This is a genomic window from Rheinheimera sp. 4Y26 (assembly GCF_025245835.1).
Classification (GTDB): domain Bacteria; phylum Pseudomonadota; class Gammaproteobacteria; order Enterobacterales; family Alteromonadaceae; genus Pararheinheimera.
The window spans coordinates 228,028-343,370 of the sequence record NZ_JAOBWS010000001.1; the positions used below are offsets into that span (position 1 = coordinate 228,028).

Here is a 115,343-nt window from a genome sequence, read left to right on the forward strand (position 1 = left end):
ATTGCCCTGTGGCAAAGGCTCACGTTCAATCACAGGTTTGTCGCTGACAAAAGGTTTAATACCCAGCGCCTGATAAATATCGGTTGGGTACATGGCTTTGCCCTGGGTGATTACCAAAGCCAGCTTGCGGATATCGCCGATATTTTTCGTTGGGTCACCTTCCACCAGCAATAAGTCGGCGTCTTTGCCAACCGCAATCTGGCCTTTAGTGGCTTCAACTTTGCTGTAGCGGGCGCCATTTAAAGTAGCCACCTGCAGTGCCTGGGCCGGGGTTAAACCGGCTTTGACCAGTAGCTCCAGTTCACCCTGTAAGGTAAAACCGGCCAGCTCATCAGTGCCTGCCACCACCGGAATGCCGGCTTTGTACATCATGCCCACAAACTCCACCATTTTGGCGTAGGATTTGGCATAAAGTGCTGCTGTTGCTGCATCTGGAATATCCAGCTCGGCGGCGGCGTATCTGCGCTGCACATCAGGCGGTAAATGATCGACGATGGCTTGCCACGGCTCGCCAACAGTGCCGTCCACTTTTTTCAGAAAATCAAAGGTCGCCAAAGTTGGGTCTACTACTATGCCTTTGTTTTTCATCAGCTTGATATAGTCCTGCACCGCTTTACCTTGTAAATCCAGGCTGGCAACCTGTTTGGCTGGTAAATAAAACCGCTCTAAGGTGCGGGTGTCGGTGTCGGGTTTCACCAGGAAGTTCAGCAATAACTGGTTAATATGCTGAATTTCGTCATAACCTGCGGCTATCACGTCTTCCGCTTTTAAAAAGGCCGGCACATGGCCGCTCACCCTTAAACCCCGCTGATGCGCATAAGCCACAGTGTCTTTTAAAATGGCTTTGGGGAAAGAGTTATAAATTTTCAGCTGCGGGTAACCATGAGCAGCGTACCAGTCGATGGCTGACTTAGCGCCGGCTAAATCTTTGATCACAAAACCATTACGCGCTGAATAGGGGCTTTCGCCTTCGAGGAAACCGGTCGGCACTACAGTGGGCGCCAGCAGCTCGCCGGCGGCCGTTTCGCTGATCATCGCCTGAATGCTGGCATTGTCATTGCCCATATCACGCAAAGTGGTGACACCGGCCGCTAAATGCAGCGGGCCTTCCCAGCGTGACAAATGACCATGCATATCAAATAAACCCGGCAGCACAATACGGCCTTTGCCGTCGATGCTGTTTTGCGCCTTGGTGGCTAAAGTGCCGGTTGGTACTATGGCGGTAATTTTGCCGCGCAATATAAATAGATCCGACGGCGCACCAATTTCGGCTTTGACGCTGTCAAAGGGCCGCACATTACGCAGCACCGTCAGGCCTGGTAAATCTTTTGGAATGGCATTGGCAAGGTCGGTTAACAGCTTGGTTTCGGTTTGTTTTTGCAGCTGCGCCATTTTGCCGGCATTGTGCTGCCAGCCCTCTTCAATCAGCGTTAAATAACCAGGCGCTATGCTGGCGAATAAACGTGGGTTTTCACCGCTGGTGGCCCATACCAGATTGGGCTCCAGGCCAACGCCGGTTTGTACCAGCAGCTGTACCTGCTGTTTTTCACCGTCTTTTTCCACAATCAGCGAACCAACATTGTGTTGGGTCAGGGTGCCGGACGGTAATAACGACATGCTGTTACCGCCGCTTTTGGCAATGGCTGCAATGGCGACAGAACTCAGTTCAGGCGAGCCATCGACCGGCAAATACAGCGCAGAGCCTGTCACTTTGGCCTGGCCTTTTTTATCACCTGTGCTCCAGCTGGCGTTGTCGCCCTGGCGTTCAAATTTTTCGTTGATCACAGAGCCAAAAGTTGACTTACCCTGGCCGCTGTAGCTGGCGATGGTGCCGTCGGCGTTCAGTTTGATGCTTTCATTGAGCTCAGGCCCGCGGCCGTTGTCTTTAAAAATAAACCGTACTTTCAGTTCGCCATTGTCGGCTACATCGACAATTTGCTCACCGGCTTTCACGCCATTGTCGACCAGAATAGTGTAACGGCGCTGTTCGCCAGCCATGCTCTGCAGCGCGGTACTGGCCAGCAGCAGGGCGGCAAGGTAACGAAGACGCATAAAAATCCTTAAAAATTGCGGGTATAACACAGGACAATAACAAAGAGCACAGCAAAAACACAATGTAGCTTCAGCTGCTGTTTTTGCTGCCTGGGCGAATGTTGCCTGCGCTAGGGGGGCAGATTGACAGCTGTGTGAACCAGGCCTGGCCGTTGACCCGGCCAGAGATGGTGGCAGATCTGCTAAAGCATCGCAAAAAAAACGCTGCTAGCGCAGGTCAGACTTTGGCCTGCGGCCGATTTGCGGTAGCATAGGCACCCTTTGCCTGAAATTATTGAACTATTGCATGTCTGAAGTGGTGTTTCCTGTCAGCGCAGCCACGCTGCAACTATGGTTTGATCCCGGTACTTTTCAGCGCGCCCGCGCCTATTGGCAAGCCGGCAAGGTGATCAAGCTGGAATACAGCGAAGATCTGTCGCAAATCAGCGCTCAGGTATGGGGCGAGGCCTTGTCGCCTTATCGCCAGTTTTTGTCCTTAAAACCCCATGGCGCCGAATGGCGTTTAACCGATTCCTGCAGCTGCCCTGTGGGCGGTCGTTGCAAACATGTGCTGGCAGTGCTGCTGAAACTCAAACAAGTGTATGAGCAGCAGCAACTTGGCCTGCAGCAGCTGCCGCTGCGCCAGCTCAGTCAGTGGTTTAGCGACGTAGAACGGCTGGCCAAAACAGATCCCAGCCTGGAAAAACTCAAAGACGTAGTGCTGTATATTCTCAGTTATGGCCAGTCCGGGCTGCAGCTGTATCCACGCCGGGTAAAACAAAATAAAAAAGGCGGTTACAGCAAAGGCCAAACCATAGGTGCACAGGAATTTTCCGGTTATTTAGTGCCTTATTGGATAGAAGAAGCCGATTTTCGCTTAATTAATCAGTTCCGCTCACAAAATATCCGCGAACAGTCGTTGCTGGAAGACGAGTGGGGTTATCAGCTGCTGCAGCAGATTATGGCAACGGGCCGCTGTTATTTTGGTGAAGCCCGCCACGAGCTGCAGCAAGGGGACCCCAGGCCGTTAAAACTACAGTGGCTGGCCGGCAAAAACGGCCATCAGCTGGTATGGGATTTAGGCGACGACGCCGAACTGGAAGTGGTGTACACCACGCCGCCCTGTTATCTCGATACTACCCATTTTGTTATTGGATTGCTCGACACCGAGCTGACCGGCCGCGAGTTAAAACTGCTGGCAAAAATGCCGCCTGTGCCAAACGACGTAGTGCTGGACAGTGTGACTAAGCTGCAGAAATTATTCCAGAAAGTAACTTTGCCTGTGCCCAAAGGCGTGGCGCTGGAGCGGCTGGATGTGACCCCTGTGCCTGTGTTGCAACTGCTGATGCAGGCGCAGCAGGGCGGCGCGAAAAAACCAACAGCGCAACTGAGTTTTGCATATGGCGACTTTGTGTTGCCGCTGGATTTACAGCAGGCGCAGCACGAAGCGAAAGAGCCGCAGCGCACCGTATTTATTAAACGTAGCCGCACTGCGGAAATCAGCGCGCTGGAAAAACTGCTGGCGCTTGGCCTGGTGGCCTTGCCGGAGCAAAACCAGCCGGTGTTATTTGGTGTCGGTGAAGGCCCGGATAACCCGGAGTTGTGGCAGCCATTATTGCAGGCGCTGCCTGATCTTAGCGCCGAAGGCTGGCGTGTTATACAAGCAGCTGATTTTAATTTAGATATTCTGGCCGCTCAGCCTTATTTGCAGGTGCAGGATGGTAAACAAGGTGGTTTTGAGCTGGGTATTTCGGTGGATATCGACGGCCAGCAGGTGCCCTTGCTGCCACTTATTACCCAATGGCTGCGCCAATATGGCTTGCCCACCGCAGGCCAGCAAATCTGGCTGAGTTTACCGCAGGGCAAGCTGGCGCTGCCGGTCAGTTTAATTCAGCCTTTGATTGACACCATTATTGAGCTGCTGAACCTGAGTAAATCACCGCTGATGCTGGAGCTGCCCGACTTTAAAGCAGCGTTGTTGCCACCGCCTGGCGCCGCCGAAATTCAGTATCTGAACGCCGGCCGGCTGGAGCGCTTAACCAGCCAGTTGCATAACTTTGCCGGTATCAGCGAAGTGGCTAAACCCAAAGGTTTGCAGGCCGAACTGCGGCCTTATCAGCAGCAGGGTCTGAACTGGCTGAGCTTTTTACGCCAGTATGGCCTGGGCGGTATTCTGGCCGACGATATGGGCCTGGGTAAAACCTTACAGGCGTTAAGCTTTTTACAAAACGAAAAGGAAGCCGGAAGGTTAACCGCGCCTGTGCTGATTGTTTGCCCTACCAGTTTGCTGGGGAACTGGCAGCAGGAAGCGGCACGCTTTACGCCTGAGCTTACAGTGTTGCAGCTCTATGGTGCCAAACGTCAGCATTTATTTGAGCAGCTGAATGACTACAACATTATTGTCACCAGTTATCCGCTGCTGGTGCGTGATATTGCGTTTTATCAGCGCAGCCGTTTTAGCGCTGTGATTCTGGATGAAGCCCAGCATATTAAAAATGCCGGCAGTCAGGCAGCGCAGTCGGTGCGCTTGTTAAAAGCCGATTTTCGTGTAGCGCTGTCGGGCACACCTTTGGAAAACCATCTGGGTGAGCTCAAATCCTTATTTGATTTTGTGCTGCCGGGTTTACTGGGGACAGAACAACATTTCCTGCAGGTGTATCGCCGCCCTATTGAAAAACAAGGGGATAGCGAGCGTGCTTATGCGCTGAAGCAAAAAATTGCGCCTTTTATGCTGCGCCGTACCAAGTCGCAGGTTGCCACCGAATTGCCGGATAAAACCGAAATTCTGCAATTGCTGGAGCTGGAAAGCGACCAGCGTAATTTATACGAAAGTATCCGGCTGGTGATGGAAACCAAGGTGCGGGAGTTATTTCTGCGCAAAGGTGTGGCCGCCAGTCAGATTGAGTTTTTAGATGCTTTGTTAAAACTGCGGCAGGCCTGTTGTGACGCCCGTCTGGTACCAATAGAACAGGCGCAGTCGGTAAAACATAACGCAAAGTTGCAGTGGTTACGCGACAATTTGCCGGAGATGCTGGAAGAAGGCCGCAAAATTCTGTTATTTAGCCAGTTTGCCAGCATGTTGCATCTGATTGAGCAGGAGCTGGAATATCTGGGCATTTCTTACAGCAAACTAACAGGCCAAACCAAAAAACGCCAGGATCAGATTGATGCTTTTCAGCGTGGTGAAACTTCGGTGTTTTTAATCAGCTTAAAAGCCGGTGGTACAGGCTTAAACCTGACCGCAGCCGACACCGTGATCCACTACGACCCCTGGTGGAACCCGGCGGCGGAAAATCAGGCAACAGACCGTGCACACCGTATTGGTCAGGACAAAGCAGTCTTTGTGTATAAGCTGATAGCCCGCAACACTGTTGAAGAAAAAGTACAGAAATTACAGCAGTTTAAGCAAGGTTTGGCCGACCAGCTATTTGCCGGCGGCAAAGGCCAGTTATGGCAGGGCAATGCGCAGGATTTATTGTCGTTATTTGCTGAAACTGAAGTGGTGGTGGCCGAAGCCGGTACAAAAACCCTGCCGGGCGCCAGGGCTTAATTTCGCTGTCACGAATTGCCAGGGAACCAGCGCTTGGCCAAATCTGCTTGTGTTGGTGAAATGGAAATATGGCTGTTCCATGCGGGCAAAGCCTTTTGCCGCCGCTGCTGTGAACTGCGTTTTATTGACCTGTTGGGTTGGCTTTAGCGTCGCCGGCTGGTGCTGATGTTTTGGCTGGGTCATCCACTAAATGCTGCTGAATATGGCCAATCAGCTGCTGCAACTGTTGTTTGCTTTCGTCGTCATGCCAGCTCAGCATATGTTTCTGATACAGCGGGTCTGGCCATAACTGCAGCAACTGCTGATTCACCGCTGTAATCACTTCAGCGGCTTTAGGGTGTTTACTGCAGGCAACATAAGTGGCGGCACGGCCTTCGGCGCCTGCTATCTGGTAATACTCTAACTGCTGCAGCGGCTGGTGTGAGCGGCTTTGCAGATAGCCTATGCGGTGCGGGTAATCAATTAAAAAGTCGACACGGCCGGCCAGCAATAAATCCACCGGGTTATTTTCCATAAAACTGCGCTCTGCCAATAAACCACTGGAGCTTTGCTGCGCCTGTTCTATCACAGGCGCATAACTGCGGCCTTTTTCCAATAAACCGGTAAATTTGCCCTGACTGAGCAACTGGTTTAAGTCGGCCAGGCCGCCTTGTTGTTGCAGGTACTGGCTAAGCTCGCTGCCGCTGACAGTGGCCAATGCAATATGCATCACCACACCAGCCGGAATAGACAGCTGCATTTTGGCTTTGCGTTCGGGACTGGCCAGCACACCAAAGCTGCAATATAAAGCGGATGGGTCGGCATGCAGCAGTTCGCGCCGTTCAAAACTGACAAAACGGCTTTGGTGCTGATATTGCGGCAACAGTTTGATCAACATTTGTTCCATCTGATCACTGGAGCCTTTACCCTGTTCCGGGCCATGCATCAGCCGAAAAGGCGCTAAATCCACCATCAGCCAGTGAATGGTGGTTGGGGTATTCGCCAGACTGGCGCTGCTGGCGAACAACAACAAAATGGCGTAGAACTGGCGCATTTGGGTGTTCCGTAAATAGGAGTGCGGTTAACATAACAAGACTCAACTGCAGCCGCAAGCTGCTACTGAGTTGGGAACAAATGTCGCGGGCTGAGCGGCTGACCCACAGCAGTTACTCTTGCTGTGATAAAGTTAAAGTTCTGAATTTATTTGTAAAAAACGCTGGAGCCTTATGAAATCTTTGCTGCAGGCCTTTGCCGGCCAACAACAATGGCTGGACCCGCTGCTGGCCTATTATGGTCTGGTGCTGCTGTTTATTCTGTTGTTGTCGCTGGGGCTGCATCTGCTGTTACATCATGGTTTGCTGAAGCTGATTGCTGCCCGCTCTCAGGCTCAGGCACAGTGGCGGCAAAGCCATTTATTAAGCCGGCTGGCCTTCACCCTGCAGGGTTTTGTGCTGATGTGGCAGGCCAATTTCTGGCTGGAACCAGGCTCTGAAACCCTGCATTTATTAAACCTGCTCACCCAGCTTTGGGTGTTAGGTTTTGGTACCGCCAGTTTTTTTGCCCTGCTCAATACACTGGAAGCTTTGTTGCAGCACAAGGGGCTGGGCAAACAGGCTCCCATTCGGGGTTTGTTTCAGAGTCTGAAACTGCTGACGTCGGTATTGGTGCTGATTCTGGCCTTGTCTTTATTGCTGGGTAAATCACCGCTGTTGTTACTCAGTGGCCTGGGCGCCATGACCGCCATTTTATTGCTGGTATTTAAAGACCCGATTTTAGGTTTTGTCGCCGGTATTCAGCTCTCCGCCAACCGCATGCTGGCCTTAGGCGACTGGCTGGAAATGCCCAAATACGGCGCCGACGGTGAAGTGATAGAAATGAGCCTGACCACAGTCAAGGTGCGCAACTGGGACAATACCATTACCAGCATTCCGGCTTATGCGCTGATTTCGGATTCGTTTAAAAACTGGCGTGGTATGAGCGAGTCGGGCGGGCGGCGCATTAAAAGGTCGGTATTTATTGAAGCCAGCAGTGTGCGATTTTTAACAGAAGAAGATATCAACCGTTTGCAACGCTCAACCTTGTTGCAGCCTTATCTGCAGAAAAAACTTTCGGAAATCACCGCTTATAACGCCCAGTGTGATATGAGTTCAGTACTGAACGGCCGACGCTTAACCAACCTTGGCACCTTGCGCGCTTACCTCACCGAGTTTTTGCAGCAACACCCTGATATTCATAAAAATATGACGCGGATGGTACGGCAGCTGCCCTCAGGCCCAACCGGTATTCCGCTGGAAATTTACGCTTTTTGCAGCAACACCGCCTGGCTGCATTACGAGGCGGTGCAAGGGGATATTTTTGACCATATTTTTGCTGTGATTAGTGAGTTTGATTTGCGGGTTTATCAGCAGCCTTCTGGGTATGATTTACGGCAGATTAAGATTGGTTAGTTTTGGCTGGCGCTAATGCTTTTTTGCTTGCAGCTGATGGCGCTGTTGAGGCGGAGACTCGCCTCCGCGGGCGAGTCACTATTCACTCTGATAGGTGACGGAGCCATTCAACTACATAGGTTACAGTTTATTGAACCGGCTTGGTTGATGCCTGCGGCGCGGCGTTTTAACAGCGGTTTCGCCGCAAGGGCGAGCTACTTTCTTTGCTGACAAAGAAAGTAGCCAAAGAAATCACCCCGGTAAGCCTTCGAAAGCCCGCTAAAAATCAAAAGTTTGAGGCGCCGCCAAAACTCGGCAAGCGCTACCGTCGCTCGCCTCAAACAGTTGTCGGCTTAAAACCTCAAACTTTCAATTTTTATCGGCTTGGCTAAACGGGGGAGGGAAAAGCGCTGGCTGGGTGATTGGGGTTTTCTTATTTTGATAGTTTCAGTTTACCTGCTTTACTGTGAGCAATTTGTTGCAAATTAACTATGCGGGTTTAACCGCGCTTTTACGCCCGTCAAAAACTGGTGCTATTGTAACTACTTGTCCTGACTCATAGTTCTGTGTAACTTCAACACATTGTTAAAAGAAAGAAGGGATAAACCATGATTTAAAGCGTGGTTTATCCCGTTGATTAAGTTGTTATGCATAAATGGTGGTCTATTTGAAGCTGGCTCTGACCGTTATATTAATGATTTTTGCTGCTCAAGTAGCAGCAGAAGACTTATGCCCCATAAACGAAGATATTGAACCTGACATGCGGATGACGGAAAGTCATTTTACAAAAGAGAATGCTGAAGCAGCTGCAGATAAAATTAAAGCCATTGTCTCCGGCGTGGATAAAAAGTATGAGTGGTTCACAGTGCCAAATAATCTGAAAGTTATTGAAGGTTTTATTTTGAAACGTGATGCTATGAATGCTAAAGGTGAAATGCAGTCATATCATAAAGAGCAATTTTGTGAATTTATGAAAAATAAAGCTTGGTGGTACGACTAAATGCATAACAAGGCGCGGCACTTTGCGGCCTTCGGCCGCTGCGACGCTCACCAAGGTTCGCGCGCGTGCGCTTATAGTTATGCATCAAAAGGAGTTTGAGATTGGAACATTTTTTAAAAAAGTATGGAGATAAGTCGTTCTTGCTGTTTATGGTTATATCGATAGTTCCCCTACTGATGTATGAAACAGTGTTAAATTCGTCATTTGTATGGGCGTTTAAGTATTTGACCGCTCCTATCGTAATTATTTGCTTCTATGTTTACTTTAAAAGAATCCCAAACCTACGCCGCGAATCTGGAGAATTGAAAGGAATTACAATAACAACTGTTGTTGCTGCAATGATCTTCCTTATGAGTGGAGGCTTTGTCCTGGGGGTTAACAATTTTATTGGTCCCCAGTCAGATTTTCAGTTAAGCGGCTCTGTCGTAAAACTAGACACTTATGAAAGCACCAAAGCTGGCACAAGTTATTATGTCTTTATAAAAACAGCGGATAGCGGAGAGACTCTTAAACTCGATGTATCAAAGAAAAATTATACAGCGTTAAAAGTTGGAGATTTTTACTCCGAGCCTTGGAAAAAGGGCTCGTTGGGGTTGTTGTATAAACGCAAGTAGATACATAACAAGTCGCTCAATAGGATGCAAAACAGTTGTTCTGCACTCCAAAAACATTAGGTTCAGATCTTTCGTTTTGCCTTAGTCTTGATGAATTTGGTTGTTGATCTCCGATGCACTGCAGTTGAGTTCCCTGGTCTAAATCGGGTTAGGTACAACATAAGGCGTGACCCTCTAGGCCTTTTCTGTTTTGGTAGTTGGCCGCTTCACAAAAGGTCGATGGAAGTTGTGTTCGCGGGTTTTGATTGTTCGTTCTTGCAGATGCGCGCTGTTGTCTGAGAGTTGTGCTGATATCGGCTTGCCGCTTTGTTGTAGGCATCGTAGAGCCACTCGCCGGCTTTTGCGCTGATGTGTTTCTAATGGTCAGGTGGTTGCCACCGGTACAGGAAGTGCTTATGAAATCTATCGCTTTTGTCAGAATCACAATGTTTATCACAGTTCTGTTGTTCCAATCTTTCGGTGCTTTGGCCCAGGGGGTTGTAGTTAAGGACATCTCCGCCAGGCCTGGGGATGTCAGTACGCCGGATGGGCTGATGGATGCTTTTTATGCGGTGGTGAATATTGCACCGAATGAAGCTCGGCAGTGGGATAGAGACAAAACTCTCTACGCACCCTGGATCCGGTTTGTGGCGACATCGACAGACGCTAAAGGACAGGTAAAAACACGTGTCTGGACACACCAACAGTATGTTGAGGCCACTGAACCGCTGGTAAAAAGCGGCTTTAAAGAATGGGAAATTGCCAGAAAAATCAAAGTGTACGGCAACATTGCTCATATTGATTCAACCTATATGGGTGAGCTCACTGCTGATGGCAAAGTTGAGAGATTTCGCGGCGTTAACAGCATTGAAGCTTACTTTGATGGCACTCGTTGGTGGATTAGCAGTGTGATCTGGATGTCAGAGTCGCCGAACCATCCTATTCCACCAGAGTATCTGGCGCAGCAATAGCGCCAGAGCATAACTCTCAGCGAAGGACTGGCGCTATTGTAATGGCTTTGAATTTACAATATTCCTGAGTCCTTTTCTGTTTTGACGGTGACCAGCTTAGACGCATCAGCAATAAAATTTTCCAGGCTATTTTCAGTTTTATAGCCTGAGCCAGAGACCCAGAAAATGTTGTTTTTATAAGAAAGGCAAATTTTAAAACCAGAGCTTTTCTTTTTTATGATGATTTCATCATATGAAAGTTTTTTACCATCAATGATTGCAAAATCTTGTTGTAATTCTAATTCGCAAGATGCCTTTTTTATAAAAAGTGCCAACAGATCAAATAAAATATAAATGGAGGCGACACTGCCGGCGAGCAAAATAAAATAATTCATTCTATATATGCCGCTATCCCCAGTGGGGCCCCAAACAAATATACGAAAATATGCATAAAGGGTTGCCAATGGAAACAACAATATAGGCCCCTTCTGGGCCATCCAGTAAAAAAAAGACTTCTTTAAACACAATTTCATCTAAATAACTGTTCCAATTAGTTCTCGTTTATCTAATAAAATGAGTAAGTTAGCTAAAGCTCAGCCCATGGTTTTGTATTTTGCCTGATGCTCCCCACTTAAAAACAACCAAAGGCGTAACTTTTACGGCAATAACCACCGGCAGCTGCAATTATCAACCGCCGGTTTCTTTAGTCTGGCTTTTATCAAGGGCGCGCATAATGTCGCGCCAGCTTAAAATGCCGATGGGGGCACAGCGGGCATTTACGACCGGAATACAGGACACGCCTTGCTGGTTAAACAGCGCTACTGCATCCATCACACTGTGTTGAGCCGTTAAGCTCACGGGTTTGCGGTGCATCAGCTGATGCACTTTTTTATTTAAGGTGGCTAAGTCGCGGCTGGTTTCGGCGGCGGTGCCTCAGGCCTTTAAATAAATCCCGGTCGGAAATCACCCCCACCAAGACACCTTGTTCCACCACCAGAATATGGTGAAATTTTACTTTATCAAAAATGCTTTTTACCACTGCCAGGGTGTCGTCGGGTGACACACATACCGGGTTGGTACTCATTAATTTTGCCACTGTCAGCATCGGCGCCCCCGTGTCACTTGGGTCATTCTGTATTGCACCATAATACAAAACCACGGTTTTTTGTACGCCAGCCCCGCTGCAGCTATGCTGTTGGAGCTGCGTTTTTGGGCTTTAGGCTGAGCCTCTTTGCCAAAAACTGAGAATATTGGCGCTGCGTGGTGGCGAATGATGTAGAATGCCGCGCTTGTAGCCGCTTGTGCTTTGCCATCATATCCTGAGAATTCCGATGAAAAAAACTTTCGCTTTAAGTCACGACAAACACCAGCCTGCCCGTTTGGTGGATTTAATCAAACATGAGATTAAAAAATACCTGAACCGCGAGCGGCGCAAAACTTTGCCACAAGGCGCAGACTACTGGACTTTTGATTGTCGTTTTGGCGCGTCAAAAGATGTGGCCGAAAAGGTGTTTACCTCGGAAATTAATAAACATATCGACGCCGCGCTCAATGCACAGTGGCCGTCTTTTTATATCGAAATTCTGGCCCGTGCCGCCAATCATCAGCCACGCGCAGCCTTTGACGCTGACGACAACGAATAACAGCTGACAAAAAACGCTGGTGTTTTTTATAGTAGTGCCGGAATTTTTTGCTGATTTGCCAAGGCTTTAGCTGCTTTTTCCTGTGGAAAAACGCTGGCAGGTAAAAACAAAACTCTGCTCGGCGCGCAAAATGCTGTATATTTCGCCCCCAACTTTTGGACTGTAGCCATTTCTACAGAGGATTTTTTATGCAATTTTCATCTTTAGATTTAGCACCAGACTTACAGCGTGCGCTGCAAGAGTGCGGCTACAGTGACATGACTCCGGTGCAGGAAAAGGCCATAGTGCCGGCGCGCCGTGGTAAAGATTTACAGGTAACAGCGCAAACCGGCACCGGCAAAACCGCCGCTTTTGCCGTGCCGCTGTTACAACGTATGTTAGATAATCCCAAAGCCACAGTGGAAAAACGGCCACGTGCGCTGATTTTAACGCCCACCCGCGAACTGGCCGAGCAAATTGCTGAAGCGGTAAAAGCTTACGCCAAATATGTGCCGCTGAGCGTCACTGCTTTATATGGCGGCGTGAAAATGGGCGGTCAGGCCAATAAGTTAACTGCCGGTGTGGATATGGTGATCAGCACGCCAGGCCGTTTGTTAGAGCATATGGCGCTTGGCAATGTCATTTTAAGCGACGTGGAATTTGTGGTACTGGACGAAGCCGACCGTATGCTGGATATGGGTTTTAGCGCCGATGTGCTGAAACTTATTCAAATGACCGCCAACAAACGCCAGACGCTGCTGTTTTCTGCCACCACTTCGCCTGCGGTGAACGAGTTATCACACAAAATTTTGCATAACCATCAGCAAATTAAAGTGACCAAGGTGAACAGCACCGCCGACACTGTGCACCATGTGGTGTATGCAGTGGAAGAAAGCCGCAAAATTGAATTGTTTGAGCTGTTGCTGAACGAACAAAACTGGTTCCAGGTGCTGGTATTTACCAGTACCAAAGAGCAGGCCGACCGGTTATTGGCAGGGTTGCAACAACGCAAAATTAATGCCGCTGTGTGCCACGGTGATAAAAGCCAGGGCGCACGCCGCCGTGCCATTGCTGATTTTAAATCGGCCAAGTTACAGGTGCTGATTGCCACAGAAGTTGCCGCCCGTGGTTTAGATATTCAGGGCCTGGATTACGTAGTGAATTTTAACCTGCCGTATTTGCCGGAAGATTATGTGCACCGTATTGGCCGTACCGGTCGTGCCGGTGCTGCCGGTAAGGCGCTGTCTTTTGTCAGCCGTGAAGAAGAGCTGACCTTAGAGCGGATTCAAAAGCTGATTGGCAGCAAAATTGAACGTATTATCCAGCCGGGTTTTGAAGTCAGTAACCGTGAATCTTTATTAAAAAGCATCTCGCGCAAAATAGTGCCGGGCCGCGCCAATAAAAAGTCGGAAACTGTGATTGAAGCACCGGCAGCAAAAAGCAAAGCCCAGCCAAAAAGCCAGCCAAAACAACCTAAAGCCACAGCGGGCCGCGCTAAGGTTTTAAAGGGTTAAGAGCGCATTTTAGCTTTGAGTGTTGTTGCAAAGAGCCAGGTTAGCCTGGCTTTTTTTATGGCTGATGGTGACCTTGTGTTATGACATTTCAGCTTGCAGCTGATGGTGCTGTAGAAGCGGAGACTCGCCTCCGCGGGCGAGTCACTTTTTGTGTCGACAAAAAGTGACATAAAAAGCGACCCCGGTAAGCCTTCGAAAGCCCGCTAAAAATCAAAAGTTTGAGGCGCCGCCAAAACTCGACGGCTGCTAACGTCAGCCGTCTCAAACAGTTGGCGTCTTAAAACCTCAAACTTCCAATTTTTATCGGCTTGGCTTAACGGGGAGGGAAAAGCGCTGGTTTGATGATTGGGTTCTTTGCTGCATTTTGAAGTATCGGAATGTCCCAACACCTTCAGCTCATCAAAACCTGATAATGCTCCAAGCCCTTGTCGTGATTAATATTTCTGTGTAACTTCAGTGTGTATTTAATAGAGAGACTGTACGAACCACGGTTTAACAAGGTAGTTTTTTACGTTGGTGACTTCATTATTAAAAGGAAAATCACATGCCTCAAGTGAATGTAGCATTCATTGAAAAACTGAAAAACGGCTTTAAACATACTCGATTTTCGCAAAAAGACTTTAATTTATATTTCCCTGATACTGGGAAAGTTCTGGTTCAAATTGAATTCAAATATCATAAAAATTATACATTTCAGATTAGTGAAGAAGTGGAAATTGATACAGTTACACAACGAGACTCTTTAGCGTCAGTTATATCAGGGGTTTCTGAAAGAAAAAGCAAATCTATTGTTCATTACGCAATATTTTCTCCGGGGGAATGCAAACGTGTGGATAAAATTCATCTTTATGAACTAAGTAATGCTCCTGATTATATTGAAAAATGGTGTCGCTATCTTTTTTCTGAGATTTCTATAATTAAGTTAGAGGATTCTTTATTTGACGATCTTAGAGAACAAATAGAAGATCAGTTAAAAAATAACGCCGTCAACGAGAATGAACAATTTAGCGATGAAGAATTATCGAAAATTAATGTTAAATTTGACGAGCTACTGAAAAATTTTGAAAAGTTGGAAGAAGAAAGCAAAATAACCAAGAGTAATCTTGAACAAGTCAAAAAGGAATTTAGTGAATTTAAAGAATCTGCAAAGGTAATGCCAAAAGGCCTTTGGGCTAGAGTTACCAATAATAGGCTTGTAGATATAGTGGTAGAATTCGCGAAATCTAAAGAAGGAAGAGAGTTTATAATATCTGAAATAAAAAAATTAATGACTGGTAGTTAACTGTGTGACAAAGCACAAGTACATCATCCAATTTCAATGCAATTGGGGTCATGTAATGAGGGGCACATCTCGTGCTACTGATTAATTTAATAAACTCAAACCTCATCCTGATAACTTTTGTTTATCGTGTTGCTTGATAAGGAATATTGATGCTGCAGGGCTTAAACCATATCACCATTGCTGTCAGTGATTTAGATAGTTCGCTGCTTTTTTACACTGAGTTTGTTGGTATGAAAGCCGTGGTGCGTTGGGATGCTGGCGCCTATTTAACGCTGGGTGATAGTTGGTTTTGCTTGTCCTGCGATCAGGTGCAGCCTGCTCAGGATTATTCACATATTGCCTTTAGTATCGCTGCAGAGGATTTTGGCCCATATGTGCAGAAACTCAAAGACGCCGGCATTATGGAGTGGAAACAAAACAGCAGTGAAGGCAACTCGGTGTATTTTTTAGACCCGGACGGCCATAAGCTGGAAGTGCATTGTGGCAATTTACAAAGCCGGTTAAGCGCATTAAAAGCTAAACCTTATGCAGGTTTAGTCTGGTTATAACTAACAAAACCCCAAATTTATCCGCTGCAAATCGCGCTGGCTACAACACCAGGTTTTTCCTGTGTTTGAGTGGTAAAAACCAGCCCTGATGGCGCTGATGTGTGCCTGAAAATATCGAACCAGACTTTATCAGAGAATTATCAGCTTTTCCTCTTCTGGAACTCTGGCTTTTGTGGTGGTGCCAACTAGGCTCTGGACGCTGTGAGTGACCACAGCAACCTAAGTTGGCAAACCAAGCCGGCAAACCGCAGGAGAGCAAGATGCCCATAGCAATGTTGAACTTAGCTGATCACAGATCAGTAGATAAAACAGCAATTTATAGAACAGAACACAACAGTGTCGAAAATTACAGCGCAGCCATTGCTAACTTCAGCCTGCGCAAAGCAATTGCGCTGACGCTGCCGCTGTTATTTTGCAGTGGTCTTAGTGCTGCAGATGCCAAACCCACAGCGATAGATTCCGCCATGTACTTTCAGGCGGATGTGCGGGACGCCGGTTATTGCAGCATGAGGTTGGTCAATGGTCAGTTGCAGGCGTTTAACCGCGACAATGGCAAGCCCATTTCAAACCCGGCCATGACTTGCCCTGATATGTTTTCCTGGAAGTTGTTTGCTGAGGTGGTGCAGGACAAGTTCTGGTCGAACTGGGCTGACGAGCAGCAAAACTGGCCAGCTCAACCTTACCCATTGTGCCAGAGTGGGCAAACACCAGCGGCCAATGCCTGTTGCCGCCCAGGGGATGCCACCAACAGCACCAGTCATTGCCCGGTTTTTCCTGGCCAGCGTTTTGCGCCACAACTCAAAGCTTTTGCCAGCGCAGTGGGTGAAAAAGCCACAGCACAAGCGCGCAGCAAAGAGCTAAACCGCCATACCCGTATTCCTTTTCATCATCAGCTGAATTCGTTACATCAGCCGGCGCCTGCGGACATGCTAAAAGCGGATGGCTCCGGTACGCCGTCCTGCAACGCTGTGCCACAAAATGGCCGGCAAGTAGATTTGGTACCGGCTATTCTGAAAAACTTTAAACCTGCCGATGCACAAAGTGTGGGCCGTATTATCCGCCAGACCAATGCCGAACTGACCATTCGCAATCAGGCGTTTCACGACTATTTGTTCCGCAATAATTTGTATAACGCCGATGGTGCGCTGGAGGTGTTTTTTGCCAATCAGGCCAATTTGCAACAACAAGCGCCTTATCATGGTGCTGAAGTTGCGGCCGGAGCAGGCAAGAAAGGCCAGTTGTTCAAAATAGATTTTCCTTTTGATGCCGTGATGATCAAAAGCAACTGGGTGCATTATCAGTTGATCAATGCCCTGGGTTTGCCAGCAGATTCAACCGCTTACGCCAGTAAATATTTGTCGACGCAAATTAATCTGGCCGCTATTGGTTTGAGTGACGACCCAAAAGCCCAGTGTAATCTGCAAGGTCCGCATTATCTGGTGGCCTTTCATATCTCGTCTAAAGACACGCCAAACTGGGTCTGGACCACCTTTGAGCACATTAATCTGCCGGGGCGTTGTGACACCACCGGCTGTAACGACGCTTATGGTTATCGAAGTGCCGACGTGCGCCCATCAGGCACAGCTGACAATTATGTAAAACCCAATCAGCAGTCGGATAAGCTTAATGACAGCAGCATAGTGTTCCGGCCTGATGCCGGTTACCCGCTGGAAAAACCAAGACCGGAGTGGCAGCAGTTATTGGCGCAACTGAAAATTGGTACCACGGCGGACCAAGATCAGCATGAGCCGTCACCCGCCGACAGCGCCTGGTTAAATTACCGGCTGAAGGGCTCACAGGTGGATTTTGTCACTGCCACAGGGCGGCCAACCATGCTGGGCAATTCGGTGACTGAAGCCGGTTTTATGGACGGTTCCAGCTGTGTCAGCTGTCATGCCAGAGCTGGTGTGGCAGGCCTTGGGCAAAAACCGGGCGACAAAATACCGGACGGCACTGCCACCAAACATTTCCTGGCGTTGTCGGTGTTTGAAACCAGCCTGAGTGATTTTGGATATTTTCGCAGTCACCATGGTATTCCGCGTTCAGAATGGTATCACCGCGACAATAATTCCAGGCCGGAACTTGAAGTGCTGCAGCTTGATTTTGTCTGGGGTTTTCTGAATGCCCAGCCTGTGGTGACAAATAAATAATTGGTTGTCTGGTGGCGCTGAATGCAGCTAATGAAGTTGCTTGAAGTTCAGTTGCGCTAACTGCACAGGCACACTCAGGCACACTAAAGCAGTTATTAACCCCTGGCATGGCCGCTGAAATGCTTAGCGGCCATGCTACTTTCTCAACTCAACTCAACTCAACTCAACTCAACTCAACTCAACTCAATGCAGCTCGGCTTAACTCAATTCAACGCAGGCCTGAGCAGCGCCACTTTTATGCAGTGACAGTTGTTGTGGTAGCGATCTGCATAAAACTTGCGCTCAATTAATATCTTTCTAATTTAAGGCACTACACTGATCCAGTATGAATCAGTACGGTAAAAGGCCAATGCATGGATAACGCCTGCAGTCTTATCGCTTCAGCACCTGCCAGACATTTATTTGCCAGTCAGCCGGAACATGCCGACCGGGTTACCGGCCACTCCTTCCCGACACAGGCTGCTGCACAACGTATTTTGCAACTACTGCCCGACATTGCACCGCAGCAACTGGTGATGCATGTCGGGGCAGGCTCAGGTTATTTCAGTGCCATTCTGGCAAAAATGGCGGCACGGGTTTTTGCCATAGAACGCAACGACTTGCTGGCTCGTACCACCTGCGAGCATTTTCATGCATTAAATATCAGTAATATTGAGGTGATTCAGCTCGATGCCAACCTGAGTACGCCTTTATGCGGCCAGTGCCAGCTGATTATGACCACCTGCATCTTAACCAGTTTTGAGCATCTGCTCCCCGTGCTGGCCGAAGGGGGTTACCTGGCGACACTGGAAGATGACAAAGATCATGTGTCAAATCTGGTGTTGTACCAGAAGCAACAAGGTCAGTTGCAGCGGTTAAATAATCTGGGCTGGGTCGATTTCAGCCGCCGTTTAGCCGATATGGTGATTGATTTAGGTTATGTCGACGAAACAACCTTGCAGGCCGCTAAAGCTGACGCCCAGAAAAATGCCGAACCTTTAATTAATGCAATTAACCGCATTAAACAACTGAAAAACCGTAGCCTGTTTGAAGCTGTCGCTAAAGAGCGGCAGTTCCCCTTTTTGGATTACGAAAGCCTGATCCAGCAGGTTGATGCCTCGTTATTTCGCCAGTTCTCGCGGATTTTTCTCGATCGCAGTCATGCGTTACCGGTCAATATTACCGACAACAAACTGCTGGTGGTTACAGACGACCCGGATGCAGACTATGCCGAGCTTGCCATGATGAATGGCAACGGCCATATCAGCCTGGCCTTGCTGACCCCGGAAGACTTTAACCGCTTGTGGACTCAGCTGGATGTCAGCACCAAGGCGCAGTACCGCGCCCAGTCGGAACAAATCAAAAGTACTGAAGAAGCAAACGCCGAGAGCAAACCCAACCCGGTCAATCCTTATCTGGTGTCTTTGTACGATGCGTTATTAATGGAAGCCATCAGCGAGCATGCCAGTGACATTCATATTGAGTGTTATCAGCAACATACCAGGCTGCGACTGCGCATTGACGGTGACTTGCAGGACATGACGCAGTTTCAGGTGTCGATGACGGATTTAGCCGGCCTGATTAATGTGATTAAAATCCGCGCCGAACTGGATATTGGTGAACGGCGTTTACCGCAGGGGGGCCGTAGTCAGGTTAAACATAGCCAGCATCAATATGATTTGCGCATTCAAACCCAGCCTTCATTACATGCCGAACATATTGTGATCCGGCTGTTAAAACAAACCGGGCGCGCCCTGAGCATGACGGATTTGGGCATGTCGGCGCGTGTCACCGGCATGTATCAGCGCTTACTAAATAACCCGGCCGGGCTGGTGCTGGTGGTTGGGCCCACAGGCTCGGGCAAATCCACCACCTTATACGCCGGTTTGCAATTGCTGGCAGAAGATGGCAAACGCAAAGTGATCACGGTCGAAGATCCGATTGAATATTCAATAGATAACATTCAGCAAACCCGGGTCAGAGCTGATATAGGTTTTGATTTTCCGGATGCATTACGTGCTTTTGTGCGCGAAGACCCGGACGTGATTCTGGTGGGGGAAATCCGTGACCACGCTACAGCGCTGGAGGCGGCGAGAGCCTCACAAACCGGCCATCTGGTGTTATCCACCTTGCACTGCAACGATGCAGTAGATGCGATTCAGCGCTTGCGCGATCTGGAAATTCATCCCAATTCGATTGCCAGTGAATTATTGGCGGTGATGGCGCAGCGGTTGGCAAAACGCATTTGCCCGCATTGCAAAAAGCAGGTAGAACCCGATGCGGCTATAGTTGCAGAGTTATTTCCCGATGAAATTCCGGCTAACTTTCGTTGTTTTGCAGGCCAGGGTTGTCCGCGCTGTAACGGCAGAGGCACCCATGGTCAGGTGGCCGTGTTTGAATTTATGCTGGTGAATACCGACATCCGTAATGCCATTTCACAACAAAAAACTGCCACTGAACTACGCTGGCAGGCGCTGGATGCCGGCATGATTACCATGCGAGACAGTGCGCTGAATCTGGTAGTTGAAGGTGTGATCCCGCTCAGCGAGTTACCCAAAGTGCTGCTGCAGGAGCGGATGGCTCCGGAAAACCGCGGTGGAGTGAGGCCATCCGTATGACAAAAACGGCACAAAAATTATCAGCAGAGCAGGCTTTTGCGGCTGAGCTGGAACAACTGCAGCAGCAGGACACAGCGCCTGTGCCACCTGGCTGGGCTATGTCGGCCATTGCGGTGGAACGTTTTATCTGTGGCGACAGTGCGCTTGGCATCAGCCGCAAATTTGTCGCCGAAGCTGGGGTTGTCACACGCATTATTCTGTCCTTATGCACCCAGCGTGGTATTTTGCTGACCGGCTCCCCTGGTACCGCCAAATCCTGGCTATCAGAATTGCTGGCGGCCGCTATTAGCCGTGATTCAACCCAGGTGATCCAGGGCGGCGCCATCAGCAACCTGAGCCAGCTGCTTTACAGCTGGAATCCACAACTGATGCAGCTGCAGGGCCCAAGCCAGCAAGCACTGGTCAGCACCCCGCTGTACAGAGCCATGCGCGATGGCAAAATTTTACGTTTTGAAGAAATTACCCGCTGTCCGCAACCTTTGCAGGACGCTGTGTTGTCCATTTTATCTGAGCGTATTCTGGTGGTGCCGGAATTGCCTTCAGCCCAAAGTACCCTGTATGCCACGGCCGGTTTTAATATTGTGGCCACCGCCAACAGCGTGGACGAAGGCATTCAGCGCATGAGTTCTGCGCTAAAACGGCGGCTGAGTTTTGAGCATATAAAACCTATCCGTCATCTGGATGATGAAGCGCAAGTGATACTGCAGGAGTGCAATAAACTGATGGCGGCCAACCACATTATGGTGGAACCGGCGCACGAGCTTATCCAGGTGCTGGCCACTATTTTTCACGAACTGCGCAATGGCCAGACGCTGGATGGCCGCAGTACCGACCGGCTGGCGGGCGCCACTATGTCAACCGCCGAAGCTGTCAGTGTTGCCCATGCCATTTATACCCACGCTTATTATTATCAGCAAAGCCGCCCTGATGCGACATTGTTGCTGCACGTGTTGTTGGGGTCCGCGTTAAAAGACCAGCCAAAAGACCGGCGGCGGCTGCGACATTATGTTGAAACCGAATGTGCCGAACGTCAGGGCGAATACTGGCAAAGTTTATATCAACAAAGACACTTGATTTAATTGGAGATTTTTATGCTGAAAAACAACGACAAGCTGTTGGTTTGTTATCGCAGACTATTCATTAACGATGAAAATCGCTTTTTCCTCGGCACCGTTGATGAATACGACAATGGTCTGGTCAAGATCACCGGGCACAGTTTTCTGCGTGACGGCATTACCGGGCAAATAGCGGAAAAATCCAGCCAGGCGACTAAAATTTTGTCAATCAGTGCAGGTTCGCTGATTGTTTATCTGTTACCGGATAGCGTCGATATAGACAAGCTGCACTTTTCTCAGCAAAAGTTGAAGATCTGTCTGACGGATGGTCAGGATTTTAGTCTGGATTTAACGGAAAAGTCGTTGCGCCCCAGCTAAGTCTGCGGCGTTAAAACACAACCTTATGTAGATTTAGTCTGGCTGTAACAGGCTTTGCCATTGCCGGCACGGGCTGGTTACAGCCTGATACTGAATAACCTGGTTGCTGAGCCTGAATAAGGAACGAGCTTGCGTTGCCTGCGCCCTGAAGTTAAGGTGGATTTTTCTAAATCGCGTTTGTTCAGCACAAACAAAAGTTAGGATGAAGTGTTGGTGCAGGTTGAATATGTAGCATTATTGGTCACTGGCACTTCGATGAACGAGGCTGTGCATCGGGTTTTGCCTGCCAACAGTCAGGTGCAGATTATCCGGGTCGATAACAGCCTTGACGCTATTGCTGTGCTAAAGCAACAGGCTGTGCAGCTGATTATTTCTGAAATTGATATTGGTTCAATCGACGGCTGGCGCCTGGCCAGACTGGTTCGCGCCAATGTGCTCAAGTGTGATGAACACACGCCTTTTATTCTGCTCAGTTCTACCTATTGTGAACGGATCACCGAAACCACGGCCCGGGCTTATGGCATCAACCTGGTGGTGGCAAAACAACAGCTGGCGGAGTTACCCCGGCATATCAATCATTTATTGCAAAAAGCTGCACACAGCCAAAACCGGCAATGCATTCTGGTGGTGGAAGATGAACCTGATATTGCTGAACTGGCCCGCCGTATTCTGCAGCCCAATTATGATGTGGTGATTGCAGCCACAGGCCCTCAAGCGCTGGTTTGTTTTGCGGAGCGGGAATTCGCGCTGGTATTGCTGGACGTGATGTTGCCAGGCCTGAATGGTCAGCAAGTGCTGGCAGAAATGATGCGCCAGCGGCCTCAGCAGTCTGTGGTGGTGATGACAGCACATGGTGGTATTGAGATTGCCGAGCAGATGATGCTGCAGGGCGCTGCCGATTTTGTCAGTAAACCCTTCAGGGCAGAGCAACTGCGGCGGGTGATTGATGTTGCCACCCAACGCGAAGATTTTCTGGTCAGTAACGAGCAGTTTAAACAAAAAGTTGAACAACTGGCGGGCAGCGAAGAGCGCTACCGGGCCTTATCTCTGGTTCATCAGCGGGTATTGGACCATGTATCTACAGTGCTGATGGAGTTAGATCCAGACGGAAACATCCGCTTTGCCAATAAAGCCTGGTTCGATTTGGTAGCTGGCAGCAGTCTGCAGCATACCGGCAAGCTTGGCAGTTTTTTCCATCCGGCCGATCGGGTGCTGTTTGAACAGCAATTACAGGCCTTGTGTCAGGGCAAGGCGCAGCAATGGCATATTGAACTGCAATTGATGATGCCGCAGTGCTGGGTTGCGCTGAATATGGCGCAGCTGCCGGACCAAATGTCAGGTGTCACTGTTACGCTCGAAAATATAGAAGAGCGCAAACGAGCCGAGCAGGAGTTACAGCATCTGGCGATGCACGATCCGCTGACCAGTTTATATAACCGCCACTTTTTTGACCGGGAATTGATCCGGCTGGCAGGACTTGCTTCTGCTGAACGGACACACGCTTTACTCTATATCGATCTGGATCATTTTAAGGTCATTAACGATTCCCATGGTCATTCGCATGGTGATGCCATATTGCGTGAGGTGGCGCTGCGGCTGGCAAAAGAGCTCAGTGCAACAGATTTGCTGTGCCGGGTTGGCGGAGATGAGTTTGTGGTGCTCACCCAGGATAAATCCATGCAACAAGCAGTAGAGCTGGCGGAGCAGTTATGCCAGCAACTGCAAAACCGGCCTTACACTTTAAAAGATAAAGTCTATTCACTCAGTTGCAGTATTGGTATCAGCCTGATTGACGGCAGTATGCCGGATGCACAAATTTATCTGCAACAATCTGATATTGCTTTGTATGTTGCCAAAGACAAAGGCCGGAACAGGGCACACTGTTACAGTGTGCAGGATGCGGCAAGCCATACGCTGCAAAATTCATTGCAATGGTCACAACAACTGCGCGAAGCCATAGTGCGTGACCAGATTGTGCTGCATTTTCAGCCTGTGGTTTGTGTCAAAACCAACGCAGTGGTTTATTTTGAAGCTCTGGTGCGCTTGAGTCTGGCCGACCGGCTGGTTTATCCGGGTGATTTTATTCAGGCATTGGAGCAGGTAGAAGACATTAACCTGTTGGATCATCAGGTGATTGCCAAGACCATCGCCATGATGAGCCGGCATCCGGTGCTGAAAAAAGTGGCCATTAATTTGTCGGCCCAGGCATTCAGAGATGAGCGGTTGGTGCCTCTGATTGAACAAAAACTGCAGCAATATCAGGTGTCACCACATCGTATTGTGTTTGAGCTGACCGAAACGGCCAGTTTAAATAATATCAGCGGCACCTATGCCATGATTGAACAGTTAACCAGTTTAGGTTGTGAGTTTTCGATCGACGATTTTGGCACAGGTTTCAGTACCTTCAGTTACCTGAAACAGTTGCCGTCCGGCAGTATTAAAATTGACGGCTCTTTTGTTAAAAATATGCACCGCGACAAAATGGATTTCACTTTAGTGAAATCTATGGCGGAAATAGCCACCGCACTTGGCCGTAAAACAGTGGCCGAATTTGTCGAAAATGCGGACATTTTTGCCATGCTGGCACCGCTGGGTATCGATTATGCCCAGGGTTACCACATCAGCAAACCGCTGCCGATCGAACAAATCGAAAAAACATTCTAATACAAGATCTTAGACATCTTGTCTGCTGTTGTTTTAACCAACCCTGTGATATACCCATGGCTGGGGGAAATGAACTCCCATGGCTTTTTAAAAGGTATATCAAATGCACGATCAATTGATTGAGCATGGACAGCAGATGGACAAGGAGCAAGTGACGTATGCAGATCTCGTCGTTGAGTATCTGAATTTATTAGGTGTTGAATATGTTTTTGGCGTACCGGGCGGTGCCATTGAACCACTGTTTAACGCACTGGCGCGCAGTGAGCGCCGCGGTGGTGTGCGGGCAGTGGTGGCACGGCATGAAGCCGGTGCTGCTTTTATGGCGGATGGTTATGCCAGAGAAACCGGAAAACTCGGCGTTTGTTGCGCCACCACAGGCCCTGGCGCGACCAATCTGCTGACCGGCGTTGCCAGCGCTTACGCCGACAATGTGCCTATCTTAGTAATCACCGCACAAACCCCTTTACCCAAGTTCGGCCGGCGAGCCTTGCAGGATTCTTCCTGTGCCGCCATTGATATTGTTGGCATTTTTCGCCATTGCACCCGTTATAACTCCTTGGTCAGCCATCAGGAACAACTGGAAAACAAACTGATAGCCGCTGTGATGGCGAGCAGCCGTATTCCGGCCGGCCCTGTGCATATTTCGATTCCATCCGATATTTTACGCACCGAAGCAGGTTACCTGCCCAAAGTCAGGCCTGAATTATTAACCCAGCAATTTCAGCTCTCCGACAGAGTCGCGCTGGAAAAGCTGATTCAGGAGCTGTCACAGGCTAAACATATCGCGCTTTTTATTGGTGACGGTTGTAAGGATGCGTCCGGCAGCATTATGCAGCTGGCCACTTTGCTGAATGCGCCTTTTGTCTCCGGCCCTATGGGCAAACGCTGGGTGGATGAAACTCATCCGTTGTATCGGGGGGTTTTTGGTTTTGCCGGACACAGCAGTGCGGCTGAGTTATTGGCTGACAAAGACGATAAGCTGGATTTGGTGCTGGCCATAGGTGCTGCGCTGGGGGAGCTTGGCACCAGTGGCTGGGCCGAAGAGTTAATCAATCATAAGCTGATCCATATTGACTCCAGCGTTGAGCATTTCACCCGCTCGCCTATGGCCAGACTGCATGTCTGTGGTTCTTTGCCGGTGATCTTTAAAAAGCTGGTGGACGAAGTGCGGCAAGCTCAGCTGAAGTGGGGCAAATGCTGGCCTGAATTTGGTTCTGTACCTCCACTCAATGCGCTGGGTGGTCGTAGTCTGTGGCGCGATAGTATGGCGATGGAACATCGTCAGCTGCCATTCAAACCACAAAGCCTGTTTTGTTTGCTGGCCCGCATATTGCCCGAAGGAACGCGGTTTTTTGCCGACGCCGGCAATGCATGGGCCTGGGCAATTCATTATTACCAGCGTGCTGAATCCAACGGCAAATTCCATATTGCGATGGGGTTAGGCGCTATGGCCTGGGCTATAGGTGCTGTCATTGGCTCTGCGCTTGGTGATAGCAGCGGCGCGGCGCACGTTTGTGTGACCGGTGACGGCGCTTATCTGATGAGTGCGCAGGAGATCACTGTCGCCAAACAACAGCAGTTGCCCATTTTGTTTATTGTGCTGAACGATGGCGTGCTTGGTATGGTGATGCATGGCCAGCGGCTGGGGAATGCAGAAAAAATAGGTTTTGAACTGGGCGCTGTGGATTATGCTGCGCTGGCATTGGCGCTTGGGGTGGATGCTGCGGTGATCACCGCTGCAGAACAACTGCTGGCGCTGGATTTTTCCGCGATTTTTCAGAAACAAGGGCCCACGCTGTTGGATATCCGTATAGATCCGGAGGAAATCCCACCGATGTTATCCCGTATCCAAAGTCTGCAGAACCAATCGATGACGCCGGGCGGTTAGCTTGTTCAGAAAAAGCCAGCGCTGTTAAAACACATCATTAGTCAATCACAGGAACACTTCGGGCAGGATGCCCCTGATAGCTGATATCGGCACATTGCAAAGCCAGAAAACTACGTTCAGTCTGATCAAGTTGGTCAACGTAACAAGCCATCACACCGCTGGCAACACAGAGGTTTTTAATACGGTACACTTCGTCCGGGCTAAAACCCTGATCTGACATAAAGGCGGCGGTGTAACCGCCAATATTAATGCCCATGCCAAAGGTCGCCAGTAAGTAGTCAGACAGCTGATTGGCCAGCGTCAGGTGCGGGCCATCGGTAAAACCCAAAGCTGCCGTCATACGCCTGTGAGGTTCAATACGTTCGTCGTGGCGGGCCACAGGACGGGCAAAACCAATAATGGCGGGTTTGCCGTGTTTGAGCGGCACTCTGGCCACCAGTTGCTCAATGCTTAAGCCTTGCTCAACCTCAAGCCGCGCCCGTTGAATAAATTCCATCGCCAGTTTTGAGGTAAGGCTACCGCCATAAGCGCGGGAATCAGCTGCCAGACAACCAGCGGCAGTGGCTGCGGTCGGGCTGCTGTGCAATTCACCGGCGAAGGCGCCAATCTGGTTACACCAGATACGGGCATCCGGATAGCTCATCACCATAAAATTGTTTTCCAGCCAGCAGCCAAGCTCAGCGCTAATCAAACGACCTGTAGCATTGAGCACCAGCACCTGCATATAACTTTTTTGCAGGAACAAGTCATTGAGCAGGGAATATTGCCGGATTTGCACATCCTGGCCGCCAACCCATTTACCAATGCGGCTGACAATACGGCCACGGCGGGAATCCCACAACGCCAGCTTATTCGACTTGTTGGTATTCATAATCTTCGTCCGCGAGTAAAGGTGAGGCGGTGATGGGTCTGTGAGTTTGTTCCATACCATGGGCCAACAGCCCCGGGGCACGCAGCAGCTGAAATAAACCAATGCTTTCGCGCTGGCCAATGCCAAGGTCGAGACAGGCTGCAGCACAAAGCCCTACATCCAGCACACCCTGTTGCTGTGGTTGCCACTGTTGTTGTAATTGCCGGCATAACGCCAGTGCCGGGCCTGCCGCCGGAAGCCGGGCAAGCTGGTTGAGTATGTCAGCCATCAGCGGATCCGCTTCCCCATAGAGCTGGCCAAATCCTGCCGGCGGCAGTTGATTGTCTGTGCTGATCCCGTCCAGTTGCTGTTTCAGCGCTTGCCAGGCGCTTGCCACCGCTACAGCACCCTGACGTTCGCCGCCCAGGACCTGTAAGCCAATAGGTAATAAATGTTCCGGCCGCGCTTTACTGACTGCGGCCGTCATCACAGCTCTGGTGGCCGGATGGCGCGGGCCGGCGTTACATAAAGCAATTTGCAGCTGTTGCAGTAGTTGGGCCTGGGCTGCATCTGGCAATTCGCCGGTCAGCAGCAAAAACAACAGATCGGTAAAACTGCGTTTTTGCATCAGTTCCAGCAAGTCATAACCACAGATGCGTTGTTGTACTGTCAGATAAGGATTATCCGTTGCCGCAACTTCCTCAGTAATGCGGCTGCTGCTTTGTGCGGCATAAACAAAATCTTTGTTCATGTTATGGCTGCCAGTTGTAGCTGATTTGTAAGGTCAGGCTGCGACCTTCCAGCAGGAAATCATTGCTGATGGCGGTACCGCTGGGTTCATAGGCTTTTTTATTCAGCAAGTTGCGAATGGCGGTTTTTACTTGCCACGGACTTTGATCAGGCCGGTAATTCAGCGACAGATTCCACAGTTGATAATCGGGCAGCGGAGCGCGGTTGTCATTTGCCGCCCGCTGGCGGTCTGCTATCCAGTGGGCCCAACCCGACACTTGCCAGTTGCTGTTAATGTCGTAATACAACCGCAACGAAGCGGATTGTCCGGGCGCATTGGCCACCTGTAAATCAGTGGCTCTGTTGGTGGTGTCCTGATAAGCAAAATTAAAGTCGGCACGCCAGTGCGCGGCAGGGCGCCAGTTCCATTCAAACTCGGCACCCTGGCCATCCAGGTTGTACAGGTTGGCGGTTTGTAATGAAGATGTTCCTGGCACTGCTGTTTTGTCGATTAAATCCTTGGCTCTGTACTGATACAGGTTAAATACCAGATGATTGTCAAAGTTGATCTGGTAGTCAAATACCAATTCAACGGTATCTATGGTTTCCGGATCCAGATTGGGGTTGCCAAGCGCTGACGGATTATTTTGTAAAAACAATTCGTTAAAAGAAGGTGCCCTAAAAGCGCTGCCATACAGCAGTTTAGTGGTCAGATTATGCGCCGTGTCCCACACCACAGCGAGGCGTGGGTTCACTGTGCTGCCAAAATCGGAAAAGTGGTCGTAGCGCACACCATAAGTGAGGGCCCAGTCGGCGGCAATCTGCCAGATATCCTGCACACTCAGATGTACATTGGTGCGGCTGACCGGTTTGACATAGATATAGTCAGTGCCTGTCACATCCGTCAGTTGACCGTCGATTTGCGCCACAGTGCCATCAATAACACCAGGGCCAAAGTTTTTCAGTTCTCTGGGGCTGAGTTTTTGTTCAAAGGCACCAAACTCCAGGCGCAGTTCATGCTCGTTCACGCCCTGATAGTTCAGGATACTGTTAAAGCGGCTGTCCTGATGGTTGCTGCGCGGACTGCCGATATAACCCTCAGTAAAGGTGACCCGTCCGACCGGTTTGGTAAAATTGGCATTGCCATCGGCACCGATGGGGAGGCGGGTTCCGGCCGGAAACAACACAAAATAAGTTTCGCTGCGGGCATCCAGATACGACAAATCATTGGTCCAGGACAAATTGTCATTGAGCTGATGCACATGGCTGAGTTTAGTGCGGTAATCACGGAATTTTTGGTAGCCAGCCGGATCCAGCGCCTGAGCGCCGCCAGGGCCTAGACCACCATCTCGTTGCTGCCACCACCAGTGCTCCCAGGTAAAACCCTGATATTGCACTGTGGCGTGTGCATTCAGAATATCGTAGCGGGTTGCCAGTGCGCCGGGGGCTCTTGATGCTTTGGTGCCAAAAATGCGGTCAAACACAGTTTGCTGGTCAGCGTTGACCACACGATCGGTATCTCCATCCGATTGCTGATGTTCCAGCGCAAAACCCAGCGCCAGCTCTTGCCAGTTTCCGCCTGTTTGCAGCCATAAATCGCGGCTGCCAAAACTGCCAATGCGCGCGCCCGCGCTATTGGCGCTGGAGCTCAGGTTTTTGGTGACGATATTAATCACACCGGAATAAGCGTCAGCACCATAGACTGCAGTGCCGGGGCCGCGGATCACTTCAATACGCTCAATAATATTGGCCGGAAAACGAAAGGTATAAGGTAAGCCGCCGGAAAAACTGTTTTTAAATTCGGTGCCGTTGAGCAGCACCAGCACCTGAGGGTTAAATCCGGTCTGAAGGCCGCGGATGGAATACACAGAGTCCAGCCGGCTGATGGTCGAAGGGGCAACATGTAAACCCGGTACCATTTCCAGCACTTCATCCAGATGGCTGGCTCCGCTGCGGGCAATGTCTTCGGCTGTGATTAAAGTGGTTACTGCAGGTGCTTTATCAATACGTTTGCTGGTGCCGGTGGCAATACTCACCATGTCCAGTTCACCATAAAAATCGGCAACTTCTTCTTCGATGGTGTTTTGCCGCGCAGCCCAGCTGGCCGCGCTATGCAATGATGCCAGCAGCAGGATAGCACGAACAAACGGATTAAATTTCATATGCAGTGATCTCCAAGGTGACTTTTGCGCAAATTACCTGCCCGGCGTTTCTACAACATAGCAGTATTTTGTATAGAAGCTATTGATTTTTATACAGTTAAGTTTTTAATATCGGAACGTATACCACAAATTCAGAGCCTGCGCCCGGTTTGCTTGAAACCTGAATTTTGCCATTCATCAGGCGGACAAATTGTTGGGTAATGGCCAGTCCGAGACCGGTGCCGCCGCTCTGTCTGCTCTGACTGCCATCAGCCTGATAAAAGGGAGTAAAAATTTTATTCAGTTCAGCCTCTGTCATGCCGATTCCGGTGTCGGCAATGCTGAATTCACAGCCTGTTTCCTGATAGCGCACTGTTAAGCTAATAATGCCACCCCGGGTAAATTTGCAGGCATTACTGAGTAAATTCACCAGAATTTGCAGCAGTTTTTCACCGTCCAGATAAAGTTCAGGCGAGTGTTCCGGCAGCTGCAGTTGTAGCTGGTTTTGCTGTAATAAAGGACGGATCAGTTCCACCGCCTGGGTCACTACCGAATTCAGCCGGACAAAACTACAATGCAGTTCCATTTTTCCCGCTTCTATTTTTGCTAAATCAAGCAGGCTGTTGATCATCTTCAGCAGGTTCTCTGCATTCTGTTGCGCCCGGTTTAAGTCGGTGGTCAAGTCGGCATAGTCACTAAATTCCAGCTGCTCGTTCACCAAATCGATATAACCAATCACCGACTGCAATGGGGTGCGTAGTTCGTGGCTGATATTGGCCAGAAATTCGGATTTGTGGCGACTGGCCGTTAGTGCCGCATCGCGGGCTGTGGTCAGTTCCCTGGTACGGATTTGCACCAGAGACTCTAATTTTTGCTGGTGTAATTTCAGTGCTTCGTCGCGTTCGGCAATGGCGGCAGCCATCTGCTGATAAGACTGGCTGATGTCCTGGATTTCAGAGCTGCCGGCCAAGACAGGTTCAGTGGCTTGCTGTAAAAAGTCTTCACTTTTCATCCGTTCAGACAATTGATGCAGTGGCTGGATGATTTTTTGCAGCCAGTTGCTGAGAAACAAAAAAATACTGACCACTGCCACAGAGAGCACCAGCAAACTTAACATCATCAGGTCTCGGTTTTGTTGTTGCAGCCGCTCTTTGCTAAAGACCAGCAGCGCATAACCCAGGTTTTGCATCTTGGCGGTGTCCAGCGACAATTCCGATTCGCTGTGCTCTGCCTGCGACTGCACCTGCACCGGTGCGGCCAGATAGATAAATTGATCGTTTTGCCAGATAAACATCTGGTCTGGATTATTGGCTAAGTTGTCGCGAAACTGACGGGCATGGATGTCATCACCGCGCCAGACCAGCATGGTATTTTCGTTGCTCCACAGGCCGGCACCAATCAGATCCGGAAAAGCCTGCATCTGCTGCAATACGGCATCGGCATTTTCTGCACTGGCGGTTAACAGCGCTAAGACCGATTGTTGTGAAAAAGACAAAGCCAGTTGTTGTGCGTTAGACAACATTTGTTGATTACTGGAGCGGGAGGTCAGGGCAATCAGCAGTATGCCAAGGGTGGCGACCAGCACAAACAGGCTGGGAAGCAACAGATTAAGGAGTTGGCGCTTCAGTGTTGGAGTGTTTTTTATTGCCATCTGATTTTTTAATTATTTGAATGTAATGGCAATTTGTCGTAATACTTCCGGTTTGTATTCCATGCCAAGGTGTGCGGCCGTGCGTAGATTGACTGCCAGCTGAACTTGTTGCAGTGGTATTACGGTAGCTGCGATTTTGGTCTGGTGCAACTGTTCAACCATCAACACCAACTCGCGACCCAGCTCAAAATGATCCGGAAAAGTGGAAAATAATACGCCTCTTTTGGCATGTTCGGGTTTACTGGAAAACAACACTATATTGCGCTCCCAGGCAACTTCCAGAATTTTTGGCAGAATGACCTGTTCATTGACTGACACCGGGTCGAGCGGCAACCAGACGGCCGTGGTTTTGGCATCGATGTTTTGCCATAACTCCTGGTATTGTCTGATTGCATCTTTAAGATCAGTCACCTTTTGCGCAATAACTTCAATACCTTGCTGCTGGCCCTGTTCTATCGCGATTTGAATGAGCCAGCGGCTTGATTCGGAATACAACACATGGACTTTATCCACCGCAGGCGCCAGCATTTTTAATGAGCTGAATAACACTTTGGGATCGGTTAATAAACTGATGCCAGCCAGACCGGCCGGCTGAACAGGCAAGGCACCAACCACCACACTATTGCTGCTGTGGATTTGTTGTGCCACCTGATAACCACTTTTACCCAGTGCAATCACCATGGTCGTGCTGTCGGCGCGCAGCTCTTTGGCAAGTTGTGGCAATGAAGTCGCAGCGTCTAATTGTTGCAGGCGCATCTCACCCTGATGCTGATGTTCAATGCCGCGGATGATTTGTTTAAAAATGTCGTCATAAGGTGCTTTGACCTGAGGGTACAACACTGTTAAAGGTGCAGCCGCCCATGCTTGCCATGCGGTCACTATCCACAGCAAAAAACAGCAGAAGATGACGGGGCTGGTGCGCATGGACATCCTTATTTACAAGCCGGGACGGACTGCATCGGTTGCCGATGCAGGAGTGGCATAAAAAGCCAAACCATAGTGGTACACACTATAACCATTTGTCAAAAAAGCAAATTCCACTTTATTGACACAGCTCAGGTACAGTTGTTTTTTCAGGCCTGAGCATTGGGTTTGACTGTTTCAGATAACCATAACATTGCCGGTTGGTTTCGCCCAGCCCCTTGTGTTGGCAGCATCACCAGACCAAGGCGGGTGTAAAGTCAAAACTGGCGTCTGGCCGGCACAGAGCACTGCTTTGCAAGGTTAGCAGAGCGAATGCGGGTGATGCTGTAGTTTAGGGGATCAGCCAGAACTGTAAGCCTTGTTGCTGTAAAAAGGCTTCAGCATCAGCACCTTGCAACAGCGCTGTGGTGGCTAATAAACCAGCCATCACGCAGCTTGGCGCCGACACTGTGACAGAGCGCGGCGCATTGGGCACTGGCCAGCCGGTTTTGGGGTTTAAGATATGGCTGTAGCGGATGCCGTCTTTTTGTAAAAAACGCCTGGCATCACCGCTGGTGGCCAAAGCGCCGGCTCTGAGTGCAACCAGCATGGCTGGCTCGTCCGGTTTGCCCGGATGTTCAATACCTATGCGCCAGGGCTGCTGGTCGGCTTTGCTTCGCACTGCCAGCATATCGCCGCCAAAGTTCACCACCATGGCCGTGTTTTGTGCTGTGGTTGCTGTTGTCAGCAACTGCGCCACTTTATCCACCGCATATTCTTTGGCAATACCGCCTAAATCAAGCTCCATACCCTTTGGCAGCCAAAGTTTATCGCCGGTAAATTTCAGTTGGTTAAAACCAACCAGAGGTAATAAAGCTCTGACTGCTGCTGCGTCCGGAATTTGGTCCGAACCATCAAAACGCCAGACTTTTCTCAGCACCCCAGAGGTGATATCAAATAAGCCGTCGGACAGCTGATAACAGGTTTTGGCAAATTGCATTAAAGCAGCGGTTTCATCGTCCAGCTGTTGCCAGCAATCAACTTGTTGATTGATTTGGCTTAACACTGAGTCGGGTTGATACCTGCTGTATTTTTGTTCAATACGCCAGGTTTCATTGGCTGCCAGCTGAGTAAGTTCAGTTGCTTTGGCTTCGGTGACACCCTCAAGCAGAATTTCGCAGGGGCTTGCCATGGCACGAAACTGGCCGAGCCAGCCATAACTGGTGGCTTCCAGACTGATGTTGCTGGGGGCAGTATGTAAGGTCATGGGTTTATCCGCGTAAAATCAGCTGTTTAGCAAAGCTTATTGCCATAATACCGCTATTGCAGCCTTAAGGCAGAAAAAAAGCGGGCTTTGCGGGCCCGCTTGAGTGACTGTTAATAGCCAGGGATTTAGTGTTTAGCAAGCCACAGCTGCGGCCCGCTAGGCAGGTCACAGCTATGACCAAGCCTTTAAAACGAATAACTGACCTGCAGCATCACCGCTTTAACGTCGCCAAACAGTTCCAGATCTTGCAGCACGCCCGGCAGTTCAACGCCCGGGTTATTTGGATTTTGCTGATAATATTCCAGCCGCACGGCAAAATCATGGCCGCCTTCAAGCACAGTGCCCACTTTGGCGCCCACAGTGTAAGCATCCATCTGGCCAATGCGGTAGTCGGCGCTGGCAAAAGCCGGCAGCGGCATGCCTTCACTTAAAAACGGCTGGTAAAACTCTGCTTCATCCTGAGTGTAATAACGGGCATGAGGTTCGATATACCAGTTGCCAGCCACCGGGAAACGCCAGCGTGCATCGGCGGTATGTGAATTCAGGCTCCAGTCGTCCCACATATAGCGGTAGGACAAATCCAGATAACTGCCGCTTAAGTGCCATTTATTCTGCCAGTACAAACTTTGTTTGGTGCGCGAATCTGGCCTTTGTTCGTAAAGGTTCTGTTGGGTAATGCCATTGCTGTTCACCACACTCAGCACTTTAAAGGGATCAGATAAATAACCGTCGGCTTTGGCAATCGAATAATTCAGTTGCATCAGCCAGTCAGGATTGATCACCTGAGTGACGCCAAACAAAAGCTCAGCCGTGGTTTTGGTGTCGCTGTCGGTGCGGCGGCTGCCATCAAAAGCCTGCTGATAAGCCCCTTCACTGGCAAAATTGCTGCGAAACAGCATAGGGGTAAAAGCAGACGGAATGCCGCCTTCCGGGTTAATGCTGTCGTGGCTGAATGAAGTGCCCACAGATAAAGTGGTATTTTTATGGTTAAAGTCGCGGCTGATATTGCCGTTGATACCCAAAGATAAATAATCATATTCTTTGGAGAAATGACCGCCCACAGTACCCCGGTAATTGGCGGTGAGCGGCTGCTCCCAGCTGGCATCAAGCTGCACCCTGGTGTCGTGGAAAGTATCGTCAAGCGGTGTGGCACCTGCCGCTGTGGTATAGCTGCCGGCACCGGATGGCCGGGTAAAAGTCTGGGCGTCAGGCTGAGCAACTGCACCAGTGGCTGAGGCGCCGGTCAGGCTGTCGAGTACCAGATTTAAGTTCAGAAATTTATCGTCACCAAAGTCACCGCGTGCACTTAAAATAGCTTCGGCTGCTTTGACTCGGTCGGTTTCGCCGTAATACAGCAAAGCTGAATTAAACTGCCAGCCTTCGATCAAGCTGTCGGTACTGTTACCGGTATTGCTGTCGGCCGCTATCGCATTGGCAGACAATAAGGTGCAGGTGGCGGCCGCTAAAGCCGCGCTGATACTGCCGGTTTTAGTTAATTGCATCCACAACCTCCGCCTGCAAAACTACGGCCGCCGCTGGAGCCTTCTTTACTGAAATAAATGTGATCATCTAACGCATTGTCGAGACCGGCAGAATTAAGCTGCATCTCTTTTTTGGCTAAAGTGCCGCGTTGCCAGGGTTTGACCGTATCAAGGCTGGCGCAGGCGGCCAGTTGTGACAACGCCAAAGCGGTGATTAATATCCTGATTTTGTTATTCATTTTGTGTCCTCTTGCAGCAGCTGCTGAATTTCGTGTTCGTAATCCTGGGTTTTTGCAGTAAAAAAGCCGGCGTGGCTAAAGCGGATCTGGCCTGTTCTGTCGAGAAAAATGCTGGTTGGCATGCCCTGCAACTGATAATGCGAGGCCAGCTCGCCTTGTGGGTCAAATACCAGCGAAAATTGCGCAGGGTACTTTTGCAAAAACTGCATTGCGTCCGCGCGTTCTTCGTCTTCATTAATGGCAATAATGACTAAACCCTGCTCGCGGTATTTTTGCTGCATCTGATTCAGCCAGGGAAAAGACTGTCGGCAAGGGCCACACCAGGACGCCCAAAAGTCCAGTAGCACCACTTTGCCCTGATATTGCGCCAGGTTCAGCGCCTGGGCTGGGGTTGGGGCTGTTTCGCTGGCAAAGGTTGAAAAAGTGAATAAAAACAGAAAGCTGTACAGCAGTTTCATGGAGACTCCTTGTTCATCTGACAGGAGCTTAAAAGGCTTTACTTAAGGCAATCTTAAGACTTGGGGGAGACAAGCAGCTGATGTTGTACGCAAGCTCCGGCAAACTGAAGGCCGGGAATATGAAGTTTCAGTTGGGCGGGGCTAAAAACAGGCGGCTACTCAGTGGCAACCTACCACCTCGCTGGTTGCCCGCTGAAACTGCCATAACGATAAAGAGATTAAGGTGTCGCTGTGACATCCTGAATGGTGACTGTGCCACGCAACTGACGTTCTGTTGGTTCCAGCAGTTTCACGACTTTGACTGCCTGTTCTGCACGCGCAAAGTCCATCAGCGGCTGGCCGTTACACACCACTTTTTCCACCACAGCTTTGCGTTGAATACGGTGTTCTTTGATGGTTTTTAATAACGCCAGCTTATCGTCAGCCTGGGTATTCAGGCAGATTTGCCGGGCTGTGTCTTCGGCATAAGTAAAGCTGCTGACACTGGCAGTTGCCGGTTGTTGCAAACTCAGGGTGAATAAAGCGCTGGTGATCAATAAAGCAGTTTTCATGGTCAGTTTCCTTGTGTTTCAGTTGTGGTATGGCTTGTTGTCAAACGGGCTTGAACCTTGCCATAACGATATTTTGGGCAATACAGCGCGGAAAAAACTGCTGGATGTGGTTAGCGGAAGCTACTTTGGGGCGAAGTGATAACAGGTAGAAAAGCAGGGACAAATCAGTAGTGTGTCATGGGCAAGAGCCTTGCTGAGTCAGGCTCTTGCTGCCAGTTGTGAAGGGGTTTTAGTTATTTTCCAAAAGATCACCGGTATCGACCGGGCCTGAGGTTACCGGCAGCGCTTTGCTGCCCAAATGACGCCGGTACTGGCTAAAGTTGGCCGGTAAACCCTCGACATTTAAACCGGCGCCGGTGCGCAGCTCATAATGTAAATGGGGGTTATTGGAACTGCCGGAGTTGCCCATCTTGGCCAGCATCTGACCCGTAGTGACTGTGTCACCGGGCCTGACCTGCAGGCTGCCCTGTTGCAAATGGCCCAGCATGCTAAATTCACCGTTGCCGTGGTCAATCAATACATAATTACCATAAAAGTGCATGGCGTCGGTTTTTACCTGCTCTGGCCGGAAAAAACTTTGACCCCCTCTGATATTATCCGGCACATTGCCAACGGCTTCAGCCACCACACCTGCACCACTGGCATACACAGGCGCGCCCCAGGCATACCAGTCTTCATTGTGCTCACCTGTGCCGCGAAACAACTCAAAGTGCTGATTGGTGCTGTTTAAATCCAGACTAAAACGCATAAAGTTTTGCGTCAGACCGAGCTCTCTGGCGGCCGGATGTTCGGTATTCAGCCTGCGGTGATGGGCATAATAATCGTGGCCATCGTGCACCATCATTTTGCCTTTAAGCGGCAATAACAAGGTGGTTTTGCCCTGATATAGTCTGGGTTCAATGGTGATACTGGTTTTGGTTTCGGGCGCTTCATTGACAATGCTCAGACTAAAATCGAACTGCAGCCGGTGTAACTCAATGTCAGGCCTGAAACTGTGAAAAGGGTTAAATACCAGGCTGCGACTGCCTGGTGCCAGCACCCGGCCTGGCAGAGTTTCGATACTGGGGGCAAAACCATTGCTGTCGATACTGCGGCGCAGCACCAGTCTGTTGTTGCTGTCATAGGCTTTCAGTTCAATGCTGTCGACGCCAACCGGAGTTGTGCCCTGATTCTCCAGCAAAAAATCGAAATTAAGCGTTTGATGATGCTCACCTGCTTCCAGGTAGATTTGTTGTGGCAAAGCACTGATGTTTACCGGGCCGGCAATCTTTGGCTGTTGCAGCAGCGGGTAAAGATAAAACCAGCCTGCGCCACATAACGCCGTTACAGCAAATAGCGGCACCAGGATGCGGCGCCTGAAAATAACCAGGGTCATAAAGTAAAGTCTGTTGGATTCGGATCAGCTGACTCTAGCACGACGATGAGGCAAGCAGCATAAAGGGCAACAGTTGCTTACAATTGAAGCAGTTAACACTCAGAGAGCATTTTGCTCCAGTTTTGTTTATAACGCCTGGACGCATTCACTATTTTGCCGTCGGACAAAGTGAACTGATAGTCGTTGTTATGCGGCTGCACTTTATGCACATGATGCAAATTCACCAGGGTAGAGCGATGCACCTGCACAAAATGGCCGGGCAGGCGCTGCAGCAGTTCTTTGAGCGTTTCGCGGATCACCAGGCTTTCGCTTAAGGTTTGAATACACATATAGTTGCCGGCTGCTTCAATCAGCACTATGTCAATGTCATCGAGCAACAGGGTGGAAGCGCCGGTGCGAAACGACAGTTTATGATGGGTACTGGGCGGCAATTCAGGTTGTTTATCCAGCGCGGTGCGGGCGTCCAGCAGACATTGCGCCAGGCGCTGGCGCGACACGGGTTTGAGTAAATAATCAAAAGCAAAATGTTCAAAAGCGGAAAAAGCATATTGTTCATAAGCAGTTACCAGAATCAGCAAAGGTGCCGCCATGGCTGAGGCTTTATTCAGCTGCTTTAAAATATCAATGCCTTTTAAGCCCGGCATCTGAATATCCAGAAACACTAAATCCACTTCGTGCTGATGTTGTTGCAGGTATTGCAGCGTGTCATCGCCGTTGTCAAAACAAGCTTTGATGTTCAGGTTCGGATAATTGGCCAGCTTGGCTTTTAAATTGCTGATGGCCAGGGGTTCGTCATCGGCAATCACCAGATTAATGGTCGACATATAAAGACTCCAGAGGTAAACAGAGTTCGGTGTAAAAAACACCGGCTGATAACTTCAGTTGCAGCCTGGCTTTTTGCCCAAACATCAAATCCAGCCGCTCTGCCAGCTGACTGAGACCAGCGGGCCATACCGTGGCTTCGGCGTTGTCCTGTTCCGGCTGTGGTACCCGGCACAGAATAATTTTTAGTTGCTTGTCGTCACAGTGCAATTGAATATCCAGCTGCACCGGGCCTGAAATTTCTGCCACTGTGTATAACACGGCATTTTCGGCCAAAGGCTGTAATAACAAAGGCGGGATCTGTAGTTTGGGTAAAGGCTGCAGTTGCCAGTTCAGCACCAATCGCTCACCAAAACGCAGTTGCTGAATGGCAAGATAAGCCGACAATGCGTCCAGTTCCTGGGGGAGCGGTACCAGATTGTCGTCTTTGTTTTTCAGCGAATGGCGCAGGAAAGTGGACAAATGCTGAATCAGCTCTTCGGCCTGCAACCCCTGACGGCTGACAATCAGTGAATTGAGGGCATTTAAGGTATTAAACATAAAATGCGGATTGAGCTGGTAACGCAGCACCTTCAGCCGGGCCGCTCTAGCCTGATTTAACAGTGCCTGCTGGGCAATAAACTCCCGCTGATACAGCTGATTGGCTTTGATCAGCATATAAACCGCAGTCCAGCCGGCCAAAGGTAAAATAATGAGTTGCGAAGTGGCAAAGATCAGGTCAAACCACCCCATCACTTTGGTATTTTCCAGCGCATAAAATTCAAGCAGGCGCTGGCGCAGCACTAACAGCACAAAAAATAGCGGAATTAACCAATACAACAGCCGTTTGAGTTGTTGCATCAGACTTAAACTTGCCATCAGATAACGCTGACCAAGTAGGCCTGTCACTAATAAAGCCAGGCTGGTTACGCTGGTGTAACTGACCAGAAAAGGCCAGACCTGATCGCCCTGGCGCGGCACCAGCACAGCTAAATGGGTATATTTCAGTAGCAAATACAGCAGCCAGTACAGCAGGTGGAAATACCAGAATCTGTGTTGGGGTTGGGTAGACCAAAGCGTCATGGTTATCCTCTTTAGCCTTGCCACGGCAAACAGATATTCACCTGAAAACCAGTGGGCAGCGCTTTGATCACCAAACTTGCTTTGTCACCAAAATGCTGTTGTAACCGGTTTTTGATATTGCTCAGGCCAACCCCTGAGCTGTGATTCTTGTCCTGATGCAAACTGCAGCCCGGGCCATCGTCGGTGACAGCCAGCAACAGTTGTTCGTTCTGATGGCAGCCCTGAATGCGGATAGTTGCGCCCTGAGAGCGGCCGGCCACAGCATATTTCACCGCATTTTCCACCAGAGGTTGCAGCAATAACGCCGGGATCTTTTGCGCTTTCAGACTGTCATCGACTTCCCAGATGACCTTGAGTTTGTCGCCAAAACGGGTTTTTTGTAAGGTCAGATAAGCTTCTATTGCCGCCAGTTCGTCGGCGAGCTGTACCAGGCTTTGCGGTGACTTACTTAACGAATAACGTAAAAAAGTGGCCAGCTGCTCTGACATTAGTTCAGCATCTTCATAACGCTCCGCTTCGAGCAAAGCACAAACAGAGTTCAGCGCGTTAAAAGTGAAGTGAGGATTGAGCTGGTGCTGCAGCGCCTGTAATTCCAGCTGCTGGATATTCTGGTGTAATTGTGCCGATTGGCGCAGCTGCTGCTGCTGTTGTTGATAACGCCAGAAGGTCAGATAACACATGGCCCAGATAAAAAGTGGCAAACTGGTGGTATCGAGCTGATTTAACAGCATGGCGGCTTTAAATTTTTCTTCGTCCATCAACACCATCCAGCTCAGATTGCTGACCGGGGCGTATAAACACAACATCACAAAAGCGGCCAGCACCACCTGCAATTGCGGTAGCTGACGGGAAAAAGACCAGTTGATAAAACGTTGGGAAATAGCAATCTCCAGCACCAGCAGCAGCAGCCTGGAAATCACATAAGGTGGGTGAAACTCGTATTCTTCATAGGTCAGCAACATCAGCAAACCGTTCAGACCATCAAAGGTCGCTAATGCCAGCCAATAATACAGGTTGTAGCGAAGTAACTGACGTAGTTCAAGATTTGGCATGGGGTGTTATCCAATTGAAGCTTGCCAGAGTATAAAGACAAACCACAGAGGATGCCGCTGTTGTGATGACAAAAGGATGAAAATTTGTGACGGCGTGCCGACAGTTTTGTTGCCGTTGTTGGTTTGAGCAGGTTCACCGTCAGGGCGGGGGACTGTACCAGAGCAGCCCATGAGCTCAGGGTAAGTTTATGTTGTTATTGCTGTAAATATTGCAGCAGCCGGTCAAAAGCGCGGTAACTTAGGGCTTCCAGTAACTGTGGCTTTTCAATGTTGTTTTGTTGTTGTAAATCGGCAATGGTACGGGCCACTTTCAGCAATTTATGGTAACTGCGGGCCGAGAGTTTCAGCTGCTGCAGGCAATGTTCAAAAAAGTCAGCGTCCTGCTGGCTTAACCGGCAATACTGGTTCACTTCACGGGCACTGAGTCTGGCATTGGCTTTGCCCTGACGCTGCAGCTGCAGGGTGCGGGCGGCGGCAACCCGGGCGGCAATAGTGGCTGAACTTTCGTCCTGATGTTGTTGCTGGCTCAGCACACCTTTGGGCAGCAGCGGCACTTCAATCTGTAAATCGATACGATCCAGCAAAGGCCCCGAGATACGGCTTAAATAACGCAAAATTTGCTCACGGCTGGCGCGGCCATCCTGATGATGGCCGCTCGGGCTTGGATTTAATGCCGCCACCAGCTGGAACTGCGCCGGAAACTGTGCCTGATGACCGGCACGGGCAATATGCACAAAACCGTTTTCTAAAGGTTCCCGCAGCACATCCAGCACTTTACGCTCGTATTGCGGCAGCTCATCAAGGAACAATACACCCTGATGGGCCAGCGAAATTTCACCGGGTTTAGGCACTGAACCACCGCCCACCAGTGCTATGGCAGAACTGGTATGATGCGGTTGGCGAAAAGGTGGCAGATGCCAGTCCTGCAAAGCGCGCGGCCTGGCCAGAATGGAATACACAGCGGCACTTTGCAGCGCTTCGTCTTTGCTCAGTGGGGGTAATAAACCGGGTAAACGCTGCGCCAGCATCGACTTGCCGGTGCCTGGCGGGCCAAATAACAACAGGTTGTGTTGCCCTGCGGCTGCCAGTTCCAGTGCTCTTTTGGCGCTATGTTGGCCTTTGACTTCAGAGCAGCACAGCAGTTCAGCGGCTTGTTCCGGGGCTGGTAAGGCCGGAATGGCCGGCAGCGGCTGCTGGCCGGATAAAAAACTGTGTACTTGTAGTAAGTGGCTGGCGCCATAAATACTGGCCCCCGGCACTTGCTTGGCCTGACTGGCGTTGGCCATCGGCAGTACTGCGCCGCGCTTTGCGGCCTGACAGGCGATAGCAAGCGGGATTTCGCCCACTATGGCGCGGATCTCACCGGATAAAGCTAATTCACCATAAAATTCAAAACCCTGGCTATGTTCTGCCGCCAGCTGACCACTGGCCACCAGAATGCCGATGGCAATAGGTAAATCAAAACGGCCACCTTCTTTAGGCAGGTCGGCCGGGGCTAAATTGACAGTAATTTTGCGGTCCGGAAATTCAAAACCGCTGTTGAGTAAAGCGCTGCGAACTCTGTCGCGGGCTTCTTTGACTGAAGTTTCAGGCAAACCCACCAGCAAAAAACCAGGCAAACCCTGACTTAAATGCACTTCAACACATACCTGGGGCGCTTCCAGCCCTAAGCGGGCCCTGCTGTAAACAATGGCGAGTGACATGCGACATCCCTGACGCTTGACCTTTGCTTTAGGTGTAGCAAGATGTAAATAAAATGCAAATAAACTGATGCTCAGTGCAGCCTGCTGCTGCCCTTACTTTCTAAATGCCGGATAAGTCGCTACACTGCAACCAGATTTTTCAGGTGGGGCAGCAGCGTTTTGCCCCAAATTTCCGGCAGTCCTGCCGCTGATTTGAGAGAGAAGCAGTGCGCTCAGCAACAAGTCGGTTTTTGTTTTATCGGGTGATTGGTTATTTGCTGGTGATGCTGGCAGGCGCCATGTTAATTACCACAGCTGTTGCTGTGTATTACGACGAAAAAAGTTTCTGGAGTTATCTGGTTTCGGCTTTTATCACCGCAAGTTCCGGTTATTTTCTGGTGTACAAAGGCCGACACGATTTTACCCTGGTAAAACGCCATCTGTTTTTACTCACTACTTTGTGTTGGCTCTCCATTTGTTTGTTTTCTACTTTACCTGTGGTGCTGGTGTTGCCCAATATCAGTTATGTCGACGCTGCTTTTGAAACTGTATCTGCTATTACCACCACAGGCGCCACAGTGCTGACAGGCCTGGATTCGATGCCGAAGGGGTTGTTATTCTGGCGGGCTATTTTGCAGTGGATTGGCGGGGTCGGTATTATCGTGATGGCCATCGCCATTTTGCCGGCGTTAAAAATCGGTGGTATGAAGTTATTTAAAACCGAAAACTCTGACATTTCCGAAAAAATTCTGCCGCGAAGCTCCAGCCTGTCGATGTATATAGGCGTGGTGTACCTGATTTTAAGCGCCAGCTGTATGTTGTTGTTTTATTTAGGTGGAATGAGCGGTTTTGATGCTATTACCCATGGTATGACCACAGTAGCCACCGGCGGCTTTGCCAACTATGACGCCTCTTTTGGCCACTTTAACGATAAACCACATCTGCTCTGGATCTCGGGTGTGTTTATGTTGTTATCGGCGTTGCCGCTGGTATTGCTGGTTGGCACTATCAGGGGACATAAATGGATTTTGTTTAAAGATCCGCAGGTAAGGGCATTTTTTGCAATCACCGCTTTTTGTGTGTTGCTGCTTACCTGGTATCAGCATGAACATAATGCCAGGCCCTGGTTGGACGGTCTGACCCACAGCTTTTTTAATGTGGTGTCGGTGATCACCACCTGTGGTTATGCCTCGGAAAATTATTCAGCCTGGGGCGGGCTTGCAGTGATCCTGTTTTTTTATATCACTTTTTCAGGCGCCTGCTCGGGTTCTACTTCGGGCGGTTTAAAAATCTTCCGGACTCAGCTGGCGGGTTTGTTACTGATCAAACAATTTAAATTGCTGGTGCACCCCAACGCAGTCTGGGTACAAAAATATGGCAGCAAACCGGTGAATGACCAGTTGTTAGGCTCGGTGCTGGCGTTTTGTTTTGTTTATTTTGCTTCTATCGGCGCTTTGGCTTTGGGGCTGTCGATGTTTGAACTGGATTTTGTCACTGCGTTAACAGGCGCTGCCACGGCCATCAGTAACGTTGGTCCTGGTCTTGGCCCGGTGATTGGCCCTGATGGCAATTTCAGCAGTTTGCCCGATGGTGCCAAGTGGTTGATTAGCTTTGGCATGATTATCGGCCGGCTGGAAATTCTGACGGTGCTGTTGTTGTTTACCCCTATGTACTGGCGTTATTAAAACGCCGGTATTTGTCCGCTGTAACTCAGTTAAAATTGCTGCTGCCACATAAAAGCCAGTGCTGTTTTGCCTTCTTTCTGCAGGTGATGGTTGTTTAAAGTGCCTTTTCCTGCTGCGCAACTATCTGCAACCAACTCAGATGAGTCCTTGTTTTATCAGCAAAAAAACTGTCTTATTTTGCAATTGCAGAAAAAATAACCTTGAGTTCTGCGTTTGATTGACTATTATGACGATTCGTCAATTTACTCGGTGAGCTCAGGTTCCTGCCCCCAATGAAAGCACAACAGCCTGCCGTCAGCATAACCACGCAAAATTCTGGCAACCGTGCCCGCCACAAGCAGCAGCGCGAGCAACTTTTATTACAGCTGGCGCAGCAAATTCTGCAGCAGGAAGGTTTTGCCGGTTTAACCATGGACAGGCTGACTGCAGCGTCTGAGGTGTCCAAAGGCACCATTTATAATCATTTTTGCAGTAAAGAAGACTTAATCACTGCACTGAGTGTCGACAGTTTAGAGCGGCAGCTGTTGTTGTTTCAGCAGGCACTGAGTGTCAGCGGCCATAGCCGGGAGCGGGCGCTGGCGCTGCATTACGCCTATTTTTTATTTTCGACCACTGAACCTACGTTATTTTTATGTTTGTTAAGTGCCGCCACCCCGGCCGTGGTGGAAAAAAGCTCAGCCAGCCGGTTGGCGCAACGTCAGGCGCTGGAGCAGCAGCTGCTGGAGTTCTGTCAGCAGGTGATCAGGCAGGCCTTGGCGGAAAATGCTATCAGTTTGCAGGACGGATGCAGTATTGAAGAGCTGACCTATCTGCAATGGGCTCAGGCTTTTGGCGCTAATGCGTTATACCGGCCCGCGCAGCAGATGGGCTTTTTTCAGGGGCTGGCGCAGCAGCAATTGGTGTTAGCCGGCGTCAATTTAATGCTGGATGGATTAGGCTGGCGGCCTTTATCTGCCGATTTTGATTATCAGAGCTGCTGGCAGCGTATTGCGTTGGCTTTGCAGCAACAAACACCACAAGCGCAGTCTTAAACAGCGGCTTGCACAACATCAGTTTTTACAACTCCGGATAACAGGGAATGCAAATGAAACAATTTTGGCTAAACGGGGCCGTACGCCACCCCTGGTGGAGTATGGCCTGGGTCATGCTGCTGGTGGTGTTGTTTAGTATTGGCGCAAAAAACCTGTATTTCCGCGGTGATTTCCGCATTTTCTTTTCAGCCGATAACCCGCAAATGCAGGCTTTTGAACGGATGCAGGCGCGTTTTAATAAAAGTGACAATATGCTGGTGGCCATAGCGCCGGCATCTGGCACTGTGTTTGATGCCAAAGTGCTGAAGGTAGTGAAAGAGTTAACCGACGCCGCCTGGCAAACGCCTCATTCGCTGCGCGTCGACTCCATCACCAACTTTCAGCACACCGAAGCGGCAGAAGATGACTTGCTGGTGGAGGATTTGCTGTTGGACAGCAACAGCCTGGACGACAACAAAATTGCCAAAATCAAACAGGTGGCGCTGAACGAACCGGCGCTGGTTGACCGGCTGGTGGCCAGAGACGGCAGTATTACCGCAGTGAACATTACAGTGCAGTTGCCGGAAAAAAATCAGAATCAGGAAGTGTCTGATGTGTATAACTCGGTGCGCTCTTTAACCGACAAACTGGCGGCCGAACACCCTGAACTGACCTTTTACCATGCCGGCGTGATGTCGTTGAATAATGCTTTTAGTGTGGAAGCACAGCACGATGCCAGCACCCTGGTGCCGTTGATGTTTGTGGTGATTATTCTGATGCTGGCGGTGATGCTGCGCTCGGCGCTGGCGGCGCTGACAGTGGTGGTGATCATTCTGGTTACCATCAGCAGCACTATGGGGATTTCTGGTTGGGCCGGTATCTTTTTAAGCACAGCAACGGTCAACGTGCCCACTCTGGTAATGACACTGGCAGTGGCCGACAGTGTGCATCTGATTGCCTCCACCCAGTTTTTTATGCGGCAGGGCCTTAGCAAAGAGCAGGCTATCGAAAAATCTGTGCAAATTAATATGATGCCGGTATTTATTACCAGCGCCACTACGGCGGTTGGCTTTTTAACTTTGAATTTTTCCGAAGTACCGATTTTACGGGATTTTGGCAATCTGACCGCTTTAGGTGTGATGCTGGCCTGGTTTTTTACTGTCACCTTATTACCGGCTTTATTGTTATTAATGCCTATTAGCCAGGGTTATGTCGAAGCTGAAGATGGCTCTTCGATGATGGACAGGCTGGCCGATTGGGTGATTCGTCACCACAAAGCTATTTTGCCGGTTACCGCAGTGCTGACGCTGGCCGGTGGTTATTTAACACTGCAAAACAACGTTAATGACGAAGCTGTGAAGTATTTTTCCACTGACACTGAATACCGTCAGTCGGTGGATTATCTTGAAGAGCGGCTGGGTGGGGTGGCTATGCTGGATATTGCCATAGACAGCGGCAGCCCGTCCGGTGTCAACGACCCCGCATTTATCAAAGCTGTCGATGAATTTGCCAGTTATTTGCAAACTTTGCCCGAAGTGACCCATGTCAGCAGTATCAGTGACGTGTTTAAGCGGCTGAATAAAAACATGAATGGCGACGACCCGGCCTTTTACACTCTGCCGGCGTCACAGGAGCTGGCGGCACAATATTTACTGATGTACGAAATGTCTTTGCCTTTTGGTCTGGATCTGAACAATCAGCTGAATCAGGATAAAAGCGCCACCAAAGTGGCGATAGCACTGAAAAACCTCGGCAGTAAAGAGATGCTGGCGCTGGAGCAACAAACCATGAGCTGGCTGGCCGAACATTACCCACAATATAAAGCCGAAGCGTCCAGCACTGCGCTGATGTTTGGTCATATTGGCGAACGGAATATGGCCAGTATGCTGAAAAGCTTACCGCTGGCGATGCTGCTGATTTCCTTGTTGCTGGTGTTCAGTTTGCGGTCGTGGCGCCTGGGGGCCATCAGTTTATTACCCAATATGATTCCGGCTTTTTTGGGGTTTGGTTTATGGCAGTTATGGTCGGGAGAAATTAACCTGGGGTTATCTGTGGTAGCGTCGATGAGCCTCGGTATTATTGTCGATGACACCGTGCATTTTCTGGCGAAATATCAGCATGCCTGCAAAGAAGGCCGCAGCACAGAGCAGGCCATTCGTTATGCCTTTCACAGTGTCGGCCGCGCCCTGATGATCACCACAGTGGTGCTGGTGATAGGTTTTGCCGTGTTGTTATTGTCAAACTTCAGGCTAAATTCCGACATGGGGTTATTAACCCTGCTGATTATTGCCATAGCGCTGATTGTCGACTTTTTGTTTTTACCGGCTTTTTTACTTTTATGCGACCGGCAGCCGAAAACAGCGGTTGCTGCAACAGGAGAACAAACAAATGAACCTGCTTAAACTCAAAGGCGCTGCAACTATTGCCGTGTTGTTATTTGGTTTTACCGCACCTGTATGGGCTGATGCCGCCAAAGGTTTGCAAATTGCCACAGAACGAAAGGCCCGTGATGAAGGCTGGAAAGACAGTGAAGCCAAAACCACTATGATACTGAGAAATGCCCAGGGTGAAGAAAGCACGCGGCAGATCCGCTCTATTGCCCTTGAAGTAGCTAACGACGGTGACAAAGGCCTGACCATTTTTGATGAACCAAAAGATGTGCGCGGCACCGCTTTTTTAAACCATTCGCATACCGGCAAACCTGATGACCAATGGTTATATTTACCTGCTTTAAAAAGAGTAAAACGTATTGCATCCCGCAATAAATCCGGCCCTTTTATGGGCAGCGAATTTGCCTATGAAGACTTAAGTTCGTTTGAGCTGGAAAAATTCCGTTTTAATTACCTCAAAGATGAGACTCTGAACGGCGTGAATACCTTTGTGGTGGAGCAAGTGCCGACAGATGAGTTTTCCGGTTACAGCAAAACCCTGGTCTGGGTTGACCAGCAAGACTACAAAGTGCTGAAGATTGAATTTTATGACAAGAAAAACAGCCTGTTAAAAACCCTGTTGTTGCAGGATTATCAGCAGTATCTGGGCAAATACTGGCGGGCATTAAAAATGACCATGCACAATCATCAGACCGGCAAAAGCACAGATTTACTGACCCAGGACATTCAGTTTGGCAAAGGCCGTACTGATGCGGATTTTGATACCAATGCGCTGCAACGCAGTAAATAAAAAGCGCAGTAAATAAAAAATGATTCTGGCAAGCTGGCGCGACATTTGCCTGTCAAAAGTCTGCGCCAATATATTGCCGGCGCGCTGCGAAGGAACTGATATGCGTCTGACTCCTCTGTTACCCCTGCTCTGTGGTGGTCTGCTATGGCCACTTGCTGCGGCAGAACTTGGCCCTGTCACCGGTAAAGATACCTTATGGAGTCTTGCCAAAGCGGCGCGGGGTGATGCGCCTTACAGCATGTATCAGGTGATTATTGCCTTGCAGCAGAAAAACCCACGCGCTTTTATCGGCAACAATGTGCACCATGTGCAACATGGCGCCCGGTTGCAAATTCCTACAGCGGCTGAAATTGCCGCCGTTGATGTGGAACAGGCGCGGCAAAAAGTAGAAGCCGACGAGCAGTTATGGCGACAGTTGCAAAAACGCGGAGCAAATAGCAAAGGCCGTGTTATTTCGGCTACCGATCGGCTGATTGCCGCTCAATCAAAGTTTTCTACAGCGCCAGAACAGTTTCAGACTGTGCTGCCAGCAGCACCAGCAGCACCAGCAGCACCAGCAGCACCAGCAGCACCAGCAGCACCAGCAGCACCAGCGCTTGCTGCGGCTCCGGCTGTACCTTTTGCCCCTTCTGCACCTCCTGTACCGGATAAAACACCCCCTCAGACAGTGGCGATAGTGCCAGGGCAGAGCCGGAACACCAGCCCTGCCTCCGGCAGCGCCAGCTGGACCGACCGGCTACAAAGTAATAGTACCCTGGGGTTGGAAAGCCGTGTTTTTGCCAGACAGGGTTTGCAGCAACAGGCTAAGTTACACAACAGTGTGAATTTTTTACAGGAATGGTATTGGCAGTCTGAGGATGAAAGCCATAGCTGGACCCTGAGTCCTTATCTGCGCTGGGATCAACGGGATGCCGAGCGGCATTTGCTCGATATCCGCCAGGCCTTTTGGTTAACAGTCGGCAGTGGCTGGGAGTTGAAGCTCGGGGTTGATCAAATCTTCTGGGGTGTGACTGAATCCCAGCATCTGGTGGACATTATTAACCAGACTGATTTTGCCGATAATATTGATGGTGAAAGCAAACTGGGTCAGCCGATGCTGCAGTTCAACTGGTTTGGCGATTTTGGTAATCTGCAGACTTTGGTGTTGCCGTATTTTCGCGAGCGGACTTTAGCAGGGTTCAATGGCCGGCTGCGTTTACCTTTGCTGGTAGAGCAGGACAAAGCCGTTTTTGCTTCAGACAAAGAACAGCGTCATATCGACTGGGCGCTGCGTTACAGTAAACAGCTGGACCAGCTGGATATTGGTTTGTCCTATTTCAGCGGCACCTCCAGAGAGCCGGGTTTTGTGCCAACAGCGCAGGGCACTTTGTTGCCTTATTACGGCCAAATCAAACAGTTGGGCCTTGATGCACAGTGGATAGTGGACAGCTGGATCTGGAAGCTGGAAACCATCAGACGCTCTGATGGTCAGAGCCATTACCAGGCCTTGACCGGCGGTTTTGAATACAGCATGGTAGGGGTGTTTGATTCAGATTTTGACCTTGGCTGGCTGATGGAGTATCAATACGACAGCAGAGGCATGTTTGCCAGCACGCCGGGTCAACGTGATTTATTTTTCGGCACCCGGCTGGCTTGGAACGATGCGGCCGGAACTGAGCTATTATTTGGTATCACGCAGGATCTGGATGACAGCGGCAGTCGTAGTGGTTTATTGGAAGCGTCAACAAGGTATAACAATAATGTGCGGTTGCGGCTGGACGCCTGGTTTTTTCAAACCCGTTCGCCGGAGCAACAGATTTGGTGGTTACGTCAGGATGATTATCTGCAATTTGGGATAGACTACTACTTCTGATTGCAGTACGCAGTTAAATCCAGAGGTATATCAATGAAGTTGTGGTGTTTGCTGTGGGTATTCTGTAGTTACAGCGCGCTGACGCAGGCCGGCAACTATGTGATCGGCATTGAAGAAATTGACTATTATCCGCATTACGATTTCAGCCGTGGGCAAAAACGCGGCTACTTTGTTGATCTGATGAAGTTATTTGAAAATCACAGCGGTCATACCTTTAAATTCGAACCCTTGCCGGTCAAACGGCTGTATCACTCTTCCACCTCAGGTATCGACCTGATTTATCCCGACAATCCGAAGTGGCAACAATATCTGGAAGCCGGAGTGGAAAAACATTACAGCGACCCGGTGATTTATACCCTGGGCAGCACTCTGGTGCGGCCTGAGCAACAACATATTCATCTAAACCAGTTCCGCACTCTGGCGGTGATCCATGGTTTTGCCCCGACCAAGTGGCTGGCGCTGCAGTCGCGTTACAACTACCGTATTGTGGATGTGCCGGATGTGGCTTCGGCGCTTGGGTTGGTGCTCAAAGGCCGGCTGGACGGCGCCAATATTGAATACAACGTGGCGCAACATTATTTAAGGGGAATTCAGCAGCAGGACAAGTTGGTGATAGGGGAGTTTTTACCTTTTACCCAACTGCCGTTTTTAATATCCACAGCAAAATATCCTGAGCTTATTCAAGAGTTTAACCTGTTTTTGCAGGAGAAAGCCGCTGAAGTGGCGGCGTTAAAACGTTTGTATCAGCTGCAGGAGCAAAGACCGACTCCTGTGGCACAGCAACTGCCCGAAACCCAGCCCGACAGCTGAGTGTCACCACAAAGGTGCGCCCAGTGCCGGTCTGACCATAGCGTTATATCAGCCGGCTTTGGCCGGCATTAGCTCTTGCAGTGCCCGCACTGTGGCTTCAACACCGGTGCGGATGGCAGGTTCAGGTTCAATCTTAAAAAGCGGACTATGATGGCTTGGTACTGCCGGCCCGCCATTTTTTTCGGCAATAAAAGCAGCTTTGGGTGTGCCGCCCACCGCAAAATACAAACTTGGAATATAAGGTTTGGTGGTTAAAAACGGGAAGTCTTCAGCGCCCATGCCCAACCTTTTGTAATTCTGATCAAAAATATCCTCGCCCATAGATTTACGCCAGCTGGCTTTAATACGCTGGGTTAGCGGAATGTCGTTCACTGTCGGTGGTGTGGTTTGTGGGTCTACTTTCACTTCCGGCAGCTTATCTTCCGGTAAACCGGCGGCGCGACCGAGGTTTTTGGCCACTCTTTCAATGGCGCTGATCAGATAATTGCGCGTTTCCATATTGTCGTTGCGCACTGTCAGCTGTAAATGCGCCTGATCCGGAATTATGTTGTGTTTAGAGCCTGCATGAAAAGCCCCAACGGTAATCACGCCCGGCTCTTTGGGCGCCAGCTCGCGGCTGATAATGGTTTGCAGTGCCAGCACTATTTGCGCGCCCAAAACGATTGGATCTTTACCCCGGTGTGGGCTGGCACCATGAGCGCCAATACCGTGAATAATAATATCAACGCTGTCGACACCCGAATAAGGCGAACCTTCGACCGCTACCAGTTTGCCGGCTTCAATTTCACTGGACACATGCAGCGCCATGGCATAATCAGGCTGGCCAAATTTTTGATATAAACCATCGTCCATCATGCCCTGGGCACCACCGGTGCGCTCTTCTGCCGGCTGGCCTATCAGCATCAGGGTGCCGGACCAGTCTTTTTTTCGCGCCGCCATTTGCCGGGCTGTGCCTACCAGGCTGGTGATATGCACATCATGGCCACAGGCATGCATCACCGGCACTTCATTGCCATCCCAGTCTTTGCTGCGCACCTTTGATGCATAAGCTAAACCGGATTTTTCCTCTACTGGCAGCGCGTCCATATCGGCGCGCATCATCACCATAGGGCCAGCGCCATTTTTTAAAATAGCCACCACACCGGTTTTACCAATACCGCTATAGACGTCAAAGCCTGCATCTTTTAGCTCGGCGGCCAGGCGTTTGGCGGTATTCACCTCCATATGCGACAGTTCAGGATTCTGGTGAAAATGGCGGAACAGTGGTGCCAGATGTTGTTGGTAATCCTGAGCTACGGCTTCAGGCAGCGCAGAGGTGGCGGCATAGGTCAAAGTGCTGGCGCACCACAGCGGCAGCAGCAAGGCAATTTTATGAAGTTTCATCAGAAGGTCCGGGTAGCAAGGTTGATTTTTGAGCATAACAGCCATCTGTTGTCGGCGGCCAGCACCAATAAACGCAGATTTTATTGTGCTGGTCGAAAGCCTGTCACAGAGCAGGGGTGTTGAGGAACTGTGCAGTTAAACATAATTTCTATTTGCAACTAGTGGCGGCATCAGCAAGCACTGGTACACTAGGCGGTAATTGTTCATTTTAATCAACAGGAATTATATGTTTGAGTGGATTGCAAGTCCTGAAGCCTGGATTGCCCTAGGTACCCTTGCTGCGCTGGAAATTGTATTAGGTATTGATAACATTATCTTTTTGTCAATTTTAGTCGGCCGTTTACCAGAAAAACAACGCGCCTTTGCCCGCCGTCTGGGTTTAGGTTTAGCGATGTTTGCCCGTCTGGCGTTGTTATTTTCTATTTCCTGGGTCATGGGTTTAACCGAAACCTGGTTTACTGTGCTTGGCAACGACATCTCAGGTCGCGATGTGATTCTGATAGGCGGTGGTTTATTCCTGCTGGCCAAATCCACCCAGGAAATTCACCATAGCCTGGAAGGGGCTGATGATGACGAAACTTCAGCACCTAAGGTAGTGGGCAATAACCTGATGATGATTCTGATCCAGATTATGATCCTGGACATTGTGTTCTCACTGGATTCGGTGATCACTGCTGTGGGCCTGGTGAACAACATTGAAATTATGGCTATCGCTATTGTTGCTGCTGTGTTGGTGATGATGTTTGCCGCCAAGTCGATTGGTGATTTTGTTGATGCACACCCTTCAATTAAAATTCTGGCGTTGTCTTTCCTGATTATGGTTGGCGCTATGCTGATTATTGAAGGTTTTGATGTGCATGTACCAAAAGGTTACATCTATTTTGCGATGGCGTTCTCAGTGACAGTCGAGATGATCAACATCCGCATGCGCAAGAAAAAATCTGTGCCTGTGAAGCTGCATAAAGAGCTGTCGGAATAAGCGCCTGAAGCCGCTGTAAGCTGAAACACAAAAAACAAAGGCCGCATAGCGGCCTTTGTTTTTACACAGTTTTTGCTCAGGATTTTGTCCAGAGTTTTGCCCCGCTTTAAGGGTCTATTTTACTGCTGCGGCTAAACACCGGAATGGTCAGATGCCAGCGGATAGCGGCAAGGCGCAGCAATAATAACGCCAGCATACCGGCAAACATGGCCGGCATTTTTTCCACGCCCAGTTGTAATAACCCTGTGTACACCAAACCGCCAAAAATGCAGGTTACGGCATATAGCTCACCGCGGAACACCAGCGGTATCTCCCGGCACAATACGTCGCGGATCATACCGCCACAAACCCCGCTCATGGTGCCGAGCATAATAGCCACTAAGGTGGACGTGCCATGATCCAGCGCTTTTTGTGTACCCATCACCACAAAAAACGCCAGACCCAGCGCGTCTGCAACTTGTAAGGTGTTATTGGGAATAGTCAGACGTTTGCGCACCAGCAGAATAGTCAGCGCTGTGGCGGCAAAAATGGCATAAAAAAAGCTGTCGTTGCGCAGCCAGATCACCGGCACATCGAGAATTAAATCACGCAAAGTACCGCCACCAATCGCAGTGACAGAGGCCAGCACTATCACGCCAAAGCCATCCATTTGCTTGCGCCAGGCGGCCAGCGTGCCCGACACCGCAAAAACCGCTATACCCAACAAATCAAACCATTGAAAATACAGCTCCATACCTGACTCCGGCGAAATAAATTTATCATATCAACGGTACGCCGCTTTGTGATAACTTCAGCAAAAAAATAGCTGTGATAGCGTGTACTTAGCTGATGTTATTACTGGTGTGGAGTTAAGAATGCCGCGGTTATTTTCAGCAAAATATCAGGCACTGTTGTGGCTGATCCTGAATCTGTTGTTGCTGTGGCTGCTGCTGCAGTTGTATGCCCGGCACCTGGTGCAGCAGCAGTTGGCAGCGTTTAATCAGCAATATCAGCAGTATGCCCGTGCTGAAGGCTGGCCCTTGTGGCAGCTGCAGGCCTTTGAGGTGCGTGTTTTACCCTGGCGTGATGAGCTGCAGGTGCAACAGCTGCAACTGAGCCTGCCGTCCGGTGCAGTGCTGGCTGAAGTCTCAGGCATCACCTTGCGCGGGCTCATTAGCTCTGTATTTGATCAAAACCCTCGTTATCAGCTGCACTGGCAGCAGTTGCAGCCTTCTGCTGCCGTCCTTGCCTTGCTTGGGCCGCAATGGCAGACGCTATTAAAACCGTTGTCGGGTTCAATACAGTGGCAACAATTGCCAGGGCAACAGCAGCAAAATCAGTGGCAAATTGAGAGTGGACTCGTCATGGCGGATTTGGCTGCCGTTTTGTTACAACTCAGGTTGCAGTCGCTGCAGGATCCACAACTTGGCACAGGACTAAAAGTCGATCAGCTGACTCTCGGGCTGCAGCAACAAGGGTTGGTTGACATGCTGTCTGGTATGAGCGAAACACAAAGTGCCGTGATACAACAGCAACTACAACAATGGCAGCAGCAGTTAGCCATGCCATTACCACCACAGCAACAACAGTGCGAAATCGTCAGGTTGCAGTTGGCCGCTGTTTTGCCGCTATGGCCACTACAACCACAGTTGCAATTTCAGCTGCAAAAGCCGGTGATCTGGTGGTTGCCCGGGGCAAAAAACCGTTTAACTGTGCCTTTGATGAGTTGTGACAGCGCGGGTTAGTCCACAGTTGTGGTCACATAGATGCGTAAATGCTGATAAAGATCTGATAAAAAAGCTGAGCCTTGCGAAGGTGTCGTTGTCTCTATTATGCTTCCAACGTGGCAGGCGGGTTCTTTGAGCTGCCGGTCACAACCATCTTAAGCTTCAGGTTGTTGTCACTTCTGCGAAGCGGAGTCTTCCGTGGTGTTGGTACCTGTGTTGTGGCGTTTGGGTGGCGGAGGTGATGGCATCAGGCTCTGTGCAATACAGCGCCTGATGTCAGCCTGATGACAGATGTTTTATAAAAATCTTATATTAAATTGATGCTGATTTGCCGGAGTTTTAATCCGCTATGGTTGCTGGGCTGTGTGCAAAAGCACGCAGTAAAACCAGGAACATAAGATTAAATACAAGAGGCAAACCTCAATGAAACATCAACATTTATCCCGTTTAACTGTCGCCATGCTGATGGCTGGTTGTGGCTCTGTGATGGCGGCTGATGTCGTGCCGGCTGAACAGGTGTTAAACGGACAAAACCTGCAAACCCTGACCCAATCTGCTGCCGGTGATCGCCAGTCTGAGCTGATGAAATTTGTTGCCAAACAGCAAATTAAAAGGGCTGATGGCAAAATGAAAGTGCGTTACCAGCAAATGTACCGTGGCATACCAGTGTGGGGCCACAGTGCAGCGGCCAGTAAAGCAGGCAACACTTATTCCGATATCAGCGGTTCAGTGGTAACGGGGATTGAACAGGATTTACCGGACGTTAGCCCTCAATATAAAGCCATTGAAGCCATAGCCCTGGCTCAGGGCAGCCTTTCGGCGGATCAGCAGCTGTTGTCGGCGTCCGATGAAACTGCGTTACTCGCCAATCAGAGTGCGCAGGCCGCCAAAGCAAAACTCTGGGTTTATCTGGACGAACAAAACCAGGCGCGGTTGGTGTATATCACCGATTACGTGACCACTCAGAACGGTAAACCGAGCCGGCCTTATTCCATTATTGATGCCAACAGTGGCCGTTTATTACAAAGCTGGGAAGGTATTAACCATGCCAATGCCACAGGTCCTGGCGGTAACAGCAAAACCGGTCAGTATTTTTATGGCACCGACTATGGCTACCTGAATGTGGACAGCAGCTGCCGTATGACGAACGCCAATGTGGACACCATCAATTTAAATGGTGCCACTTCAGGCGGCAGCATTCACCAGTTCACTTGCCCGAATAACACTTTTAAAGCCATTAACGGTGCTTATTCACCACTGAACGATGCGCATTATTTTGGTGGTGTGGTGTTTGATATGTTCCAGAGCTGGTTTGGCGTGAATCCGCTGAACACTAAACTGAGAATGCGGGTGCATTATGGCTCCAACTATGAAAATGCCTTCTGGGATGGCAGCCAGATGACCTTTGGTGACGGCGCCACCCGCTTTTATCCGCTGGTGAGTCTGGATGTGTCCGCCCACGAAGTCAGCCATGGTTTTACCGAGTTTAACTCTGGTCTGGTGTACAGCGGCCAGTCAGGCGGTATGAACGAAGCGTATTCGGATATGGCCGGTGAGGCCGCTGAATATTTTATGAAAGGCAGCAATGACTGGATGGTGGGCGCTGATATTTTTAAAAGTACCGGTGCTTTAAGGTATATGGATGACCCAACCAAAGACGGCCGCTCTATTGGTCATGCCAGCGATTACACCAGTGGCATGGACGTACATTACAGCTCTGGTGTGTTTAACAAAGCCTTTTACCTGTTAGCCAATAAATCCGGCTGGAATACCCGCAAGGCGTTTGAAATTTTCACCATTGCCAATCAAATCTACTGGACCAGCAGCAGCACCTTTGTTGCCGGCGCCAATGGTGTTTGTAAAGCAGCCAAAGACAAAGCCTACAATCTGACCGATGTGGCTGCGGCCTTTAGCAGCGTGGGTATTACCGCCACTGAGTGTGGTGGCGTGACCAACCCGGGCAATTCCGGCACTCTGACCAATCTGGCGGCCACCAAAGGCAACTGGACACGTAATACCATCACAGTGCCTGCCGGTATGACCAAACTGACGGTCACTATCTCTGGTGGTACCGGCGATGCTGATTTGTACCTGCGTTTTGGCTCACAACCAACCACCACCAGTTACACTTGCCGCCCTTACAAAAACGGCAACAATGAAAGCTGTGTGATCAATAACCCAAGTGCCGGTACCTGGCATGTGGGCATACGCGCTTACAGCACTTTCAGTGGTGTCACGCAAAACTGGAATTATCAATAACGGCGCAACTGATCGCCTTATTGCTCCCTGAAGTAACAACAGCCCCACCATGTTGGTGGGGTTGTTTTTAAAAACAGTTTAAAACCTGAAACTCAGTTCAACACCGGCAAACCACTGATAAGGCTCGGGGTTTGGCAGATAACCCTGTTGCCATAAAGGCTCGCGATAATATTGTTGCTCCAGGCTACGCAGGTAACGATAACGGGCAAAGGCATTAATTTGCAGAAACTCCAGTTGAAAACCGCCACCTAAACCAGCAAACCAGTCGATCGGGCCTGAGCTGCGGTGCCGGTAACCGAAGTTGTCATAATAGTCCGTTTCTTCTTCATCAAAGGCCAGCTCGTCCAGCGCTACGCCAATTTCGCCATACAGGCTGAAGTCGTCAAAACGGCCTAAACGCAAAGAGGTATCAAAGTTGGTAAAGCCGATATCGCTGCCACCCCACTCCTGGTTGGCACGATAAAAACTAAAACTGGTGACTACTGCCACCGATTGGCCCGGCAAACCGCCCCACTGCAAACCAACACTGCTGATTTGGCCTGCTTCGGAACTTTCAAAAGCCAGCAGGGGCCTGACACTCCATAACTCAGATTCGGTCTGGCGCGGGTAATAATGCCGGTAATCCAAAGGCTGAGCCTGCAGCGAGGTTGCCGGGAGCAGAAATAACATCGCAGTTATAACAGCGCTGCAACTGAGTTTTTTGCAGATTGAAGCTGACAAAATGAAGTTACGCATTGCAAAATTGCCTGTGGCTGATGGATTAGATCTGAGCCTAAAGCTCCGGATCTGAACATATTCTTAACATCAACCCTTGTTGTGCAATTACAATGGCTTTAAGGTATTGCCAGCTGAACCAAAACAGCGCTGGCCCAGTATTATTTTTAAACAGGCAGCACAGTACAATTTGTCGTGCCGGGCCGCCGGAACGTGGATAAACAGTCGCAGCAGCGATGCTTTTCTGGAGTGACTTCTGATGGATCAAACCCAAAAACAACAACGCAGCAAGGTCAGGCTGATCTGTTCAGCCCTGACTATGCTGGTCCTCACGGCCTGCGGTGGCGGTGGTGACTCAGGTAACACCACAACACCAGGTGGTGGTACTGGCAATCCACCGGCAACAACGCCGGTGTGGCAAGCCGGTGTTTATGCGCCGGAAAGCCAGTATCAGGCGCAATGTGCGGCGCCACGTTCAGGCATAGATCCATACAGTCAGCAACCATACCCGGATAAAGCCGGCAGCGCTTTACATGAAAAGCTCTGGTTAAGGTCCTGGAGCAACCGCACCTATTTGTGGTATCGCGAACTGCCGGATCCGGATCCGGCCAGTTATAGCGTCGCGGATTATTTTAAGTTATTACGTACCACAGCCTTAACGGATTCAGGTGCCGCCAAAGACAACTACCATTTTTCCGAAGCAACGGCCAGTTATCTGCAGCGCACTCAGGGTGGGGTGGAAGCTGGTTATGGTATTACCTGGGCTATCGCAGCAGCTGCGCCGCCAAGACAAATTTATATTGCTTACACTGAACCAGGCTCTGCAGCCGCACAACAAGGGCTGAGCCGTGGTGCTTTGTTGCTGGAGGTGGATGGCATTGACGTAGTGAACGCCAATACTGAGAGTGCAGTTGCCCGCATCAACGACTTCTTGTATCCGGATAATGTTGGCCTGAGTCATCAGCTGACGTTCCAAAACAGCGATGGCAGCAGACGCAACCTGACGCTGGTGTCGGCCAATACCAACAAAACGCCGGTGCAGAATGTCAAAGTGCTGCAGACCCCGGCCGGCAAAGTAGGTTATCTGCAATTTAACAGTCATATTGCTTTGGCTCAGCCGCAGCTGATTGACGCTTTTACCCAGTTCCGTGATCAGGGCGTGCAGGAGCTGGTGCTTGATATGCGTTATAACGGCGGTGGTTTGCTGGCGCTGGCGTCACAGCTGGCTTATATGGTGGCCGGACCTAATGTAATTCAGGGCCGCATTTTTGAAAAAACCACTTTTAACGACAAGTATCCGAACACAGATCCGGTGACCGGGCGGGCATTACAGCCCATGCCGTTTTACAACAGAGGCATAGACTACCAGCAGGGTCAGTTTACTAACCAGACTTTGCCAAATCTTACGCTCAAAAGAGTGTTTGTACTGACGACGGGGCGCACTTGTTCTGCCAGCGAAGCTGTCATCAATGGTCTGCGCGGGGTAGATTTAGAAGTCATTCTGATTGGTAATAAAACCTGTGGTAAACCCTATGGTTTTTACCCAACAGACAATTGTGGTACCACTTATTCCACCATTCAGTTTAGTGGTGTGAATGCGAAAAACTTTGGTGAATTTGCCGATGGCTTCCGGCCAACGCCTGCGCCACAGTTTGGCGCTGATGTCAAAGGTTGTCCTTTGGCTGACGACTTTAGCAACCAGCTTGGCGATCCAAAAGAGAGATTATTGGGCGCTGCGCTGAACTATATGACGAGTTTAAGTTGCCCGCCGGCCAGTTTGTCAACGGCAACTGCAGAGACTACGCAGGCACAACAACAAAACGGCTTGCCGGTGCTGACCAAAGACCCAAGACATGAAGCAGTGATCCTGGAAAACAAACTGCGGCAACCCTTACTGCCAGAGCAGTTATAACAAAGTCGTTTTAACCACAAAAAACAAAAAGGCGCAGGATTTGCGCCTTTTTGCTGTTTACGATTGACTCAGTTAAGGCTGTCGCTTCATGCCAGATGGTAATCACCACCATCTTTGGCGCGGTAGCAGGCGCTGCTCTGGCAACTGTTGGTTTCTTGTTGCAGCTGACCGCGGATCATACTAAACCAGCGTTGTGGCTGACCTGCTGCCGATAATTCCAGTAATACATCCTCAATACCGGCGCTGTCGTGTGAGCCGTGTTCACCCTGTTTGCTGATCACCAGCTCAATATGGCGGCCGGCATTACATAATAAAATCGACTGAGGTTTTTCTTTACTGCCGCACAGCGCCACAAATTGGGTTGGATTGGCTAAACCACTGTTGCTGCCATCGGCAAAAAACGCCAATAAATGCTGGTAATACACCACGTAACTTTTCACATCCTGATGTGAGCCTTGCGCCAGTGGGAAGACTTTATCGAGAAAACCTTTGGAATAATTCAGCACTTGTTTCAGATGGCTGTCGTTTAATGCACTGATGGCATTCATTTGCTGACGGATGATCTGATCCAAAGGTTGTTCATGTGTGTTAGTCGCGGTCATATGCATTTTAAATTCCTCGCTCACTCTTTTTATCTGCGCTGACTTCCTTGTGCTGCATTGGCAGCTGGCGTCGTCGTTGCTTCCTGTCATTGGTTGAGCCCGGTAGGGTGGCGGGCGTTGTTTCGCAGTCAGTCATTGCTGTTGCTTAGAAACTAGTCTATGTTGTTTTTGTGCATAATTTGACAATTAAAACTTCACAGTGTGAATTTTACAAAATGACAACACCCAAAAGCCTGATCCGCAAATCACATTTTCTCGGCACTAAAATCAGAAACCTGAGAAAACGCAATAACTTAACTATGGAAGACTTGTCGACCCGCTGTATCCGCATCGACCCGGAATACGCACCTTCGGTGTCTTATTTGTCGATGATTGAACGCGGCAAAAGAGTGCCCAGTGTTGAAATGTTGACCGTCATTGCCGCTGTTTTTCAAAAAGAGCTGGACTGGTTTTTAGACGGTGAAGAGCAGCAGCTGGATATTACCCCGGCCAAAGGCAGCAGAGGCGGCATCAGCGGTATGGCGCTGGAGCCTGGCTTTTTGTTTTCCAACGATATTTTGCAAATTGCTATTCCGGAAATGTTGTCGCAAACCGGTATCAGCGGTAAACAGTTTGCCCAGCTTTTAATCCGCGCCCATCAGGAACATCACCAGAACCATTTCCCTGAGCTGGAAAGAGCCGCCGAAGAAGTGGGGCAAAAACGCATGCCGCTTAGTGTCGACGAGCTGCTGCAGATTGTGAAACAACTGGGGCTTAGCATCAGCTGGTTTGATGAAACCCCAAAAGAAGTGCTGGATGAGCTTGGTGTGTTTAGTAAAAACGTCTCCACTTCGTATTTTTTACCGCCCAAAACCCTGCATTTAAACCGCATTCTAAAAAACCATCCAACCCGGCTGAAGTACGAGCTGGCGGTGCACATTGGTCATGCCGTTTTGCACAACAAAGATGGGGTAAAAAGCGGCATGACAGTGGGCGGTGCTTATGAAACTGTGGAGGCGGATTCGGGTTTAGTGGCGCCGCAGGATATTCTGCATGCCTGGCGCGACTTTGAATCCAGTTTTTTTGCCGGCGCTTTGCTCTGTCCTAAATTGCCGTTTCGCCAGTTGCTGGACCGCAATGGGTATGAAATCAGCTCCCATCAGCTGGCCGGTGTGTCCGCTTCTGTCGCCATGCGCCGTATGACGGCAGTGTCGCCTTATAGCCACTGGCATTATTTTGATGCTTATACGCCGGGTAAACTGAAAGCTGTCTATCGGGGCAATGGTATTCCGCTGCCCTGGGGCAATATGCGAAAAGTGGAAGACCCATGCCAGCACTGGGCTGTGTTCCGTATGTTTGATGTGCAGGGCGAACAAAGTTCGGCGCAATTGTCGTTGCTGGATGTGCAGGGCCAACCACGGATCTATTGTTGTGAGTCGGTCAAGGTGCAGGATTTAGCCGGCAACGCCCATGTGCTTTGTGCCGGTATCGACTTAAATCCGGCCATTGCCGCCCAGGGCATGGATGCAGATGCGATGGCGCAGGAGCTGAAGTTTTTGTGTAACAGCCAGGGCGGCGCCGGCAAGATTCCGGCGGCGATGAAAAGCACCTTAAGCACTGTTGCCAATATTCTGAATATTAACTGGGTGGCACGCAGTTTAGAAAAACCTGCGCAGCTGATTTGCGCCCGCGGCAATCATTGCCCGCGCAGTCCGGCCTGTTATCAAAGTTGCGGTGGCTAAATTGATGAATTACATCAGCTTTCAGACAAGAAGCTGACAGATTGCGATAAAAGGCCAGCGCGCAGTTTTAAGCGGGCGGAACTTTGTGCAAAGAGCTGCAGCCAATGCAAAGGTTATGTAAATTGTTTTTTCTGGTACCGGCCCAGCTGGTACATTCTTTTCAGTTTGAAAAAAGGACAACAGCATGTTTCAGGTGGTTGCGGTAAGTCTGAATCCGGCATTATTAAGTTATCTGCGTAAATATTGTGAGCTGAATGACCCTCGCTGGCAGCTGAAAATTTTTCCGACTGTGGGCAGTTTTGCCACAGCCCCCCGCAATAACGACAGTATCGATTTGTTGTTTTTTGACGCTTTGGGTTTAACCAGTTCGCAGGAAGAAAAGCGGCTGGTGTGTTTTATGGCGCCGCTGGCGCTCAGAGTGGTGGTGACCAACCCTGAGCATGATGATGTGGTGTTGTCGCATCTGGACCACTTTCATAGTTTTATCGGCGCTTCGGTTGAATTTGATCATCTGACGCAGTTGTTCCGTAATGCTGAAAGAGTCAAACAGCTGCCACAAACGGCGCTCAGTAAAAGGTTGTTGTCGTCGTTTTTGCATTACCCGGTGTTTCCAAGGTTAAGCGAGCAGCTGCAGCGCCAGTTGCAGGATCCCAAAGTGGAAATCAGTCAGGTGGCACGTTTGCTGGAGCAAGACCCTGTGGTGGTGTCCAGGCTGATGCAGCTGGTGAATTCACCTTATATGGGTTTTGTCAGTGAAACCCTGTCGCTGGACATTGCCATCAGCCGGCTGGGGTTACAGGTGGTGAACGCGCTGGTGCTGATGTTATCGCTCAGAAGTCAGCTGCAGGGGCTGGATCAGGCGGAGCACAATAAGGTACTGGACAACGCCATGCAATTTGCCAATCAGTGCCGTGAACTGGCCAAAACCGCCAAATTGCGGCGCAGCCAGCAGGACCATGTGTTTATTGCTGCCATGTTCAGCTGTTTTGGCCAGTTATTGTTATTACAAAATGGGTTTGTGCTGGACGACCCGCAGTTACAAAACAGCGAGCCGGGTGAAGTGCGCGCCGATGTGGCGGTAACAGCCCATTTGTTGTGTTTATGGGGTTTTGACAACCGCATGTTGCAGCCGCTGTTAAACCAGCATCAGTTTGTCGCCAGTGACGCGCCTGATGCCGACGTCAGCAATTGTTTATATCTCGCCAGGTTAAGCAGGGGCGAATTGCAGGCTTTACCAGCGGCGGAAAAAGAGCTGATTGCCGCTTCGGTGTTTGCCGGTGCCTTAGGGCTTAAACCCTGATTATCGCTGCAAAATGGCAGCAAATCGCAGCAAGACTGGCCATTTTTCTGCAAGTGGGCACAATGAGCCGCAAAACGGATAGGCATTGTCGGGCCGCCATAACAGCCCTGGCCGGATAAAAAATTCAGCCAGGGCAAAATATCACCACAAGGTCGCAGCTGCTGCGGCTACAGGTTTTACACAATAAGAGTACAGGGGCATTAACAGCGCCTGTCACACAGCATTTTGCAGGGATCACAACAGCATGCCGAAATTTACCAAACCCACCTTTTTGATTGTTGCCGGTGTTTTATCCATTGCGGCCGGAGCCTGGTGGTATCAGCAGAGTCAGTCAGAGCCGCAGGCTGGTGTGGCGGGCAAAGCACAAAACGGCGCTGCAGCTAAAGCAGGTGGCGCTCAGGCCGGACAAAGACCACAAGCAGCCCGGCCTGGCGGAGGTGCAGGTGGTGTTAACCCCTGGAATGCACCAGTGCCGGTGCGGGTGATTGCCGCTCAAACCAGCGATTTAAAAGTACAAATTAAAGCCATAGGCACAGTGACGCCGCTGCAAACCGTGCTGGTACAAAGCCGGGTCAGTGGCCCGCTGCAGCAGGTGTTTTTTACCGAAGGTGAAAAAGTACAGGCTGGCCAATTATTGGCACAAATTGACCCGGCGCCTTATCAGGTGAAGCTGGCACAGGCGCAAGGCACCCAAGAACAAAATGTGGCGCAGTTGCAAAATGCCGAAGCCGACCTTGCGCTTTATCAAAAGTTAAAACAGCAAAATTCTATTTCAGCGCAGCAATATAACGCCCAGCAGGCGTTAGTAAACCAACTCAAAGGCACGCTGAAATCAAATCAGGCGCAAATTGACGCAGCTCAGCTGGAGCTCGGGTATACCCAAATTACAGCGCCGATCAGCGGCCGTTTAGGTTTACGCAAAGTGGACGCAGGCAACTTAGTGCAGGCCAATAGCGCCGAAGGCCTGGTCACTATCACCCAAAGCTCACCCATTGCAGTGCAATTTACTATTCCGGAAACCCAGCTGCAGGCCGTGCGTGCGGCAGTGCAGGCCGGCAAAGAGCTTACAGTCGAAGCCTGGGACAGAGCGGAACAACAAAAAATCAGTGATGGTCTGTTAACCACACTGGATAACCAGATTGATCTGGCCACCGGCACCTTAAAACTCAAAGCGCAGTTTGCCAATCAGAACGAAGAGTTATTCCCCAACCAGTTTGTCAACGTCAGGCTGAATGTGGCGGTGCAGCAAGGTGCTGTCACTATTCCGCAGGATGCGGTGCAATACGGCTCTCAAGGCACTTATGTTTATACAGTGGATGACAAAAACAAAGCGCAGTTAAAGATGTTGAAGCTGGGGGCTGTGGATAATGGTTTGATTGCGGTGGAAGAAGGTTTAAAGGCCGGCGATCTGGTGATTTTAGAAGGTCTGGACAGGTTAAGACCGGGCCGCGACGTTGAAGTAGTGCAAGCACCGGCGCAGGGTTAAAGCATGAATATGTCCAAACCCTTTATTCTGCGCCCTGTTGCCACGTCTTTGCTGATGCTGGCGCTGTTAATCGCCGGCATGCTGAGCTGGCGCTTATTGCCGGTGGCTGCTTTACCTCAGGTCGATTACCCGATTATTCAGGTATTTACCTTTCAGCCAGGCGCCAGCGCCGACATTGTGGCCCGTACCATTACTGCGCCTCTGGAGCGGCGGCTAGGCCAAATTCCCGGTTTAAAGCAAATGTCGTCGGCAAGTTCCAACGGTGCTTCTGTCATCACTTTGCAGTTTGCGCTGGTGGTGGATATGGGCGTGGCCGAGCAGGAAGTGCAGTCGGCGATGAATACCGCAGGCTCGTTATTGCCCAATGATTTGCCGGCGCCACCTGTATATCGCAAAGTAAACCCGGCCGATGCGCCTATTCTGACCTTAGCCGTCAGTTCCGATACCTTGCCTTTGCCGCAGGTATACGATTTAGTCGACACCCGCATGGCGCAAAAACTGGCGCAATTAACAGGGGTAGGCATGGTGAGTCTGGCTGGCGGGCAGCGCCCGGCCATTCGGGTCAAAGCCAATCCGGCGGCGCTGGCGTCGTTGGATTTAAGCCTGGAGCAGCTTCGCACTGCCATTACCGGCGCCAATACCAATCAGCCCAAAGGCAGTTTTGACGGTCCCTTCCGCTCGACCATGCTGGACGCCAACGACCAAATCCGCGACACCAAAGAATATGAAGAGCTGATAGTGGCCTGGCGCGCTGGCGCACCCATTCGCCTCAAAGATGTGGCTGCGGTAGCACAAGGCGCAGAAGACAGATTTTTAGCAGCCTGGGCCAATCAGCAAGCGGCAGTGCTGGTGAATATTCAGCGTCAGCCGGGCGCCAACGTTATTGAAGTGGCCGACCGAGTACAACAACTGCTGCCACAACTGACCGCCACTATGCCGGCCGCGGTAAAAGTAGAAGTGCTGACAGACCGCACCCAGAGCATCCGCGCTTCGGTGCATGACGTGCAAATGGAGCTGATTTTTGCTATCGGCCTGGTGGTTGCTGTGACCTTTGTGTTTTTACGTACTATTCCGGCCACTATTATTCCCAGTCTGGCGGTGCCACTGAGCCTGGTCGGCACCTTTGCTGTGATGTATCTGCTTGAATTTTCAGTCAATAACCTCACTTTAATGGCGCTGACCATAGCCACAGGTTTTGTGGTGGATGATGCTATTGTGATGCTGGAAAACGTAGCACGCCACCGAGAGCAAGGCGCCAGCCCACTCGATGCTGCGCTTAAAGGCGCCAAAGAAATTGGTTTTACGCTGATCTCTTTAACCTTTTCGTTAATTGCGGTGCTGATACCACTGCTGTTTATGGCCGATGTGGTAGGCCGGTTATTCTTTGAATTTGCCGTCACTTTGGCGGTGGCGATTTTAATTTCGCTTGTGGTGTCACTTACTTTAACGCCCATGCTGTGCGCTAAGTTACTGACTAAACTGCCAAAACATGATGATGAAACCGACTGGATGTCACGCGTTATCCGCCGTTATGGCCGCATGCTGCAGTGGGTGTTACAGCATCAAAGGCTGGCCATGCTGACCATGCTTGGCACTGTGGCCTTAACTGCGCTGCTTTATCTGGCTGTGCCCAAAGGCTTTTTCCCGGTGCAGGATAGCGGGGTGATTCAGGTGGTAACAGAAGCACCGCAGGATATTTCTTTTGCCGCTATGGCAGAGCGCCAGCAGCAGCTGGCCGCCACTTTGCTCGGGCATCCGGCGGTGGCCAGTTTAAGTTCTTTTATCGGCGTGGATGGCAGTAACAGCAGTATCAATAGCGGCCGTATTTTGCTGAACTTAAAAGCGCACGGCGAGCGCGAGCTAAGCGCCAGCGAAATTATCCGTGAGCTGGAGCAACAGGCCGGCACTGTCAGTGGCATTAAAGGCTGGTTTCAGCCGGTGCAGGAACTCAGTATCGAAGATAAAGTCAGCCGCACCCAATACCAGTTCAGCATCACCACGCCCGACAGCGAAGTGTTGGCGCAGTGGCTGCCGGATCTGATGGCAGCGCTGAACGCCAGGCCAGAGCTTTCTGAAGTGGCACACGACTTACAACAACAAGGGCTGCAGGCTTTTATCGATATAGACCGCACTGCGGCAGCGCGCCTGGGCATTAGTGTCAGTCAGGTTGGCGCTGCGCTGCAAAGTGCTTATAGCCAGCGTCAAATCAGCACTTTGTTTACTCAGGCCAACCAGTACCGCGTCATTCTGGAAGTGGATCCGGCGCAAGCCCAGGGCATAGCGGCGCTGGATAAACTTTATCTGACCACAGCTGCCGGCACAGCAGTGCCGCTTTCGGCTGTGGCTAAAGTCAGCCAGCGTCCGGCCAAACTTTTAATTAACCATCAGGGGCAGTTCCCGGCCGTCACTTTGTCTTTTAACCTGGCACCAGGTTATTCGCTGGGTGAAGCCGTTGCCGCAATTGAAGAAGTGCAACAACAGCTGCAACTGCCGGCCGAAATTGAGCTCAGTTTTCAGGGCGCAGCTGAAGCTTTTCGGGCCTCCTTGAGCAACACCTTATGGCTGGTGCTGGCGGCTGTGCTCACCATGTACATAGTGCTGGGCATTTTGTATGAAAGTTTAATTCACCCTGTGACCATTTTATCCACTTTACCTTCGGCCACTGTTGGCGCTTTATTGGCGTTGCTGTTGATGAACCAGCCGCTCGATTTAATAGCCGTCATCGGCATAGTGCTGCTGATTGGTCTGGTGAAGAAAAACGGCATTATGATGGTGGATTTTGCGCTCGAAGCGCAGCGCAATCAGGGTTTAACACCTCGCGAAGCCATTTATCAGGCGGCCTTATTGCGTTTCAGGCCTATTTTAATGACCACGCTGGCGGCGCTGTTTGGCGCAGTGCCTTTGCTGCTTGCCAGTGGCTCAGGCGCCGAGCTGCGTCAGCCTTTGGGTTTGGTGATGGTCGGTGGCTTGATTGTCAGTCAGGTGCTGACGTTATTTACCACGCCTGTGGTGTATTTATGGTTTGACCGTTATTTCAGCAGTCAAAGCAGCCAGGACAAAACGGCTGAAAAGGCGGTGGTGCTATGAATCTGGCGGCGCCTTTTATTCAAAGGCCGGTGGCCAGCGGTTTAATTGCCAGCGCCATTTTGCTGCTGGGGCTGTTGTGCTGGCGTTTATTGCCGGTGTCGCCGCTGCCGGCGGTGGATTTTCCGATGATAGTCGTCAGCGCCAGCTTACCGGGCGCCAGCCCTGAAAGCATGGCGGCCACAGTGGCCACACCGCTGGAGCGGGCGCTTGGCAGTATTGCCGGCATTCGCCGCATCAGTTCCAACAGCAATCAGGGCTCTGCTCAGGTGCGGCTGGAGTTTGAGCTGGACCGTAACGTCGACGAAGCCGCCCGTGATGTGCAGGCCGCCATTAACGCTGTGCGTGGTCAGTTACCGTCTGGTATGCCGGGCAATCCGTCGTATCGTAAATTTAACCCGTCACAAGCGCCGGTAATGGCTTTGGCGCTCAGCTCCGACAACCTGGCTTCCAGTGTGTTATACGACGCCGCCGCCACTGTGATTGCGCAGAAGTTACTGCAAATTCAAGGGGTTGGTGAAGTTGAAGTCACGGGCGCTTCTCTGCCTGCGGTGCGGGTGCAGCTGAATCCGGCCATGCTCAGCCATTTTGGTGTGGCGTTGGATGAAGTGCGCAGCGCCATTGCCAGCGCCAATGCCACAGTGCCTGTGGGTGTGGTGGAGCACAACGAACAACGTTGGCAGCTGGCTACTAACCAGACCATGCGCCGTGCCAGTGATTATCAGAAGCTGGTGGTGAAGTATGTCAATGGTGCGCCTATTTATCTGTCCGATGTGGCCACAGTGTCAGACTCCACCGAAAACCGTTACAGCGCGGGTTTTCACAATGAAAAAAGCGCCGTTATTTTACAAATCAGCAGACGCAGCGGCGCCAATATAGTCGCCACTATCGATGCCATTTCCGCTGCTTTACCTCAGTTGCAGGCCTTGGTGCCGGCCGACGCCGAGCTTGCAGTGGTGATGGACAGGTCGCCTGTGATCCGCGCCACTTTAGCTGAAGCGCAAATCAGTTTAATGCTGTCGGTGCTGTTGGTGGTGCTGGTGGTGTGGTTGTTTTTGGGCAAACTCCGCAGTGCGCTTATTCCAAGCCTGGCCATTCCAGTGTCGTTAATCGGCGCTTTTGTCGTGATGTATCTGTGTGATTTTTCGCTGAATAATTTATCGGTGATGGCGCTTATCGTTGCTGCTGGTTTAGTGGTGGACGACGCCATAGTGGTGTTGGAAAACATTAAACGTCATATCGAAACCGGCTTAAGCCCGCTGGAGGCGGCGAAAAAAGGCGCGGCCGAAGTGGGTTTTACTTTGGTGGCGATGAACTCGGCGCTGATTGTGGTGTTTTTATCCATTTTATTTATGGGCGGTTTAGTGGAGCGGTTGTTCCGCGAGTTTTCCATTACGCTGTGCGCCGCCATGCTGATTTCGTTGTTTATTTCGCTGACGTTAACCCCCAGTTTGTCGGCGCTGCTGTTGCAAAAACAGCCCGGCAAATCGGCTGCATCTTTAGCGCAGCAAGCCACAACCACAAGCGGTATACAAAAGTTTGGTCAGCGTTTTGCTCAGAAATATCAGGCCAGCCTGGCTTGGGTACTGCAGTTTAAAAAGTCGGTGCTGACGCTGATGTTGCTGGTGTTTGGCGCCAATATCTGGCTGTACAGCCAATTGCCGGGCGGTATGTTGCCGGATCAGGATACAGGCCAGCTCAGTGGTTTTGTGCGCGGTGACGATGGTTTTTCTTATCAGGTGATGCAGCCAAAAATTGAAGAATTCCGCCAGTTGCTGCTCAAAGACCCGGCCGTTGCTGATGTGACAGGCGCCAGCGGTGGTGCTATGGGCCTCAGTAATTCCTGGATGCGGGTGCGGTTAAAGCCGCTCAGTGAGCGCGGTGTTTCAGCGCAGCAGGTGGTCAACAGGGTGCGGATGAGCGCGCCTAAGGTGCCTGGCGCTATGTTGTTTTTAAGTGTGGAGCAGGATATCCGCTTAAGCTCACCCTGGAACAGCAGTGACTATGAGCTGTTGTTATTGTCAGGCGAGCTGAAACCACTGCGCGAATGGGGTAAAAAAGCCGCCGAAGCGATGAAAGAGCTGCCTGAATTAGTGGATGTAGACGCGCCGGGCGGCGAAGACGCGCAGCAGGTGGTGCTGAGCATTGACCGCGAAGCGGCGCAGCGCCTCGGGGTGGATATGCGCACTGTGGCCACTATGCTGAACAACTCGTTTTCGCAGCGTCAGGTGGCCACGCTGTACGATGAAATGAACCAATACAGAGTGGTGATGGAACTGGCGCCAGGTTATACCGCTCAGCCGGAAGTACTGAAACAGCTGATGTTAATTTCCAAAGACGGCAGCCGGGTGCCGCTCAGTGCCATTGCCAGTTACGACTATGGCCTGGTCAGCGACAGGGTGCGTCACGACGGCCAGTTTGCCTCTATGGGGATAGGTTATGGCCTGGCGCCCGATGTCACTGCAGAGCAGGCGGCAGCGGCGATAGACCGGATGCTGGCCAAACTGATGATCCCGTCTGTGGTACATACGGTCAATGGTGAAGATCAGCGTAATGCTATGTTTCAGAACGAAGATAATTTCTGGTTGATGGTGGGCGTGGTGCTGGCGGTGTATCTGGTGCTTGGCGTGCTGTATGAAAGTGTGGTGCAGCCGCTGACTATTATCTCCACTTTACCTTGTGCCGGCATTGGCGCTTTGCTGGCGCTGTATCTGACCGGCTCTGCCTTTAGTTTGATTGCTTTGCTTGGGCTGTTTTTACTCATTGGTATTGTGATGAAAAACGCCATTTTGCTGATTGATTTTGCCCTGGCGGCTGAGCGGCGGGGTTTAACCCCACAGCAAGCCATATTGCAGGCAGCCAGTCAGCGTCTGCGGCCAATTTTAATGACTAATTGCGCGGCCGTGCTGGGCGCTGTGCCTTTGCTGCTTGGCATGGGTGAAGGCTCTGAGCTGCGCCAGCCGCTTGGTATTACCATAGTGGGTGGTTTGCTGGTGAGTCAGTTGCTGACCTTATACAGCACGCCAGTGGTGTATTTGTTATTAAGCCGCTTTCGGCGCAACACAGCCAGTGTGGCAGACACTCTGGCTGCCGGGCGCTAACACAACAACATCATCAGCCTGGTTACCCAGCCAATAAAAAAACCACCTTAAGGTGGTTTTTTTATATCAGGCGTTTAACAGCAAACTGCAAGCTGCCGATTAACGGAATACGTCGGTCAGAATATCGGCCACCACCATAGTGGCAATAGACACCAGCACTAAGTCGGTGCCACAGACCTGCCACTGATAACCTTCATGTTGTGGCAGTTGGCTCAGCATTTGTGAATGGCCGAGTTTTTTTGCAATACCAGGTGGCAGTGGTTTGCCCCGCGCCAGATTTTTGCGGATGCCTGGTGGCAGTTGCTGATAACCGGTTTGCTGGTAGCTCACCGCCAGTTCGCGCGCCTGACCAAAACTGATACCGGCCGTAACATTGACACCACCAATCTGGCTGTTAATAGCCACAGTGCCACCACCCAGGGCTGCGCCCGCCACAGCAGCGCCTGTCAGCACTGCGGTGTCGCTACTGTAGCCGGCCTGGGCAGATTTCTGACCTTTTTGCCCGGCTTTTTGCGCTTTCTGCGCTTTTTGTTCGGCGGCCTGGCCTTTATTGCCTTTGCCTGGTTTGGGGTCGGCCTGCACAGCGCTGGCACTTAGCGCAACTGCGGCGGCCACTAACAGGTGCAACAGGGTGTGTTTTTGCATGGGTAACTCCTTGCGCGCAAAGGCGGCTGCTGTTTTAAGTTGTCGGGCTTTTGGTTTTAGCCCTTACCATCATGGCAATCATCGCCTGAGTGTAGCGCTCTGGGCGCCACAAACCAAGGCTTAAAAATCACGGAAAATTTGCCGGAAAAGCCTTACAAATCTGAGCATGGCTGTTATGCTGCGCGCCATTTTTTCAGGCGGGTTTATTTGTATGTTTAATAGTCAATTCAGTCAGTTAGAGCAGTCTATTCAGCGTTTAGTGCTGGACAATCAACAATTACAGCAAGCGCTGCTGCAAAAAGAAGCGGCTTTAAAAGCGCAGCAAGACGAACTGGAGTTATTACAACTGAGCATGATGGAGTCGGAAGAGCAGGCGCAGCATGCAGCACAGCGGTTGGACGCGCTGCTGGCGTTATTTCCAAAAGCTGCAGCGCAGCCATAACGCGGGGCTGCAGCCATGATTCACGCCGAATATACCGAACTGACGCTGGAGATAGCAGGGCGCGACTACAAACTAAAAACCCTGGCGCAGCAGCAAGAAGGTTTGCAGGAAGCTGCCTCTTTGTTAAATCAGAAAATTTTTGAGCTGAAAAACCGCGGCCGGCATTTAAGCAACGAGCAGGCCGCTATTCTGGCGGCTTTGCATTTAAGTTACGACCTGCTGACCGAACGCGAGCTGCTGGCGCAAGACCGGCAACGCATTGAAGAGCGGCTGACACAGCTGCAACAGGCTATTGCAGGGGCTTTGCCGCAGGGGTAAAGCTCACTGAACTGGTAATCGGGCGCCGCAGCTTTGCAGGCTAGTGTTGCGGTCAGATATTGCCTGAGGCGCTGTGGCATTCATACCGGCGTTGCATAGGCAGCCAAAGCCTGTTACGCCGTTCGCCCGCGAATCGCTCCCCGATTCGCTGTTGAATGCTCACTCTGCAACAAACCCAGGCTGCTGACGAATCTATAGATGCGGCTTTTCAGGCAACAAAAAAGCCAGCATCAGCTGGCTTTTGCTGTCACACAGAATGATTGGCTTATTTATAAAAAGCTTCAACCTTGCCTTTGACTGTCATTAACAGTGGCTGGCCGCGGCGGTCCAGCGCTTTTGGTGCCGGGAATTTTACCCAGCCTTCGCTGATGCAATATTCTTCTACGTCAAAACGTTCTTTGCCGTTAAACAGAATGCCAATTTCATGTTCAAAAATTTCTGCCACATAAAACGGGCTGCGTGGGTGAACACTCAAACGGTCTGGTAAAGCTGGGCGTGTGCTGGTATCGGTCATGATAAAAATCTTTGCTGAATAAAAAGTGCGCCATTGTAGGCAAAGCACGCTTTAGGCTCAAGAGTGGCGGGTGGAAATATGAATAGCCGTGCCAGGCGTTTGACTAATGAGTTGCTTTCATGAGGGTTGAATTTATGCCATAAGCGGACGAGATACACGCGCATTTTCTTCACTTAGTCCAGACAACGACAGCAGATCATAACAGGCTAAATCATCAGTGATTGGCGATGAGTTTTTTCAGAACAACTTGCGTACCGGATATATAAGTTTTGTTGGGTTAGTTTTTATCGGATTTAGAAAAATAAGTTGAAAAATAGTAACTGAGTATTTAGCTTGGTATAAGTAAAAATCATCAAAGAAGGCGGAGAAATGTTCGACTTGCGAGCAGAGTACCTTCTATGAATTTGTTAGGTATTTGATGGATATCGAAAAACAACCAATCCATGTATTTATTCGAGAGGTAGTCTTAAAAACTCCTCAAGGCTGGGTTCTTGCAGCGAGCTTTATTATTAATTGGCTGATAGTTCTATTGGTTTCAGTAACATCGTCATCCATTTTTGTACCTGAAAGCGGAGTTACTTCAATATATTTATTGCTTTTACCTTGGCCATTTGTTGTCTTAATGATCTTCGTCAAAGCATCGTCGCCTCATTACAATTCAAGTATATGGGCTACGTTTTTGACACTATGGATAGCTGGCGCCCCGTATTGGTGGGTTTATGTCTAACAATACACGCATTTGCGGCATTCGGCCGCAGCGAAGCTCACAAGTTCGCGCGCGTGCGCTAATAGTTAGGGCTAAATAAAGGAGCTAGTTCAATGACCAAAACTTGGATTTTTGTTTTAACGATGCTTTTTGCAAATTGCACATTTGTAAATGCTCAACATGAATATGACTCTGATACAGCGGAGAACATAAAATCTATTTATTGGCTAACGAAAACCGAAGATGGCGCTATTGTGTACGCTCGATTGGAAGGTTTTTACTCGATCAGGGATTTAATCGATCAGACAATATTGACAGGCCATATCTCTCAGGATGCAGTAGTAAACTCAGATAGCGCAGATAAACTTCTTCTGATGATGCCAGAGCAGGAAAGTATTCTGGAAATCCTCATAACTGATAATCACCTAATTTTTAACGGTTTAAATTATCAGTTGGATAGTAATTTGATAAATAAACTAAAAGCTATGAATGACTATCGGATTGATAAAGGTGATTTAATCTCACCAAGCATGTTATCAATTGCCAAGGAAAGGTTTGGCAGTCACCTCTAAATGGCCCTGACGAACAAATATTATCGCCAAAAAACAGCGCTGGCTGCTACTTCAACCCGCTGCGCGGCTTTTCGCGCTAAATTTGGGCGTTATATTTTATTTACTTAACAATCATAGAGTCTGCCATGCGTATCTTAATTACCTGGGTTTTTCTGTTTTTTACAGCTGTTCCGGTGCTGGCGGCCGATCCTGGTGAACTGGTTGTTATTGCAAAATCCTATAAACTTCACTCAAAAATTCTTAAAGATACTCGTCGTTATAACGTTATGTTGCCGGCAGGGTATGAGGAAGGGAAAGCTGATTATCCGCTTTTGATTTTGCTTGATGGTGGCGCCAATGAAGACTTCCATCATTTATCAGACATAGTGCAAGTGTCTGTCGGTAATGGCTCAATGCGTCCTTTTATTGTTGTGGGTATCGAAAAAACACAACGCCGCCGTGATTTTACGCCGGCAACGGATGACCCACGAGATAAGGAAGTTGCCCCCATCGTTGGCGGTGCTAACGAGTTTCGTCGTTTTCTTGCAGAAGAACTGCTGCCGAATGCAAAACGTCACCCCAACTTACCTGCACGATCACTGGCTGCTTATCACCCGTTGCACTTTCATGTAACCACCAGTTTCAGCAATCATCCAGTTAATTGACCGTCAGATATGAGCGCAGGCTGTGTGAAAACTATCTCGAATTCGCGTAATTGGACAATTTCAACTGAAAAAGGCTCATAGATTAAATTCTGCAGGACGTTGGAGCTAAAACCACCTGATACTTCACGTAGCATCGCGTTAAAAATTTACTCTGAGAGTTTTCACATAGCCTGAGCGAGTTGCAGCTGTTCAGATCAAGCGCTCTTAGTAACGTCCGCTTTCAGTGAAAACCTGCGATTAGAGCGCCCCAGACCCTACGACAGCAACTGGCACAAGGAAGCTGATGGCCATTCAATGCCCTGGTCTGAATAAAACAAACACGACAGACTACTTCGTTAGCACTCCGGTGCTGGTGAAGCAAGCGGTAATGACGACCAGAACCAACACCAGTGCACTTGCCATGCTGAACTGTCCTCCCGACCAGTCTCGGGCGACATGACTAAACATGGGATTATCCTGTAATTGCCAGGCCGCTAATCCAACACCTGAGACCAGGCCCAACCACACTGCGCGGTTAGAGCGCCGGCGTGGAGCTGGTAAGCGCGACATGACGGTATCGACAAAACCGTCATCCGGGACTGCATCTGCTGCACTGTCGCGAAGCAGCTGGTTCAACAGGTCATCGATTTGCTCTTCCTTGCTTAAACTCATGTGGTCACTCCTGTATTCTCGTTGCTTTGGTAGTCTTTCAGCCATTGACGCAAACGTGCACTGCCGCGTGTCGCGTGCGTTTTTACCGTGCCAAGGGGCAACCCGGTGATGTCGGCCGTTTCCTCATGACTCAGTCCCATCTGCGTGTGATACAGCATCACCAGCCGTTCGCCTTCAGGCAGTGCCTGCAGTGCCTTTTGCAAATCATGTTGCAAACCTGCGCGCTGTCGAGGTCCTGTGGCCTGGTCAAGCAGAGTTTCTTCCTGCATTTCATCAATGGGTTGCTGCCGATACGCCTGCAGGAAGCAATTGTGTGCGATGCGATACAACCAGGTTGAAAATCGCGCTTCGCTGCGAAATTGCGACAATTTCCGCCACGCCTGCAGGAAGGTGTCTTGCGCTAAATCATCTGCCCAGGCGTTATCATTCCGGCACAGGCGACGTAATTGCGCCCGCACGTTGCTTTGATGCCTGCGAACCAGCTGATTAAACGCCTGCCGGTCTTCATTCAGCAGGACACGCTTCACCAGCGCCAAATCAAGGCGCGATTCGACATCAGGAACCACGCATGTCGCCTGCGCGCTGATCGAGCCACCAATTACCGAGATAGCCAAGGCCCAACATGACGGGCAATAGCCCCAGGCCCCAAAGGTCCGCAAGACGCTGGCCCTCGTCACTTTGCACCGGCAACACCAGTAGGGTCAACATCAGACCGACGCCGCCGCACAATAAGACCAGACCACGTCGCCGATCAGCATGGGGTTGATGCTGCTCGGCCAAAACCGTCAAGGGCAAGTCCACGCCTTTGTCGGCCAGTTGCAGCAAGGTGCGATAACGCGCCTCGGTTTGCTGGCGAACAAAGCGCAGGGCCAGTGCTACCAGGGCAACAGGCGTTGCCAGTACTAAAAGCGGTATCATCATTTCGATGGTCATTTGCAAACACCTACTGTTTTATGAGGGTCTATTGGGATTTGGTGGCAACAGGCGTTACCAGTGGCATCCGGTTACCATAGTATTCAACCAGCGATTCTGCCGCGGGTGGGCCCATGTTGGAAAGGGCAATCACCACATCACCAGTCGCCGGATAAATTCGTAAAGCGCCGTTCATGCCCTCTGCACCACCAACATGTCCGAAGTGACGTGCTGTGCCTTCACCGCCCAACTGGAAACCGTAGCCGTACAAGCCGCTGGGCGTCTGACTGCGGGTCGCGGCTGCCAGTGTTTGTGCTGATATCAACTTGCCGCTTAATAATGCCTGTACAAAGAGTTGCAGATCGCCGGTAGTTGAATAGCCCCCGCCTGCGGCAGTGCCGCGCCACGGCAAGGTGTCCCGATTATTCACCAGACCTTTTTCTGAATGCATATAACCGACCGATAGCTGTGTGCGTACCTGTTCTTCCGGTTCAGCGCCAGTGGCGCGCATCCCGGCAGGTTTGAAGATATGGTCGTGGACATACCTGTGGTAAGACTGGCCGCTAACCCGTTCAATCACGCGTCCCAACAGGACATAACCGTAGTTGGAATATGCCTCGCGGCTACCGGGGGTAAACTCTGACGCGCGCTGGCCAAACAACCGGATATAATCGGCGTGCTCACGGGTATTTAGTCTTTGTTGCTGATATTCATCAGTAAAAATGTCGCCTGTGCCACCGGTATGGGTCAGCAAGTGCCGCAGAGTTGTGTGTTTGGCGAGCGTGGTATTTGGATAATCGGATAAATAAGTGATCAGTGGTGCATCCAGCTGTAACTGGCCGCGTTCAACCAGTTGCAGCACAGCAATCGCCGTAAACATTTTATACATAGAGCCGAGGCGGAATTGTGTGTTAGCAGTGTGCTTTTGCGCGGTGTCGCGACGCGCGTCACCAAAATGTTGTTGCAGCCGAATGTCGCCGCCACGAGCGACCAAAAGATTGCCGGCGAATTGATCCTCTGCCAGCAGTTTCTGCGCTTTGCGTTGCAGCCGCTGCTGTGCATCGTGCTCGGACAACCGTGTGGGCATCAAATCCGCGGGCACAATTGCCATCGGTTTTAGGCTAACCGATTTGACCCGCTTTGAGTCGTTGCCATCCAATTGCAGCGTCATGCTGCCGACCCGGTCGCCATCATGTTCGCGAATAATCACCGTGACCTGGCCGGCATCATCCTGCGTCACACGCAACGCCTCAAATCCGCCCGTCATCTGCCGGAAAGCCAGTTCACGCTCCAGTTGCATATCCGGTTCATGTGCTGTTTTAAACGCCTGCAGCTTGGCCGCATCGCCGGTGTTAAAAGCCTGCAGCCGCTGTTTGGCGAGTTGCGCTGCCGGCGTCTCTGGCCAACTGATTTCAGCCAAAGTCGTTGCAGAGGCGAATGCCGCACAAAACAAAGCCAGCAGGGAAATCTTCTTATTGAATAAAAGCATGTGATGTCTCCGTCCAGTCCAATACTGGTTGCAAAGACTCTGATGCAAAGGGATGCGGTTTTAGATTCAATGCCCGGAAAATTTTTTCCAGGGCTCCGGCGGCCTCAGTGAGTTGGCTGCAATCTTCTATCGACTTTCGGTTGAACCAGCATTAGCCGAAGTTGATGAGCAGCCCCTGACTGACAACATCATGGTCAGCAGAAAACCCGAAAGGGCACACTTTTGATCGCTCACTCTTGGGATGCCGGTGTTGGCTTTGATAGGGTTTGGTGATAGTGGCTTTGACCAATGTAGGGGGATGGCCTACCCCTACGCACCGTCAAACGTCGGCAACTGGCACAAAACTGCGATCCGACGAAGTCGTTACTTTCCGTGGAGCTGGTGGTGCGATTAATTTGCAACAGGTGGTAAGGAGCGGTTGCAATAAGGTGGTCAATAAAATGCAATTAATCAGTGCAACTTCAGGTCGACAATATGCGAAAAGTAACAGGCAAAAAACGGAACTGCATTTTTGAATATTAGGTCTGGATTTGTACTGCCCCTAGGCAGAAAAACGCTGATAAATTTCAGCCTGGTTGGCTTTTTCAGCTCACTGTTGGTATAGTTTTCCGGTTTCGGTCACACCAAGAAGGAGAGTTTGATGATTGCAGTAATGACCCACCCGGCGAAGGCTGCGGCGTAAGTTAAACTTTTCCCTTTTTAATTTAACCTGCCTTTGCCCGGTGTTTGCTTACCGGGATCTCTGAAAACCAATTTATACGGTTTACATTTGCTTTGTTCCAGAGTTCCTAACCATTTTTACTGTACGTACAGTTTTTAACTGTATGTGAAAGGAAATGACATGAACTTACCCTCAACGTTACAACAACTGGGGTGGCAGGCTTTTTTTCAACAACAACTTAATCTGCAAGAATTTGAAAATGCAGTTATTGCCAGGGTCACAGCACATCACAGAAGTAGCTATGAGCTGATGACAGTAGGCGGGGCTTGCAGTTTAATTGCTAACCCGACTTTACCGCAGATAACGATTGGCGACTGGTTGCTGTTGGATACAGCTGGCCGTTTTATTCGTTTGTTAGCAAGAAAATCGTTATTCAAACGCAAAGCGGCTGGCAGCCAACTTGCTGAACAACTGATTGCTGCTAACGTCGATACGCTGATTATTGTCTGCTCGTTAAACCACGACTTTAATTTAAGTCGGATAGAGCGCTACCTGACATTGGCTCATGAGGCTGGTGCGGAGCCTTTACTGGTATTAACCAAGATGGATCTATGTTCAGATGTTGAAGCCTATTTGCAACAGGTAAAACAACTGGATCCAATGCTGATGGTTGAAACGGTCAATGCGCTCGACAGCAGTTGTAGTCATATCTTGCAACCTTGGTGTAAAGCAGGCAGCACACTAGCAGTAGTGGGTTCTTCTGGTGTTGGTAAGTCTACGTTAGTCAATACTCTGACTGACAATTCGGAACAAAAAACAGCAGAAGTACGAAGTGATGATAGTAAAGGCAGGCACACGACTACTGCACGCTCAATGCATTTTATTGCTGCGGGGGCGGTAGTGATAGATACGCCAGGTATGCGCGAACTGCAACTGACAGACTGTGATGACGGCATTCGTCGCACTTTTGCAGACATAGAGTCGTTAGCCAGGCAGTGCCGCTTTAATGACTGTCAGCATTTTGCTGAACCAGATTGTGCTGTGCAACAGGCTATTGCACAAGGCAATTTAGACGCAAGGCGATTGACGAACTATCAGAAGCTAAATGCTGAACAGGCACGAAACACTGCATCTTTGCAGGTAAGGCGTGCACAGGAGCGGCAATTTAGTAAAATGGTTAAGTCAGCGAAATCATTAAAAACCAGAAAATATACTGATTAGTAAGATTCACGCCGCCGAAGGGCGGCGTTTTCTAAAGGCATATCTCCGATCCACACTACAGATGGCTATCGCTATGAGAAACTGTGGCACAAACTGCCATCAAATCCCAATATGCGCCTTACATCTCAATATACTGCGGCCAACCCAGTAACGGGTTTTGCATACCTTGTTTATGTTCAAAAGCATCCAGTTGTTCTGGTGAAGCGTTTGCCAGCGCCTTTTCGCGGTATTTCACCGCAAAGTTCATAGTTTTTAACAGCGCTTGAGCGAAGTTTTGCCCTATATCGGGGCGGATGGCCTCGCTGATGCCGGGCGGCAGTTCGGCCAGGGCCACTTCGGTTTGCAGCTGCAAATAAGCCACGTCAAACCAACGATCCTGTAATTCCACCTGACGGATACGTTGTTTTAAATCCTGTTTTACTTTGCTGTGGCCACAGAACACACGGTAAATCACCACTTCGGCCAGCATGCCTTCGAGGTTAAAGTGCTCAAAAGGGTCGAGCACAGTTTGCTGGAAAAACTGCTGTTTTAACACCGTAATGGCGTTGCGGCGGTTGGCTTCCAAAAGCGCATTTTGATAAATCTGCCAGCCTTGCCACTCTTCGGCGTCCGGCGGGCTGGAAATATCATTGAGCAGCTGCTCGTCCACCTCACCAAACAGCGATTTACGGTTGGGCTGTTTATGGCTGACTGTTACCAGCATGCTCCAGCCTTTTTGAAACGGCTTCATCACGCTGTCGGCGCTGGTCAGCAGTTGCAGCGCTTTTTGCTCGTCCTGACCGCTGAGCTCAGCCAAACCTAAACTAATCACGCCAATGACATCGTGAGCGGCCTGCTCCAGCAGGTGCATTTTGTATTTGTTGTAAAACTTATCGGCAAACTTCAGGCTCATCAGCACGGCTTTGCTTTTAATTTGCGCCAGTTCAGCATTGCTTAGTTGCTGCTGTTCCTGCGCCTGTCGCAGCACTTTGCTGAAAAACGGGCCCTGATTGCTATCGCGTATGGCTAACTGCATGGCAAACCTTAATCCAGAAAACTAAACATCTCGTCCACTTCGGCGTATTCGTCGGTGGCCTGATTTTTCTCTTTGGCTTGCATCACCAGCTCAGTGGCAAACTTATTGATAATATTTTCCCAGCCTGAATTCTCGTTGCGGATCAGGCTCTTAATCGACTGTTCCACTTCGGGTGTCAGCTGGCGAATCAGCGCCAGTAAACTGCGTGGATCGTCAAAACCCAAACCATGCACTTCTTCGTTTAAATGGCGTTCGGTAAAGCTGACCGCTTCTTCTAAATCCTGTTCTTCTTCGTGCAGGATGTCGTGAATTTCGTCTTCATCTTCAATCACTTCGCCACGGTATAACTCAATAAAGGGAATAGACAGATAAAACAAACCGGCCGGATCTTCGGCAATACACTCGAGAATTTCGGCTTGTTTTTCTTCGGTTTCCTGAGTGCGGATCAGGTAAGTTAAAAAATCAAAAGTGTGCTGTTTTAACTCTTCAGCGTTATTTTTGATTTTTTCTTCCCAATACAACGGCTGCTGACACACGATGTCGCGGATTTTTTCCACTGTCATCAGCTCAGAAATAATCGAAGGGAAGGAAATATCATGTTGGCTGTTAATTTGCGTCAGCGTCACAATATCAATATTTTCAATCACTTCAACCAGCTGGGCGTCTGACATGGTATTGGCCATCAGCTCAAATCTTTTGCTGGCTTGCTTGGGTTCAACCACAGCCAGTTCTTTAATTTCTGCAACTGCAATCTCAATCAGACTATTCATCAGCGACCTTCCCGTTTAAAGGTAATTTCATCATATTGATCATCATAACCTTCTTCGTCTTCATCATCAGTGCCGTCGTAATCGTCAGCGGCTTGGTCACGCTCGTCACTGTAGTCTTCTTCTTCTTCTTCTTCTTCTTCGTAATCGTCACCATCGTCATGGCCCCCCTTGCTGCGTTGCACAGGGCTGGATGTTTCATTCGACAATAGAAAAAGCACGGCACAGGCTTCAATTAACAGGCTTTCGTTATAAGCGCGGATGGTTTTTACCAGCGGTAAATCGGCGTTGTTAAAGGCCACTGTGGTTTTAAAATCGTCCCATGCCGGAGCATTGCCGCTTTTTAACCACTGCGACCATTTGAGTTTGGCTTCACCCGGAAACTTCACCCGGCCATAAAGTGCCACCGGTAGATATTCCGGCACCGACTGCAGCATATCAGGCGCTGCCTGCAAAATGCCTTTGATTTGTTCAGTAAAAGCGGCCAGCGCTTTTGGGGTGTCCGGGTCGTTATAAGAATCAATGTTTTCAAAGGCATCGGTTTTCAGTTGTTCTAACCGTGCTGCGTTAAATTTCTGGCTCATGGTGGGTCCTGCTGTATTTTATTGCCAACTGAATGGCATGGTTCCCGCTGTACTTTTTGTTTTGGGCCGCTTTTTTGCCCGCAGCTCTGTGCTGTGGTCTTTGCAGAGCTGGTCGCTTTAACTGCTTGTGGTCTGCAGCGCCGGGTTAGCGCGGCGGATAATATTGCTCCCACAGCTCCTGCATGGCTGCAGTTGGGTCCGGCACTATCACGTTATTAAAATCTTTAATAAAAGCAGCACGTTGCTTTGGGTCTGACAACACATCATAGGCTTCTTTGACGCGCTGCAGCTGCACTGCGGCCTGCTCTTTGTCATCTTCAGAGCTGCCCTGTAATTTGTCCGGGTGGTATTTATTGGCAAGCCTTTTATAGGCTTTTTTAATCTCTTCTTCGCTGGCGCTGGCTTTTACGCCAAGCACACGGAAATAGTTGATCATACAAGGTTCCTGCAGGTGGCGGCCTGTTGATTGACTGTTGCAGTCGCAGGTCGGTGAATGGCGCGATCATAGCAGAAAACCGGCCCTTATCAGCAGGCTAATCTGCGTCCATTAAACATTGTTGTAGCTGACTGACCGTTTCGACCACTTGCCAGGCACCGGCAAAATCGTAATGGCGGCAAAAGCTGTGTTTGATCACCACACAACGCAAACCGGCGGCGATGGCGGCCTGCAGGCCGCGCGGCGAGTCTTCCACCACGATAACCTGCTCTGCTGGCTGGCCGCTTTGCGCCAAACCGCGTAAATAAGGCTCAGGATGGGGTTTGCCTTGCTTTACTTCATCGCCGGTCAGTACAAACTGAAAATGCGCCAATAGGTTAGTGTGTCTGTGGATCAGCTCAAAATGCTGACGATGTGCGCTGGTGACAATGCCATGCTGATAACGGGGTTTAAGCTGTGCCAGCAGCGCCGCCATGCCGGGCACAGGGGCAATGTTAACTTCACTGAGCATACTGGCGTAACGGCGGTTGCGCTCCAGGCGCAGCGCGGCAATTGCTGTTTCAGTCAGCTGCTCTGGCAATAAATGCCAGGCGCCGATGTTATCCAGTAAAAAACACTGAAAAAACTGCTGTTCGGTCAGCTCCAGCCCCAGTGTTTGATAAAAGTCGCGGTTGCACTGGTAATACAGTGCTTCGGTGTCAACCAGTACTCCATCGTTGTCCCACAAAATAAAATTAGCCATGCTGCTGCCTGTGGCATAAAAAGTTGCGGCGATTATTCACAGCAGCTTACAACAGCGCAAGTTGAATGCGGCCGGCGAACAGCATTTGCTGCTGTGTCCTGCTCTGGGCGGCTGACTTGCGTTTTTCTGAAAATCACCGACAATGCCGCCATTGCGGCATTTTTGCCTGCAACAAGTTCTGAAAGGCCGCTTTATGCAGATGATCCCAACCCAAATTCCTGATGTGGTGATATTACAACCGCGCGTTTTTACCGACGAACGGGGTTATTTTTTGCAGAGTTTTCAGCAGCAACAATATCAGCAGTTGCTGGGGCGAACGCTGAATTTTGTGCAGGACAACCATTCTCATTCCAAAGCCGGAGTGCTGCGCGGTTTGCATTATCAGTTGCAACAGCCGCAGGGCAAACTGATCCGGGTGGTGCAGGGCGAAATTTTTGATGTGGCAGTGGATTTGCGGCGCTCGTCGCCTACTTTTGGTCAGTGGGTGGGGCAGCTGTTATCGGCGGAGAATCAGCAGCAGCTGTGGATCCCGGAAGGTTTTGCCCATGGTTTTCTGGTGTTGTCAGAAAGTGCTGATGTGCATTACAAAACTACAGATTATTACCAGCCGGCAGCCGAGCGCAGTATCAGATTTGATGATGTACAGCTTGCCATTGACTGGCCGCTCAAAGGCACGCCGTTATTGTCGGCCAAAGATGCCGCAGCGCCGGCTTTTGCCGACGCTGCCTATTTTGCTTAACGGCTTTATCCGCTTCTTTCAGGGCTGATAAGTGACGGTAAATAAGGTTTGGGCGCCCGGCAAATGCCGTTGTGTTTCTTGATTGGCGGCCGTGATAAACACATGCGGAATACCGGGTAACTGCGGTAATACCTGCATATAATCAAAAGGTTCCGGTGCTTTTTTCAGCAGCAGGTGATCAGGCGTGCCGCCCAGTTCAATTTTCCGGTATTGATAAGCTGGGTATTGTTGTTGATACCAGGCCAGGATCTCAGTGGCGGATGCCGTTGAAGCAAAAGATACGCCGGGTAAACTTTTTACACTCTGATCGCCAAATTGCACCATGCCCTGCGCCGGTAAATGCACCAGCACTTTACTGCCCGGATACATAGGCGCCGGAATACCGGCCGTAGTGCCCTGGCTGGCGTTCACCAGCATATCCACGTTCGAGCGCAGTTGTGCTATGCCTTCCTGCTGCAATTTATTGGTTAACTGTTCAATTTGCATTTGTTCGGCGGCAGTTGGCTCTCTGTCGCCAATTTTGTCAAACAGCGCGTCCAGCTGAGTTGCGGCCGAAGTTTGCTGTTGTTGCTGCTGTGCCTGTGCTGCCAGTTGTTCACACTTTTTCACCGCCGCGGGTGATACGCCAGTGCTTTGGATCAGTTTGGTTTTGACACATTGTTCGCTTGGCATGCCATTGGCGGCGAGCGGACATTGTTGTAAAGCGCGGGCTAAATGTTGTTTTAAGCTGGCGTTGCTCACCCCACTACAATTGGCCGCCTGTTGTAATAAGCCTGACTGCTCAGCCATTTGCAGTAACAATTGTTGTTGCGCCGGGGGGATAGTTTGCGCGCTGACTGTGGTTGCAAAAAGCACCACAGTGGTCAGGCATAATACTGGGGTTAACAACGGTTTGAACTGATACATATCGCTATTTCCTTGCTGTAAAAGTTAAAAATACAGTATCTGGCTGTTCGCTGACTATCGGATGAACAAAGCCAATCAAATTATCATCGCTTACAAATTGCAGCGCAGCATCTGAGCCTGACGGTTATACCAGCAACATTGTTTTTGCATGGTTCAACAAGGCATGAATAAATGATGAAAAAAACTTTCCCGGTTGCTGCTTGTGTGGTTACTGCGGGTGCAAGTGCAAGTGCAAGTGCAACGCTAAGAAAACCTATTGATGCCCAACAGCGGCTATGACGGTAAATACAATGCAGCATTGCATATTGCCGAACACGAAAAAACGGTAAGGCTTTTGAACTCAACTGAAGCTTTAGTCTGGCTGGGGGCGGCAACTTTGGGCTAGCCATTGGGTGTGTTTTACACCAGAAGTACAAAGTGTGGCGACGCAAAAATTCTGCAGTTTAAACCTGCAGTGCCAGTTATACTGTCGCCCCATCGCCTGACGTTCAGGCGAATAGTTTGGAAAATCAAGTGCATAGTCAGGCCTGCAGCCCGACAAACAGAGTAACCCATATCAAGGACGACGCCGCAGTTGCGGTAGTCACAGGAGTAACAATATGAACAACAGAATCTGGTTATTTCTGCTGGTTATCATTGCTTTAACGGGCTGTGGTGGCGGTAGTGGTGATGACAGTACTGTCACAGAGAAGCCGGTTGTATCAGAGACCTCAAACTTTCTGATAAGTACCGAAGCAGGTTCAGGTGGTACGATCAGCCCGGCGAGCGCTCAGGTAAAAGCCGGGCAAACTGCAACTTTTAGCGTATTACCACAAACCGGTTTTGTTATTGATAGCGCTACGGGTTGTAATGGCACACTCGATGGCTTGAGTTATAGCACTGCTGCGGTCAATGCAGCTTGTACCGTTAAAGTCAGCTTTAAAAAACAAATTTTGTTATTAACTGCAACTGCCAGTAGTGGCGGCAGTATTTCGCCCAGTGAGCAAAATATTGCTTATGGCGAGCCGGCAGAGTGGACTTTGTCGCCATCTCAAGGTTATTTAATTGACAGTGTCACGGGTTGTCATGGCAGCCTGAATGGCAATCTGTACAAAGTCGCGGCTGTAACAACGGCCTGTCAGGTGCGTGCTGTTTTTAAATTGCAAACATTTGTGGTGAGTGCGAGCTGGGGCTTGGGCGGGCGCTTAACACCTGTGAGTCAGGTTGCTGAGTTGGGGGCTACCGCTCGGTTAAATGTGCTCCCTGACAAAGGGTATATGCTGGATCAAATTAGTGGTTGTGGCGGCAATATGATGGGTGATCTGTACCAAACGGCACCCATGAAGGCTGATTGTCAGGTGGCCGCCACTTTCTCCCCCATCAGTTATCAGGTCAGTGCCAGCAGCAGCGAAGGTGGACGCATCAGTCCAGCCAGCCAGCAAGTGCAACATGGTGATCAAGTACGATTCACTCTAACAGCCGACAGTGGCTTTGATATCACTACGGCCAGCGGCTGTAATGGAGTGCTGAATGGCAATATTTACACCACAGGCCCTGTCACTGCACCTTGTGCTGTTACTGCCAGTTTTAACCCCGATTCTGTGGTGGTGTTCCCTGATCCAAATCTGGACTCAGCTATTCGGGGGTGGTTAAAAATTGATGCCGGCGCAGCTATTCCCAAGAGCCGGTTGGCAGCTTTAACTGAGCTGGATATTTTTTTGCAAAACGTTGTCGATTTGCAGGGGTTGCAACATGCGGTAAACCTAGTTTACCTGAACTTAAGTTACAATAAAATTGAACGGCTGGAACCGCTGCAGAATTTAAGTAAACTGCGTAATCTTTTTTTGGAATACAACCCCATCGTGGATTTTTCGCCGCTAAAAGACCTGTCGGCACTTCGTCAATTAAGGATTCGTCAGCCGAAGACGACGGATTTGTCACCACTGCAAGGTTTAGCGCTGACTAGCCTTGAATTGTCTCACCCGGCCGCGATGGATTTAACGCCGTTGCGTGGTATGCCTCTGAAATACTTTTCGCTATTGTGGAGTGCTACTTCGGATATTAGCCCTTTAGCCGACGCACCTTTAAAGTCTTTGGATCTGCACGGCAGTAAAGTGCAGGATATTTCTGCGCTGCGTAATTTAGGGCAGTTAGAGCGTGTTGATCTCGGCGGAAGCGAAATAACTGATTTAAATCCGTTGTTGCAGGCGGACACTTTGCTTTCAGTGAGTCTTTACCGCAGTTTGTTAACTGACTTTTCAGTGCTGAAAAATCTCAATTTTGCCCAAAATGCTTCGTTGTCAGTGTCTGGATGTATTGATCAACAAGGTTATTCACTGCATCTCGACGAACTGAATGCGCTTAAAGCCAAATACAATTTAAATTTGTCCTTGTACGATGACAAACGTGATGATTGCCCTGATACCTTTGCTGGCGTGACGCTGAATGCACAAGGGCAAGTGCAAAACCGTCAGCTCAGTTACAACTGGCAGGCCAGTGGCAGTAGCACAACTTTGCATTGTGCCTTGTATCTGGACTTGGATGATCAGATGCCAGGAACCCCTGTTAGTCCAATGCAAGCCTGTGGTAACGGTGGTCAGCGGTTGTTTAGCGGTTATCAGGCCGACCAGTTCAGGCCTGCCATTTTGTTTGACAACGGCATTGGCGGTGAAAAGCTGGTGCGGATGGCTGAAGTGGGGGCAGCACCTGCTGTTGCTGCGTTGCAATCAGTGGATTTAAGTCAGGTCACGTTGTCGAAAAAACCTTTGTTAACACAACAACGTGATGGCTTGTTACGACTGCACGTCACCGCAGCGACAGCCCCGGCAGTGCTGCCGAAGTTACAGGTGCAATTGAGTTTAAATGGCAGCACCACTTTGCTGGATGCCATAGCACCGACTCAGCCTTTACCTGCCAGTAAAGTGCATAGCAGTCTGAATCACAGTTATAAACTGACAGTGCCGGCCAGCTGGATGAAAACCGGTGTAGTGTTGAAAGTATTACAGGATGGCGTACAAGTCAGAGAGCTTACGCCGGCATTTGCTGCGGAACGGCCCTTAGCCATTCGGATAGTGCCTTTCCAGCTGGGTGACAGCGTGGCGACATTGCCTGCAGTGGACTTTGTGCAGCACACTGTGCAGAAGTTCTGGCCTTTTACCGCTGTGGATGTACGACCCCGTGCGCCTTATCAGTTGCAGGTGGATGGAACAAAAACAACGGCTTACGTGATGCTGGACCAGTTGTCTGACCTGCGTTCTATCGAAAACGAACAGGTTTATTATTATGGATATTTTAAACCTGAGATGGGAGATGGCTGTTGTGCTGGTCTGGGGTATATCGCCTTTCCGGCCGCTGTTGGTTTTGATACCGACAATGACGGCAACACGTTGGCGCATGAACTTGGTCACAATTTTGGTCGTCCGCATGTTGATTGCGGCAATCCTTCCGGCACTGATCCAATGTATCCCTACAACCCCAAATCAATTGGCTCTTATGGTTTGGCGCCGGATTTTAGCAGTACCTTTTCGCCCGGAACTTACAGTGATGTGATGTCTTATTGCCGCCCCAGGCATGTATCCGATTACAACGTGGCAGCGGTACAGGATTTTGTGCTTAAAAACCCACCAGCCTCTTTTCCTGCCGCTTTGACAGCACCAACGCAGCAACAAAGTTTAACCGCGGCAAGCGCACAAGGCGCTGGCGCTTTGTATCTGAGTGGCAGTTTTAGTCAGGGAAAAATGAATATCCGTAGTTTAGTGCCGTTATCGCGCGCGCCCAATGACATAGCGCAAAGTGATGTCGTGCTTCGGCTACTGGATGCACAGGGGCGCTGGCATCAGTTTAATGTGCTGCTGCAACAATATGACCATGCCGAGGGGCAAGTGGAGCAACGTTTCCAGCTGGAAATCCCGGCGTTAACCATTAGAAAAATGCAAATATGGCGGGCGAATGAGCAGCTGGCGGAGTTATCTCAGGATGCTCAGTTATTGGCTCAATCGCAACAACAGCTACAAAGCCTTGCTCGCAATATCAAAGTGCAGGAAAAGTCCAATGAAGTTTGCGTCAGTTGGCCTGCTGATGGTGCTGCCAGTGTCACTTTATTACATCGGCAGAATGGTCAGGATTTTGTGTTGGCGCTTAATGAAAAATCTGCCGATTTCTGCCGTGACAGCAGCACATTACCGCCAGGCGGGGAATGGCGGCTGAGCTGGCGGCAGCAATTGTTGCTTCGAGAGTTTGTACAACAACGTTAAAAAAACAGGGCGCCGCTAGTTGGGCGCCCTTTGTTTTTCCCGCTTTTGTGCCAAAAGACAGCCTTGTTGCAGATGCCGCACAACGGCATCGCACCTTGCTGCAACAACGATGTGTTGCAGCCTTGTCGCTGGAACTGTTGTTACCCATGTTGTTCCGTCAGCTGTTTGTGACATCAGGCTGACAAATTTGTGATATTTATTTTTCGTCGCTTTTACCCTTATCTGCTGCGGCTAGAGTGAAGATTGGCTGCATAGGGCCAGACTCAAACCTCAGAAGGACGAACCGATGAAAATCAGGAATATCAGCATTTGTGTTATTTGTGCGCTTAGTCTCCAGGCCATGGCAACAGGCGTTTTGCTGGCGGCAGAACCTATCCGGCCACCGGAATCTGTCGAGCTGGTGCATCCGCTGGTGTACAGCTACGACGAAATGTTTAATTTTGATATCGAAGCTTATCTGGCTAGTCAGGCGCCGCATTTGTTGCCTTACGCTGAGCATATTTCCCACTGGGCCGGTTACAGCAGTATCAGCCCGCGGGTGCTCATTACATTAATCGAGCAGCACAGCGGCATAGTGACAGACGGCAAAGCCGATGAAGCCAGAATGCAGCGTCCTTTTGCTTCCTTGTCGGCAAAACTTGGTTTTAATGCACAGCTGCAGGACGTGAGTCATCAGCTGGCCGAGCGTATATACAGCGGTCAGAAGTTGCCGGAAGCCAGAGAGTTTTTACAAAATCAAGACGCCGATCCGCTGGGTTATCTGTTTAGCCAGAACTCAGAGTTCGCCAGACCTGTGGTGCAACAGGTACGATTTAACCAGTTGTATCAAAAGCTGTTTGCCGAAGATTTTAAAGCGGCTCAGGTGAAAATACGCCAGCCGGAGTCGAGGTTACTGGCTGGGCCTGCCAATGGTTTTTTACAGTTTCCGTTCCCTACCGGTCAGTCCTGGCATGTCGGTGGCGCTCATACCAATACCGGATCCGGCAGTTATCCGATGTCGTCGCTGGATATGAGTCAGGGCGGCGGTTGGGGCAGCAATCAGTCCGGTGTCTGGGTGGCGGCTTCTGCAGCTGGCAGTTTTAAACGGCATTCGTCCTGTTTTGCCGAAGTGGTGCACAGTGGCGGCTGGTCGACTACCTATTACCATCTGATGAATATTCAGTACGGCACAGGGGCCACAGTGTATAAAAACACCCGCATTGCCAATCCGGCTAACAGCAAAGCGCAGGCCTTGTGTAATGGTGGTTCTTCCACCGGTCCCCATCAGCACTGGAGTTTAAAACAAAATGGCAGCTGGACCCATTTGCATGGGGTGTATTTGTCGGGCTGGCAAATCAGTGCAACCGGCAGCAGCTACGACACCAATTGCAGCCGTTATTACCTGACCAAAAACGGGGTAAAACGTTGTGCCGGTTATTTTAGTCATTAACTGACAGCGGCTGCAGCTGTTGGTTTTTCAGCCTGACCAGAAATACCTGGGTTGAAGCCTGATGGCGTTTTTGATCGTAATTGAGTTCAAAATCATAGAGCTTCTGAGCCGGTAATGTTTTTAATAAACAGCTCCGGCTGATATCTTCGGAACATTGCTGCAGCGCCTGCACCAGCAGTGTGGCTGCAGCAAAACCTTCGAAGGCAATATCTGTTAACGGCACCTTGTCGCCGGCTGCTTTGCGGTAAGCCTTTGCCAAAGCTAATGGGCTGCTTAGCGGATCTGGCATCACCATAGAGGCCACCACTTTGTCCTGGCTGCTGAGCATCAGTGCCAGCTCCGACACCCCGGTAAAAGACACCACACTGTACATAGGACGGAATTTTTTCAGATTGGCCAGTTTAATCGCCTGGGCCAGTACCTGATAAGTGCCAACTGTCAGCACCAGCTCCGGTTGGTATTGCACCAGTTGTTTCACCGCAAGGCTTAAGTCGCCGCTGTTGCGCTGAAATCTGCTGATCACCAAGGGTTTAATGCCACGATAACTTAGCTCGGTTAAAAAGCTTTGCTCCAGCGTGGCACCAAATTCATCGGCCTGGATCAACAACGCCACTTTACGTAATTTTTGTTTATCGACCAGATAGGCAATCTGGGCTTTGGCTTCTTCAGCATAACTGGCGCGGAAGTTATAAATAAAATGGTCTTCGCTCTGGCGTAATAAGTCGGCACCGCTAAATGGCGCCAGATAAGGCACCTGTTCATGCCTGAGCATCGGCAGCACAGCGCTGGAGGTTGGTGTACCTATATAACCAAATAATGCCATCACTTGATGAGAAAACAGCAGTTGCCTGGTATTAGCGACAGTGCGCAGCGGCTCATAACCATCATCCAGCGCCACCAGTTGCAGCGGCCGGCCGGCAATGCCACCCAGTTGATTTTGCTTTTGAAACACCAGTTCGGCGCCATGACGGTAACTTAAACCCAGTTGCGCCGCCGGGCCGGAGAAAGGGGCAGACATCCCCAGGATAATCGGCAGTTTATCTTCTGCGCTGACCAGGGTGCTGCAACACCATAACAACAGGGACCATAATCGCCACATCAATACAAATGCCCACCCTGATATATCTAAGCTGAAGTAAAAGCTGAACTCATTCGTACTATAGCCTAGATCCTTCAGAGCCTGTCTGTTTTGATACAGGTCAGGGGATCTGCAGCAAACAACGGTTCAGATCCAACAATAAAGTCTGATACGGCTTGCTGTATGGCAAGGATCAATGCCTTTTTGCCGGTATGACCTGATCCCAGGCTTTGCCAGCTGTGTTTTTGCCAGAGTTTTTTCACAAAGATGGCGGCAGTCGCCGCCGGAAGATGTTGATAATTCAGGTTAAACCAGTGCAATAACCAGACTTCCACCAACTCATAAGGCCTGTGCCCGGCGCTGAATAACTGCAGTTGCTCATGTGCGGTGGCCGGCAAGGGGATTGCAGGAGGTATTGCCAGTTTTACTGCCAGAGCCGGACACAGTTGGCGCTGGCTGTCGGCCAGTTGCCAGTACAGCTGCTGGCTAAATTGTTGCTGCAGCGCCTGAATGCTGGCCTGCCACTTGGGTTGTACAGCTTTGAGCATCAGTATCGACGCTTCACTGCTGGCTTGTTCGGTTTGCTGACTGAGTTTGACCGGCAGATAACCGGCGCGCTGCCAGAAATGCAGCAAAGCGCTGGTGCAGCCAAAGCTGCTGCCCAGCAGCGCCACATCAGTGCTGGCAAAATATTGTTGCAGAAGCGCTAACATCCTTGTGCCAAGCCCCTGCGACTGCAACACAGGGCTGACGGCAATCCGCTGAATGCGTGCCATTTTCAGCCGGGCAAGTTCCGGGCTTGCCAAATGAAATGCCAGACTTTGCGCCATTAAATGGCCTTGCACCCGGCGCTCGCCCCGATAAATCTGCTTAGTTAAAGCATCGGGTAAAGCTCCTTCCAGACTGATCACAGCACAAGCTAATAGCTCATGCTGCTGCCACAGCGTAAAAAGTTGCAGTGCCGGATTATCCAACAGTGCCCATAAATCTGTGGTACTGGTTTGATAATGCGCCAGGCTCAGCAGTGCCATCATTTGTGCAAAACGGGGATATTGCGCCAGTTCTGTCTGTGGTATCAGCTTCAGCTGCAGCGGCTGTGTGGGCTGATATTGTGGCAACTGATACTCGGTGGCTAGTAAAAAACTTTGGAAAATAAGCTGTTCCAGCGGGCAGTCGGCGGCGTATCGAATAGCTTGTTGTAACTGAAATTTTTGCCAGCCCGGGCAGTGGGCATCAAGATAAGGCTGAAACTTTAATAAAAAACCACGGCCTGTGCCTTCGTAACCATGTTCTGTGCTGGCCAGCACCACGCGGCTGTAATGCGCCACCAGTTGTTGCAGCTGTGGAGTGGGAATGGCCGCCGCTTCGTCAATCAGCAATAAATCAAGTTTGGGTTTTTCCGCCAGTAACACATCAACAGGCCAGAAGCTAAGCGCCAGCTCAGTGTCTGGTGCCAGCTGTTGCAGCTGTTGTTTTGCCATCTGAAGCGCCACGGCGGCATTGTCGGGGTGGGGCGCACAAATGGCCAGCCGGTTTTTGCCTTGTTGCTGCAACAACGCTGCTGCTATACCGAGCGCTGCCGATTTTCCGCGCCCGCGGTGTGCTGTTAACAGTAAAGGCCGGCGTCTGTGGCCTGCAAGCAGTTGAAAAATAGCGGCCACCGCCTGTTGCTGGTGCTGACTTAAATAAGGTGGCTCTGGCTGTTGCGATTGAACATCTGCATCTGTTGCCGCTGCAGGCAAGGTTAAATCCTGCAGCAGCAGATTGTTGTGGTATACCAACCAGTTGTGATGCGGGCTTTTATTAAGCCAGCTTTGTAAAAATGCCGAGGGGCCGGCTTCATAAGGATAAGAGCGCAGTTTACCGGCTTTGGGGTTAGGCAACTTCAACCAAAACTCAGCAACCGGGCTATACAACAGCCACAAACCACCGGCTTTGACACAACCAGCGCTGGCGGCCACTAAATCCCAGTCGATGCCTTGCCAGGTGTTAATCACCAGCACGTCACATTCAGCGCCCAGCAGCTGGGATTTTCGCTCTATCTGCTGAATTTGCCACCAAGGACAAGCCTGTTGCACTTCAGGCAAAACATCACCCAACCAAAATACTGTGGCCTGTGGTGGCTGGGTTTTTAGTAAAGCCAGCAGCAATGGATGAGTTGCGGCTGTTTGCTCAGCGGCTTCGGTGCTGTGCTCAGTTGCCGCAGTGCTTGTTTGTAACCAAAGCGGTAAACGCCAGCCCAGCGCCCGGCATTGCTGCTGGCGCTGTAACAGCAGCGCTGGCAAAGAAACAACAGCTGCCCCGGCAGTCATGTTAAATTGCCTCTAACCTGGCATAAGCAGTGACCAGCCATTTGCTGCCTAAGTCGTCAAAATTCACCTGAATTCTCGACTGATTGCCTGTGCCTTCGTAGTTCAGCACTGTGCCTTCACCAAATTTTTCGTGAAATACACGCTGGCCCAGTTTAAAACCGGTGTTTTCAAAAGCGCTGTGGGTAGCGGCGCTGCCAAAACGGTTAAATTGGGTCGGACGGCTGACGCTGGTGGTCAGGCGGATTTCTTCGACATATTCGGCCGGAATTTCGCGTAAAAAGCGCGATGGTTTGTTGTATTGCTCCTGGCCATATAAACGCCGGCTTTCAGCGTGGCACAAATACAGTTTTTGCATGGCACGGGTCATGCCAACATAACAAAGCCGGCGTTCTTCTTCGAGCCTTGTTGGGTCGTCGCCCGACTGCTGGCTTGGGAACATGCCTTCTTCCAGACCACAGACAAATACCAGCGGGAATTCCAGACCTTTGGCAGTGTGCAGTGTCATCAGCTGCACAGCGTCTGAATGTTCTTCTGCCTGATATTCACCGGCTTCCAGTGCCGCCTGGGATAAAAAGGCCGACAGCGGGCTCATTTCTTCATTGGCGGCAAAATTCTGGTTGGCGCAGGCGTTCACCAGTTCGTTTAAGTTTTCAATGCGGGTCTGGGCTTTTTCGCCTTTTTCCGCCTGGTACATGGCATAAAGACCAGATTGATGAATGACATGGTCGGCTTGTTCATCCAGCGGTAAATCGCGGATGTCGTCGTCCAGTTTATTAATCAGCTCCATAAAAGCCGACACCGCATTGGCGGCGCGGCCGGTCAGCTCTTTCTGGAACAACATCTGCTGCAGACTTTGCCATAAAGTTTGTTGTTCACGGCGGGCAAATTCACGCACTTTATCCAGGCTGGAATCACCAATACCGCGGGTTGGGGTATTGATAATACGCTCCAGTGCCGCATCGTCCTGCCTGTTGTTAATCAGCCGCAAATAAGCCAGCGAGTCTTTAATTTCCTGACGTTCATAAAAGCGCAGGCCACCATAAATGCGGTAGTTCATGCCGTCCTGTATCAGCGCTTCTTCCAGCACGCGCGACTGGGCGTTGTTACGGTACAACACTGCAGCCTCAACAAGTTTACCGCCCTGACGGCGCCACTCGCGGATACGGCTGACAATAAAACGCGCTTCATCCAGCTCGTTAAAGGCGGTGTATAACGAAATGGCTTCGCCATCGTCGCCATCTGTCCATAAGTCTTTGCCTAAGCGACTGTTGTTATTGGCAATCACTGCATTGGCAGCTTTGAGGATAGTGCCGGTAGAGCGGTAGTTTTGTTCCAAACGGATAGTGACAGGGTCCGGAAAGTCTTTTAAAAAAGTCTGGATATTTTCTACCCTGGCACCACGCCAGCCGTAAATGGACTGGTCGTCGTCACCCACTATCATCACGCGGGCATGGTTACCGGCCAACAAGCGTAACCACTGATACTGAATAGCGTTGGTGTCCTGAAACTCATCGACCAGAATTTGCCGGAACCGCTGCTGATAATGGCTGCGGATTTCGCTGTTGTTTTTCAAAAGCTCAAAACTTCTGAGTAATATTTCAGCAAAATCGACCAAGCCGGCGCGGTCGCACAGGTCCTGATAAGCGGCGTAAATTTTAATCATGGTCTCAAGGTTATAATCGCCACCATGCGCCATTTGGTTCGGGCGCTCGCCTTCGTCTTTACGGCCATTAATAAACCATTGAATTTGTTTCGGTGGCCAGTGCTTTTCATCCAGATTTAAAGCTTTGAGCACCCGGCGCACTAAACGGTATTGGTCGTCTGAATCGATGATCTGAAAACCCTGTGGCAAATTAGCTTCGGCATAATGGGCACGCAACATGCGGTGCGACAAGCCGTGGAAAGTGCCCATCCATAAGTTGTTTAAACTGACACCGACTGTTTGCTCTATACGGGCGCGCATTTCCTGGGCTGCTTTATTGGTAAAGGTCACTGCCAGCAAACTATAAGGGGCCACACGTTCAACTTGCATCAGCCAGGCCAGCCGGTGCACCAGCACCCGGGTTTTGCCCGAGCCGGCGCCGGCCAGAATCAGCATATGCTGGCTGGGCGCTGCCACCGCATCACGCTGTTTGTCGTTTAAACCATCAAGTAATAAAGAAACGTCCATTGAGCTCGCCTATGGATAAATGTACAGGGGTACTGAGATAACGGCAGTATATCAGGGCTTGCCAATGGGCTAAACCCGTTTGTTTTTTGTTGGGCAGCTTGATAGCTGCATGAGTTTTGTGCGAAGGGGCACAGTCTTCAGGCGGCAAGTATCCGGATAGCACAGGCCGGCGCTTTTGGTTATGCTGCAAAAAAAATTTTTTCAGGTGCAGGATGCGGGCAAAAGGCAAAATCAGCGAGTGGCAGGACGCAAAAGGATTTGGTTTTATCCGGCCTATGCTGGGTGGTTCAGATGTTTTTTTGCATATTTCAGCGCTGCAAAATAAACAACGCCGGCCGATACCGGGCGATCTGGTGACTTATCGTAAAACGACGGACAGAGCAGGCCGGTCGCAGGCCAAAGAAGTGACTTTTTCCGGTGAAAAACTGCAAGCTACAGGCGAAAAACCCGCGACAATACCGGACTTTCTGGCGTGGAGTTTTTTGTTGTTGCTGGGCGCTGCTGCAGTGTTCCGGCTGCTACCCTGGCAAATCGCCTGTTATTATCTCGGGTGGTCGGCGCTGACTTTTGTCAGCTATGCCAGCGATAAAAAAGCGGCAAAACAACGGCGTTGGCGCACGGCAGAATCCACTTTACAGTTATTGGCAGCGCTTGGCGGCTGGCCGGGCGCTGTGCTGGCGCAAAACAAGCTCAGACATAAATCCAGTAAACACAGCTTTTTATGGTTATTCCGTCTGATGATCCTGCTGAATTTGGCGGCTTTTTTTTGGTTGATGCTGGCGGATAGTGCTTTGCCGCTGCGTCAGCTTCTGGGGTGATGATGAACGGCAATACACTGCTGTTGGTGCCAGGCACCTTATGTGATGAAAGGTTGTGGTTGCCTATGCTCAGTACCCCGGCCGGGCAGCAACTGCAAACAACTTTTGCAATGCAGCATGCCCATATCTGGCAGGCACAAAACCACGCTTTGATGATGGATGCTATTGCCACTGCGGATGCAGAACATCTGGTTGGTTTTTCGCTGGGCGGTTATTTGTTGTTATCCCATCTATTGTCACTCACGCCAGAAAAAGCCAGTCAAATCAAATCGCTGGTATTAATAGCCGCAAGCGCCGGAGCTTTAACGGCAGCAGAGCAAAAAATACGGCAACAAACGCTGAGTTGGTTACAGCATCATCAATATCAGGGCATGTCGCAAAAAAGGCTCAGTGAATTTGTGCACCCGTCCAGGCTTAATGATCCAACAGTCACTGCATCCATTCGGCAGATGGATAAAGAGCTTGGCCATCCAGTGTTACTGAATCAGCTGATACAAACCAGCAACAGGCCCTCGTTGCTGGACGAGATTTATCAGATCCAGTGCCCCGTGCTGATTATTGGCGCCGCTGAGGATCAAAAAGTGCCTTTGACCGCTTTGGAGCAGATCGCTAAGCGTTTGCCGGATGCGCGCTTAGTGGTGCTGCCGCATTGTGGCCATATGCTGCCTTTGGAACAGCCAAAGCAACTGGCCAGCCTGTTGTTGTCGTTTTATCAGCACTGTGGTGTTGTCACCGCTTTGGCATAATAGAGGCGGTGTCTGCTTTTCACCTGGCAAAACGGCACTATCAGAAAAAGTCGTGGATAAATCTGCGTTTCCTTTGATGTAAATCCTTGCCTAAGCGTTTGATAATTTGCTGAATATGTTTACACTGGTTTTCTTCGCTTTTGGACGGATGTGATATGCCAGGTTGTAAACCCTACCTCTTATTATTCAGCCTTACCGGCTTTGTCATCAGCCCTTTCGCATGGTCTGCTAATTCAGTGGAAAAAATGTTGTGGGAAAATGGCCTGGCGAGCTACGAAGCCACAAAAGCCAGCCTGAAAAACAACATGGACTTAAGTGATGTTTCCAGAATTTTATCGTCCCGTTGTGATGCAAAATGGTCCAATACTGATGAAGTTCATGCTTTAGAGCAACAATCGGCGGCTTATAACAGTGATGTTGGTCTGGAGTTTCGCGCCGGTTATACCTCTAAGGATATTCAACGGAATCCGGACGAAAACGAAGGCAATACCTATATGGAGTTGTCCTGGGAGTTGCTGGACAGTGGTTATCTCGATAATCAGTATCAGGCCACCGATTATAAAAGACAGGCCGCCATCAAAGCCGTGCACGGCAAATTAAAACAACACGAAATTAACTACCAATGTCGTCGTTTTAATTTAAACCGGCATTTTGCCGGTTTAGAGCTGCATCTGAATTCAATCAAATTAAAGTTTATGGAAGCAGTTTACGGTGTTGAAAAACAAGCTTATTTTTCCGGCGCCAGTTATCTGGATGAATTGATGATCCCGGAAGAGGACATCATGCTGGCGCGCCAGACACTGGCCCGTTTACATGCAGATCCTACTCTGGCGACCAGCGAGCTGGAGTTGATCAACCCGCCGGTCATTGATGTTGATTTAGCCGCCATACTGCAACAAATCGGGCAAAATAAAGACTTTGCGGAGTCGCATCGTCTGCAGCGGCTAAGGATTGAAGATCAGGCACAACAAGAAGACTCTTTTTTACAGGGCAGCCGTTTTCGTTTGTTTTTAAGAAAAGAGTTTGATGTGTTCAACAGTGGCCAGGAAGACCTGGTGGCCGGTGCCCGCTTGCAGATGCCCATCACTTTTGGCGAAAAAGGATCACAATCTGAAGCAAAGTTAAATCAGCTTGAGCAGGATTTTAGCCACGAACAGTGGGAAATCATGACCCGCACCCGCGTTGCCTATGTGGCTTTGCAGGAGCAGCTGGAACGCACCACCAGGCAGCAATACAGAGTGCTGCGGGCACAGGAAGCGATGCGCCGGGTACAAAGTTATACGGCGCTTGATATGCCGCTGGATATAGCAGCTGTGAATGTGCGTGTTAAATCCTATATTGACGCTGCCATTGAGTTGGGCAACGCCAAACAGGAACTGTACCGCAGAGTGAATGAAATATTTCTGGTCGCGCGGGTGGAATACAACGAGAAGTTTATCAAAGTGAACTCTTTGAATGAGACTGAACACAGGGCTCGCCCCGGTGAGCGTTCTGTGTATATCTGGTCGGAGCAATTTAACCGTTATTCTAACGCAGAGCTCTTTGCGTTATTTGAAACCAAAGGGCTGAAGCATGCATTAGTCAGCGTTGGCAAAAAAGTAGACGCAAAAAAATTATTTGAATTTATGCAAGAGGCTGCTCAGCATCAGGTTCGCGTCAGTCAGTTATTAGGTGAAGCAAAATGGGCGCTGCAAGAACACCACAACGAGGCGCTGGCAGCCGTTGAAGCCAGAGTGCGATATGGGGATGGCATTCATCTGGATATAGAACCGCATGCCCTGGCAGAGTACAAAGCCAATCCAAAGCAGGTGCTGCAGGATTTAACTAAGTTGGTTACTGCCATACGCCAGCGGCATCCGGATATCAATTTAACCCTGTCTGTGCCGCATCATTGGCCGGCTGAAGTGTTGCGCACCCTCGGCAATGATGTCGACCGCGTGTATTTAATGGCCTATGAAACCAGCGACGCTGAAGTGATTAGCCGCCGGATTAAAACCGTGCTGGCTTCAGTACCCCGGGAAAAGCTGGTGGTCGCGCTTCGAAAGCAGGATTTTAATACCGAGTTGCAATTAGAAGCGGCGATAGAGTTATTAGGTCAGGCGACAGGCGTCACCCAATTTGCCGTTCACAAGCTTGATATTTATACACAGGAGTAACCGGTGAATTTATATAACCGCAAAAGTCTGATCACTGCGGCACCGGAAGGTACACCGGTGACGTCATATAAACCCAGTATTACCAAGTGGATTTATTTTAGCCTGGTGATTTTGCTGGTTGCTTATCTTATCTACCTGTTGATAAAACCTTATTACCTGATTGAAGCACAAGGCTTGGTTGATGTTGAGGTTCGTGATGTGCTGGCTGAGCGGGATGGCATCATGCTGCAACTGGCAGTAAAACAAGGCCAGAGCTTTAAAAAGGGTGAGCTGTTAGCGAGCTTTGCCGCAGAAAAACGCTGCACTGCCGAGCCCGATCCGGTGCTGGAGAAGCTGTCATTTGATATGCAGCTTGTTAATAATGACATTCAGGCATTACAACGTGAAAAAGCCGCTTTAGCTGCGATGCCAGCGACTACAGATAGTATGCAACGGGCTCTGGAGGTGAATGCTTCCTTGTTCCGTCAGCAGCAACAACAACAGCAAAAACAGCAGCAAGAGCTGGATAAGCTAAATCTGGATATTAACAAGGAACAAGAGCGGCTGGCCATTATGGTCGGGCGGCACAGTCGTCTGCTTGAGGCAAAACGGCAACAACCTGTCGATGAAGCTTGTCTGGAAAAACACATTTATGCCGGCGAAGATGGGCAGGTCAGGGAAGTCAAAGTATTAGCGCAGGATTTTGCGGTGAAAGGCCGGCCCATTTTGAAATACAGCCCGGCAGAAGCTCAGGTGCGTGTGGTGTTTCTGGCGGATGCCAAGTTGTATCGTTCTTTTGCTCAGCAATCACAGCTGGTGGTGTCCTTCCCGGATGGTTCCGAAAGTTTTGGCCGTGTTGAGCAGATTGAATCTGTGGCGAGTCAAATCAGCGGTAATCTGAATGATTTACTTGCGAAGGACAAGGTGCAATTACGCATGACGCTGGTGCCGGTCAACCCCGCCGATAACAGTTTGTGGCGCATGTTTGAGAGACTACCGGTAGCAGTGAGAGGGTCATTATGATGAAGCAGCCGTTGCAATTGGTGTTTGCACAAAACAATAAACCTCTCCTGCAAGCGACAACAACATTTGAAAGCCTGGATAAGGTCGACTGGCAGCAGGTATCCTGTTTGTTGCTTGACGCTGCTGACATCAGCACAGCTTATGCGGCACTGGTGAAGTTGCGGCAACATAGTTCGCCACATTGCTATTTAAGGCCGGTGGTGTTTGTTGCTGATACAGAGCGTCAGAGCGGTTGGCAATGGCATTCTGCTGATGCGGTGTTAGTGCTGCAGGGTGACCAGCTGTTTGAGCAGGTTGCAGTGCCGGATCAGCTGGAAATGATTAACCGCTGGATTGACAATCTGCCGCAGCAGGAAAGAGGCGCAGATGGTCATTTACAGGTCAAAGTGCTGCGGTTGTTAGCCAGCCGTCAGTCAACTGCCGAACCCCAGGCAACACCAACAAATTACAACGGTTATGTTTATCCGCTGTTACAGCCGGTGTTTTCAATACAAGACATGGGCGTGATGCAAACGCTGGGTTTTCTGGAACAGCAGAATTTATTATCAGCGACCTTGTTTGATCGGGCACATTTTTGTATTCACTGTGACAGCGCCTTTCTCAATTTTAAAGAAACTTGTGTGGCCTGTGGCTCCCACGACCTGGATGTGGTTGAGTTGGTGCACCATTTTAGTTGTGGTTTCACCGCTGACATAACCCGTTTTAAAGCTGGCGGCGACGCATTAATCTGCCCAAAATGTGATAAACATCTGCGCCATATCGGTGTCGATTATGACAAACCATCGACGGTGAATAAGTGCCGCCTTTGTCAGCATGTCAGCCAGGAAGGCAATGTGGTGGCGAAGTGTTTTAACTGCAACTGCACGACTGAAGCAAAGTTTCTCGATTTGCGACGCATTAATAGTTACAAGCTGACTTCTGTTGGTTTAAATGCCGCTTTTTATGGTCTGAAGACCTATTTTACCGATATTCTGGAAAATGAACTGCAACTGCTGTCGTTGCGCGAGTTTGAGTTGTTTGCCAATGTTGAAGCTGCCCGCATCGCCCGTTACGGCAAGTCACAAAGCGCGTTGGCGATAGTCCGGTTTGTCGGACTGGATAAAATACATCTGGAACTGGGGAGCAAAGCCAAACAAATTTTTACTGAGCTGGCAGGGATATTTAAAACCATATTGCGTGAAACCGATATTATCACCGCCTACAACGAAAGTATGTTTGCGATTTTAATGCCGGAAACCAGTCAGGATAACGCTGCATTAGCTCTTTCCAGGCTGCAAAAATCTGTTGAGCAGTTATTTACCGAAAACTTTGACCGCTCGTTGGACATCCAACAGCATGCGCTGGCTGTGACGTCAGAATTGCAGGTACGGGATGCATTAGAGCGGTTTTTAAATCAATGAGACTTTACTCTTGATTGAACAAGCCTTTGTATTCTTTATCAATCTGAGTGGCTGGCAACTGTTGGGTTACTTTTGGCCGTTTTTTATGATTGATATGGTGCGCTACGTGCTGCTGGAAGGCGTGGTGTTACTGCAATATTTACCGCAGCGTAAGCGAAAGGCGGCATTATACGCAGCGGCAAGGCAGCAGCTGTTCAGTCAAAAGCCTCTGATCTCAGTGATAGTGCCGGGTAAAAACGAAGGCCGGTATATTCCGAAACTGGTGCAAACCTTGCGTCAGCAAAGTTACCCTTTTTACGAGCTGATTGTGGTGGATGATGGTTCAGATGATGCCACGCCTGAAATTTGCCGGGAATTAGAGCGTAATGGCTTGATTGACTGTTTTATCCGCAACGAAATTCGTGGTGGAAAAGCATCGGCCGCCAATACGGCCCTGCAGTTTGCGAAGGGCCGTTATATTGTGCATATCGACGCTGATTCACACATGGAGCGGGATGCGCTGGAAACAATTTTATTGCCTTTTTTAATGGATGCCGACGTTGGCTGTGTGGGTGGTGATGTGCGGGTGGCGAATTATGAGGATAGTTTTGCCGCCCAGATTCAGCGGATTGAGTACAGCAAAAGCATCATGGTGGGTCGTACCGTGGCTTCCCATCTGGGTCTTCTGCGTATAGTGTCGGGCGCTTATGGTGCATTTCGCCGGGATATTCTCGAGGCCATTCATGGCTGGGACGTTGGTCCTGGATTAGATGGTGATATTACGCTGAAGATCCGCAAAATGGGTTTTAAAGTGGTGCATGAACCGGCCAGTGTTTGTTATACCAATGTGCCAACCAGTTACACTAAGTTAGCCAAACAGCGCTACCGTTGGGATAAATCCATGATTAGGTTTCGTCTGCGCAAACACCGCGACATCCTGTGGCCGTCTGAATCCTTTCGCTGGCGCAACTTTATAACAGTGGCTGACAATTTATTTTTTAATTTGCTGCTCGACATTAAGTGGGTGATTTACTTTTTCCAGATTATTCAACTCAGCTCTGGTTATATTGCTTTTTTAATCATCCTCAATTATTTCTTTTATGTGTGTGCAAATTTGGTGCAGTGGTTGTTCTCGGCAATGATGCTACGGAGCCTCAACCAAAAACCAATGTATCAATCGGTCATGTTTATTCCACTGATGCCGATATATACAGGAACCTATTTAAGGTTGATTCGCACCTTTGCCTATGTGATGGAATTGCTGCATAAACGTTCTTATGTTGACAGGTGGAATCCGTGGAAAGTTTCGAAGATTGCAAAGCGGAATAAACTGTAAGATAATTGTCGAAATTTTGCTCTCCTTTATTCGCTAACAAGTGAAGGTCATGATGAAGAAGTATGTTGTAGGACTTTTGTTGTCTGTTATCTCAGCAACTGCAAGCGCGGGTATTATCAAGATTGATACCGCTCAATGGTCACACCAGGCTGGCCCATCGAATGACCTCACCACGGGGAATTGGGTTGGCGTAAAAGGTCAGGCACCGGAAAAACACAGTAATTCTTCCGGCGCCTTGGTCAGTGACTTCCGGGTTTTTGGCGATTTCCTGTTCAGTGGTTTTTTTTCACCGACCAAACGAGAGTACGATGACAATGACATCGTTGGTCTGGTATTTGGCTGGCAGGATCCAAAAAACCACTACCGTTTAGGCTGGACTCAAACCCAGCGCCCGGGCACAGACGATGATAAATCCTTTGCCGATATTACCGGTCGTACCGGGTTGTTTTTGATTCGCGAAGTGAACGGTAAGTCAGAAACTTTATTTAATATCAAAGATTTGTTCTGGGAAGATAACGCAAGTTACAGCTTTAACGTTAAACGTGAAGCGAACCAGTTAAAGCTGGATTTTGCCGGCAACGTATTTGCTGTGACAGATTCAACCTTCCTCAGTGGCCATCTTGGTGTTTACACTGAAAGCCAAACAGCCAAATTCTGGAATTTAAAGGCCGAAGATAAAACAACATTAAAACCACCACTATCAGTCCCTGTATCTGAGCCGGGAGCTGTGATGTTTTTTTCAGGTTTAGTGATAGCTGCAGCAGTTCGTCGCAGACGTGAGCAGAATGCCTGAAGCTCGTTAAATCACCCGTCGAAACGCCGCTTAAATAGCGGCGTTTTTATTTGCGTTTTGCCGCCTGCTGCCTGAATCCATCTATCCCCTGGTAAACAACAGTCTCAGCCAAATGTGGCCAAATCGTCCAATTGATGCAATTCAACATGGGGCAATGTTTTAAGCTTTGCTGTTGTGTCAGGTGTCAGATTCAGCCAGGCCGCCTGACAACCGGCGCTCAGCGCGCCTAATACATCAGATTTAACATGGTCACCAATATGCAAAATATGTTGTGCTGGCAACGCTAAGCGCTCAGCGGCCGTTAAAAACATATCCGGATAAGGTTTCATCCGGCCATCTGGCCCGGCGCGCAGCGAAAACTGAAATAAATCGGCAATGCCCATTTTTTCAATGTCGGCATTGCCATTGGTAATGGCTACCAAAGGAAAACGTTCTGCCAGCTGCTGCAACAACGGCCGTACATGGGGCGCTAACTGAATATCGGTGCGCGCCTGCAAAAATGCCGACATGGCAAGTTCAGCAATTTCCGTGGCCTGCGCCGGGCGCATGCCCTGAGCTGTTAAACCGCGTTGCAGCGCCAATAAACGCCAGCGGCTGACGTCGTGGCGTACCTCTGCATCCTCTGTTGCCAGAATTTTACGCTGCTCAAACCAATAAACAGTGTTGTTATGAAAAGATACCGGTAATAACTGCGCCAGCTGCTGCTGCATCGCAACTTCAGCTTTGGCAATCACTGCCGTATTGGCGTACAGCGTATCGTCCAGGTCAAAGGAAAGGGCTTTGACCGGGGCAAGGGCTTTGTATATCCGCATTAATTTTCAGGTCCTGATTCGAAACGGCAGGTTGGATTATCCGGCGGCCGCATATTTTTGACCAGCGGCAAGCTGATTTTAATTCAGGAAATTATGTTATTCAGATGTTTCTTTTGTTATGCTCCAACCGCCTTTTTGGCGGCGGTATAGCCAATATTATTAATCTAACTACAAGGAATGACTGTGATTTTTCGTGGACTTATTTTAACCCTTATGTTGCTGCTCGGTGGTTGTGCTTCATCTTCAATGGTCAAAGCTCCCAATCAACAACTGGCGGCGGTACCTGCTGATAAAGCGCAGGTTGTGTTTTTGCGTTCGTCGTTGTTCGGCGCCGCAATTAGCGCACCTATGTTTGATGTCACTCAATCAGAACCGGCTTTTATTGGTATTCTCGACAACTCCAGCAAATTGATGGTGGAAGTTCCGGCGGGCAAAAATACCTTTATGGTGGTTTCCGAAGCTGCGGATTTCCTGGAGGCCGATCTGGTGGCAGGGAAAAGGTATTATGCGGTGGTCACACCAAGAATGGGGGCCTGGAAAGCCCGTTTTTCCATTTGGCCGGTCCGTGCCGACGGCAATGCTGAATTTAAAAAAGCAGATCCAAAGGTGCAAAAAATAATCAGCAATACAGTGCTGATGCAAAATTCCCCGAAATCTGAAGCCTGGTTTGAAAAAAACAAAACCGACATCAAGAGCAAACAAGCTGAATACTGGCCGGTATGGCAGCAAAAAGCACCGGGTGAATTGTTAGAGCGCACGCTGTTACCAACAGACGGCGAATAAGCTTAAGGAAGCTGCAGCAGCTGTTGTTGCTGCAGTGATATAAGACGTTGCTGGCTGGCAACACAAAACTGATAGCCCAGTTGTTGCCAGCACTTTAGCTCTGGGGCAAGTTCAGGCTCTGGTTGTGCCAGCAGTGCAAATAAATCACCGCCACTGAGTTTGAGAGTCGCTTCCAGCGCCGTCCAGCGCAGATAAAACTGCTCATCTGAAGCACAATAATTGCCAAGCGCCGGATATAAAGTGGCATAAGGTTGTTTATCCCGCTGCGGGCAAATGTACTCAACATCCAGGCCAACAGCACCAATGCTGCTCAGCACGACAGCCACCATATCTTTGCTGTGGCTGACAGAACAATAATATTTTGTACCTGCCACCCACAGTTCCGGCTTTTGCTCTGCCGGCAGGCTGATCAACACTTGCTGCTGAGTCACGTTCAATTGCTGGCAGCATAACTGTCGTAATAAAGCCCTGGACCAGACAAAACTCTGAGTGCGCTTGGCTGATTTGCCGTTTAACCATTGTAATTCTGTGTGATTTAACCAGTGCAAAGGCAGAGGTTGTGCTGACTTTAACAGCACAAAATGCAGTGATAATGCATGAACTTGGGCTGAATCTGGCTTGGTTGTTGGCATAATAAGGCGCTCGGCTTTGTATTCTTGGGTTTACAAATTTGCTGCGATTTGGGTATGATGTGGCGATTGCATGCAGCTATTGTCGGCGAAGCCGCGTTGTTTTAGAAGAGCTTCATGAACATGTTTTGGTTGAGTAGTTTTTATGGATTTTTTTATCAAAGGCTGGCAATTCTGGCCAGCTGAACCCGGCCCGGACGCCGGCGCTTTCGACCAGACATCTGCAGAGCCGGCATGGCCAGCCTTACCTCAGGTTCCCGCCATGCAAAGGCGAAGATTAAGTCCCTTGACCAAAATTGCCTTTGATGTTGCCTTTAGTCAGGCGATTGATGCCGGCACACCGCTGGTATTTGCCTCCCGTCATGGTGATTTGCCTAAAACAGCAGAATTGTTGTTTGATGTGGCGCAGCAACAGCCCTTGTCACCCACCCAGTTTGCTTTGTCGGTGCATAACGCCATTGTTGGTCAATACAGTATTTTTCAGCAGCATCAGGCGGCACATTCATCAGTGGCCGGCGGCGACAGTAGCTTGCATTACGCTGTGCTTGAGGCTTTTGGCCTGATGTCTGATGCCCAGGTGACTGAAGTGCTGGTGGTTTATGCCGACCAGCCGGTGCCTGAGTTATACCAGAGTTTTTGCCCGCAGCCAGTCAGTGCCAGAGCCGCAGCTTTGTTATTGTCCAAAACCGAAGGTGAAGCGATGCGGCTGAATTATCTGCCTGCTGCAGCTGAGCCGGCGCAGGATGAAGTGGCAGCCTTGCAGGCATTTTTGCAGTCGGCGCAATCAGGCTGTGCCATTCAGACCCAAAGTGCGCTCTGGCAGTGGCAGCGGAGGCATCATGTGGCAGAAGCTTAATCACCTCTACCGCATTCTGGCCACGGGTTTTTGTTTTAGTGTTTTTGGGCTCGGTGGTCTGGTGTTGTCGCTGCTGGTGTTTCCGGTGCAACGCTTGTTAATTCCGGATCAGCATAAACGCCGTCAGGTTGCCCGTTATACAGTGCATCGCAGTTTCAGGTTTTTTATTGGCCTGATGCGTGGCCTCGGGGTATTTAATTTTGATTTTCCGGCCAAAGCTGAGCTGGAACAAAGTAAAGGTAAAATTCTGATCGCCAATCACCCCAGCCTGATTGATGTGGTGGCGCTGATTTCAATGTTGCCGCAGGCAGATTGTGTGGTGAAAGCGCAGTTGTTTCGCAACCCTTTTATGCGCGGGGTGATTCAGTCCACCGGTTATCTGACCAATGCCGACCCGGATTTGTTATTGCACGACTGCGCCGCTTCGTTAAAAAGTGGCAATACGCTGATTATTTTTCCGGAAGGCACCCGCACCACACCAGGGCTGGCACAGCATTTTCAGCGCGGCGCGGCCAATATAGCGCTGCGCAGTGGTTGCAATTTTTTTGCTTGTTTTATTCAATGCAAACCAAGCACTTTAACCAAAGATGAAGCCTGGTATCAGGTACCGGCGCAAAAGCCGACGTTAAAAATCCGGGTATTGCGTGAAATTGATATCCAGCCATTTTTACAACTGGAATCGGCGTCTCTGGCTGCACGGCAGCTCAGCCGCGAATTAGAAACTTTTTATCATCAGGTAATGACAACTCATGGAACAACTGAAAACCGAACTTAAACAGCTGATTATCAGCAGTCTGGAATTAGAGGATATCAGTGTGGATGATATTGACGATGCCGCCCCGCTTTTTGTTGACGGGCTTGGGCTGGATTCAATCGACGCACTGGAGCTGGGTCTGGCAATTAAAAAACGTTACAACATCAAAATAGATGCCAACGAAAAACAAACCCAACAACATTTTGCCAGCATTAACAATCTGGCGGCTTATGTCAAACAGCAAGCAGTACTGGAGAACTGACATGAAAACTAAAGAAGACGTACTCAAGCTGTTAACCAACATTCTGGTTGAAGAGTTTGAACTGGATGCAGGACAAATTCATCCGGACGCGCATTTATATCAGGATCTGGATTTAGACAGCATTGATGCTGTGGATCTGGTGGTGAAGCTGCGCGAGCTGACAGGACGCAAAATAGAGCCTGACGCTTTTAAACAGGTTCGCACCGTTGGCCATGTGGTTGACGAAGTTTATCAGTTAACTCAAGCCTGATTCATCTGAAGTGAAATCATTGCTGCTTGGACTTGGCACACTGTTGTATCCGGTGTGGGTGTATGCCTCCGTCAGTTATGGCTGGTTATGGCTGGCCCCTGTGCCTTTATTGCTGTTGTTATTGGCCAGGTTATGGCAGCACAAAGATCCGCAGCAACGCGGTTTTGCCGCTCTGACTCTGCTGGTGCTGCTGCTTGCACTGCTGGCCGGTCAGACCGAGCTGGCGCTGCTGTATTATCCGGTGTGGATCAACGCCGGTTTGTTGCTGATATTTGCCTGGTCGTTATATTTCCCGCCAACAGTGATTGAACGGCTTGCCCGGCTGATGGAAGGTGAATTGCCCGAATCCGGCATACGCTACACCCGCAAGGTGACTCAGGTCTGGTGTCTGTTTTTTTTCGGCAATGGCAGTGTTGCTGCCTGGTTGGCCTGGTACGGCAACTGGCAGTGGTGGCTGTGGTACAACGGCGCACTGTCTTATCTGCTGATGGGTTTGCTGTTTGGGGCTGAATATCTGGTGCGCCGTCGGGTGAGACAACATGGCTGAGTTCTGGCATTTTGCCTGGCCTTCGTTTGCCGAGCCGTTGTTTCTGGCCGGTGATGCCGACCTGACTGACAGCGTTGCAGCAGGCCTGCATCCGGGGCAGGCCACAGTCACAGCAGGAGATTTCCTGCTGCTGTTACAGCAGGCCACACAACAAGCTTTGCAATTACCCGGACAGCGCGTGATGCTGTATCAGCCAGACAGTTATCTGTTTGTGGTGTCATTATTTGCATTATTGCAAGCCGGTAAAACAGTGTTGCTGGCGCCTAATGGTTTGCCGGACACGCTGGCGCAGGCCGCTGTATTTACCGACGTTCAGCTTGCTGCAGATTGGCTGGCGGAAGCTGCTCAGTCTGGCGGCAGTCTGGTCAGTTCTGCTGCCGGCTGTCAGTTGCCGCTTGCTGGCGAGCTGGTGTTTTTTACCTCAGGCTCCAGCGGCGCACCCAAGCTGGTCAGTAAAAAACTGTGGCAATTGCAGCGGGAAATTGACGTCTTGTCGCAAACCTTTGCTCAGTTTGGCGCAACAACCAAGCCGTTGGTCGCCGCCACTGTGCCACCTCAGCATATTTATGGTTTGTTATTCCGGTTGTTATGGCCGCTGAGCCGTGGCTGGACACTGGCGCGCGGCACAGTGCATTTTGTCGGGCAATGGCTGGCGCTGTGCCGTTATCAGCAGCCTGTGCTGTTGATCAGCAGTCCGGCGCATTTGTGCCGTTATCAGGATGCGGCTGAGTTATTACAACAACAACCAGCACTGCGCCAACAGTTACTGGCGGTGTTCAGTTCCGGCGGCCCGCTGGCAAGTCAGGACGCCGCCCGTTTTTATCAGCAGACAGGGCTGGCACCTCTGGAAATTTATGGCAGCACTGAAACCGGTGGCATAGGCTGGCGCCAATACCAGCCTGAGCAACCTGAGCCGGCCTGGCAGGCTTTTGCGGCCATCAAGCTGCGACAGGATGAACAGGGCTGTTTAGAGTTAATCTCACCTTATTTGCCGGATGACACCTGGTTTCAAACGGCCGATCTGGTGAGCTTAGAGTCGCCGCGGCATTTTCGTTTGCATGGCAGAGCCGACCGTATTGTGAAACTGGCAGAAAAACGCCTGGCGCTTGGCGAAGTTGAACGCTGTTGTGCTGAATTGCCTTATGTTGAGCAGGCGGTCGCTTTGGTGTTGCCAGGGCGCAGCGCTACATCAAGGCCGCAGCTGGCGCTGGTGGTGCTGTTAAATCAGCAGGGCCGGCTGTTGCTGGCACAACTTGGTAAATTGCAGCTGAATCAGCAGATAAAGCAGAAGCTGGCCGCCCGTTTTGAAACTGTGTTATTGCCACGACGTTTTAGTTATCCGGCTCAGTTGCCATTTAATGCGCAGGGCAAATTACCACGCCAGGCGCTGGAGTTATTGTTTTTATCATGAATAAACTGTTCCCGACTATTGTGCAGCAACAGCAAACAGAGCAGGGCGTGACCCTGCTGCTGGCTATCGACGCTGATTTACATTATTTCCAGGGCCATTTTCCGGGCGCGCCTGTGCTGGCAGGTGTGGCGCAGCTGGATTGGGCTGTGCAATTTAGTCAGCAGTTACTGATGGGACCACGTGCAGTGCAGGCGGTGGAAGTGCTGAAGTTTCAGGTGATGGTGCAGCCGGGTTGCCAGCTGAGTCTGGAATTACAACAACAAAAAACCGACACCAGCACTTTTTGTTATTGGCTTGATGGCAACAAAGTGGCGTCAGGCCGGTTAAAGTGGGAGACGTCGGTTTGAAACGTTGTTTTGTGATTCCGGTTTACAACCACCCCGACACTATTGCCGCTACTGTCCGTTCTTTATTGCAGTTTGAGCTGCCCATTATTGTGGTGGATGACGGCTCTGATGAGCGCACCAAAGCTGAACTTTCCAAACTGGCAGCAGAGCTTTCTACACTTGAGCTGGTGACTTTGCCAGAAAACCTCGGCAAAGGTGGTGCTGTGATGGCTGGTTTAAGCCGGGCCTTTGCGCGTGGTTTTAGCCATGCGCTGCAGGTGGATGCCGATGGCCAGCATAATCTGGCTGATATTCCGCTGTTGTGGCAACGTTCTGTCGAGCAGCCGCTGGCGCTGATCAGCGGTGCGCCTGTCTATGACAACTCAATTCCAACGGGCCGCAAAATTGGCCGCTATATCACCCACTTCTGGGTCTGGGTTGAAACCTTAAGTTTTAGTGTGAAAGACACTATGTGTGGTTTTCGGGTTTATCCACTGGCGTCCTGCATGCAGTTATTTGCCAAAAAACGGCCGGGCCTGCGGATGGACTTTGATATTGAAGTGATGGTGCGGCTTTATTGGCAGCAGGTGCCGCTGCTGTTTGTACCGACCAAAGTGATTTACCCCGAAGGTGGCCGTTCGCATTTTATGGTGGTGCGGGATAACTGGCTGATCAGCAAAATGCACAGCAGATTGTTTTTTGGCATGTTATGGCGCCTGCCGCAGTTGTTATGGCGAAAATGCAGGAAATCCGGTTAATGCAGCAGCAAGAACACTGGGCCAAACAACAGGAAAGCGGCAGTTACAGCGGTATCCGCTTTTTGCTGTTTTGCTACCGTATTGGCGGTAAATTTTTGATTTTGTTGGTGCTTGCTCCGGTGCTTTGGTATTTCGTCTGCAGCAACAGCCGTGCCCGTCAGTCGTCGTTAAAATTTTTGCAAAAAGTCCATCAGCAGCTGGGGGCGGCGAGCCCTTTTCAAAGTACGCCGGGTTATCAACAGGCTTATCTGCACTTTCGCAGTTTTGCGCTGGAAGCGCTGGCCAAAATTGATGGCTGGCTTGGGCGTATTCCCGCTGACCACATTCAGCAACAAGGCCAGGTACAGTTTGCCGATTTAGTGGCGGGCGGCAAAGGCGGCATTTTAATGGGCAGCCATCTGGGTAACCTGGAATTGTGCCGTGCTATGTCAGCCGGCAAATACCATACCCGTATTCATGTGTTGGTATTTACCCGCCATGCTGCGGCTTTTAATAAAGCTTTGCGCCAGACCAACCCGCAGGTGGAAGTGAATTTAATTCAGGTCGACAGCATCAACCCTGTGCTGGTGATGCAACTGAAAGAGTGGGTTGAACAAAACGAATTTATTGTCATTGTGGGTGACCGGATTTCGGTGACTGCACCGGAACGAATGGTATTTGCGCCCTTTTTGGGCGAGCCTGCGCCTTTTGCCATAGGGCCCTGGGTGCTGGCCAGTGTGCTGGAGTGTCCGGTGTACCTGATGTTTTGCATGCGTGAGGGGGACCGTTATCAGCTGACGCTGGAAGAAGTGGCAGATCAGGTGGTGTTACCCCGGAAAAACCGGCAGCAGGCGCTGGAAGGCTATATCCGGCAATACGCCAGTGCGCTGGAGCAGTACGCGCTGCGTTACCCGCTGCAATGGTTTAATTTTTATGATTTCTGGCAGCTGCCCGCTGCTGCCAATAACAAGGATCCACAATAGTGACGTCAGTGACCTCTGCAGTTTTTACACCGGCTGAATTCTCCACTACTGAGGCTGGCCCCAGGCGCCAGCATAAGGCACAGGTATGTTTTGGTCAGGGCCGGATTTCTTTGTACGACATCACGGCGCTGGCCCGCGCCCAATGCAGCGCCACTTTAACCGGCGACAGCAGCTTCTGGCAGCGCATTGATGCCGGTGTGGCATTTCTGGACAAGCTGCTCAAAGAAGACGGTGTGATTTATGGCGTAACCACAGGCTATGGCGACAGTGTCACTGTAAAAGTGCCTTTGTCGCAAGTGTATGAATTACCAATGCATTTAACCCGTTTTCATGGGTGTGGTTTAGGCGATGAATTCAGCAAAGAACAAAGCAGGGCCGTACTGGCCACCCGTTTGTGCTCACTAAGTCAGGGTTATTCCGGGGTCAGCCGCGATTTATTAAGCCTGCTGCAAGACTTTTTAAACCACGACATAGTGCCTTGTATTCCACAGGAAGGCAGTGTGGGCGCCAGCGGGGATTTAACGCCGTTATCTTATGTGGCAGGTGCCCTGATTGGCGAACGTGAGGTGATGTTCCGTGGTGAACGCCGTTGTTCTTTGGATGTGATGAGCGAGCTTGGTTTAACGCCTTTAACTTTAAGGCCGAAAGAAGGGCTGGCGGTGATGAACGGCACCGCAGTGATGACAGCTTTGGCTTGTCTGGCCTATGAAAGAGCCGAATATCTGACCCGGTTGTCCAGCCGCATCACAGCGCTGATGAGTCTGGCGCTCAAAGGCAACAGCCATCATTTTGATGACATTTTGTTTAGCGTCAAACCGCATCAGGGCCAGAATCAGGTCGCGGCCTGGATCCGTCACGATTTAAATCATTACGAACATCCGCGTAACGCCGACCGCTTGCAGGACAGATATTCCATTCGTTGTGCGCCTCATATTATCGGCGTGCTGCGCGACGCTTTACCCTGGTTTCGTCACACCATCGAAAATGAATTAAACAGCGCCAACGACAACCCGATAGTGGATGGCATAGGTGAGCATGTGCTGCATGGCGGGCATTTTTATGGTGGCCACATTGCCATGGTGATGGACAGTATGAAAACCGCTGTTGCCAACCTGGCCGATTTACATGACCGGCAAATGGCGCTGCTGATGGACACTAAATACAACAACGGGTTGCCGGCTAATCTGAGTGCAGCTGCGCCGGAGCGTCGTTTTATCAATCATGGTTTTAAAGCGGTGCAGATTGGTTGTTCAGCCTGGACAGCGGAAGCGTTAAAACTGACGATGCCGGCCAGTGTATTTTCCCGCTCTACCGAATGCCATAACCAGGACAAAGTGAGTATGGGCACTATTGCCGCCCGCGACTGTTTGCGGGTGTTGCAGCTGACAGAACAAGTGATGGCTGCTGCTTTGCTGGCGGTGCAGCAGGGGGTACAACTGCGTATTCAGCAACAGGAACTGGCAGAGCAGAGTTTAGTGCCCGAGCTGCAGCGGATGCTGGCGCAATTACAGCAGGATTATGGCCTGGTGACCGAAGACAGGCCGCTGGAAGGCAGTTTAAGGTCGCTGGTGAATGCTATTCAACAGCAGCAATGGCCTTTGTATCAGGAGTAAATGATGAAAAAGGCCAGTGTCATTATTGAAGTGCCGTTTTTTGATGTGGATGCCATGCAGATTGTCTGGCATGGCCATTATGTCAAATATCTGGAAATTGCCCGTTGTGCTTTGCTGCGCACTTTTGACTACGACTATCCACAAATGCAGCAGTCGGGTTATTTGTGGCCCATTGTGGATTTAAACCTGAAATACCGCGGTTCAGCCCGTTTTGGCAAACAAATTGAAGTAACTGCCACTTTGGTGGAGTGGGAACACAGGCTGAAAATTAACTACCGTATTGTTGATATCGAATCCGGCCAAACCTTAACCAAAGCCAGCAGTATTCAGGTGGCGGTTGATATACAAAGCCAGCAAATGTGTTATGAATCGCCGGCGGTATTGCTGCAAAAGTTGGGGCTGACCGCTGATGAATAACAAAAAACCTTCCCTGCTGTTTGTGCTGGCGCTATTGATCTCTAGCCTGCCGGTTGCAGGTATGGGCACTGTACTGGCGCAGACAAGCCAGCAACAGGCATTGACCGCTCAGGCTCAGCTGGCGTTATGGCAGCTGCCGGCAGGGCGTTTTGAGTTTCAGCAACAAAAATGGATCCGTGGTTTAAAGCGACCCTTACAGAGCAGTGGTTATCTGCAACTGGCGCAGGATAGTGTGCAATGGGTGACAGAAAAACCGGTGCAGCAGCAGGTGTTA

99 protein-coding genes (2 of these 99 only partly in view) are annotated in these 115,343 nt (G+C 50.1%); 58 read left to right on the forward strand and 41 right to left on the reverse strand.

Features of this window, described 5'->3' with window-relative positions; all coding sequences use genetic code 11:
• Positions 1-2,052 carry the 5' portion of an amidohydrolase family protein gene (locus tag N3Z11_RS00925; protein ID WP_260655259.1) on the reverse strand. It extends 42 nt beyond the left edge of the window, so the window shows 2,052 of its 2,094 coding nt (coding positions 1-2,052); the start codon lies at positions 2,050-2,052; its stop codon lies beyond the left edge, outside the window.
• Between the two features lie 286 nt (positions 2,053-2,338).
• On the opposite strand from N3Z11_RS00925, the gene N3Z11_RS00930 reads away from it, so the two are divergent.
• Positions 2,339-5,581: a DEAD/DEAH box helicase gene (locus tag N3Z11_RS00930; RefSeq protein ID WP_260655260.1), complete on the forward strand. Its 3,243-nt coding sequence runs from the start codon at positions 2,339-2,341 to the stop codon at positions 5,579-5,581.
• A gap of 121 nt (positions 5,582-5,702) precedes the next feature.
• Here the strand turns inward: N3Z11_RS00930 and N3Z11_RS00935 are convergent, their stop codons facing one another.
• The gene (locus N3Z11_RS00935; protein WP_260655261.1) at positions 5,703-6,614 is read right to left on the reverse strand and encodes a hypothetical protein; all 912 of its coding nucleotides are present in this window, start codon (positions 6,612-6,614) and stop codon (positions 5,703-5,705) included.
• Positions 6,615-6,786: 172 nt separating this feature from the next.
• Here N3Z11_RS00935 and N3Z11_RS00940 point away from each other — a divergent pair, with 172 nt between their 5' ends.
• The 4 genes from N3Z11_RS00940 (at position 6,787) to N3Z11_RS00955 (ending at position 10,550) form a co-directional block, all read left to right on the forward strand.
• Positions 6,787-8,007, forward strand: coding sequence for a mechanosensitive ion channel family protein (locus N3Z11_RS00940; protein ID WP_260655262.1), 1,221 nt, complete (start codon positions 6,787-6,789; stop codon positions 8,005-8,007).
• A gap of 646 nt (positions 8,008-8,653) precedes the next feature.
• Positions 8,654-8,986, forward strand: a complete 333-nt coding sequence (locus tag N3Z11_RS00945; RefSeq protein ID WP_260655263.1) for a hypothetical protein — start codon at positions 8,654-8,656, stop codon at positions 8,984-8,986.
• 101 nt (positions 8,987-9,087) lie between these two features.
• The gene (locus N3Z11_RS00950; RefSeq protein ID WP_260655264.1) at positions 9,088-9,600 is read left to right on the forward strand and encodes a hypothetical protein; all 513 of its coding nucleotides are present in this window, start codon (positions 9,088-9,090) and stop codon (positions 9,598-9,600) included.
• Between the two features lie 395 nt (positions 9,601-9,995).
• Complete coding sequence (locus tag N3Z11_RS00955; RefSeq protein ID WP_260655265.1) at positions 9,996-10,550, forward strand: hypothetical protein; 555 nt, start codon at positions 9,996-9,998, stop codon at positions 10,548-10,550.
• Between the two features lie 53 nt (positions 10,551-10,603).
• Here N3Z11_RS00955 and N3Z11_RS00960 read toward each other — a convergent pair whose 3' ends face one another.
• From N3Z11_RS00960 to N3Z11_RS00970, 3 genes are all read right to left on the reverse strand, one after another.
• On the reverse strand, positions 10,604-11,005 hold the full coding sequence (locus N3Z11_RS00960) for a hypothetical protein (protein WP_260655266.1): 402 nt from the start codon (positions 11,003-11,005) through the stop codon (positions 10,604-10,606).
• Positions 11,006-11,216: 211 nt separating this feature from the next.
• Complete coding sequence (locus tag N3Z11_RS00965) at positions 11,217-11,402, reverse strand: CBS domain-containing protein (protein ID WP_260655267.1); 186 nt, start codon at positions 11,400-11,402, stop codon at positions 11,217-11,219.
• Positions 11,403-11,418: 16 nt separating this feature from the next.
• On the reverse strand, positions 11,419-11,634 hold the full coding sequence (locus N3Z11_RS00970; RefSeq protein WP_260655268.1) for a CBS domain-containing protein: 216 nt from the start codon (positions 11,632-11,634) through the stop codon (positions 11,419-11,421).
• 226 nt (positions 11,635-11,860) lie between these two features.
• Here N3Z11_RS00970 and N3Z11_RS00975 point away from each other — a divergent pair, with 226 nt between their 5' ends.
• The 10 genes from N3Z11_RS00975 (at position 11,861) to N3Z11_RS01020 (ending at position 26,227) form a co-directional block, all read left to right on the forward strand.
• Positions 11,861-12,172 carry a DUF6172 family protein gene (locus tag N3Z11_RS00975; RefSeq protein WP_260655269.1) on the forward strand — a complete coding sequence of 104 codons (312 nt, stop codon included), beginning with the start codon at positions 11,861-11,863 and terminating at the stop codon, positions 12,170-12,172.
• Between the two features lie 188 nt (positions 12,173-12,360).
• On the forward strand, positions 12,361-13,665 hold the full coding sequence (locus N3Z11_RS00980) for a DEAD/DEAH box helicase (RefSeq protein ID WP_260655270.1): 1,305 nt from the start codon (positions 12,361-12,363) through the stop codon (positions 13,663-13,665).
• 544 nt (positions 13,666-14,209) lie between these two features.
• On the forward strand, positions 14,210-14,947 hold the full coding sequence (locus N3Z11_RS00985; RefSeq protein WP_260655271.1) for a hypothetical protein: 738 nt from the start codon (positions 14,210-14,212) through the stop codon (positions 14,945-14,947).
• Positions 14,948-15,096: 149 nt separating this feature from the next.
• Positions 15,097-15,495 carry a fosfomycin resistance glutathione transferase gene (gene fos / locus N3Z11_RS00990; RefSeq protein ID WP_260655272.1) on the forward strand — a complete coding sequence of 133 codons (399 nt, stop codon included), beginning with the start codon at positions 15,097-15,099 and terminating at the stop codon, positions 15,493-15,495.
• Between the two features lie 260 nt (positions 15,496-15,755).
• Positions 15,756-17,645 carry a hypothetical protein gene (locus N3Z11_RS00995; protein ID WP_260655273.1) on the forward strand — a complete coding sequence of 630 codons (1,890 nt, stop codon included), beginning with the start codon at positions 15,756-15,758 and terminating at the stop codon, positions 17,643-17,645.
• Positions 17,646-17,998: 353 nt separating this feature from the next.
• A complete protein-coding gene (locus N3Z11_RS01000) occupies positions 17,999-20,242 on the forward strand; it encodes an ATPase, T2SS/T4P/T4SS family (RefSeq protein WP_260655274.1) in 2,244 nt (747 codons plus the stop codon).
• Entirely contained in the window at positions 20,239-21,321 is a 1,083-nt protein-coding gene (locus N3Z11_RS01005) for an ATP-binding protein (RefSeq protein WP_260655275.1), read from the forward strand. Before N3Z11_RS01000 ends, N3Z11_RS01005 begins: the two co-directional genes overlap by 4 nt.
• Before the next feature lie 12 nt (positions 21,322-21,333).
• A complete protein-coding gene (locus tag N3Z11_RS01010) occupies positions 21,334-21,675 on the forward strand; it encodes a hypothetical protein (protein ID WP_260655276.1) in 342 nt (113 codons plus the stop codon).
• Between the two features lie 213 nt (positions 21,676-21,888).
• Complete coding sequence (locus tag N3Z11_RS01015) at positions 21,889-24,339, forward strand: EAL domain-containing protein (RefSeq protein ID WP_260655277.1); 2,451 nt, start codon at positions 21,889-21,891, stop codon at positions 24,337-24,339.
• Positions 24,340-24,442: 103 nt separating this feature from the next.
• Positions 24,443-26,227 (forward strand): thiamine pyrophosphate-binding protein, encoded by a 1,785-nt coding sequence (locus N3Z11_RS01020; protein WP_260655278.1) that lies wholly within the window; start codon positions 24,443-24,445, stop codon positions 26,225-26,227.
• A gap of 37 nt (positions 26,228-26,264) precedes the next feature.
• On the opposite strand, the gene N3Z11_RS01025 is transcribed toward N3Z11_RS01020, so the two are convergent.
• The 15 genes from N3Z11_RS01025 to N3Z11_RS01095 form a co-directional block, all read right to left on the reverse strand.
• The gene (locus N3Z11_RS01025; protein WP_260655279.1) at positions 26,265-27,098 is read right to left on the reverse strand and encodes a hypothetical protein; all 834 of its coding nucleotides are present in this window, start codon (positions 27,096-27,098) and stop codon (positions 26,265-26,267) included.
• Positions 27,076-27,828, reverse strand: a complete 753-nt coding sequence (locus N3Z11_RS01030) for a citrate/2-methylcitrate synthase (RefSeq protein ID WP_260655280.1) — start codon at positions 27,826-27,828, stop codon at positions 27,076-27,078. Before N3Z11_RS01030 ends, N3Z11_RS01025 begins: the two co-directional genes overlap by 23 nt.
• 1 nt (position 27,829) lies before the next feature.
• A complete protein-coding gene (locus N3Z11_RS01035; protein ID WP_260655281.1) occupies positions 27,830-29,968 on the reverse strand; it encodes a TonB-dependent siderophore receptor in 2,139 nt (712 codons plus the stop codon).
• 97 nt (positions 29,969-30,065) lie between these two features.
• On the reverse strand, positions 30,066-31,532 hold the full coding sequence (locus tag N3Z11_RS01040; RefSeq protein WP_260655282.1) for a sensor histidine kinase: 1,467 nt from the start codon (positions 31,530-31,532) through the stop codon (positions 30,066-30,068).
• A 78-nt stretch (positions 31,533-31,610) separates the two neighbouring features.
• Positions 31,611-32,522, reverse strand: a complete 912-nt coding sequence (locus tag N3Z11_RS01045; protein WP_260655283.1) for an ABC transporter substrate-binding protein — start codon at positions 32,520-32,522, stop codon at positions 31,611-31,613.
• A gap of 331 nt (positions 32,523-32,853) precedes the next feature.
• Entirely contained in the window at positions 32,854-33,768 is a 915-nt protein-coding gene (locus tag N3Z11_RS01050; protein ID WP_260655284.1) for an FAD:protein FMN transferase, read from the reverse strand.
• A 185-nt stretch (positions 33,769-33,953) separates the two neighbouring features.
• A complete protein-coding gene (locus N3Z11_RS01055; protein ID WP_260655285.1) occupies positions 33,954-35,270 on the reverse strand; it encodes a DUF3570 domain-containing protein in 1,317 nt (438 codons plus the stop codon).
• The gene (locus N3Z11_RS01060) at positions 35,261-35,488 is read right to left on the reverse strand and encodes a DUF4266 domain-containing protein (protein ID WP_260655286.1); all 228 of its coding nucleotides are present in this window, start codon (positions 35,486-35,488) and stop codon (positions 35,261-35,263) included. The genes N3Z11_RS01055 and N3Z11_RS01060 overlap by 10 nt, the downstream gene beginning before the upstream one ends.
• Positions 35,485-35,946: a TlpA disulfide reductase family protein gene (locus tag N3Z11_RS01065; protein WP_260655287.1), complete on the reverse strand. Its 462-nt coding sequence runs from the start codon at positions 35,944-35,946 to the stop codon at positions 35,485-35,487. Before N3Z11_RS01065 ends, N3Z11_RS01060 begins: the two co-directional genes overlap by 4 nt.
• 218 nt (positions 35,947-36,164) lie before the next feature.
• Positions 36,165-36,497: a DUF3718 domain-containing protein gene (locus N3Z11_RS01070; RefSeq protein WP_260655288.1), complete on the reverse strand. Its 333-nt coding sequence runs from the start codon at positions 36,495-36,497 to the stop codon at positions 36,165-36,167.
• Between the two features lie 229 nt (positions 36,498-36,726).
• Positions 36,727-37,872: a M23 family metallopeptidase gene (locus N3Z11_RS01075; protein WP_260655289.1), complete on the reverse strand. Its 1,146-nt coding sequence runs from the start codon at positions 37,870-37,872 to the stop codon at positions 36,727-36,729.
• A gap of 92 nt (positions 37,873-37,964) precedes the next feature.
• A complete protein-coding gene (locus tag N3Z11_RS01080; RefSeq protein ID WP_260655290.1) occupies positions 37,965-38,696 on the reverse strand; it encodes a LytR/AlgR family response regulator transcription factor in 732 nt (243 codons plus the stop codon).
• The gene (locus tag N3Z11_RS01085; RefSeq protein ID WP_260655291.1) at positions 38,683-39,756 is read right to left on the reverse strand and encodes a sensor histidine kinase; all 1,074 of its coding nucleotides are present in this window, start codon (positions 39,754-39,756) and stop codon (positions 38,683-38,685) included. Before N3Z11_RS01085 ends, N3Z11_RS01080 begins: the two co-directional genes overlap by 14 nt.
• A gap of 11 nt (positions 39,757-39,767) precedes the next feature.
• Complete coding sequence (locus tag N3Z11_RS01090; protein WP_260655292.1) at positions 39,768-40,808, reverse strand: sensor histidine kinase; 1,041 nt, start codon at positions 40,806-40,808, stop codon at positions 39,768-39,770.
• 194 nt (positions 40,809-41,002) lie between these two features.
• Complete coding sequence (locus tag N3Z11_RS01095; RefSeq protein WP_260655293.1) at positions 41,003-42,511, reverse strand: YifB family Mg chelatase-like AAA ATPase; 1,509 nt, start codon at positions 42,509-42,511, stop codon at positions 41,003-41,005.
• Between the two features lie 206 nt (positions 42,512-42,717).
• Here N3Z11_RS01095 and N3Z11_RS01100 point away from each other — a divergent pair, with 206 nt between their 5' ends.
• From N3Z11_RS01100 to N3Z11_RS01125, 6 genes are all read left to right on the forward strand, one after another.
• Positions 42,718-44,175: a TrkH family potassium uptake protein gene (locus N3Z11_RS01100; protein WP_260655294.1), complete on the forward strand. Its 1,458-nt coding sequence runs from the start codon at positions 42,718-42,720 to the stop codon at positions 44,173-44,175.
• 272 nt (positions 44,176-44,447) lie between these two features.
• A complete protein-coding gene (locus N3Z11_RS01105) occupies positions 44,448-45,206 on the forward strand; it encodes a TetR/AcrR family transcriptional regulator (RefSeq protein WP_260655295.1) in 759 nt (252 codons plus the stop codon).
• 53 nt (positions 45,207-45,259) lie between these two features.
• Positions 45,260-47,587 carry an RND family transporter gene (locus N3Z11_RS01110; RefSeq protein ID WP_260655296.1) on the forward strand — a complete coding sequence of 776 codons (2,328 nt, stop codon included), beginning with the start codon at positions 45,260-45,262 and terminating at the stop codon, positions 47,585-47,587.
• Entirely contained in the window at positions 47,574-48,365 is a 792-nt protein-coding gene (locus N3Z11_RS01115; protein WP_260655297.1) for an outer membrane lipoprotein-sorting protein, read from the forward strand. The genes N3Z11_RS01110 and N3Z11_RS01115 overlap by 14 nt, the downstream gene beginning before the upstream one ends.
• Before the next feature lie 100 nt (positions 48,366-48,465).
• Positions 48,466-50,217: a FimV/HubP family polar landmark protein gene (locus tag N3Z11_RS01120; RefSeq protein ID WP_260655298.1), complete on the forward strand. Its 1,752-nt coding sequence runs from the start codon at positions 48,466-48,468 to the stop codon at positions 50,215-50,217.
• 33 nt (positions 50,218-50,250) lie between these two features.
• Positions 50,251-51,027, forward strand: a complete 777-nt coding sequence (locus N3Z11_RS01125; RefSeq protein WP_260655299.1) for a substrate-binding periplasmic protein — start codon at positions 50,251-50,253, stop codon at positions 51,025-51,027.
• 48 nt (positions 51,028-51,075) lie between these two features.
• Here N3Z11_RS01125 and N3Z11_RS01130 read toward each other — a convergent pair whose 3' ends face one another.
• Complete coding sequence (locus tag N3Z11_RS01130; protein WP_260655300.1) at positions 51,076-52,410, reverse strand: amidohydrolase; 1,335 nt, start codon at positions 52,408-52,410, stop codon at positions 51,076-51,078.
• 226 nt (positions 52,411-52,636) lie between these two features.
• Between N3Z11_RS01130 and N3Z11_RS01135 the strand changes: the two genes are divergently transcribed.
• Complete coding sequence (locus N3Z11_RS01135) at positions 52,637-53,389, forward strand: TerC family protein (protein WP_260655301.1); 753 nt, start codon at positions 52,637-52,639, stop codon at positions 53,387-53,389.
• Positions 53,390-53,495: 106 nt separating this feature from the next.
• Here the strand turns inward: N3Z11_RS01135 and N3Z11_RS01140 are convergent, their stop codons facing one another.
• Positions 53,496-54,122 (reverse strand): trimeric intracellular cation channel family protein, encoded by a 627-nt coding sequence (locus tag N3Z11_RS01140; protein ID WP_260655302.1) that lies wholly within the window; start codon positions 54,120-54,122, stop codon positions 53,496-53,498.
• 121 nt (positions 54,123-54,243) lie between these two features.
• Here N3Z11_RS01140 and N3Z11_RS01145 point away from each other — a divergent pair, with 121 nt between their 5' ends.
• On the forward strand, positions 54,244-55,113 hold the full coding sequence (locus tag N3Z11_RS01145; protein ID WP_260655303.1) for a hypothetical protein: 870 nt from the start codon (positions 54,244-54,246) through the stop codon (positions 55,111-55,113).
• Positions 55,114-55,518: 405 nt separating this feature from the next.
• A complete protein-coding gene (locus tag N3Z11_RS01150) occupies positions 55,519-57,354 on the forward strand; it encodes a M4 family metallopeptidase (protein WP_260655304.1) in 1,836 nt (611 codons plus the stop codon).
• A 78-nt stretch (positions 57,355-57,432) separates the two neighbouring features.
• On the opposite strand, the gene N3Z11_RS01155 is transcribed toward N3Z11_RS01150, so the two are convergent.
• A complete protein-coding gene (locus N3Z11_RS01155; RefSeq protein ID WP_260655305.1) occupies positions 57,433-58,023 on the reverse strand; it encodes a DUF3268 family zinc-finger domain-containing protein in 591 nt (196 codons plus the stop codon).
• Positions 58,024-58,327: 304 nt separating this feature from the next.
• On the opposite strand from N3Z11_RS01155, the gene N3Z11_RS01160 reads away from it, so the two are divergent.
• Positions 58,328-59,980, forward strand: coding sequence for a S41 family peptidase (locus N3Z11_RS01160; protein WP_260655306.1), 1,653 nt, complete (start codon positions 58,328-58,330; stop codon positions 59,978-59,980).
• A gap of 86 nt (positions 59,981-60,066) precedes the next feature.
• Here N3Z11_RS01160 and N3Z11_RS01165 read toward each other — a convergent pair whose 3' ends face one another.
• The gene (locus tag N3Z11_RS01165; protein WP_260655307.1) at positions 60,067-60,588 is read right to left on the reverse strand and encodes a malate synthase; all 522 of its coding nucleotides are present in this window, start codon (positions 60,586-60,588) and stop codon (positions 60,067-60,069) included.
• 209 nt (positions 60,589-60,797) lie between these two features.
• On the opposite strand from N3Z11_RS01165, the gene N3Z11_RS01170 reads away from it, so the two are divergent.
• The 5 genes from N3Z11_RS01170 (at position 60,798) to N3Z11_RS01190 (ending at position 71,274) form a co-directional block, all read left to right on the forward strand.
• Positions 60,798-62,303 carry a DUF3612 domain-containing protein gene (locus N3Z11_RS01170; RefSeq protein ID WP_260655308.1) on the forward strand — a complete coding sequence of 502 codons (1,506 nt, stop codon included), beginning with the start codon at positions 60,798-60,800 and terminating at the stop codon, positions 62,301-62,303.
• A gap of 184 nt (positions 62,304-62,487) precedes the next feature.
• On the forward strand, positions 62,488-63,603 hold the full coding sequence (locus N3Z11_RS01175) for an HDOD domain-containing protein (RefSeq protein WP_260655309.1): 1,116 nt from the start codon (positions 62,488-62,490) through the stop codon (positions 63,601-63,603).
• Between the two features lie 244 nt (positions 63,604-63,847).
• Entirely contained in the window at positions 63,848-65,089 is a 1,242-nt protein-coding gene (locus N3Z11_RS01180) for an efflux RND transporter periplasmic adaptor subunit (RefSeq protein ID WP_260655310.1), read from the forward strand.
• Positions 65,090-65,092: 3 nt separating this feature from the next.
• Positions 65,093-68,176, forward strand: a complete 3,084-nt coding sequence (locus N3Z11_RS01185; RefSeq protein ID WP_260655311.1) for a multidrug efflux RND transporter permease subunit — start codon at positions 65,093-65,095, stop codon at positions 68,174-68,176.
• Positions 68,173-71,274 carry an efflux RND transporter permease subunit gene (locus N3Z11_RS01190; protein ID WP_260655312.1) on the forward strand — a complete coding sequence of 1,034 codons (3,102 nt, stop codon included), beginning with the start codon at positions 68,173-68,175 and terminating at the stop codon, positions 71,272-71,274. Before N3Z11_RS01185 ends, N3Z11_RS01190 begins: the two co-directional genes overlap by 4 nt.
• A 99-nt stretch (positions 71,275-71,373) precedes the next feature.
• Here N3Z11_RS01190 and N3Z11_RS01195 read toward each other — a convergent pair whose 3' ends face one another.
• Positions 71,374-71,919 (reverse strand): anti-virulence regulator CigR family protein, encoded by a 546-nt coding sequence (locus tag N3Z11_RS01195; protein WP_260655313.1) that lies wholly within the window; start codon positions 71,917-71,919, stop codon positions 71,374-71,376.
• 211 nt (positions 71,920-72,130) lie between these two features.
• Between N3Z11_RS01195 and N3Z11_RS01200 the strand changes: the two genes are divergently transcribed.
• Positions 72,131-72,361 (forward strand): hypothetical protein, encoded by a 231-nt coding sequence (locus tag N3Z11_RS01200; protein WP_260655314.1) that lies wholly within the window; start codon positions 72,131-72,133, stop codon positions 72,359-72,361.
• A 15-nt stretch (positions 72,362-72,376) separates the two neighbouring features.
• Positions 72,377-72,679 (forward strand): cell division protein ZapA, encoded by a 303-nt coding sequence (locus N3Z11_RS01205; RefSeq protein WP_260655315.1) that lies wholly within the window; start codon positions 72,377-72,379, stop codon positions 72,677-72,679.
• Positions 72,680-72,944: 265 nt separating this feature from the next.
• On the opposite strand, the gene N3Z11_RS01210 is transcribed toward N3Z11_RS01205, so the two are convergent.
• Positions 72,945-73,193 carry a DUF3297 family protein gene (locus N3Z11_RS01210; protein ID WP_260655316.1) on the reverse strand — a complete coding sequence of 83 codons (249 nt, stop codon included), beginning with the start codon at positions 73,191-73,193 and terminating at the stop codon, positions 72,945-72,947.
• A gap of 819 nt (positions 73,194-74,012) precedes the next feature.
• Between N3Z11_RS01210 and N3Z11_RS01215 the strand changes: the two genes are divergently transcribed.
• Together N3Z11_RS01215 and N3Z11_RS01220 are read left to right on the forward strand one after the other, a co-directional pair.
• Entirely contained in the window at positions 74,013-74,471 is a 459-nt protein-coding gene (locus tag N3Z11_RS01215; protein WP_260655317.1) for a hypothetical protein, read from the forward strand.
• A 125-nt stretch (positions 74,472-74,596) separates the two neighbouring features.
• Positions 74,597-75,115, forward strand: a complete 519-nt coding sequence (locus N3Z11_RS01220; protein WP_260655318.1) for an alpha/beta hydrolase — start codon at positions 74,597-74,599, stop codon at positions 75,113-75,115.
• Between the two features lie 327 nt (positions 75,116-75,442).
• On the opposite strand, the gene N3Z11_RS01225 is transcribed toward N3Z11_RS01220, so the two are convergent.
• The 4 genes from N3Z11_RS01225 to N3Z11_RS01240 are packed head-to-tail and all read right to left on the reverse strand — an operon-like array spanning position 75,443 to position 78,167.
• Positions 75,443-75,766, reverse strand: a complete 324-nt coding sequence (locus N3Z11_RS01225) for a hypothetical protein (protein WP_260655319.1) — start codon at positions 75,764-75,766, stop codon at positions 75,443-75,445.
• Complete coding sequence (locus N3Z11_RS01230) at positions 75,763-76,380, reverse strand: RNA polymerase sigma factor (protein WP_260655320.1); 618 nt, start codon at positions 76,378-76,380, stop codon at positions 75,763-75,765. The genes N3Z11_RS01225 and N3Z11_RS01230 overlap by 4 nt, the downstream gene beginning before the upstream one ends.
• Positions 76,322-76,699 (reverse strand): DUF6249 domain-containing protein, encoded by a 378-nt coding sequence (locus tag N3Z11_RS01235; protein ID WP_260655321.1) that lies wholly within the window; start codon positions 76,697-76,699, stop codon positions 76,322-76,324. The genes N3Z11_RS01230 and N3Z11_RS01235 overlap by 59 nt, the downstream gene beginning before the upstream one ends.
• Positions 76,700-76,727: 28 nt before the next feature.
• Positions 76,728-78,167: a serine hydrolase domain-containing protein gene (locus tag N3Z11_RS01240; protein WP_260655322.1), complete on the reverse strand. Its 1,440-nt coding sequence runs from the start codon at positions 78,165-78,167 to the stop codon at positions 76,728-76,730.
• Positions 78,168-79,008: 841 nt separating this feature from the next.
• On the opposite strand from N3Z11_RS01240, the gene rsgA reads away from it, so the two are divergent.
• A complete protein-coding gene (gene rsgA / locus N3Z11_RS01245) occupies positions 79,009-80,049 on the forward strand; it encodes a ribosome small subunit-dependent GTPase A (protein WP_260655323.1) in 1,041 nt (346 codons plus the stop codon).
• Between the two features lie 118 nt (positions 80,050-80,167).
• On the opposite strand, the gene N3Z11_RS01250 is transcribed toward rsgA, so the two are convergent.
• From N3Z11_RS01250 to N3Z11_RS01270, 5 genes are all read right to left on the reverse strand, one after another.
• Positions 80,168-81,064, reverse strand: coding sequence for a hypothetical protein (locus N3Z11_RS01250; RefSeq protein WP_260655324.1), 897 nt, complete (start codon positions 81,062-81,064; stop codon positions 80,168-80,170).
• 8 nt (positions 81,065-81,072) lie between these two features.
• The gene (locus N3Z11_RS01255) at positions 81,073-81,834 is read right to left on the reverse strand and encodes a hypothetical protein (protein ID WP_260655325.1); all 762 of its coding nucleotides are present in this window, start codon (positions 81,832-81,834) and stop codon (positions 81,073-81,075) included.
• A complete protein-coding gene (locus N3Z11_RS01260) occupies positions 81,834-82,415 on the reverse strand; it encodes a hypothetical protein (protein WP_260655326.1) in 582 nt (193 codons plus the stop codon). Before N3Z11_RS01260 ends, N3Z11_RS01255 begins: the two co-directional genes overlap by 1 nt.
• Positions 82,416-82,560: 145 nt before the next feature.
• Positions 82,561-82,851, reverse strand: coding sequence for a DnaJ domain-containing protein (locus tag N3Z11_RS01265; RefSeq protein WP_260655327.1), 291 nt, complete (start codon positions 82,849-82,851; stop codon positions 82,561-82,563).
• Positions 82,852-82,948: 97 nt separating this feature from the next.
• Positions 82,949-83,593: an HAD family hydrolase gene (locus tag N3Z11_RS01270; RefSeq protein ID WP_260655328.1), complete on the reverse strand. Its 645-nt coding sequence runs from the start codon at positions 83,591-83,593 to the stop codon at positions 82,949-82,951.
• Positions 83,594-83,786: 193 nt separating this feature from the next.
• On the opposite strand from N3Z11_RS01270, the gene rfbC reads away from it, so the two are divergent.
• Complete coding sequence (rfbC, locus tag N3Z11_RS01275; protein WP_260655329.1) at positions 83,787-84,332, forward strand: dTDP-4-dehydrorhamnose 3,5-epimerase; 546 nt, start codon at positions 83,787-83,789, stop codon at positions 84,330-84,332.
• An 18-nt stretch (positions 84,333-84,350) separates the two neighbouring features.
• On the opposite strand, the gene N3Z11_RS01280 is transcribed toward rfbC, so the two are convergent.
• Complete coding sequence (locus tag N3Z11_RS01280; RefSeq protein ID WP_260655330.1) at positions 84,351-85,238, reverse strand: hypothetical protein; 888 nt, start codon at positions 85,236-85,238, stop codon at positions 84,351-84,353.
• A 599-nt stretch (positions 85,239-85,837) separates the two neighbouring features.
• Here N3Z11_RS01280 and N3Z11_RS01285 point away from each other — a divergent pair.
• Both N3Z11_RS01285 and N3Z11_RS01290 read left to right on the forward strand, forming a co-directional pair.
• Entirely contained in the window at positions 85,838-89,470 is a 3,633-nt protein-coding gene (locus N3Z11_RS01285) for an InlB B-repeat-containing protein (RefSeq protein ID WP_260655331.1), read from the forward strand.
• 286 nt (positions 89,471-89,756) lie between these two features.
• A complete protein-coding gene (locus N3Z11_RS01290) occupies positions 89,757-90,899 on the forward strand; it encodes a M23 family metallopeptidase (protein WP_260655332.1) in 1,143 nt (380 codons plus the stop codon).
• Here the strand turns inward: N3Z11_RS01290 and N3Z11_RS01295 are convergent.
• From N3Z11_RS01295 to uvrD, 3 genes are all read right to left on the reverse strand, one after another.
• Positions 90,889-91,998, reverse strand: a complete 1,110-nt coding sequence (locus N3Z11_RS01295) for an ABC transporter substrate-binding protein (protein WP_260655333.1) — start codon at positions 91,996-91,998, stop codon at positions 90,889-90,891. The genes N3Z11_RS01290 and N3Z11_RS01295 overlap by 11 nt on opposite strands.
• 74 nt (positions 91,999-92,072) lie before the next feature.
• On the reverse strand, positions 92,073-94,289 hold the full coding sequence (locus N3Z11_RS01300; protein ID WP_260655334.1) for a GNAT family N-acetyltransferase: 2,217 nt from the start codon (positions 94,287-94,289) through the stop codon (positions 92,073-92,075).
• 1 nt (position 94,290) lies between these two features.
• A complete protein-coding gene (gene uvrD / locus N3Z11_RS01305) occupies positions 94,291-96,459 on the reverse strand; it encodes a DNA helicase II (RefSeq protein ID WP_260655335.1) in 2,169 nt (722 codons plus the stop codon).
• 212 nt (positions 96,460-96,671) lie between these two features.
• Between uvrD and N3Z11_RS01310 the strand changes: the two genes are divergently transcribed.
• From N3Z11_RS01310 to N3Z11_RS01340, 7 genes are all read left to right on the forward strand, one after another.
• Positions 96,672-97,277, forward strand: coding sequence for a cold shock and DUF1294 domain-containing protein (locus tag N3Z11_RS01310; RefSeq protein ID WP_260655336.1), 606 nt, complete (start codon positions 96,672-96,674; stop codon positions 97,275-97,277).
• A gap of 2 nt (positions 97,278-97,279) precedes the next feature.
• Positions 97,280-98,023, forward strand: coding sequence for an alpha/beta fold hydrolase (locus N3Z11_RS01315; protein WP_260655337.1), 744 nt, complete (start codon positions 97,280-97,282; stop codon positions 98,021-98,023).
• A 236-nt stretch (positions 98,024-98,259) separates the two neighbouring features.
• On the forward strand, positions 98,260-100,179 hold the full coding sequence (locus tag N3Z11_RS01320) for a hypothetical protein (protein ID WP_260655338.1): 1,920 nt from the start codon (positions 98,260-98,262) through the stop codon (positions 100,177-100,179).
• Positions 100,180-100,182: 3 nt separating this feature from the next.
• Positions 100,183-101,181 carry a hypothetical protein gene (locus N3Z11_RS01325; protein ID WP_260655339.1) on the forward strand — a complete coding sequence of 333 codons (999 nt, stop codon included), beginning with the start codon at positions 100,183-100,185 and terminating at the stop codon, positions 101,179-101,181.
• A gap of 107 nt (positions 101,182-101,288) precedes the next feature.
• Positions 101,289-102,581: a diguanylate cyclase domain-containing protein gene (locus tag N3Z11_RS01330; protein WP_260655340.1), complete on the forward strand. Its 1,293-nt coding sequence runs from the start codon at positions 101,289-101,291 to the stop codon at positions 102,579-102,581.
• 10 nt (positions 102,582-102,591) lie between these two features.
• Complete coding sequence (locus N3Z11_RS01335) at positions 102,592-103,896, forward strand: glycosyltransferase (protein ID WP_260655341.1); 1,305 nt, start codon at positions 102,592-102,594, stop codon at positions 103,894-103,896.
• Positions 103,897-103,975: 79 nt separating this feature from the next.
• Positions 103,976-104,689: a hypothetical protein gene (locus tag N3Z11_RS01340; protein WP_260655342.1), complete on the forward strand. Its 714-nt coding sequence runs from the start codon at positions 103,976-103,978 to the stop codon at positions 104,687-104,689.
• 104 nt (positions 104,690-104,793) lie between these two features.
• Here N3Z11_RS01340 and N3Z11_RS01345 read toward each other — a convergent pair whose 3' ends face one another.
• Entirely contained in the window at positions 104,794-105,501 is a 708-nt protein-coding gene (locus tag N3Z11_RS01345; RefSeq protein ID WP_260655343.1) for an HAD-IA family hydrolase, read from the reverse strand.
• A gap of 183 nt (positions 105,502-105,684) precedes the next feature.
• Between N3Z11_RS01345 and N3Z11_RS01350 the strand changes: the two genes are divergently transcribed.
• On the forward strand, positions 105,685-106,284 hold the full coding sequence (locus N3Z11_RS01350) for a hypothetical protein (RefSeq protein WP_260655344.1): 600 nt from the start codon (positions 105,685-105,687) through the stop codon (positions 106,282-106,284).
• Positions 106,285-106,286: 2 nt separating this feature from the next.
• Here the strand turns inward: N3Z11_RS01350 and N3Z11_RS01355 are convergent, their stop codons facing one another.
• The gene (locus tag N3Z11_RS01355) at positions 106,287-106,916 is read right to left on the reverse strand and encodes a 4'-phosphopantetheinyl transferase superfamily protein (protein WP_260655345.1); all 630 of its coding nucleotides are present in this window, start codon (positions 106,914-106,916) and stop codon (positions 106,287-106,289) included.
• Positions 106,917-107,058: 142 nt separating this feature from the next.
• On the opposite strand from N3Z11_RS01355, the gene N3Z11_RS01360 reads away from it, so the two are divergent.
• The 12 genes in view from N3Z11_RS01360 to N3Z11_RS01415 are tightly spaced (at most 10 nt apart) and all read left to right on the forward strand, a layout consistent with a single transcriptional unit that may run on beyond the window.
• On the forward strand, positions 107,059-107,769 hold the full coding sequence (locus tag N3Z11_RS01360; protein WP_260655346.1) for a beta-ketoacyl synthase chain length factor: 711 nt from the start codon (positions 107,059-107,061) through the stop codon (positions 107,767-107,769).
• Positions 107,753-108,544, forward strand: coding sequence for a lysophospholipid acyltransferase family protein (locus N3Z11_RS01365; protein ID WP_260655347.1), 792 nt, complete (start codon positions 107,753-107,755; stop codon positions 108,542-108,544). Before N3Z11_RS01360 ends, N3Z11_RS01365 begins: the two co-directional genes overlap by 17 nt.
• Complete coding sequence (locus tag N3Z11_RS01370; RefSeq protein ID WP_260655348.1) at positions 108,519-108,785, forward strand: phosphopantetheine-binding protein; 267 nt, start codon at positions 108,519-108,521, stop codon at positions 108,783-108,785. The genes N3Z11_RS01365 and N3Z11_RS01370 overlap by 26 nt, the downstream gene beginning before the upstream one ends.
• Position 108,786: 1 nt before the next feature.
• The gene (locus N3Z11_RS01375) at positions 108,787-109,035 is read left to right on the forward strand and encodes an acyl carrier protein (RefSeq protein ID WP_260655349.1); all 249 of its coding nucleotides are present in this window, start codon (positions 108,787-108,789) and stop codon (positions 109,033-109,035) included.
• A 10-nt stretch (positions 109,036-109,045) separates the two neighbouring features.
• Positions 109,046-109,582 carry a hypothetical protein gene (locus N3Z11_RS01380; protein WP_260655350.1) on the forward strand — a complete coding sequence of 179 codons (537 nt, stop codon included), beginning with the start codon at positions 109,046-109,048 and terminating at the stop codon, positions 109,580-109,582.
• Entirely contained in the window at positions 109,575-110,993 is a 1,419-nt protein-coding gene (locus N3Z11_RS01385) for an AMP-binding protein (protein WP_260655351.1), read from the forward strand. The genes N3Z11_RS01380 and N3Z11_RS01385 overlap by 8 nt, the downstream gene beginning before the upstream one ends.
• Positions 110,990-111,340, forward strand: coding sequence for a hypothetical protein (locus tag N3Z11_RS01390; RefSeq protein ID WP_260655352.1), 351 nt, complete (start codon positions 110,990-110,992; stop codon positions 111,338-111,340). The genes N3Z11_RS01385 and N3Z11_RS01390 overlap by 4 nt, the downstream gene beginning before the upstream one ends.
• Positions 111,337-112,077 (forward strand): glycosyltransferase family 2 protein, encoded by a 741-nt coding sequence (locus N3Z11_RS01395; RefSeq protein ID WP_260655353.1) that lies wholly within the window; start codon positions 111,337-111,339, stop codon positions 112,075-112,077. The genes N3Z11_RS01390 and N3Z11_RS01395 overlap by 4 nt, the downstream gene beginning before the upstream one ends.
• A complete protein-coding gene (locus N3Z11_RS01400; protein WP_260655354.1) occupies positions 112,050-113,039 on the forward strand; it encodes an acetyltransferase in 990 nt (329 codons plus the stop codon). The genes N3Z11_RS01395 and N3Z11_RS01400 overlap by 28 nt, the downstream gene beginning before the upstream one ends.
• Positions 113,039-114,652, forward strand: a complete 1,614-nt coding sequence (gene hutH, locus N3Z11_RS01405) for a histidine ammonia-lyase (RefSeq protein WP_260655355.1) — start codon at positions 113,039-113,041, stop codon at positions 114,650-114,652. The genes N3Z11_RS01400 and hutH overlap by 1 nt, the downstream gene beginning before the upstream one ends.
• Positions 114,653-114,655: 3 nt before the next feature.
• On the forward strand, positions 114,656-115,069 hold the full coding sequence (locus N3Z11_RS01410; RefSeq protein WP_260655356.1) for an acyl-CoA thioesterase: 414 nt from the start codon (positions 114,656-114,658) through the stop codon (positions 115,067-115,069).
• Positions 115,062-115,343 carry the 5' portion of an outer membrane lipoprotein carrier protein LolA gene (locus N3Z11_RS01415; protein ID WP_260655357.1) on the forward strand. 330 nt of this gene lie beyond the right edge of the window, so only the first 282 of its 612 coding nucleotides appear in the window; the start codon lies at positions 115,062-115,064; its stop codon lies off the right edge, out of view. Before N3Z11_RS01410 ends, N3Z11_RS01415 begins: the two co-directional genes overlap by 8 nt.

Bases quoted from the DNA above. Each gene is read 5' to 3' on its own strand.
- N3Z11_RS00930 (WP_260655260.1), top strand. From the start codon at position 2,339: ATGTCTGAAGTGGTGTTTCCTGTCAGCGCAGCCACGCTGCAACTATGG.
- N3Z11_RS00935 (WP_260655261.1), bottom strand. From the start codon at position 6,614: ATGCGCCAGTTCTACGCCATTTTGTTGTTGTTCGCCAGCAGCGCCAGT.
- N3Z11_RS00940 (WP_260655262.1), top strand. From the start codon at position 6,787: ATGAAATCTTTGCTGCAGGCCTTTGCCGGCCAACAACAATGGCTGGAC.
- N3Z11_RS00955 (WP_260655265.1), top strand. From the start codon at position 9,996: ATGAAATCTATCGCTTTTGTCAGAATCACAATGTTTATCACAGTTCTG.
- N3Z11_RS00965 (WP_260655267.1), bottom strand. From the start codon at position 11,402: ATGCACCGCAAACCCGTGAGCTTAACGGCTCAACACAGTGTGATGGAT.
- N3Z11_RS00970 (WP_260655268.1), bottom strand. From the start codon at position 11,634: ATGCTGACAGTGGCAAAATTAATGAGTACCAACCCGGTATGTGTGTCA.
- N3Z11_RS00975 (WP_260655269.1), top strand. From the start codon at position 11,861: ATGAAAAAAACTTTCGCTTTAAGTCACGACAAACACCAGCCTGCCCGT.
- N3Z11_RS00980 (WP_260655270.1), top strand. From the start codon at position 12,361: ATGCAATTTTCATCTTTAGATTTAGCACCAGACTTACAGCGTGCGCTG.
- N3Z11_RS00985 (WP_260655271.1), top strand. From the start codon at position 14,210: ATGCCTCAAGTGAATGTAGCATTCATTGAAAAACTGAAAAACGGCTTT.
- fos (WP_260655272.1), top strand. From the start codon at position 15,097: ATGCTGCAGGGCTTAAACCATATCACCATTGCTGTCAGTGATTTAGAT.
- N3Z11_RS00995 (WP_260655273.1), top strand. From the start codon at position 15,756: ATGCCCATAGCAATGTTGAACTTAGCTGATCACAGATCAGTAGATAAA.
- N3Z11_RS01000 (WP_260655274.1), top strand. From the start codon at position 17,999: ATGGATAACGCCTGCAGTCTTATCGCTTCAGCACCTGCCAGACATTTA.
- N3Z11_RS01005 (WP_260655275.1), top strand. From the start codon at position 20,239: ATGACAAAAACGGCACAAAAATTATCAGCAGAGCAGGCTTTTGCGGCT.
- N3Z11_RS01010 (WP_260655276.1), top strand. From the start codon at position 21,334: ATGCTGAAAAACAACGACAAGCTGTTGGTTTGTTATCGCAGACTATTC.
- N3Z11_RS01020 (WP_260655278.1), top strand. From the start codon at position 24,443: ATGCACGATCAATTGATTGAGCATGGACAGCAGATGGACAAGGAGCAA.
- N3Z11_RS01025 (WP_260655279.1), bottom strand. From the start codon at position 27,098: ATGAATACCAACAAGTCGAATAAGCTGGCGTTGTGGGATTCCCGCCGT.
- N3Z11_RS01030 (WP_260655280.1), bottom strand. From the start codon at position 27,828: ATGAACAAAGATTTTGTTTATGCCGCACAAAGCAGCAGCCGCATTACT.
- N3Z11_RS01035 (WP_260655281.1), bottom strand. From the start codon at position 29,968: ATGAAATTTAATCCGTTTGTTCGTGCTATCCTGCTGCTGGCATCATTG.
- N3Z11_RS01045 (WP_260655283.1), bottom strand. From the start codon at position 32,522: ATGCGCACCAGCCCCGTCATCTTCTGCTGTTTTTTGCTGTGGATAGTG.
- N3Z11_RS01050 (WP_260655284.1), bottom strand. From the start codon at position 33,768: ATGACCTTACATACTGCCCCCAGCAACATCAGTCTGGAAGCCACCAGT.
- N3Z11_RS01055 (WP_260655285.1), bottom strand. From the start codon at position 35,270: ATGCAATTAACTAAAACCGGCAGTATCAGCGCGGCTTTAGCGGCCGCC.
- N3Z11_RS01060 (WP_260655286.1), bottom strand. From the start codon at position 35,488: ATGAATAACAAAATCAGGATATTAATCACCGCTTTGGCGTTGTCACAA.
- N3Z11_RS01065 (WP_260655287.1), bottom strand. From the start codon at position 35,946: ATGAAACTGCTGTACAGCTTTCTGTTTTTATTCACTTTTTCAACCTTT.
- N3Z11_RS01070 (WP_260655288.1), bottom strand. From the start codon at position 36,497: ATGAAAACTGCTTTATTGATCACCAGCGCTTTATTCACCCTGAGTTTG.
- N3Z11_RS01075 (WP_260655289.1), bottom strand. From the start codon at position 37,872: ATGACCCTGGTTATTTTCAGGCGCCGCATCCTGGTGCCGCTATTTGCT.
- N3Z11_RS01080 (WP_260655290.1), bottom strand. From the start codon at position 38,696: ATGTCGACCATTAATCTGGTGATTGCCGATGACGAACCCCTGGCCATC.
- N3Z11_RS01085 (WP_260655291.1), bottom strand. From the start codon at position 39,756: ATGACGCTTTGGTCTACCCAACCCCAACACAGATTCTGGTATTTCCAC.
- N3Z11_RS01090 (WP_260655292.1), bottom strand. From the start codon at position 40,808: ATGCCAAATCTTGAACTACGTCAGTTACTTCGCTACAACCTGTATTAT.
- N3Z11_RS01095 (WP_260655293.1), bottom strand. From the start codon at position 42,511: ATGTCACTCGCCATTGTTTACAGCAGGGCCCGCTTAGGGCTGGAAGCG.
- N3Z11_RS01105 (WP_260655295.1), top strand. From the start codon at position 44,448: ATGAAAGCACAACAGCCTGCCGTCAGCATAACCACGCAAAATTCTGGC.
- N3Z11_RS01110 (WP_260655296.1), top strand. From the start codon at position 45,260: ATGAAACAATTTTGGCTAAACGGGGCCGTACGCCACCCCTGGTGGAGT.
- N3Z11_RS01115 (WP_260655297.1), top strand. From the start codon at position 47,574: ATGAACCTGCTTAAACTCAAAGGCGCTGCAACTATTGCCGTGTTGTTA.
- N3Z11_RS01120 (WP_260655298.1), top strand. From the start codon at position 48,466: ATGCGTCTGACTCCTCTGTTACCCCTGCTCTGTGGTGGTCTGCTATGG.
- N3Z11_RS01125 (WP_260655299.1), top strand. From the start codon at position 50,251: ATGAAGTTGTGGTGTTTGCTGTGGGTATTCTGTAGTTACAGCGCGCTG.
- N3Z11_RS01130 (WP_260655300.1), bottom strand. From the start codon at position 52,410: ATGAAACTTCATAAAATTGCCTTGCTGCTGCCGCTGTGGTGCGCCAGC.
- N3Z11_RS01135 (WP_260655301.1), top strand. From the start codon at position 52,637: ATGTTTGAGTGGATTGCAAGTCCTGAAGCCTGGATTGCCCTAGGTACC.
- N3Z11_RS01140 (WP_260655302.1), bottom strand. From the start codon at position 54,122: ATGGAGCTGTATTTTCAATGGTTTGATTTGTTGGGTATAGCGGTTTTT.
- N3Z11_RS01145 (WP_260655303.1), top strand. From the start codon at position 54,244: ATGCCGCGGTTATTTTCAGCAAAATATCAGGCACTGTTGTGGCTGATC.
- N3Z11_RS01150 (WP_260655304.1), top strand. From the start codon at position 55,519: ATGAAACATCAACATTTATCCCGTTTAACTGTCGCCATGCTGATGGCT.
- N3Z11_RS01155 (WP_260655305.1), bottom strand. From the start codon at position 58,023: ATGTTATTTCTGCTCCCGGCAACCTCGCTGCAGGCTCAGCCTTTGGAT.
- N3Z11_RS01160 (WP_260655306.1), top strand. From the start codon at position 58,328: ATGGATCAAACCCAAAAACAACAACGCAGCAAGGTCAGGCTGATCTGT.
- N3Z11_RS01165 (WP_260655307.1), bottom strand. From the start codon at position 60,588: ATGCATATGACCGCGACTAACACACATGAACAACCTTTGGATCAGATC.
- N3Z11_RS01170 (WP_260655308.1), top strand. From the start codon at position 60,798: ATGACAACACCCAAAAGCCTGATCCGCAAATCACATTTTCTCGGCACT.
- N3Z11_RS01175 (WP_260655309.1), top strand. From the start codon at position 62,488: ATGTTTCAGGTGGTTGCGGTAAGTCTGAATCCGGCATTATTAAGTTAT.
- N3Z11_RS01180 (WP_260655310.1), top strand. From the start codon at position 63,848: ATGCCGAAATTTACCAAACCCACCTTTTTGATTGTTGCCGGTGTTTTA.
- N3Z11_RS01185 (WP_260655311.1), top strand. From the start codon at position 65,093: ATGAATATGTCCAAACCCTTTATTCTGCGCCCTGTTGCCACGTCTTTG.
- N3Z11_RS01190 (WP_260655312.1), top strand. From the start codon at position 68,173: ATGAATCTGGCGGCGCCTTTTATTCAAAGGCCGGTGGCCAGCGGTTTA.
- N3Z11_RS01195 (WP_260655313.1), bottom strand. From the start codon at position 71,919: ATGCAAAAACACACCCTGTTGCACCTGTTAGTGGCCGCCGCAGTTGCG.
- N3Z11_RS01200 (WP_260655314.1), top strand. From the start codon at position 72,131: ATGTTTAATAGTCAATTCAGTCAGTTAGAGCAGTCTATTCAGCGTTTA.
- N3Z11_RS01205 (WP_260655315.1), top strand. From the start codon at position 72,377: ATGATTCACGCCGAATATACCGAACTGACGCTGGAGATAGCAGGGCGC.
- N3Z11_RS01210 (WP_260655316.1), bottom strand. From the start codon at position 73,193: ATGACCGATACCAGCACACGCCCAGCTTTACCAGACCGTTTGAGTGTT.
- N3Z11_RS01215 (WP_260655317.1), top strand. From the start codon at position 74,013: ATGACCAAAACTTGGATTTTTGTTTTAACGATGCTTTTTGCAAATTGC.
- N3Z11_RS01220 (WP_260655318.1), top strand. From the start codon at position 74,597: ATGCGTATCTTAATTACCTGGGTTTTTCTGTTTTTTACAGCTGTTCCG.
- N3Z11_RS01225 (WP_260655319.1), bottom strand. From the start codon at position 75,766: ATGAGTTTAAGCAAGGAAGAGCAAATCGATGACCTGTTGAACCAGCTG.
- N3Z11_RS01235 (WP_260655321.1), bottom strand. From the start codon at position 76,699: ATGACCATCGAAATGATGATACCGCTTTTAGTACTGGCAACGCCTGTT.
- N3Z11_RS01240 (WP_260655322.1), bottom strand. From the start codon at position 78,167: ATGCTTTTATTCAATAAGAAGATTTCCCTGCTGGCTTTGTTTTGTGCG.
- rsgA (WP_260655323.1), top strand. From the start codon at position 79,009: ATGAACTTACCCTCAACGTTACAACAACTGGGGTGGCAGGCTTTTTTT.
- N3Z11_RS01250 (WP_260655324.1), bottom strand. From the start codon at position 81,064: ATGCAGTTAGCCATACGCGATAGCAATCAGGGCCCGTTTTTCAGCAAA.
- N3Z11_RS01255 (WP_260655325.1), bottom strand. From the start codon at position 81,834: ATGAATAGTCTGATTGAGATTGCAGTTGCAGAAATTAAAGAACTGGCT.
- N3Z11_RS01260 (WP_260655326.1), bottom strand. From the start codon at position 82,415: ATGAGCCAGAAATTTAACGCAGCACGGTTAGAACAACTGAAAACCGAT.
- N3Z11_RS01265 (WP_260655327.1), bottom strand. From the start codon at position 82,851: ATGATCAACTATTTCCGTGTGCTTGGCGTAAAAGCCAGCGCCAGCGAA.
- N3Z11_RS01270 (WP_260655328.1), bottom strand. From the start codon at position 83,593: ATGGCTAATTTTATTTTGTGGGACAACGATGGAGTACTGGTTGACACC.
- rfbC (WP_260655329.1), top strand. From the start codon at position 83,787: ATGCAGATGATCCCAACCCAAATTCCTGATGTGGTGATATTACAACCG.
- N3Z11_RS01280 (WP_260655330.1), bottom strand. From the start codon at position 85,238: ATGTATCAGTTCAAACCGTTGTTAACCCCAGTATTATGCCTGACCACT.
- N3Z11_RS01285 (WP_260655331.1), top strand. From the start codon at position 85,838: ATGAACAACAGAATCTGGTTATTTCTGCTGGTTATCATTGCTTTAACG.
- N3Z11_RS01290 (WP_260655332.1), top strand. From the start codon at position 89,757: ATGAAAATCAGGAATATCAGCATTTGTGTTATTTGTGCGCTTAGTCTC.
- N3Z11_RS01295 (WP_260655333.1), bottom strand. From the start codon at position 91,998: ATGTGGCGATTATGGTCCCTGTTGTTATGGTGTTGCAGCACCCTGGTC.
- N3Z11_RS01300 (WP_260655334.1), bottom strand. From the start codon at position 94,289: ATGACTGCCGGGGCAGCTGTTGTTTCTTTGCCAGCGCTGCTGTTACAG.
- uvrD (WP_260655335.1), bottom strand. From the start codon at position 96,459: ATGGACGTTTCTTTATTACTTGATGGTTTAAACGACAAACAGCGTGAT.
- N3Z11_RS01310 (WP_260655336.1), top strand. From the start codon at position 96,672: ATGCGGGCAAAAGGCAAAATCAGCGAGTGGCAGGACGCAAAAGGATTT.
- N3Z11_RS01315 (WP_260655337.1), top strand. From the start codon at position 97,280: ATGAACGGCAATACACTGCTGTTGGTGCCAGGCACCTTATGTGATGAA.
- N3Z11_RS01345 (WP_260655343.1), bottom strand. From the start codon at position 105,501: ATGCGGATATACAAAGCCCTTGCCCCGGTCAAAGCCCTTTCCTTTGAC.
- N3Z11_RS01355 (WP_260655345.1), bottom strand. From the start codon at position 106,916: ATGCCAACAACCAAGCCAGATTCAGCCCAAGTTCATGCATTATCACTG.
- N3Z11_RS01360 (WP_260655346.1), top strand. From the start codon at position 107,059: ATGGATTTTTTTATCAAAGGCTGGCAATTCTGGCCAGCTGAACCCGGC.
- N3Z11_RS01365 (WP_260655347.1), top strand. From the start codon at position 107,753: ATGTGGCAGAAGCTTAATCACCTCTACCGCATTCTGGCCACGGGTTTT.
- N3Z11_RS01370 (WP_260655348.1), top strand. From the start codon at position 108,519: ATGGAACAACTGAAAACCGAACTTAAACAGCTGATTATCAGCAGTCTG.
- N3Z11_RS01375 (WP_260655349.1), top strand. From the start codon at position 108,787: ATGAAAACTAAAGAAGACGTACTCAAGCTGTTAACCAACATTCTGGTT.
- N3Z11_RS01385 (WP_260655351.1), top strand. From the start codon at position 109,575: ATGGCTGAGTTCTGGCATTTTGCCTGGCCTTCGTTTGCCGAGCCGTTG.
- N3Z11_RS01390 (WP_260655352.1), top strand. From the start codon at position 110,990: ATGAATAAACTGTTCCCGACTATTGTGCAGCAACAGCAAACAGAGCAG.
- N3Z11_RS01400 (WP_260655354.1), top strand. From the start codon at position 112,050: ATGGCGAAAATGCAGGAAATCCGGTTAATGCAGCAGCAAGAACACTGG.
- N3Z11_RS01410 (WP_260655356.1), top strand. From the start codon at position 114,656: ATGAAAAAGGCCAGTGTCATTATTGAAGTGCCGTTTTTTGATGTGGAT.